The sequence below is a fragment of the Marinomonas sp. 63XJN7_7_ISO-PGPR-S23-202 genome, assembly GCF_056173505.1.
Genome location: NZ_CM149677.1, coordinates 922,745 through 1,038,087, shown reverse-complemented (window position 1 = coordinate 1,038,087; position 115,343 = coordinate 922,745). Strand labels below are relative to the sequence as shown.

The 115,343-nt window shown below is 44.6% G+C and carries 85 protein-coding genes, 4 tRNA genes and 3 rRNA genes (2 of these 92 running past the window's edge); 42 read left to right on the top strand and 50 right to left on the bottom strand.

From position 1 onward, the window contains the following. The 3 genes in view from AC0VYG_RS04675 to AC0VYG_RS04665 are tightly spaced (at most 3 nt apart) and all read left to right on the top strand, a layout consistent with a single transcriptional unit that may run on beyond the window. Positions 1-201, top strand: the 3' portion of a protein-coding gene (locus AC0VYG_RS04675; protein WP_475431181.1) for a TRAP transporter large permease. The gene continues 1,077 nt to the left of window position 1, outside the view; only the last 201 of its 1,278 coding nucleotides appear in the window; its start codon lies off the left edge, out of view; the stop codon is at positions 199-201. A gap of 3 nt (positions 202-204) precedes the next feature. After that, on the top strand, positions 205-1,209 hold the full coding sequence (locus AC0VYG_RS04670) for a phosphoglycerate dehydrogenase (protein ID WP_475431180.1): 1,005 nt from the start codon (positions 205-207) through the stop codon (positions 1,207-1,209). Further along, on the top strand, positions 1,206-2,141 hold the full coding sequence (locus AC0VYG_RS04665; RefSeq protein ID WP_475431179.1) for a dihydrodipicolinate synthase family protein: 936 nt from the start codon (positions 1,206-1,208) through the stop codon (positions 2,139-2,141). Before AC0VYG_RS04670 ends, AC0VYG_RS04665 begins: the two co-directional genes overlap by 4 nt. Positions 2,142-2,361: 220 nt before the next feature. Here AC0VYG_RS04665 and AC0VYG_RS04660 read toward each other — a convergent pair whose 3' ends face one another. Continuing rightward, the gene (locus AC0VYG_RS04660; protein ID WP_475431178.1) at positions 2,362-2,565 is read right to left on the bottom strand and encodes a hypothetical protein; all 204 of its coding nucleotides are present in this window, start codon (positions 2,563-2,565) and stop codon (positions 2,362-2,364) included. A gap of 247 nt (positions 2,566-2,812) precedes the next feature. Next, positions 2,813-3,832, bottom strand: a complete 1,020-nt coding sequence (locus tag AC0VYG_RS04655) for a GlxA family transcriptional regulator (protein ID WP_475432522.1) — start codon at positions 3,830-3,832, stop codon at positions 2,813-2,815. A gap of 294 nt (positions 3,833-4,126) precedes the next feature. Here AC0VYG_RS04655 and AC0VYG_RS04650 point away from each other — a divergent pair, with 294 nt between their 5' ends. After that, entirely contained in the window at positions 4,127-8,950 is a 4,824-nt protein-coding gene (locus tag AC0VYG_RS04650) for an NAD-glutamate dehydrogenase (RefSeq protein WP_475431177.1), read from the top strand. 51 nt (positions 8,951-9,001) lie between these two features. After that, entirely contained in the window at positions 9,002-10,219 is a 1,218-nt protein-coding gene (locus AC0VYG_RS04645; protein ID WP_475431176.1) for an aspartate aminotransferase family protein, read from the top strand. A 79-nt stretch (positions 10,220-10,298) separates the two neighbouring features. Here the strand turns inward: AC0VYG_RS04645 and AC0VYG_RS04640 are convergent, their stop codons facing one another. Both AC0VYG_RS04640 and AC0VYG_RS04635 read right to left on the bottom strand, forming a co-directional pair. Beyond that, positions 10,299-12,113, bottom strand: a complete 1,815-nt coding sequence (locus AC0VYG_RS04640; RefSeq protein WP_475431175.1) for an ABC transporter ATP-binding protein — start codon at positions 12,111-12,113, stop codon at positions 10,299-10,301. 415 nt (positions 12,114-12,528) lie between these two features. Then, positions 12,529-13,434: a PhzF family phenazine biosynthesis protein gene (locus AC0VYG_RS04635; RefSeq protein WP_475431174.1), complete on the bottom strand. Its 906-nt coding sequence runs from the start codon at positions 13,432-13,434 to the stop codon at positions 12,529-12,531. Positions 13,435-13,568: 134 nt separating this feature from the next. Here AC0VYG_RS04635 and sbmA point away from each other — a divergent pair, with 134 nt between their 5' ends. After that, positions 13,569-14,840: a peptide antibiotic transporter SbmA gene (gene sbmA, locus AC0VYG_RS04630; RefSeq protein ID WP_475431173.1), complete on the top strand. Its 1,272-nt coding sequence runs from the start codon at positions 13,569-13,571 to the stop codon at positions 14,838-14,840. Positions 14,841-14,977: 137 nt separating this feature from the next. Here the strand turns inward: sbmA and AC0VYG_RS04625 are convergent, their stop codons facing one another. The 3 genes from AC0VYG_RS04625 to AC0VYG_RS04615 all read right to left on the bottom strand — a co-directional run bounded on the left by AC0VYG_RS04625 (position 14,978) and on the right by AC0VYG_RS04615 (position 19,376). Then, a complete protein-coding gene (locus AC0VYG_RS04625) occupies positions 14,978-15,196 on the bottom strand; it encodes a hypothetical protein (RefSeq protein ID WP_475431172.1) in 219 nt (72 codons plus the stop codon). Between the two features lie 150 nt (positions 15,197-15,346). Beyond that, a complete protein-coding gene (gene glnE / locus AC0VYG_RS04620) occupies positions 15,347-18,292 on the bottom strand; it encodes a bifunctional [glutamate--ammonia ligase]-adenylyl-L-tyrosine phosphorylase/[glutamate--ammonia-ligase] adenylyltransferase (protein WP_475431171.1) in 2,946 nt (981 codons plus the stop codon). Between the two features lie 136 nt (positions 18,293-18,428). After that, complete coding sequence (locus AC0VYG_RS04615) at positions 18,429-19,376, bottom strand: CYTH domain-containing protein (protein ID WP_475431170.1); 948 nt, start codon at positions 19,374-19,376, stop codon at positions 18,429-18,431. Between the two features lie 127 nt (positions 19,377-19,503). On the opposite strand from AC0VYG_RS04615, the gene argE reads away from it, so the two are divergent. Both argE and argA read left to right on the top strand, forming a co-directional pair. Further along, on the top strand, positions 19,504-20,760 hold the full coding sequence (argE, locus tag AC0VYG_RS04610; RefSeq protein ID WP_475431169.1) for an acetylornithine deacetylase: 1,257 nt from the start codon (positions 19,504-19,506) through the stop codon (positions 20,758-20,760). After that, the gene (gene argA / locus AC0VYG_RS04605) at positions 20,753-22,066 is read left to right on the top strand and encodes an amino-acid N-acetyltransferase (protein WP_475431168.1); all 1,314 of its coding nucleotides are present in this window, start codon (positions 20,753-20,755) and stop codon (positions 22,064-22,066) included. Before argE ends, argA begins: the two co-directional genes overlap by 8 nt. Positions 22,067-22,185: 119 nt before the next feature. Here the strand turns inward: argA and AC0VYG_RS04600 are convergent, their stop codons facing one another. From AC0VYG_RS04600 to rpoE, 6 genes are all read right to left on the bottom strand, one after another. Further along, on the bottom strand, positions 22,186-23,616 hold the full coding sequence (locus tag AC0VYG_RS04600; protein WP_475431167.1) for an alanine/glycine:cation symporter family protein: 1,431 nt from the start codon (positions 23,614-23,616) through the stop codon (positions 22,186-22,188). A 359-nt stretch (positions 23,617-23,975) separates the two neighbouring features. Next, entirely contained in the window at positions 23,976-25,397 is a 1,422-nt protein-coding gene (locus tag AC0VYG_RS04595) for a DegQ family serine endoprotease (protein ID WP_475431166.1), read from the bottom strand. Positions 25,398-25,458: 61 nt separating this feature from the next. Beyond that, entirely contained in the window at positions 25,459-25,929 is a 471-nt protein-coding gene (locus AC0VYG_RS04590; protein WP_475431165.1) for a SoxR reducing system RseC family protein, read from the bottom strand. Further along, the gene (locus AC0VYG_RS04585) at positions 25,926-26,891 is read right to left on the bottom strand and encodes a MucB/RseB C-terminal domain-containing protein (protein WP_475431164.1); all 966 of its coding nucleotides are present in this window, start codon (positions 26,889-26,891) and stop codon (positions 25,926-25,928) included. Before AC0VYG_RS04585 ends, AC0VYG_RS04590 begins: the two co-directional genes overlap by 4 nt. Further along, the gene (locus tag AC0VYG_RS04580) at positions 26,888-27,568 is read right to left on the bottom strand and encodes a sigma-E factor negative regulatory protein (RefSeq protein WP_475431163.1); all 681 of its coding nucleotides are present in this window, start codon (positions 27,566-27,568) and stop codon (positions 26,888-26,890) included. Before AC0VYG_RS04580 ends, AC0VYG_RS04585 begins: the two co-directional genes overlap by 4 nt. Next, positions 27,565-28,155, bottom strand: coding sequence for an RNA polymerase sigma factor RpoE (rpoE, locus tag AC0VYG_RS04575; protein ID WP_475431162.1), 591 nt, complete (start codon positions 28,153-28,155; stop codon positions 27,565-27,567). Before rpoE ends, AC0VYG_RS04580 begins: the two co-directional genes overlap by 4 nt. Before the next feature lie 215 nt (positions 28,156-28,370). On the opposite strand from rpoE, the gene nadB reads away from it, so the two are divergent. Beyond that, positions 28,371-29,966, top strand: coding sequence for an L-aspartate oxidase (nadB, locus tag AC0VYG_RS04570; protein ID WP_475431161.1), 1,596 nt, complete (start codon positions 28,371-28,373; stop codon positions 29,964-29,966). A gap of 43 nt (positions 29,967-30,009) precedes the next feature. Here nadB and AC0VYG_RS04565 read toward each other — a convergent pair whose 3' ends face one another. Both AC0VYG_RS04565 and AC0VYG_RS04560 read right to left on the bottom strand, forming a co-directional pair. After that, a complete protein-coding gene (locus AC0VYG_RS04565; protein ID WP_475431160.1) occupies positions 30,010-30,480 on the bottom strand; it encodes a protein YgfX in 471 nt (156 codons plus the stop codon). Continuing rightward, a complete protein-coding gene (locus tag AC0VYG_RS04560) occupies positions 30,452-30,730 on the bottom strand; it encodes an FAD assembly factor SdhE (RefSeq protein WP_475431159.1) in 279 nt (92 codons plus the stop codon). The genes AC0VYG_RS04565 and AC0VYG_RS04560 overlap by 29 nt, the downstream gene beginning before the upstream one ends. 323 nt (positions 30,731-31,053) lie before the next feature. Here AC0VYG_RS04560 and AC0VYG_RS04555 point away from each other — a divergent pair, with 323 nt between their 5' ends. The 7 genes from AC0VYG_RS04555 to AC0VYG_RS04525 all read left to right on the top strand — a co-directional run bounded on the left by AC0VYG_RS04555 (position 31,054) and on the right by AC0VYG_RS04525 (position 38,524). Continuing rightward, positions 31,054-32,373 carry an ABC transporter substrate-binding protein gene (locus AC0VYG_RS04555; RefSeq protein ID WP_475431158.1) on the top strand — a complete coding sequence of 440 codons (1,320 nt, stop codon included), beginning with the start codon at positions 31,054-31,056 and terminating at the stop codon, positions 32,371-32,373. Between the two features lie 95 nt (positions 32,374-32,468). Next, on the top strand, positions 32,469-33,329 hold the full coding sequence (locus AC0VYG_RS04550; protein ID WP_199477772.1) for a carbohydrate ABC transporter permease: 861 nt from the start codon (positions 32,469-32,471) through the stop codon (positions 33,327-33,329). A 10-nt stretch (positions 33,330-33,339) separates the two neighbouring features. Further along, on the top strand, positions 33,340-34,170 hold the full coding sequence (locus tag AC0VYG_RS04545) for a carbohydrate ABC transporter permease (RefSeq protein WP_475431157.1): 831 nt from the start codon (positions 33,340-33,342) through the stop codon (positions 34,168-34,170). Between the two features lie 14 nt (positions 34,171-34,184). Beyond that, positions 34,185-35,288 (top strand): ABC transporter ATP-binding protein, encoded by a 1,104-nt coding sequence (locus tag AC0VYG_RS04540; protein WP_475431156.1) that lies wholly within the window; start codon positions 34,185-34,187, stop codon positions 35,286-35,288. Continuing rightward, a complete protein-coding gene (locus AC0VYG_RS04535) occupies positions 35,281-36,711 on the top strand; it encodes a mannitol dehydrogenase family protein (protein WP_475431155.1) in 1,431 nt (476 codons plus the stop codon). Before AC0VYG_RS04540 ends, AC0VYG_RS04535 begins: the two co-directional genes overlap by 8 nt. An 83-nt stretch (positions 36,712-36,794) precedes the next feature. Beyond that, complete coding sequence (locus AC0VYG_RS04530) at positions 36,795-37,589, top strand: L-iditol 2-dehydrogenase (protein WP_475431154.1); 795 nt, start codon at positions 36,795-36,797, stop codon at positions 37,587-37,589. A gap of 32 nt (positions 37,590-37,621) precedes the next feature. Then, entirely contained in the window at positions 37,622-38,524 is a 903-nt protein-coding gene (locus AC0VYG_RS04525; RefSeq protein WP_475431153.1) for a cupin domain-containing protein, read from the top strand. A gap of 33 nt (positions 38,525-38,557) precedes the next feature. Here AC0VYG_RS04525 and xylB read toward each other — a convergent pair whose 3' ends face one another. Next, positions 38,558-40,042 carry a xylulokinase gene (gene xylB / locus AC0VYG_RS04520; protein ID WP_475431152.1) on the bottom strand — a complete coding sequence of 495 codons (1,485 nt, stop codon included), beginning with the start codon at positions 40,040-40,042 and terminating at the stop codon, positions 38,558-38,560. 365 nt (positions 40,043-40,407) lie between these two features. Between xylB and ygfZ the strand changes: the two genes are divergently transcribed. Beyond that, a complete protein-coding gene (gene ygfZ / locus AC0VYG_RS04515; RefSeq protein WP_475431151.1) occupies positions 40,408-41,319 on the top strand; it encodes a CAF17-like 4Fe-4S cluster assembly/insertion protein YgfZ in 912 nt (303 codons plus the stop codon). A 38-nt stretch (positions 41,320-41,357) separates the two neighbouring features. Here the strand turns inward: ygfZ and ung are convergent, their stop codons facing one another. Beyond that, a complete protein-coding gene (gene ung, locus AC0VYG_RS04510; RefSeq protein WP_475431150.1) occupies positions 41,358-42,032 on the bottom strand; it encodes a uracil-DNA glycosylase in 675 nt (224 codons plus the stop codon). A gap of 5 nt (positions 42,033-42,037) precedes the next feature. Next, positions 42,038-42,949: a phosphotransferase gene (locus AC0VYG_RS04505; protein WP_475431149.1), complete on the bottom strand. Its 912-nt coding sequence runs from the start codon at positions 42,947-42,949 to the stop codon at positions 42,038-42,040. A 91-nt stretch (positions 42,950-43,040) separates the two neighbouring features. On the opposite strand from AC0VYG_RS04505, the gene hexR reads away from it, so the two are divergent. Both hexR and putP read left to right on the top strand, forming a co-directional pair. Continuing rightward, positions 43,041-43,910, top strand: a complete 870-nt coding sequence (gene hexR, locus AC0VYG_RS04500) for a transcriptional regulator HexR (RefSeq protein ID WP_475431148.1) — start codon at positions 43,041-43,043, stop codon at positions 43,908-43,910. A 475-nt stretch (positions 43,911-44,385) separates the two neighbouring features. Next, positions 44,386-45,885 carry a sodium/proline symporter PutP gene (putP, locus tag AC0VYG_RS04495; RefSeq protein WP_199477762.1) on the top strand — a complete coding sequence of 500 codons (1,500 nt, stop codon included), beginning with the start codon at positions 44,386-44,388 and terminating at the stop codon, positions 45,883-45,885. 351 nt (positions 45,886-46,236) lie between these two features. Here putP and edd read toward each other — a convergent pair whose 3' ends face one another. After that, the gene (gene edd, locus AC0VYG_RS04490; RefSeq protein WP_475431147.1) at positions 46,237-48,051 is read right to left on the bottom strand and encodes a phosphogluconate dehydratase; all 1,815 of its coding nucleotides are present in this window, start codon (positions 48,049-48,051) and stop codon (positions 46,237-46,239) included. A gap of 387 nt (positions 48,052-48,438) precedes the next feature. Between edd and gap the strand changes: the two genes are divergently transcribed. From gap to purK, 5 genes are all read left to right on the top strand, one after another. Continuing rightward, complete coding sequence (gene gap / locus AC0VYG_RS04485) at positions 48,439-49,452, top strand: type I glyceraldehyde-3-phosphate dehydrogenase (RefSeq protein ID WP_475431146.1); 1,014 nt, start codon at positions 48,439-48,441, stop codon at positions 49,450-49,452. A gap of 81 nt (positions 49,453-49,533) precedes the next feature. Then, a complete protein-coding gene (pyk, locus tag AC0VYG_RS04480; RefSeq protein ID WP_475431145.1) occupies positions 49,534-50,982 on the top strand; it encodes a pyruvate kinase in 1,449 nt (482 codons plus the stop codon). Between the two features lie 18 nt (positions 50,983-51,000). Beyond that, positions 51,001-51,456, top strand: coding sequence for a methylglyoxal synthase (locus AC0VYG_RS04475; RefSeq protein WP_475431144.1), 456 nt, complete (start codon positions 51,001-51,003; stop codon positions 51,454-51,456). Positions 51,457-51,695: 239 nt separating this feature from the next. Next, positions 51,696-52,187, top strand: coding sequence for a 5-(carboxyamino)imidazole ribonucleotide mutase (gene purE / locus AC0VYG_RS04470; protein WP_267905988.1), 492 nt, complete (start codon positions 51,696-51,698; stop codon positions 52,185-52,187). Continuing rightward, positions 52,187-53,251: a 5-(carboxyamino)imidazole ribonucleotide synthase gene (purK, locus tag AC0VYG_RS04465; protein ID WP_475431143.1), complete on the top strand. Its 1,065-nt coding sequence runs from the start codon at positions 52,187-52,189 to the stop codon at positions 53,249-53,251. The genes purE and purK overlap by 1 nt, the downstream gene beginning before the upstream one ends. Before the next feature lie 131 nt (positions 53,252-53,382). Here the strand turns inward: purK and AC0VYG_RS04460 are convergent, their stop codons facing one another. From AC0VYG_RS04460 to AC0VYG_RS04445, 4 genes are all read right to left on the bottom strand, one after another. After that, complete coding sequence (locus AC0VYG_RS04460) at positions 53,383-54,696, bottom strand: MFS transporter (protein ID WP_475431142.1); 1,314 nt, start codon at positions 54,694-54,696, stop codon at positions 53,383-53,385. Positions 54,697-54,877: 181 nt separating this feature from the next. After that, entirely contained in the window at positions 54,878-55,828 is a 951-nt protein-coding gene (gene pip, locus AC0VYG_RS04455; protein WP_475431141.1) for a prolyl aminopeptidase, read from the bottom strand. 293 nt (positions 55,829-56,121) lie between these two features. Next, positions 56,122-56,310 carry a hypothetical protein gene (locus AC0VYG_RS04450; protein WP_475431140.1) on the bottom strand — a complete coding sequence of 63 codons (189 nt, stop codon included), beginning with the start codon at positions 56,308-56,310 and terminating at the stop codon, positions 56,122-56,124. A gap of 227 nt (positions 56,311-56,537) precedes the next feature. Next, entirely contained in the window at positions 56,538-57,434 is an 897-nt protein-coding gene (locus AC0VYG_RS04445; RefSeq protein ID WP_475431139.1) for a DMT family transporter, read from the bottom strand. Between the two features lie 104 nt (positions 57,435-57,538). On the opposite strand from AC0VYG_RS04445, the gene AC0VYG_RS04440 reads away from it, so the two are divergent. Next, the gene (locus AC0VYG_RS04440) at positions 57,539-58,480 is read left to right on the top strand and encodes a LysR family transcriptional regulator (RefSeq protein ID WP_475431138.1); all 942 of its coding nucleotides are present in this window, start codon (positions 57,539-57,541) and stop codon (positions 58,478-58,480) included. A 149-nt stretch (positions 58,481-58,629) separates the two neighbouring features. Here AC0VYG_RS04440 and AC0VYG_RS04435 read toward each other — a convergent pair whose 3' ends face one another. Both AC0VYG_RS04435 and AC0VYG_RS04430 read right to left on the bottom strand, forming a co-directional pair. Continuing rightward, positions 58,630-59,391: a class I SAM-dependent methyltransferase gene (locus tag AC0VYG_RS04435; RefSeq protein ID WP_475431137.1), complete on the bottom strand. Its 762-nt coding sequence runs from the start codon at positions 59,389-59,391 to the stop codon at positions 58,630-58,632. 440 nt (positions 59,392-59,831) lie between these two features. Continuing rightward, positions 59,832-60,278: a hypothetical protein gene (locus AC0VYG_RS04430; protein ID WP_475431136.1), complete on the bottom strand. Its 447-nt coding sequence runs from the start codon at positions 60,276-60,278 to the stop codon at positions 59,832-59,834. A gap of 96 nt (positions 60,279-60,374) precedes the next feature. Between AC0VYG_RS04430 and AC0VYG_RS04425 the strand changes: the two genes are divergently transcribed. Together AC0VYG_RS04425 and AC0VYG_RS04420 are read left to right on the top strand one after the other, a co-directional pair. Further along, positions 60,375-60,818, top strand: a complete 444-nt coding sequence (locus tag AC0VYG_RS04425) for a MarR family winged helix-turn-helix transcriptional regulator (RefSeq protein WP_475431135.1) — start codon at positions 60,375-60,377, stop codon at positions 60,816-60,818. A gap of 636 nt (positions 60,819-61,454) precedes the next feature. Continuing rightward, positions 61,455-61,655 (top strand): hypothetical protein, encoded by a 201-nt coding sequence (locus AC0VYG_RS04420; protein WP_475431134.1) that lies wholly within the window; start codon positions 61,455-61,457, stop codon positions 61,653-61,655. A 288-nt stretch (positions 61,656-61,943) separates the two neighbouring features. Here the strand turns inward: AC0VYG_RS04420 and rrf are convergent. From rrf to AC0VYG_RS04390, 6 genes are all read right to left on the bottom strand, one after another. Then, a 5S ribosomal RNA gene (gene rrf / locus AC0VYG_RS04415) occupies positions 61,944-62,058 on the bottom strand. Between the two features lie 186 nt (positions 62,059-62,244). Next, positions 62,245-65,129 (bottom strand): 23S ribosomal RNA (locus tag AC0VYG_RS04410). 359 nt (positions 65,130-65,488) lie between these two features. Then, positions 65,489-67,025, bottom strand: a 16S ribosomal RNA gene (locus tag AC0VYG_RS04405). Together the 16S, 23S and 5S rRNA genes form the textbook arrangement of a ribosomal RNA operon. A 489-nt stretch (positions 67,026-67,514) precedes the next feature. Then, complete coding sequence (locus tag AC0VYG_RS04400) at positions 67,515-68,687, bottom strand: sodium ion-translocating decarboxylase subunit beta (RefSeq protein ID WP_475431133.1); 1,173 nt, start codon at positions 68,685-68,687, stop codon at positions 67,515-67,517. A gap of 32 nt (positions 68,688-68,719) precedes the next feature. After that, positions 68,720-70,525, bottom strand: a complete 1,806-nt coding sequence (gene oadA, locus AC0VYG_RS04395; protein WP_475431132.1) for a sodium-extruding oxaloacetate decarboxylase subunit alpha — start codon at positions 70,523-70,525, stop codon at positions 68,720-68,722. 50 nt (positions 70,526-70,575) lie between these two features. After that, entirely contained in the window at positions 70,576-70,890 is a 315-nt protein-coding gene (locus tag AC0VYG_RS04390; RefSeq protein WP_475431131.1) for an OadG family protein, read from the bottom strand. Positions 70,891-71,064: 174 nt separating this feature from the next. Between AC0VYG_RS04390 and AC0VYG_RS04385 the strand changes: the two genes are divergently transcribed. Further along, positions 71,065-72,012, top strand: coding sequence for a tRNA dihydrouridine synthase (locus AC0VYG_RS04385; protein WP_475432520.1), 948 nt, complete (start codon positions 71,065-71,067; stop codon positions 72,010-72,012). 141 nt (positions 72,013-72,153) lie between these two features. Here AC0VYG_RS04385 and AC0VYG_RS04380 read toward each other — a convergent pair. The 9 genes from AC0VYG_RS04380 to AC0VYG_RS04340 form a co-directional block, all read right to left on the bottom strand. Continuing rightward, positions 72,154-72,230: transfer RNA gene (locus AC0VYG_RS04380), tRNA-Arg, on the bottom strand. An 81-nt stretch (positions 72,231-72,311) separates the two neighbouring features. After that, positions 72,312-72,388, bottom strand: a tRNA-Arg gene (locus AC0VYG_RS04375). Between the two features lie 81 nt (positions 72,389-72,469). After that, a tRNA-Arg gene (locus AC0VYG_RS04370) sits at positions 72,470-72,546 on the bottom strand. 65 nt (positions 72,547-72,611) lie between these two features. Continuing rightward, a tRNA-Ser gene (locus tag AC0VYG_RS04365) sits at positions 72,612-72,701 on the bottom strand. A 63-nt stretch (positions 72,702-72,764) separates the two neighbouring features. Next, positions 72,765-72,953 carry a carbon storage regulator CsrA gene (csrA, locus tag AC0VYG_RS04360; RefSeq protein WP_199477905.1) on the bottom strand — a complete coding sequence of 63 codons (189 nt, stop codon included), beginning with the start codon at positions 72,951-72,953 and terminating at the stop codon, positions 72,765-72,767. A gap of 173 nt (positions 72,954-73,126) precedes the next feature. Continuing rightward, positions 73,127-74,368: an aspartate kinase gene (locus AC0VYG_RS04355; protein ID WP_475431130.1), complete on the bottom strand. Its 1,242-nt coding sequence runs from the start codon at positions 74,366-74,368 to the stop codon at positions 73,127-73,129. Between the two features lie 46 nt (positions 74,369-74,414). Beyond that, the gene (alaS, locus tag AC0VYG_RS04350) at positions 74,415-77,033 is read right to left on the bottom strand and encodes an alanine--tRNA ligase (RefSeq protein WP_475431129.1); all 2,619 of its coding nucleotides are present in this window, start codon (positions 77,031-77,033) and stop codon (positions 74,415-74,417) included. Between the two features lie 224 nt (positions 77,034-77,257). Beyond that, the gene (gene alr / locus AC0VYG_RS04345; RefSeq protein ID WP_475431128.1) at positions 77,258-78,355 is read right to left on the bottom strand and encodes an alanine racemase; all 1,098 of its coding nucleotides are present in this window, start codon (positions 78,353-78,355) and stop codon (positions 77,258-77,260) included. Positions 78,356-78,367: 12 nt separating this feature from the next. After that, the gene (locus tag AC0VYG_RS04340; protein WP_475431127.1) at positions 78,368-79,621 is read right to left on the bottom strand and encodes a D-amino acid dehydrogenase; all 1,254 of its coding nucleotides are present in this window, start codon (positions 79,619-79,621) and stop codon (positions 78,368-78,370) included. A 270-nt stretch (positions 79,622-79,891) separates the two neighbouring features. On the opposite strand from AC0VYG_RS04340, the gene recX reads away from it, so the two are divergent. Together recX and AC0VYG_RS04330 are read left to right on the top strand one after the other, a co-directional pair. After that, positions 79,892-80,335, top strand: coding sequence for a recombination regulator RecX (gene recX / locus AC0VYG_RS04335; RefSeq protein ID WP_475431126.1), 444 nt, complete (start codon positions 79,892-79,894; stop codon positions 80,333-80,335). A 134-nt stretch (positions 80,336-80,469) separates the two neighbouring features. Further along, entirely contained in the window at positions 80,470-81,213 is a 744-nt protein-coding gene (locus AC0VYG_RS04330; RefSeq protein ID WP_475431125.1) for an SDR family NAD(P)-dependent oxidoreductase, read from the top strand. Between the two features lie 136 nt (positions 81,214-81,349). Here AC0VYG_RS04330 and recA read toward each other — a convergent pair whose 3' ends face one another. Beyond that, positions 81,350-82,459, bottom strand: coding sequence for a recombinase RecA (recA, locus tag AC0VYG_RS04325; RefSeq protein ID WP_475431124.1), 1,110 nt, complete (start codon positions 82,457-82,459; stop codon positions 81,350-81,352). A gap of 87 nt (positions 82,460-82,546) precedes the next feature. Further along, on the bottom strand, positions 82,547-83,047 hold the full coding sequence (locus tag AC0VYG_RS04320) for a CinA family protein (RefSeq protein WP_475431123.1): 501 nt from the start codon (positions 83,045-83,047) through the stop codon (positions 82,547-82,549). A 78-nt stretch (positions 83,048-83,125) separates the two neighbouring features. On the opposite strand from AC0VYG_RS04320, the gene mutS reads away from it, so the two are divergent. The 3 genes from mutS (at position 83,126) to AC0VYG_RS04305 (ending at position 87,346) form a co-directional block, all read left to right on the top strand. Next, the gene (gene mutS / locus AC0VYG_RS04315; protein WP_475431122.1) at positions 83,126-85,774 is read left to right on the top strand and encodes a DNA mismatch repair protein MutS; all 2,649 of its coding nucleotides are present in this window, start codon (positions 83,126-83,128) and stop codon (positions 85,772-85,774) included. A gap of 160 nt (positions 85,775-85,934) precedes the next feature. Next, a complete protein-coding gene (gene fdxA / locus AC0VYG_RS04310; RefSeq protein ID WP_475431121.1) occupies positions 85,935-86,258 on the top strand; it encodes a ferredoxin FdxA in 324 nt (107 codons plus the stop codon). Between the two features lie 716 nt (positions 86,259-86,974). Then, entirely contained in the window at positions 86,975-87,346 is a 372-nt protein-coding gene (locus AC0VYG_RS04305; protein ID WP_475431120.1) for a hypothetical protein, read from the top strand. 100 nt (positions 87,347-87,446) lie between these two features. On the opposite strand, the gene AC0VYG_RS04300 is transcribed toward AC0VYG_RS04305, so the two are convergent. Beyond that, complete coding sequence (locus tag AC0VYG_RS04300; protein WP_475431119.1) at positions 87,447-88,667, bottom strand: EAL and HDOD domain-containing protein; 1,221 nt, start codon at positions 88,665-88,667, stop codon at positions 87,447-87,449. Between the two features lie 138 nt (positions 88,668-88,805). Here AC0VYG_RS04300 and ilvD point away from each other — a divergent pair, with 138 nt between their 5' ends. From ilvD to AC0VYG_RS04285, 3 genes are all read left to right on the top strand, one after another. Continuing rightward, positions 88,806-90,650 (top strand): dihydroxy-acid dehydratase, encoded by a 1,845-nt coding sequence (gene ilvD / locus AC0VYG_RS04295; protein WP_475431118.1) that lies wholly within the window; start codon positions 88,806-88,808, stop codon positions 90,648-90,650. 148 nt (positions 90,651-90,798) lie between these two features. Continuing rightward, a complete protein-coding gene (locus tag AC0VYG_RS04290) occupies positions 90,799-91,641 on the top strand; it encodes a 23S rRNA (adenine(2030)-N(6))-methyltransferase RlmJ (RefSeq protein WP_475431117.1) in 843 nt (280 codons plus the stop codon). A 24-nt stretch (positions 91,642-91,665) separates the two neighbouring features. Next, on the top strand, positions 91,666-92,904 hold the full coding sequence (locus AC0VYG_RS04285; RefSeq protein ID WP_475431116.1) for a sensor domain-containing diguanylate cyclase: 1,239 nt from the start codon (positions 91,666-91,668) through the stop codon (positions 92,902-92,904). A 94-nt stretch (positions 92,905-92,998) separates the two neighbouring features. Here AC0VYG_RS04285 and AC0VYG_RS04280 read toward each other — a convergent pair whose 3' ends face one another. After that, positions 92,999-94,270 carry a cation:proton antiporter gene (locus AC0VYG_RS04280; protein WP_475431115.1) on the bottom strand — a complete coding sequence of 424 codons (1,272 nt, stop codon included), beginning with the start codon at positions 94,268-94,270 and terminating at the stop codon, positions 92,999-93,001. Between the two features lie 798 nt (positions 94,271-95,068). Between AC0VYG_RS04280 and AC0VYG_RS04275 the strand changes: the two genes are divergently transcribed. Both AC0VYG_RS04275 and ltrA read left to right on the top strand, forming a co-directional pair. Then, complete coding sequence (locus tag AC0VYG_RS04275) at positions 95,069-95,299, top strand: hypothetical protein (protein WP_475431114.1); 231 nt, start codon at positions 95,069-95,071, stop codon at positions 95,297-95,299. A 609-nt stretch (positions 95,300-95,908) separates the two neighbouring features. Further along, a complete protein-coding gene (gene ltrA / locus AC0VYG_RS04270) occupies positions 95,909-97,570 on the top strand; it encodes a group II intron reverse transcriptase/maturase (RefSeq protein WP_475429061.1) in 1,662 nt (553 codons plus the stop codon). 139 nt (positions 97,571-97,709) lie between these two features. Here ltrA and AC0VYG_RS04265 read toward each other — a convergent pair whose 3' ends face one another. The 5 genes from AC0VYG_RS04265 to AC0VYG_RS04245 all read right to left on the bottom strand — a co-directional run bounded on the left by AC0VYG_RS04265 (position 97,710) and on the right by AC0VYG_RS04245 (position 106,861). Further along, positions 97,710-98,042 carry a GGDEF domain-containing protein gene (locus tag AC0VYG_RS04265; protein WP_475431113.1) on the bottom strand — a complete coding sequence of 111 codons (333 nt, stop codon included), beginning with the start codon at positions 98,040-98,042 and terminating at the stop codon, positions 97,710-97,712. Positions 98,043-98,073: 31 nt separating this feature from the next. After that, positions 98,074-99,285: an IS256 family transposase gene (locus tag AC0VYG_RS04260; protein WP_475432512.1), complete on the bottom strand. Its 1,212-nt coding sequence runs from the start codon at positions 99,283-99,285 to the stop codon at positions 98,074-98,076. Between the two features lie 63 nt (positions 99,286-99,348). Then, entirely contained in the window at positions 99,349-99,972 is a 624-nt protein-coding gene (locus AC0VYG_RS04255; protein WP_475431111.1) for a GGDEF domain-containing response regulator, read from the bottom strand. Positions 99,973-99,986: 14 nt separating this feature from the next. After that, positions 99,987-104,783, bottom strand: coding sequence for a CHASE domain-containing protein (locus AC0VYG_RS04250; protein ID WP_475431110.1), 4,797 nt, complete (start codon positions 104,781-104,783; stop codon positions 99,987-99,989). After that, positions 104,780-106,861 (bottom strand): two-component system response regulator, encoded by a 2,082-nt coding sequence (locus tag AC0VYG_RS04245; protein WP_475431109.1) that lies wholly within the window; start codon positions 106,859-106,861, stop codon positions 104,780-104,782. The genes AC0VYG_RS04250 and AC0VYG_RS04245 overlap by 4 nt, the downstream gene beginning before the upstream one ends. Before the next feature lie 1,165 nt (positions 106,862-108,026). On the opposite strand from AC0VYG_RS04245, the gene AC0VYG_RS04240 reads away from it, so the two are divergent. The 4 genes from AC0VYG_RS04240 (at position 108,027) to AC0VYG_RS04225 (ending at position 114,884) form a co-directional block, all read left to right on the top strand. Then, positions 108,027-109,177, top strand: a protein-coding gene (locus AC0VYG_RS04240; protein ID WP_475431108.1) for an IS3 family transposase whose coding sequence is annotated in 2 segments (ribosomal slippage) — positions 108,027-108,264 and positions 108,264-109,177 — 1,152 coding nt in all. Because the reading frame shifts where the segments join, the coding sequence is not laid out codon by codon here. Positions 109,178-109,381: 204 nt separating this feature from the next. Continuing rightward, positions 109,382-111,616 carry a YecA family protein gene (locus AC0VYG_RS04235; RefSeq protein ID WP_475431107.1) on the top strand — a complete coding sequence of 745 codons (2,235 nt, stop codon included), beginning with the start codon at positions 109,382-109,384 and terminating at the stop codon, positions 111,614-111,616. Between the two features lie 104 nt (positions 111,617-111,720). Then, positions 111,721-113,463, top strand: a complete 1,743-nt coding sequence (locus AC0VYG_RS04230) for an ATP-dependent nuclease (RefSeq protein WP_475431106.1) — start codon at positions 111,721-111,723, stop codon at positions 113,461-113,463. Next, on the top strand, positions 113,460-114,884 hold the full coding sequence (locus tag AC0VYG_RS04225) for a UvrD-helicase domain-containing protein (RefSeq protein WP_475431105.1): 1,425 nt from the start codon (positions 113,460-113,462) through the stop codon (positions 114,882-114,884). The genes AC0VYG_RS04230 and AC0VYG_RS04225 overlap by 4 nt, the downstream gene beginning before the upstream one ends. 65 nt (positions 114,885-114,949) lie before the next feature. Here the strand turns inward: AC0VYG_RS04225 and AC0VYG_RS04220 are convergent, their stop codons facing one another. Continuing rightward, on the bottom strand, positions 114,950-115,343 hold the end of the coding sequence (locus tag AC0VYG_RS04220; RefSeq protein WP_475431104.1) for a PDDEXK-like family protein. Its footprint extends 710 nt past the window's final position; the window shows 394 of its 1,104 coding nt (coding positions 711-1,104); its start codon lies beyond the right edge, outside the window; the stop codon is at positions 114,950-114,952.

Sequence of the window (115,343 nt, the reverse complement as noted above, 5' to 3'; positions counted from 1 at the left end):
GTCTTTCTTTTATCTGGAACCATCAGTTTAATAACACCACCCGTCGGAATTTGTTTGTTCGTAGCTGCACAAATAGGCGAAATTCCAATAGGCCGAATGTTTATTGCCGTCTTACCTTTTCTTGTCGCTCAGGTCATAGCAATAGCTCTATTAATCTTTTATCCAAGTCTATCAACTTTCCTACCAAATTTAGTGGAGTAAACAATGACAAATAAAAAAATACTCGTTTTAACGGAACAATTTACCAACCAATGCCCCTTGTTTGACCCTTTACGAGACGCGGGTTATGACGTCGTTATAAATGAAACAGGTCGGCTACCTTCTGCTGAGCAACTCAAAGGGATGTTGGCTGACAATGTAGTAGCAACCATAGCGGGAGGTGAACCTTATTCATCTGAAGTTATTGCATCGGCATCATCTTTGAAAATTATCGCTCGATGGGGCGTTGGTTATGATCAAGTTAATGTATCTGCAGCGACATCAGCAGGAATTCCTGTTGCCATGGCATTTGGTGAAAACCATGAGAGCGTCGCTGAATATGCACATGCCATGGCATTGGCATTGGCATGTGGCATTGGTCGTCGTGATGCCATGGTCAAAAATGGCGAATGGGGTTTTGATGGATTTCACCCCGGACTTTGGGGACGAACGGCCGGCTTGATCGGTCTGGGTCGTATTGGTAGGGCTATGGCCCGGCGCTTAATAGGTCAGGGGATGACTGTGCTGGTTGCGGATCCACAACTGAGTCAAGATGCAGCCACAGCAGCTGGGGTTAAAATTGTAGATTTAGACACACTATTAGCACAATCTGATTTAGTGTCTATTCATGCCCCTTCCATACCAAGCACACGCCATATGATGAATGATAAAACCTTTGCAAAAATGAAGAGGGGGGCAATTATTGTTAATACCTCTCGCGGACCACTAATAGATCAAGCCGCACTTTTACGTGCGTTAAAAAGTGGTCACATAGGAGGAGCTGGGCTTGATGTATTTGAAATAGAGCCACTCCCTGAAAATGATCAGTTACGTAAACAGAGCAATGTGATTCTAAGTCCACACGTATCAGGTATGGATCAAATGGCTGAAGAGCGAGTGACTAAACGTTGTGTCAATAATATTTTGACATGGTTACATGGTACTCCATCCGATTTAGTTCCTTATGTAATAAACCCAGAAACATTATCTTTGAAGGAAAACACCAAGTGACTATTACTGTAGACGGAATTATTCCGGTTATGCTGACCCCATTTACACAAAATAATAAAGTCGATTGGAATGGCTATTCTCGCCTGATTGATTGGTATCTTGAAAATGGGGCAACAGCCCTATTCGCTGTCTGCCAATCTTCCGAAATGCAATTTCTTAGCCTTGAAGAACGTATAGAATTAGCAAAATTTACCGTAAAACAAGTGTCTGGAAAAGTGCCTGTCGTGGTATCTGGTCATGTATCAGATCAATTTTCTGACCAGGTCCATGAGCTTAATGCAATGGTAGAAACTGGTGCTGATGGCGTGGTTTTGGTCACGAATCGTTTAGCAGCAGAAAACGATACATCAGATACACTTCGTCGCAATGTTGACACCTTAATTAACGCCCTTCCTGAAGATATCACTCTTGGTTTATACGAATGCCCCGCCCCTTATCGCCGTTTACTCAGTGATGATGAATTACTACATTGTGCTCAAACTGGTCGTTTCTCATTATTAAAAGACGTGTCTTGCGATTTAGATATTGTGAAACGTCGCATTGCCTTAGTGAAAGATACACCTTTAGGCATAGTGAATGCCAATGCTGCGATTGCGTGGCCAGCAATGCAAGCCGGATCAACAGGTTTTTGTGGTGTATTTAATAATATTCACCCAGACCTTTATGCATGGTTATACCATCAAGGTTCCACTTCCCCTGAATTGGCTGAAGAGCTAGCAACTTTTTTAGTTCTCGCTGCACAAGCTGAAATGATGGGATACCCTAAACTGGCTAAGCATTATCATCAAAGACTTGGGACTTTTTCTGAAGCTGTAAGCCGAGTCCAAGATTACGATATTTTTGAGCGCTTTTGGGGAGCTTCCCCCATTTTAGATCGTATTGCTCAAGGTAGCGATTTTTACAGGAGCAAAATTTCAGACTTAGTCAAATGAGTATTACAATTTTTGACTCAATTAATTTGGACATAAACAACCGATGCAAAAGAGCCTCCAATCCTTGACCAAAAAATCACGTAGGTATTTATTTCATTACACGAGGAGAAAAAGAAGCCAATCAAGCAGTTACATTGCATGAAAATACAACTTTAATGCTAGCTAGTTATCCTAGCTAGCATTAAGCCGAGCCTCTTATTTATTCACTACAACTTAATCATTACCCTATATCTGGCACATTAATTGACGCTGTTCCAAGGTAACGGATTTGACATGTTTCTACCTGACGGAATATGGCAATAATCACCATACCGATAACCAAATAAATCATCCCTGCTGCAAGGAATATTTCCATTGGCGCAATTAGGTACGAGCAATAGTAGTTCGTGCCATCCTCGTCAAATCCAGTATTGTAATGGTACACGCTACAGCAAGGCCCTTTAGCACCTCTACTACATCTGTAAATGTCTCATGTGTATCAATAAGTCTAGCGCAGGGGCTTTCAACATTGTTTATTACCTTTTTAAATTTCCGCTTAACTTTTATTTTGGGTGTTAAAACACACACAGCGTCAACATCCAATTTTTACGCTTTACGCCATAGAAGAGCCATATAGACAAGATCGAAGATCTCCAACATAACACCATGATGCAAAGGGGGCGTATTCTCAATTATTTTCGCCACAGTTGTCTTTTATTCCTGTCCGATTGAACAGGTGGATAAGCCTGAATCTGCAAGTTTTTACGCTCATCTCTTGGAGTGAGTCCAAAAAAGCCCTTATAAGTGGTACTAAAATGGGGTGCCGTAGTAAAACCACATTCGAACCCCACCTCCATAATCGACTTGTCTGTTTTCATTAAAAGCTGCTTAGCGTGCTTAAGGCGTAACTCGAGATAGTAACGGGATGGCACAACGTCCAGGTTTTGTTTAAAAAGCCGTTCTAAATGACGTCGCGATACACCAACATGGTAAGCAATGTCATCCGAAGAAAGAGGCTCACGAATATTCGCTTCCATCAACTGCACCGCTTCCACCAACTTAGGTTGTCCGGTTCCAATTCTCGCTTGCAATGGGATTCTCTGTGGGTCGTCATGCATACGAATGCGCTCACAAACAAACTGCTCTGAAATACTACTGGCCAATGTCATCCCATGTTGCTTACCAATCAAAAACAACATCATATCCATGGCAGCAGATCCCCCACTACAGGTAAAGCGATCTCGATCAACCTCAAACAGGTGATTCGACACAATGATGTTAGGAAACTCATCACGCAAATTCGCCATATCCCACCAATGAATGGTCGCACGATAATCACTTAACAGCCCGGATTTGGCTAATAAGTAACTTCCCGTACAAATCCCACCAAGACTAACACCTTGCTTCGCTTGTTTCTTCAGCCAAATTTCTAAACTTTTACTTTCGTTTTGTGTCACAGGGGAGGCTCCACACACAAAAATGGCATCTAGATCCTTTGGTGCGTCATTAGTTAAGTAGTCGGTAAGCGTGCTAATACCCGTGTTAGAAGGAATTGACTGTTTCTCATGACCAATCGTACAAAAGCCATAAAGCTCTTTTCCTGTCACCCAGTTCGCCATATGTAAGGTTTCAATGGCAGAAGAAAATCCCAACATAGAATAGTTCGGCAACAGCAAAAAACCGTACTTTTGTGGTTTTTTGCTCGCCTGCATGATTTCTCGTGATGCGAATTCGTTCTTGTACAATTTATTATCCTGCGATAAGTAGATAAATTAGAGCATTATTTCGTTTAAAATGGATGTCGACATGATGATTTGCTAAAAACACACATTTTCTAGTGAATGATACCAGACACAGCAAACAAATGTCGCAATCACGAAATTAATATAGTTTTAGTAGAGTATACTTTTATTAATAGACACTCGCATTAAAAACTAAAAGTTTCGTTATTCGCTAACTACAGCTAGCTTTATCAGAATCAGAACGCCAAATGAGGAAAAGTTCTAATGATCGACAACAAAAAAAGCGAAATAATAGATCGCATTGAAGCTGAAATCAGAGACAACTTTAGTGCGAGTGAAGCCCAATACATCAGCAATCTAACGCGCCTTTACTTTCGGGATGCTTTAGAAGAAGACATGATCAATGAGCCCATAGAGAATTTATACGGCACCATCATTTGCCTATGGGACTTTTTACAACTGCGAACGGGCAATCAACCTAAAGTTCGAGTATACAACCCTAACTTTGAAGAGCACAGCTGGCAATCCACTCATACTGTCATCGAGATCCTAACCGATGATATGCCTTTCTTAGTGTCTTCCTTTAACATGGCGTTAGTTCGCCTTGGACACACCATCCATTTAACGGCACACCCTGTCATCCAAGTTAAGCGCAATAAAAAAGGGGAATTGGAAGCCGTAGCCGAAAACACCCGAGGCTTCACCACAGAAGCCATGATGCGCTTTGAAATTGATCGTCTATCCGATACAAACTTACTTGATGACATTAAAGAAGAGCTGCTTAACAGTTTAGCCGACGTAAAAAAAACCGTCGCAGATTGGTCACTCATGCAAAAGAAACTCAACGAAGCCATCGCTGAGTCAGAAAAAATCTCACATTTAAAAGATAAAGATAGCCATCAAGAAAACTTAGATTTTCTACGTTGGGTTGGCAACAACCACTTCACTTTTATCGGCTTCCGAGCTTACGACCTCGTTAAAGAAAAAGAGGAAACACACCTTAAATTAGTCGATGGTTCTGGTCTTGGTACTTTCCGTGATACCAATGATAAGAAAGTGAAACGTGACATTGTCTTAAATGATGATCTCGCCGCTCTAGCGGTAGATCCGGATAATATTCTGATCTTAACCAAATCGACCGCCATCTCCACCGTTCACCGACCTGTTCACCTTGACTACCTTGGTATCAAACGTTTTGATAAAAAAGGGGAAGTCATTGGCGAGTGGCGTTTCTTTGGTCTGTACTCCTCCGCTGCTTATATCGCGCGCATGCAAGACGTTCCGCTGCTTCGTAAAAAGTTGGCGCATATTATTGAAAAAGCCAATGTGGATCCAAACAGCCACAAAGGCAAAAATTTAAAACACATTCTAAACAGCTACCCACGTGACGAAATGCTACACGCTCCCGTGGAAGAGCTTTACGGTACCATTGAAAGAATCCTTACGATCCAAGAGCGTCGTCAACTACGAGTGTTTATCCGTAAAGACATTTATGGTCGTTTCTTAAACGCTTTGGTATACGTACCGCGTGATCGTTACAACACTGAAATCCGCATCAAAATGCAAGACATCTTGATGAACGCTTGCAACGGCACCAGTGCTGAGTTCAATGTCCAATTCTCGCAAATGGTGTTGGCCCGCGTTAACTTCACCATCCAAATTGCCGACCCAAAAAACAGCCCAGATGTCGATGTAGACGACATTCAACGCAAAATGCAAGAAGCAATGAGTTCCTGGGATGATAAGTTACTCACCGCACTACAAACCAGCAATGGAGAAGAAGGCGGTAATAAACTGTACGCACAATACACACCTTACTTACCCGCCGCTTACCGCGAAGATTTCTCCCCCAATGCCGCTATATTAGACATTGAACGCTTAAATTCGTTAGCTGGCGAAGGCGATATCAGCACTCATCTGTACCGCCAAGTAGGGCAAAGCAAAAACCACTATTTCTTTAAAGTCTATGGCTCTGGCACCACGCTAGTATTATCAGACGTTCTCCCTATTTTAGAATGCATGGGACTACGCGTTTTAGAAGCACGCCCTTATGAGCTAGACAATCATGAAGAAAACATCAAAAACACATGGATCGTCGAATTCGCCATCAGCGTTGATGCGGATGTTAATCTTGAGAAAAAAACGCAACGCGAATCTTTCCAAGAAGCCTTTAGTCAAGTCTTCAGTCGCCGAGTTGAAAACGATCGCTTCAATGCCTTAGTGTTGGACGCTTCCCTCACATGGCGTCAAGTCACCATGTTGCGAGCCTTAACTAAGTATTTGATGCAGTTACAAGTCCCCTTCTCTGTGCAGTACATGCAGCAAACATTAGAGAAGAATGCCAACATAGCCCGCTTACTTGTGCAATTATTCGAGCAACGTTTTGACCCTAGCCAAACCGCTAAGCGCGAAGAAAAAGTTCAAAAACTGCTTGAGAAAATCGAAGCGGCCTTAGACCAAGTCGCCAACCTTGATGAAGACCGTATTTTGAAGCATTACCTGTCCGTTGTGCAGGCAATGATTCGTACTAACTTCTACCAACCCGATGAAAATGGCAACATTAAAGACTACGTGTCATTCAAGCTAGATCCATCCATGATTCCCGCCGTGCCACTACCGCGCCCGAAATTCGAAATTTTCGTGTATGCGCCATGGGTCGAAGGGGTTCATATGCGCGGCGGCAAAGTTGCTCGTGGTGGTTTACGCTGGTCTGACCGTATGGAAGACTTCCGCACCGAAGTGCTTGGCTTGGTCAAAGCACAGATGGTGAAAAACGCCGTGATCGTGCCCAGCGGTGCAAAAGGCGGCTTCGTTGCTAAAAGATTGAAGAAGAATGCCTCTCGTGAAGACATTCAGGCCGAAGTTGTGCACTGTTACACCACCTTTATCAGTGGTTTACTCGATATCACCGACAATCTGGTTCAAAACGAATTGGTCCCACCCGTCTGCGTTGAACGGTATGACGAAGACGATCCCTACTTGGTTGTTGCTGCCGATAAAGGCACCGCAACCTTCTCTGATTTGGCGAACAGCATTTCAGCAAAATACGGCTTCTGGCTAGGGGATGCTTTTGCTTCCGGTGGTTCTAACGGATACGACCATAAGAAAATGGGGATTACCGCTCGTGGTGCATGGGAATCCGTCAAACGTCAATTTAAAGAAATCGGCATCGATTGTCAGACCACCGACTTTACAGCTGTCGGCATTGGCGATATGGCAGGGGATGTATTTGGTAACGGTATGCTGCTGTCCAAACACACCAAGTTAATTGCTGCCTTCAACCACATGCATATTTTCATTGACCCAACGCCAGACCCAGAAACCTCATTCGCTGAGCGTGAGCGCATGTTCAAACTGCCACGGTCCTCTTGGGAAGATTACAATAAAGAGTTGATTTCTAAAGGCGGTGGTATTTTCAACCGTTCGGCAAAATCCATTCCGATCAATGCAGACATTCGTAAAGCCTTAGGTATTGAAGGCAACATGAAATCCATGGCCCCTACGGATCTGATCAACGCCATTCTCAAAGCCCCTGTCGACTTGTTGTGGAACGGCGGTATCGGGACTTATGTTAAAGCTGAGAGCGAAACGCACGCCGATGTAGGCGATAGCGGTAATAACTCGTTACGTGTTGATGGTAAAGAGCTTCGCTGTAAGATTGTTGGCGAAGGCGGTAACTTAGGACTCACACAGCGTGGTCGTATTGAGTTTGCTCAAAATGGTGGCTTAATCAGCACAGACGCCATTGACAACTCGGCGGGCGTGGATAGCTCTGACCATGAAGTGAACATTAAGATTCTGCTAAACCGTGTGGTTGAAAACGGCGACATGACAGAGAAACAACGCAATGCTTTATTGGCTGAAATGACCGACGAAGTAGGCAGCTTGGTATTGCGTCATAACTTGGGACAAAGCCACGTTTTATCGCTTGCGAACTCCCAAGCAACGGAACGTTTAGCTGACCATTGGCGTTTGATTCAATCCTTGGTTCGCGAAGGTCGCCTAAATCGTGAAATCGAATTTCTACCAAGCGATGGACAAATCAAGAAACGTATGAACAAAGGACAAGGCTTAACGCGTCCTGAAATTTCTGTGTTGCTGGCCTACTCTAAGATCAAGCTGTCTGAGCAATTAGTTGAAGACGGTATTGGTGAAGACCCAGACTTGCTGACACAAATACACCAATACTTCCCTCCTCAATTGGGCAAGCGCTTTGACAATCAAATGGCGTCTCACCCCTTGTTGCAAGAGATCATTGCCGGCCACGTTACTAATAATATTGGCAATCGCATGGGCCCCACTTTCAGTACTTACGTACAAGAAGAAACCAGTGCATCGGCCTTAAACCTAGTACGTGCCTACATGGCAGCAGAAGACATCTTTGGTATCCCTGGACTTTGGGATGCAATCAATGACCTGGATTTCAAAGTCGATAATGGTCTCTTAAATAGACTCCTGATTCGCATTCAAAACCTCCTTGAACACGCAACGCTATGGTTACTGCGCAATACTCGAGAAAGCTTGTCTATTCAAAAACTGAAAGACACGTATAAGCCGGGTGTGGAAATCATTCGTGCCAATATGCAAGCCATTTTGACCGAGCCCAGCCAACAACACCTAGCAGACATCACGATGGAACTGATTGAGCAAGGTATCCCTGAGGACATTGCCCATCAAATCTCTTCGTTGCACTACCTGTTCTATGGATTAGACATTATTCGGGTTGCCGCCAACACAGACAAAGAAGTATTGGATGTGGCACAAACCTACTTCGCTCTAGAAATGGATCTTGAGCTACATTGGTTACGTCATAGTGTTAGTGAATTGGTTGCTAGCGACATGTGGCAACGCCGTGCAAAAGCAGGCTTGGGAGATGAAGTTGATAACAGCTTAAGAACCCTCACTCAAGAAGTCATTCAATCCAGCCCTGATATCAAGGAACAGGAGGAAAGGTTGGCCCATTGGCGCGAACAGAACAGCGACAACATTCAGCATTACAGAACGACCTTCGGAGAAATCAAATCCGAGTCGGATTTAACGCTTGCAATGATCACTGTTGCTATTCGTGAGCTGAGAAATCTGATATAAACCAAAGGGCGACTGGTCTCACAGTCGCCCATTTTAACGAGGTATATAAAAGTGACAGAACAAGTAACGAGAGCAACATTTGACGAAGTAATGTTTCCTAACTACGCCCCCTCTGCGATTATTCCAGTGCGTGGCGAAGGCTCTCGCGTATGGGATCAAGAAGGCAAAGAATATATCGATTTTGCAGGCGGCATTGCTGTTACTGCATTGGGTCATTCTCACCCAACATTGGTCAACGTCATGCGCGAACAGGCAGGGAAACTGTGGCATTTAGCCAACGTAATGACCAATGAGCCAGCATTGCGATTAGCGAAAAAGCTAACCGAAAAAACCTTTGCTGATCGAGTCTTCTTCTGCAACTCAGGAGGAGAAGCCAACGAAGCCGCGTTTAAATTGGCTCGTCGTTACGCGTTTGATCATTTTGGTCCAGAAAAAAACGAAATTATCTCTTTCTATCAATCCTTCCATGGACGTACCTTGTTTACCGTCTCTGTGGGCGGTCAACCTAAGTACAAGGAAGGCTTTGAGCCAACACCAAAAGGCATCACTCATAGTCATTTCAACGATATTGAAGAACTCAAATCGTTGATTTCCGACAAGACCTGTGCCGTTGTTATGGAGCCTATTCAAGGGGAAGGTGGGATTATTCCTGCCGACAAAACCTTTGCCAAACAAGTACGCGAGTTATGTGATCAACACAACGCCTTACTGGTATACGATGAAGTACAATCTGGTGTGGGTCGTTCAGGCACTTTCTTCGCTTACGAGCAACTGGGTGTCACACCAGATATCCTAACCTCTGCAAAAGCGTTGGGTAACGGTTTCCCTGTTGCGGCCGTGATTGCAAAAGACCATGTTGCACAAAGCTTTTCCTTTGGCACCCACGGTAGTACCTATGGCGGTAACCCAATGGCCTGCGCCATTGCCGAAGCGGTCATTGATATTATCACCACACCAGAAGTGCTTGATGGTGTTAACAAGCGCCACGACTTATTTGTTGAAGGACTTAACGCCATCAATGAAAAGTACCATGTCTTTAAAGACATTCGTGGTATGGGCTTGTTAATGGGCGCGGAAGTTGTCGAGCAATTTGCGGGGAACGCCAAAGCCTTTTTAACCGCTGCAGCAGAAGAAGGTTTATTTGTACTGGTAGCTGGCCCTAACGTGATCCGTTTTGCCCCTTCTTTGATTATTCCCGAAGAAGACATCAAAGAAGGTCTGGCACGTCTTGAACGAGCAGTGGCGAAAGTACTCGAAGCCAATAAGTAAGCAGCTTGCTCTTATAGTTTTTACAAAAGCTAGCAATGTCTTTAACAGGCATTGCTAGCATATACAAATGTTATAAATATCATGTCGTTACAGTAGCCGGCAAGGTTTCAGCAAAGTTTTTCGCTTGCTGTTTAAAGGCATTGTAATATCGTCCCTGTTCAGACATCAGAGCATCATGGCTGCCTTGTTCTGCTATTTTTCCCTCATCAAGCAAGATAATAGTTTCTGCCGTCCGAGCTAGCGCATAACGGTGAGTAATAAAAACAACCGATTTGTTATGAGTATAACAAATCAGGCTGTTGTAAACCTCAGCTTCTGCAACCGGATCAATGGCAGAAGTCGGCTCATCAAAAATAAAAATATCAGCATCGACTTTCATGTAGGCCCTTGCCAAAGCAAGTCTTTGCCACTGTCCTCCAGAAAGCGATACCCCATCATCAAACCAGTAACCAAGTTGAGTATTTTCCTGAAACCTTAGCCTGCTAACAATATCAGAGGCATGAGCACGATCAATACAATCGGATACAGTCTCCTTTTCATGCATACGAGTAACATCACCAAAGGCTACATTATCGTAAACCGTCATTTGATAGCTTTGATAATCTTGAAAGATGGCTGAAAGTCTCCGGTTCAATGCCGACCTATCCCAGTCTTCAAGTGACGTTCCATCAAGGGTTATACGCCCATAAGAAGGCGTATAAAGCCCGATTATAAGCTTAACTAGGGTGCTTTTTCCTGAGCCATTCGCCCCAAGTATTGCCACACTCGCACCAGGCTTAATGTGCAAATTGATTCCACTTAAGGCAAAACGTGTCTCTTTAGGATACCTATAGCTAACATTTTCAAGCCGGATACCATCGCCAGGTAAACGCCCCTGTTGAACCCCGGATTTGGGCATCTCCTCTTTCATATGCATCAACTCCGCAAAATCACACATATATAGACAATCATCATAGAGAGAGGCAACAGCACTCATCAGTGAAACAATGGACGTCTGAGACTGACGTAGCAACAACATCAACATGGTCATTTCTCCTATGGTAATTTCACCATGAATGGCCCGATATATGCTCCAACCAAACGCCAAATACAAAACCAATTGCCCTATCGAAGAGAGAATAACATTCCAGATAGAACGCCTAAGCGTCAGCTTTTGTTCATGCTGGTATTGATCATAAAAAAGTGTACGAAATCGATTCATCAAGAGCGTAGCAAAACCAAGCACCTTTACTTCTTTAGCGCTGGCCTCGCTAGTTAAAATACTTTCAATATAAAGCTTCATACGGTTGGCTGGAGACTTCCAGAGTAATATGTCAAACAAATCACCATTAAATTTCATATCGGCGATAAGCACAGGTATTGATGCCAGTAATATGGCGACTAAAAGAACGGGCGCGTATTGAAAAAGTATGATTCCGGCAAAGAATGTCGCGATTAAGTAGTGCCCAATTTCAGATGACTTTTTTAGTATACTAAGTGGGCGAGTCTCACTATATTTACGTGTTCGAGTAATGAGATCACATATGGAAGGGTCTTCCATTTGATTGAGCGAGAAGCCCTGTACTTTGGCAATAATTTTTTCACGTACACAGTGCCCCAGTTTGGCTCTTAGCGCGATACTGATAATCGCATCAAACTTGTTAGAACCAAGAAATATAACCGCTAGTAGTGCTTCGGCCAGCAGGTACCACTCTGGATTCATCAACCTGTTCCCGCTGTGAGTGATACTGTCAATAATCTGTTTACTTGTCCAAGCCATCCCTACCGGAATAGCCCCCATCAATGCAGAGGTTACCACTAACCCTTTTAGCATAAGCGGGGATACTTGGTTCCCCAAAACCAGAGCATCTTTCATGCCCCTTAGCATAATAATACGATTTGAGGTTTGCACCATTTATAGACTCCTATCCGATTATTCAGATGACTCTACTGCCAAAAATACAGCCTCTTCGTTACAAACCATCGTCACGACTCTATTTATTAGATAAAATCAACGCAGATAAGAACCACTTCCTCTTGAGCTTTTTTTACAAAGGCGATTTTCTCAGAACCCATACTGATTTCCATGAGATATTCTTCATAAAATGTCCGCCGATCCCCCTATTCCGCTCAACGGAAATGTCAGCGTGTCATTATTTTTATCGATTTACGGCGAGGCTTCGGGCTAGGGTGAAATTGCAGATTTTAGTGAAGGTAAAACATATCTAGCCAATCTTCTAAGGGCGTATGGTTCTTTTACTTCAACATTAATAGCTTAAATTTGTGGGAATGCTTCAGACTGAGACTCGATTTTCTTACTTAAAAAACCTTTAGCCAATATTGACGGTATACTCGCCTTTCAGATAAGCCATACCAGACACATGTACTTGCGCGATGTCGCCTTCCCTAAGACTTAATTCAGCCCAGAGGCGCGACGTTTTCCCCATGGCTCGTCCTTGTTCAAAGCTCATACGTGTCCAACCTAACTGCTTATACAAATAGCAGGCTAACGCCCCCGTCGCACTGCCTGTAGCAGACTCTTCGGTTATCCCAACCGCAGGCGCAAAGTTACGGCAATAAGCCGTCATCCCCTCTTCTTCTGGATTTAATTCAAAAAGATGAAAGCCGATCACTTTCTCCTGTCGAGAAAAGTCCACTACCGCTTTTTCATCCATAACCACCTTGTCTAATTCACCTTTCGGTACGGGCACGATAATGTCCGGTAATCCAGTCGATAATGCTTGGATCGGTAAAGCTAGCTTAGAAAGCGCTCTCTCTGACAAACCAAATAGCGGTGCAATAACATCAGCAGAATAGACGTTCATCCAAGTTGGTCGAGTCTGCTCCATGGTAACCAACCCTGTAGTGTCCACGTCAACCGCTAACACACCCGCCTTTGTCTCTTGCATATAACGTCCCTCAGAGACAATACCTAGATGTTTTAACAGCCAAAAAGTCGCCACGGTAGCGTGCCCACAAAAATCCACTTCTTCCGTTGGCGTAAAAAACGCCACCGCAAAATCCGCTTTTTCACTTTGAGAAACAAACGCCGTTTCCGAGACGCCAACTTGTTTCGCTATGCTGAGACGATCCTCTCTAGACAAATTGTCTGCGTTCAACATCACCCCCGCCGTATTTCCACCCTTTTCAAGGTAGGAAAACGCCTCGACTAAATACACAGTGACAGGAGGCATTCTGTCTTCTACTTTTTCCATCACTACTGAACCGACTTTCATGTTTATTCCAACCTCTCTTCATGACGAAGATTGTTCTTACAGTGCGACTAGTTTACTCTCTTAGAAAGCGTCGTTGGGCTAGTTTAGTAGATCAACGACTTATCTGTAAGTGAACTTTATAGAGAAACCAAATAGTGTTTTTATCCTTCTTTCCCAAACCCAAATTATTTTTTCTAAGTTTCGTCCTATGGGCCCTTGTTTGTGTCATTAGCTGGTATGCAAAAATTCAAGACCTAGGTCACCTATTAAGCTTAGGCTCATTATTTGGCGTACATTTTCCTGATGCCTTAACCAAAGGAGCGAATGCTGCCGCACAAGCCGCTTTTGTCAGCCAACAAAAAACAGCTGTCGATGTATGGCTCTACCAATATATGGCCGTTTGCTACGCTATTTTTATTGGTGGATGGATGGCGTTCGGTGGACAAAAATGGGCTAAATGGTCAGTGATAGGCTCGGGGTTAATTGTCTTTATTACTTGGTTCCAAGTGCAGATCAGCGTGATGATAAACCAATGGTACGGAAGCTTTTATGATCTGATTCAAAAAGCCTTAAGTGCCCCAGACAACATCACTGCAACGCAGTTCTATTCTCAACTTTCAACCTTTATTACCATTGCCTTGGTTGGCATTACTGTCGCTGTACTCAATAATTTTTTTGTTAGTCACTATGTCTTTCGTTGGCGTACAGCCATGACACAATACTACACCTCTAAGTGGCAACAAGTTCGCCAGATAGAAGGGGCATCACAACGTATTCAAGAAGATACCATGCGTTTTGCCAGTATTATGGAGAGTCTAGGGGTGAGCTTTTTAAATTCTATTATGACGCTGTTAGCCTTCTTACCCGTGTTATGGATGTTATCTGCCCATGTTAAAGAGCTACCTCTTATTGGCGCTGTGCCACAATCCCTTATCTTTGTTGCGATATTATGGTCGATCATAGGAACCGCCTTATTAGCCATCGCAGGTATTCGTCTACCTGGCCTTGAGTTTAAAAATCAGCGAGTGGAGGCGGCTTATCGTAAGGAGCTGGTATATGGAGAAGACTATGAAGAAAGAGCTCAGCCTGTTACTTTGACAGAACTCTTCGCCAATGTGCGAAAAAACTATTTCCGCCTCTATGCAAACTATTTGTATTTCAACATCGTTCGATATGGTTATTTACAGGCAGGAGTCCTAGTGCCTCTTATTGCTTTAGGTCCTACCATTATTGCTGGCACAATTACTCTCGGTATCTTCCAGCGTATTAGCAATGCCTTTAACCAAGTAGAAAGTTCATTTCAGTTCTTAGTCGGCTCTTGGACAACGATTGTCGAATTGCTCTCTATTTACAAACGTCTAAAAGCCTTTGAGGCAGCCATAGATGATCAGCCTTTGCCCTCTATCGAAAAGACTCCAATCATTTAATCGTTACCCATGTGTCTCTATTGCTATAAAGCCATTTCAGGACGGTACAATACAAAAAGCCAGCTCGATGAGCTGGCTTTTTGTATTAAGCTATTGAGACTTCGAAGTTATTGAAACCTAGAGTCTCATTATTCTATTTAGACATTAATATTAATATTCTGCCCAAGATTATCCGTTGTCATATGATTACCATTGCTAGCAGCTGGCGTAGCATTGGCTTTTGGGTTGCTGTCCGTGCTTGCCAATAGGTCGAGCGCTCGCTGACCCTGTTGCACTTGAGCATCCTGAGACAGCTTCGCGGTGTAAACCTCTTTAGCATACGATGCCGCTGCATTTGCGCCACTGATACCATCCATAATAACCTCCCAAACGTCATTAAAAACACTTTCCGTTTACTATGTGACCATTATAGCTGAAAATTGTTCATTTTACGATCAGTTTATTTTCACTAAGTGTTTGCCTGTCTACTCGACTGATAATAAAAAGAAAGTTTTCAATCAGTCACACTATAAACTCGCCTTGTTCACGAATTCATCCCAATGGCGGCTCACTAACGCCTGATTGCTCTCCAACGTATCTCTTTGTACAACCCGACCTTGTTTTTGAAGATTCAAACGGTGGTTCAAAGCACGGTACAAAGTATACGTCTGCGTCATTTCTTGGGCCGTTTCATCGGCTATCAGACCGACACTGGCCGCGGCTTCTAGTTGACGTACATTATCCGAATAACGCATTAACTCTGGGTATTGATGGGACCAAGCCAGCACGAGATATTGCACCATAAACTCAATATCAATAATGCCACCAGCACCTTGTTTCAAATCAAAGCCCTTCTCTTTCCCGCCAGAGTCCAGATGGGCACGCATTTTTTCACGCATCTTGATGACTTCTTGCTTGAGTTCAACGCGATCCCGTTCACTACCAATAATCAGCTTACGACAGGCTTCGAATCTTGCCATCAAATCCTCATCCCCCGCTAATGCTCTGGCACGGGTTAATGCTTGATGCTCCCACACCCACGCTTCTTTTTGCTGATAGTCTTTAAAAGCTTCCAAGCTACTGACTAATAACCCAGAATTACCTGAGGGACGTAATCGCATGTCCACCTCATACAAGCGACCTGCCGCAGTAAAGCTGGTCAGCATATGGATGATGCGCTGACAGAGTCGTGTGTAAAAAGTTAAATGATCGACACTTCTGTCGCCACTGGTGTAGCCGTTGGCTTGGGCATCGTGAACAAACACCAAGTCTAAATCCGAATCATAACCTAGCTCCAAACCACCAGACTTGCCATAGCCAATAATCGCCAATTGTGGTGAACTGACCAACTCCCCATCCTGCACAGGAAAACCATGTTTGTGTGTCAAATGCCACCAGGATTGCTGTAAGACTTGCTCCAACAGGACTTCTGCTAACCAAGTTAAGTGATCACTCACTTTCATCACTGGCAGGATTTCTGTGATATCACAGGCCGCAATCCGTAAAGTAATGGATCGTTTGAAACGCCTTAAAGCGTCCATTTGTGCTTCTTCATCCTCTTCTGGCAGGCGCAGCAAAATTTGTTGCAACTCTTCTTTTAACATGGCTTTGCTAGGGGGGGAGAATAAAGTATTTGCGTCTAATAGTTCATCCAGCAACGCAGGGGAGCTGGAAATCACTTCGCTAAACCAAGCACTTTCACGACATAACCTCATTAAATGGGTAATGGCAGTGGGGTTTTCACACAACAAGGCCAAATAGGCAGTACGGCGCAATACCGCATCCAGAATGGGAATAATACGTTCTAAAATAATATCAGGGGCGCTTTCTTCTGCTAATGCCGATACAAAGGCCGCTAAAAAAACCGATAAGCGCTCCTGCCCAATGGGCTGCATAAAGACCACGCCTTTTGAGCTTAAAAACACACTTAACCGGTTCACGGCCGCTTCTCTATCCTGCCATTGGATATCGACAATGGCGTCCGCAATGGCTTCTTGATCCTTGGCATTTTTTAGCAACAAACGCCAACTTTCTTGCTGTTTCACCTCTTCACTGCTTTCTTCACCATCATCAATCAATTCAGAGAAAATTCCATGAACGAGATGACGTAAGCGCCACAGTTCGTCGTTTAATGCTTGCCAAGAATCAAACCCCACCATAATGGCTAGGCGAGTCCGTCCTATCTTATCCTCAGGTATAAGCTGTGTTTGTTCGTCCCGATACGCTTGCAGCGCATGTTCAGTGCGACGCAATAAAAGATAGGCTTGAGTGAGTGTGGCAACATCGGTTGAGGAAAGATAACGATGTTTTTCCAAATAAGGTAGAACGGACAGTAAGGCTGGCCTTTGCAAGCCTTGATCCCGTCCACCATGAAGAATTTGCAAGGCTTGAGCAATGAACTCAACTTCTCGAATACCACCTTCCCCAAGCTTAATATTATGCTCAATGCCTTTTCGGTGCACTTCTTTGGCAATCATTTGCTTTAAATCGCGCAAAGCGCCAATCGCTCCAAAATCCAAGTACTTTCGATACACGAACGGTTTGCGTAAAGCTTCAAACTCGGCAATGTCTTGCTGGTCACCCGCCATGACTCGCGCTTTGATCATGGCATAGCGTTCCCAATCACGCCCTTGATCTTGATAATATTGCTCCAAGGAGTCCATATTGAGCACCAACGCCCCCGACTGACCAAATGGTCTCAAGCGCATATCGACACGAAAAACAAAACCATCCGCCGTCACTTGATCTAAATGTTGGATTAACTTTTGCCCAAGTTTCGTGAAATACTCTTGATGGGAAAGGCTTTTTTTTCCTCCCTGAGTCTCACCATGCTCACGGAAAGCAAAGATCAAATCTATGTCCGACGATAAATTGAGTTCGTTGCCTCCTAATTTCCCCATGCCGATCACAATCATAGATTGCACCTTGCCTTGCTGATCCAAAGCATGGCCATAAAGCGCCTGGTAATGGCGCACACTCCATGCCAGACTGGCCTTAACCGAGGCATCAGCTAGAGCACTTAACTTGGTGGTTAACTCTTTTAGAGAAATCTGCTGCTGAAAATCCAACGCTATCAAACGTGTCATCCACCACTGTCGATAAAGACGCAAGCGCTTCATCAAACTAGGTTCATCCAGAACCGTTGACTCTTGATCTTGCTGTAACACCCCTCTGGCCACTTCCGCATCACTGGCAAAGTAGGCCTCACCTGCCATCATCGCTTCATAGGACGGTTGCGGTAGGTACATGGTCTCGCATAAGAGATCGTCTAACCAATGAGGAAAGCGCACCCATTGCTGATGCAAATAGTCGCTTAACAACCATAGCGGCTCTAAACGATCTATTTGCTCTTGATTGAGAAGAGTCAACCCACGACGCTCTCTCGCCTCTTGAATTGCCTCGTAAAGCGTCGATCGATTAGGATGTTGGTCACAATAAACAGGATAAGCAGTGTTCTTCACAAGCGGGGTCAAAGGAGATTCCTTCTTTATGGTTTAAGTCTTTGCACAACGTCTACGGAAGTCTCATCATGCAAAGGTAACTATTTTTTATTATCGATAAACAAATTAATGACAGGCAAACGCCCAGCGAAATCAACAGCACAATAATCTAACGGGCCGAAGCTTGATTGAGCCATTGACCTACTTTTAACATCACAATGCCAGTTTGCTTCAAACCTCCAAAGTGAGGGAGCAAGTCTTCTACAAACTCTGAAGACGCGGCTAATAATGCTTTCTCCAATAGCAGCACTTCTTGCTTCAGTTCCGACGACAAATAATAGGCTAATTGAACCAACGAATGGCGAATGGGTTGAATCAATATCTCATCTTCCATATAAAACATGGCTTCCCAGTAGACTAACCAAGATTCGTACCAATATACTGCGAAGTCAAATTCTGTCGCCGTATTGCCTGGCTTCTCTGGAAACTGAATCTGTCCATGCTTAAGACGAACCCCTTTTTGTGCTTTTGACACCGTACTCACTTGCACGGGAACCTGTTGGGCTAACTTGTGAGCGAATTCGTATAAGACATTATCATCACCCGATTTTAGCTCAATCTCCAACTCGCAGATGGGCTCTTGACCATAAGCAGAGGTCACGACTCCTTGGTCACACACCACTTCCATTTGCGTGCCCTGCTCTTCTATCAGCCAGACCTGGCGCTCAAAGTCCGTTCGATACACTTCGATCAGATCTTTCCCCCAAGATAAATCCCTTAACGACTCGGGTAAGGGTACGGCGTTTAGCAAGGACAAATCTAACTGTCCATTAGGCACTCGCCATTCCCATTCACCACGGGCGTGCATGCCAATTCGGCTACTGCCTCGGGTTTTCAATGTCTGAATGTATTCCTGATTCACTGCCCGAATACGCAGGGCCACCCCCGCGTCCATCAGCGTCGCATCGGCGGTATCAAAATAACCATTCATCAAAGAGAGGGTAGATTGACGGGAGCTTGTCTCATTAGCTTGTTTGCAAATTTCATCTAAAAACTCACTTGCAGGCTTGAGATACTCGGACTGAACCATTAGCTTTAGTTCTAGCTCGGTAGCCATATTTTCTTAACCTCATTCACTTCTGACGCATTATCACATCAGAGACTACTTAATTTTTGTTTAAGTGTATCAGATGCCCAGCCTACAGTAGTAATATTAGCGTTATCACTTTGATCGAGGATAGCTTGTGAACACTCCACCGCCGCTCATCACCATGATGTCTCAACTGATTGCATCGCCCTCTATCAGTTCTAGTCAAGCCAGCTGGGATCAGTCAAATAAAAAAGTCATTGAACTGTTAGAAAACTGGCTTTCCTCCTTGGGCTTTTCTTGTGAGGTCATGGCGATTCCCAACCGCCCCAACAATGTCAACTTGATTGCCACAATCGGTCAAGGCGAAGGTGGCTTAGTCCTATCCGGTCATACGGATACCGTACCTTATGACCAAGATCGCTGGCAATCGGATCCTTTTCGCCTAGAAGAAAAGGACAACAAACTGTATGGATTAGGCAGTTGTGATATGAAGGGCTTTTTTGCCGTGGTCATCGATACCCTGCGCGATATGGATTTGAGCCAATTAAAAGAGCCATTAATTATCCTCGCTACTGCGGATGAAGAATCCTCGATGTCGGGTGCCCGAGCATTAGTCAGCCAGCAGAAAATTAAAGCTCGTTATGCGGTAATCGGCGAACCCACTTTGCTGAAACCGATTTATGCCCACAAAGGCATTATGATGGAACGCATTCAAATTAAAGGACAGTCTGGCCATTCATCCAACCCTTCCCTTGGCAATAACGCCATGGATGCCATGCATATGGTCATGTCCGAGCTGATGACCTTTCGCCAGCAATTGAAGAAAAAATATCGCGACGCCAATTTTGTCATTGAGTACCCAACCATGAACTTTGGTTGCATACACGGCGGCGACAGCGCAAACCGTATCTGTGGAAAGTGTGAACTGGACTTTGACCTACGTGCTTTACCAGGAATGAGTAACCAATCCTTGATTGAAGAGATTCAAGCGATTTTACCCAAAATCGAAGAGACAACAGGCACCACAATAGAAATGCGCAGCTTGTTTGAAGACATTCCCTCTTTCCTAACGTCCACGGATTCTGATATTTTAAAAACCTGTGAAGCGCTGACCCAGCAAACAGGCGACAGTGTCGCTTTTTGTACCGAAGGCCCCTTTTTAAATAAACTTGGCATCGAAACCTTAATCTTGGGTCCAGGCTCCATTGATCAAGCCCACCAGCCAAACGAGTTTATGGCGCTAGACCAGATAAAACCCATGCAGCATATTCTGCGCGGCTTAGTGCATCGCTATTGCCTACAAACAGTCGAAAAAACACGAACTAACACAAACAGTCCATCTATCGACAAACATCATGAACAAACTAAGATCGACCCATTTAACAACATAGACGAGGAAGACCGTGTCTGAAGAACTCAATTACGTGGACTGGTTTCGCCATTCCTCTCCCTATATTAATGCTCATAGAGGAAAAACGTTCGTTATTTTAATCCCTGGAGAAGCACAGGAATGTGATCATTTTTCCAGCATCATTCATGACTTAGCCCTGTTAGATTCATTAGGCATTCGCCTTGTATTGGTTCAAGGTGCTCGTCCCCAAATTGATAGAGCTTTAGCGCAAAAACATTCTGTCAGTGTTTTCGAAAACGGCTACCGGATTACCCCACAAGAACAATTGTTAGACATAATCCAAGCCTCTGCCGCTGTTCGAGTACAGTTAGAAGCCCAACTATCCATGGGCTTATCCAATACGCCCATGGCGGGAGCTCGCTTGAAAGTGTGCAGTGGCAACTATGTCATCGCACGTCCATTAGGCGTGGTGAATGGCATTGACCATGGTCATTCTGGGGAAGTGCGTCGCATAGACTCCGACGCAATTTTTCGCCTGCTTGAAGACGATAATATGGTGTTATTACCTCATCTTGGTTTTTCACCAACAGGAGAAGTCTTTAATCTAAAAGCTGAAGACGTTGCCATACAAGCCGCCGTACAGCTAAAAGCGGATAAGCTAATCATCTACTCCGAAGAAGAAGGGGTTTTTGATCTTGAAGGAGAGCTCTACTCTGAACTGGTCGCCCATGATGCTGAAATCATTTTACAAAACAATAGCCTACCACACTTCACCCAAGTGGCCTTAGAAGCCTGTGTCGCCGCTGTTCGCCAACATGTTCCAAGGGCGCACATGATTTCCTATAACGAAAATGGTGCCTTACTCAGAGAGCTATTCACCCGTGAAGGCGCAGGCACCATGATAGACGAAGACAGTTACGAGCAACTTCGTCCCGCTCACATTGATGATGTGGGCGGCATGATGGCCCTGCTTGCCCCATTAGAAGAGAAAGGGGTGTTGGTTCGTCGTTCACGGGAATTACTGGAAAACGAAGTGGATCGTTTTATCGTCATTGAACGAGATGGTGCCATTGTGGCTTGCGCAGCCCTCTACCCATTTGAGCAAGAAAATGCGGGAGAGTTGGCCTGCCTAGCAGTATCACCGGATTACCGTGGCTTAAATCGCGGTGACCGTCTACTAAAAGGCATTGAACTGTCGGCAAAGCAGCAAAATTTGAGCACCTTGTTTCTATTAACGACACGAACCGCCCATTGGTTTATCGAGCGAGGCTTTAGCGAGACATCACTGACGACGCTGCCAGCCAAAAAACAAGCGTTATACAACTACCAACGAAACTCAAAAATATTTGTTAAAACGCTTCGTTAAGGAAAACACTTATAGTAAAAAGAAAAAGGCGCTCCGAATCATTATCAGAGCGCCTTTTTTCATTTTAGAGCGTGTTTTCGAGAGCTGGGCTATTTATCAGAAATCAGCCCAATGCTAGCCTACTTCTTTTCAACAGCCTGGGCTGGCCATGCCTTACCATCCAAATTCAATTCTGGAAGATCGACCGCAGAAAAAACAGGGCTCTCTATGCCTTTTTTCAACTGATCTTCATAGTGTTTAAGAATACGTAAGCCTTTCTTGAATAACATAATCAAGGCCGTCAAGTTGGCAACCGCAAGCAACCCCATGGTTAAATCAGAAAAAGCAAAGATAGAATTTAAGTTGGCAACCGCACCAAGACCACATAGTAAAATAACCGCTAAACGAAAGACCATCACAGCCAACGTCCCTTTTCCTTTACGAAATAAGAAAGCTAAGCTGTTTTCACCCAAATAGTAGTTATACAAAATCGTACTAAAGCCAAATAGCAAAAGTGCGATACTGACAAAGATACGTCCAGACTCGCCAAGATGGGTCGCTAAAGAGGCTTGAGTTAAGGCCACCCCACCAGCCGCAACATTGGTACTGGATGGGTCGTAATTGGTACCCAGTAAGATAATCAATGCCGTACAGGTACAAAGTAAAATGGTATCAATAAAAACAGAAAAGGACTGTACAATGCCTTGGTTAACAGGATGAGGGACAAAAGCCGTCGCCGCTACGTTTGGCGCACTGCCTAAACCGGCTTCATTAGAAAACAAGCCTCGTTTCATTCCCATCAGAATGGCAGCGCCCATACCTCCCCCCACAGCGGGGCCTAAACCAAATGCACTTTTCACAATGAGTTCTAGTGCATGAGGAATAGCCGTCACGTTCATCACCAAAACAATCAACGCCAACAATAGATAACCAATGGCCATCACTGGCACAAGGATTTCAGCAATACGTGCAATGCGCTTCACACCGCCGAAGATGATCAAAGCAATCACAACAGCTAAAGCCAATCCACTCACTTTTAACGGAATATGAAAGGCATCCTGTAACGAGGTGGCAACCGCATAGGACTGTACCCCAGTAAAGGCCACACCAAATGTAATCAATAATAAGATAGAGTACACAATGGACAATGGACGCCAGTTAGCCCCGATACCACGCGAAATATACTGTGCCGGACCACCACGGAAAGAACCATCAGGTTCTGCCGTTTTATACGCTTGTGCTAGGGTACATTCAAAAAAACTGGTGGCCATTCCCATTAGACCCACCAGCCACATCCAGAAAATCGCTCCTGGACCACCGACGGTAATAGCAACCGCCACACCAGCTATATTACCGCCGCCCACTCGCCCAGCAACAGATAACACAAGGGCTTGAAAAGACGTCAGTTGACCATTTTTAGCCGCTTCTTTTTTACTAAATAAGACAGAAAACATGCGCCCAAAAAAGCGGAATTGAACAAATCGGGACGACAAGGTGAAACCAAGGCCAACTGCAATGAGCAATGCAATCAGAACATAGCTCCACAATAAATCAGTTAGTTGTACAAGCAAAACAAAACTCCTAGAAATGGATAAAATTGCTGGCGAGGCGTTTATTGCCAGTTCAAGGGGCGGTATTGAACCAAATAGGAAAGGCAAGTAGCAAGAAAAATTGCACCTAAATAGACATTGAAATCACAAAAACGCACTATTTTAGTTCATTTTTTAAACAAAACAACGTAAAAACGCTTTATCACCTCCCTTTTACAAGGAGCAAATACTCTATATTGGAGTTGACCTCAACACTCCATATCACTGTATAACAAGCCATTTTTTAGCCTAAAAAAAGCCCCTCATATTGACTCAATATGAGGGGCTTTCTGTGAAAGGCATTCGCTTAAATACAAACTAATTAACGATTAGCCAATCCTTTATTTGCCAATTTTAAATGGAATAAACATTGGGTAACCTTGGCGAATCACACGCATTGGAACAGGGCGGTTATCCGGTATATTCTTCACAATGTTAGAGAAGCTTTGAGCATCTTTAACCTGCTTACCATCTAACGTAGTAATTACATCACCTTGCTCTAAGCCATTGCGTGAGGCAGCCCCACCAATCACTTGTTCGACCACCACACCGTGCTTAATATCAAGTTTTTTCTCTAAGTCCGCAGTAAGATTGCCAACGACCATGCCAAGACGATTTTGCTCTGCAACAGACTGTGCTGTTTTGTGCTTACTGGCAGGTCGAGTCTCAAGCGTCAAAGAGATCGTTTTATTTTTCCCATCACGGAAAATATCCATCGACACTTTTTCGCCCGCTTTCAACTCGCCAACCATGTAAGGCAATGCACTGGAGTGATTAATTTTTTTGCCGTTAAAAGAAAGAATAATATCGCCCGATTTCAACCCTGCTTTTGCAGCAGGCGATTTTGGCATAACACGACTGATCAGCGCACCATGGGGACGCTTTAAACCAAAGGATTGTGCTAAATCCGAATTCACATCTTGAATCAACACACCCAACCAAGCACGAGACACTTTACCATGCTCTTTGAGCTGTTTAACCACAGACATGGCCACATTAGTTGGAATGGCAAAGGACATGCCCATGAAGCCACCCGAACGGGTATAAATTTGTGAGTTAATCCCCACAACTTGTCCATCTAAATTAAACAATGGGCCACCTGAGTTACCTGGATTAATGGCCACATCGGTTTGAATAAAGGGGACATAGTTATCGTCGGGGAGATTACGTCCTGTGGCACTCACAATGCCCGCGGTGACAGTATGATCAAAGCCAAATGGTGAACCAATTGCTACGACCCATTGACCCGCTTTTAAGGTACTAGAATCACCCATTTTAACGGTGGGCAAATCTTTCGCATTAATTTTCAACAAGGCCAAATCAGTACGCGCATCCACACCAATCACTTTGGCTTTGTACTCACGACGATCACTCAAGGTCACATGAATCACATCCGCGCCTTTCACAACGTGATCGTTGGTTAGGATGTAGCCATCAGGGGAAATAATGAACCCTGACCCTAAAGAGCTACGTTCTTCCTTTCTAGGTGTCTGTGGACCACCAGGTTGACCTGGGAAAGGTTGCTGGCCAAAAAAGCGATGGAGAAACTCATTCAGAGCTTGATTGTTCGGATCCATCTGAGGCCCATCTTGCGACGCAACGTTTGTCGATATCGTCTGCTCAGTACTAATGTTAACGACAGCCGGAGCCACCTTTTCCACTAGTTTCGTAAAATTAGGCAGTTCAGCAGCTTTGGCGAGTACGGAAAACATCATCATAAACATGACGACACCGACGCTCGTTTGTTTAAGCAATCTGTTCATTGATTGGTCTCCTTAAGACATATCAAGTTGATTACAGTGCCAGGTGAAGAAGGTTCTACACTTAAGGCGTAAAAGTTAATGGAATATGTTCACCCTTTAAGGGCGTTTCTATCCGTAAAATGGTCGGGTAAAAATTAGGATTATTTATTTCAGATAGCGACTTTCTCTTTGCTAGCAATAACCCAAAAACAAACCCCATGATAGAACAAATAACCGATACATCATTACTTGCCTGCCATAAGGAAGGAATCATGGCACCACCCACTAATCCCAGCAAAGGCATCAAGTACATCCAAAAAGACGCTTGTAACAAGGTATCTTCAGGAATGCCAACCACAACGCGCTGACCCACCTCAACATCGAATGAGGCGGTTGCGCGCATACGCATGCGATTACTGGCAGACACCTGTGCAATCGCATGATGTCCACAAGCATGACGCGCTCGGCAAGAAGTACAACTGCTGGTACGAATGGTCTCTACCTCCGCATAGCCCTCTTCAACGGAGAGTATGGTTCCCGTTTCTTCTATCATTCTTTTGCCTTTGGTCGAAAGACGGACATAAGTTTCTCTATTGTTATGCTTGGCACTTCACCAACCATCGTCACCAAATAAAGCTTATTACCTACTTTAATCGTTTTTTCTCCAGCCATGGTCGCCCCCATACTCATCATCGTTGTCGCTTTGGGCTTGCTCACGGTGTCCACAAACACCGAAATGCTCGCCATTCCATCGGACAAGAGAAGCATAGTAGATCCCTGATGGATGGCCCTTGCATTGGGCCAAACCAAGGCAAAACCAGGAGGCAACCAATCAAACATCCATCGACTTTTTACAACGCGATACATGGGCTCTGTCATCTCTTCCGAGTATTCCCCTTTTTTAGGGATAAAATCAGACCGTTTCAAGTTTGGATGAAAGTTCACCGCCGTAAACTGTATCCTGTCTAATAATTTACCACTAGCATCCGTAATATCATGTTTCAGAAGAAAATGATTTTTAACATCCAGCCAAAGCTCATGACCATATCGATAGTCGTCTTTCGGTACCAACTTCAAGACACGCGCATCTCGACCAGCAATCCGTCCCATTTTATTACTCAGCTCTAACCGATACCCCTGTTTCAGCCGATCAATATCCAACTGCTTAAAACGATCGAACGGTACCTTCCCAGGAGTTAGCTTATTAGAGTACGACTCATTAGGATAAACACAAATTACTGTATCACCGATACGCAAAACTTTAATCTTCTGACCATCAAGATCGACAAGACTTTCGTATTCTTTACCATCTTTACGTTCATGTTTCACCCGCATACTGCGCATTTGATTCTCTTCAGAATGCACAAAAATGCCATCATAATCGAGATCTGAAAACGACTTAGACATGTCAATAAACAACTGGGCTGCATCAGGCTGATTTGCTTTTGCTTGAGCCAAAACCGGTAGCAAACATACCAACAGCAGATAAACGCGCCACATACGTAATAGCTTCATTTTTCCTCTTCCGTTGGATAGCTAACAAGACGTGCCATAGGAATGATACCTTGACCTGCATTGATAGTGGCTTGCTCTGCATGTTGCCGCAGATAAGATTGTAAGCGCTGATTATCCTCATTAAGTGGCTGCTTATTTAGCTCAGACAGAGTCGTCACAGGCAGCGCCATATTCGTTTGAGGCGCTTCCACAGTCGCTACCTGCTCTGGAATGCTGCCAGGTGCCATTAAGTAATTGCCAGTAAACACCACCACAACGGCCACACTGGCCGCTGTCACCAAAGAAGGCCATAAGGACCAAACACTTTTTAGCCTTGACGTTTCTTTATCCTCTGTTCGATCAAAAGGTGACACCTCAAAAGACGCTTGTTGCGATGCTAAATTACCCTGCTCAATCGGCGAGACGGTGGCAGTTTGATTATCATGATCCAGCACCGCTTGTTGATCTTCCTCGTCGATTTGCGCCCTTACTCGACTGACGAGATCCACACTGACATCCGCATTAATTGCCAACTCTTGATGTATAGACTGCTGAATTAAATGAAACGCTTGCATTTTCTCATCAAGGCTTTCATCCACCTCAAGAAGGCGCTGTAAATCTTGTTCACTGGCTTCATCATCAAACATGGCCGAAAGACTGTCTAACATCATAGAATCAATCTCTTTTGATGTCGTCATAAAGTGTCTCCTCCATTTAAAAATGGACGTATATGTTTTTCTAGCACCTCGCGAGCACGAAATATTCTGGATCGCACCGTTCCAACAGGACATTCCATAATGAGTGCTATGTCTTCGTAGCTCAGTCCATCAAACTCTCTGAGGGTTAATGCGCTTCTCAATTCTTCTGGCAAGGACTTTAATGTGTCTCTAATAACGCTTTCTAATCGGTCACGGTTGAGCAATGCCTCTGGCGTATCCGAATTCAATAACGCATCATGATGACTCTCTACATCATCATCGAGCTCCATATCGTAACTTGGTGGACGACGAGACCGATTGACTAAATAATTTTTCGACGTATTGACTGCGATCCGATAGAGCCAAGTATAAAACGCACTTTCACCACGAAACGAGTCAATTGCTCTATAAGCTTTAACAAAACTCTCTTGGGCAATATCTAATACTTCATTTTTATCTTGTACATAACGACCAATCAGCCCAATTACCTTATATTGATATTTAGCAACTAATAAATCGAAGGCGCGTTTATCACCTTGCTGCACTTTTTCCACCAACGCCTGATCAGAAGACGTTTCACTCAGCATAGGCACCCCTAATTAATACTTCACATCTGTGCCTGTACACACATAAGAGACAACGCAACATGTTATGAGTTCCCATAAAAAATAAGACTCGCCCCAAACATTTTTAAAACATGTATATTTTTGGAGAATAAAGCGCATTTTTAGAAAGTATTCACTATTTATGTTTAACAATAGTAACATTAAAACTTCAAACACTATTTTAGTAGAACCCAATAATGAGCCGACACTTTAAACACGATATCGTTATCGTCGGTGCAGGTGCTGCAGGATTAACCTTAGCACTTGAACTGGCTAACACTCACAAAGTCGCCATTTTGACCAAAGCCGATATTCGCGAAGGGTCAACACTTTACGCACAAGGTGGTGTGGCAGCAGTATTATCCGAAAAAGACACCATAGAGTCTCATATTGCCGACACCATTGACGCTGGTGCGGAATTGGGCGACTTGGACGCTATTCGCTTCACCGTTGAACACTCCAAAGAAAGCATCGCTTGGCTGATTGACCAAGGTGTTCCTTTCACACGCTATGGCAATAACGAAGAATACCACCTAACAAGAGAAGGTGGTCACAGCCATAGACGTATTATTCACAGTGCTGATGCAACAGGTTTAGCCATTTCGCAAACTCTGATAAAAAATGCGACAAACCATCCCAATATCGAATTTTTCCCTGACCGTGTCGCGATTGACGTCATTACCACCAAAAAACTGGGATTAGCAGGAGAAAGTCGTGCCATCGGCGTTTATGCACTCAATTTAGACGACGACGTCATCGAAGTATTCCATGGTAAGTACGTTTCTCTCGCCTGTGGTGGCAGTAGCAAAGTCTATCTTTATACCAGCAACCCAGATACCGCCTCAGGCGATGGTATCGCGATGGCGTGGCGGGCGGGTTGCCGTGTTGGCAACATGGAGTTCAATCAGTTTCACCCGACTTGTCTGTATGACGCCAAAGCCAAAACCTTTCTGATTTCTGAGGCCGTTCGTGGTGAAGGTGGCCGCTTATTGCTGCCAGACGGATCACGCTTTATGCCGTCATTTGATGAGCGTGCTGAGTTAGCTCCCAGAGACATCGTTGCCAGAGCAATCGATCATGAGATGAAACGTCTAGGGATTGATCATGTGTTATTAGATATCTCTCACAAAGACAAAAGCTTTATCAAAGAACACTTTCCCACCATCTATCAACGCTGCTTAGAATGTGGCCATGACATGACCAAGGCTCCGATTCCCGTCGTGCCAGCGGCACATTATACCTGTGGTGGCGTGGTCGTTGATCAAAATGGCGCAACCGATGTTAGTCATCTTTATGCTATTGGCGAAACCGCTTATACCGGCCTGCATGGAGCGAATCGCTTAGCAAGCAACTCGTTATTGGAATGTATTGTCTTTGCCCGATCAGCGGCTAAACACATTATTAGCCATCCCCTCGAAGACGAAGGCCTAGTCATTCCAGATTGGGACGAATCGAAGGTCACCAACTCAGACGAAGATGTCGTCATCACCCATAACTGGCAGGAATTGCGTCGTTTTATGTGGGATTATGTAGGCATAGTCAGAACCAATAAACGCTTACTACGCGCCAAACATCGTGTGGATTTGCTAAAGTCAGAGATCCAAGAGTTTTATAAAAACTACAAAGTCTCTAGCGGCTTATTAGAGTTACGTAATTTGGCTGTGGTGGCGGACCTGATCATTCAATCCGCCATGTCACGAAAAGAAAGCCGGGGATTGCACTTCACACTGGATTATCCAGACAAACTGGAAAACAGTGAACCGACCATTCTTTCTCCTCATAATAAGCCTTAAATAAAATCCCCTTCGCATCTAATAAGGTTCCACTGATAACGATCTAATCAATGGAACCTTGCTCAGACGATTTATCCCTTGTCGCCTCGGCACGCTGTCGTAACATCTGCTGTGCACCATAGGAGCGTAAAAAGCGATAGGCATCATAAGGCACACTGTCTCGATAAATCACCCGATAGCTTGGCCAAAAAAATCGAGTAACCTTCAACTCCTGGGACGCAAAGGTTGCGATCAGCTGAACCCCATTCACTCGCACAAAAGTTAAGCGTTCTATACGCTGCTGTTCCTGCCAGAAAGCACCAAACTCATCAATCCCAACGTAAATAGAACCGCGTGCTCGGCGGTAAACCACTAGACCTAAAAAGCCAAATACAAAGACAATCAAAAGCCCCCACCAAAACAACGGTGGAAACCAAAAGACACGTAGGAGAAGAGCACAACACCCAGCAAATAAAAGCCAAAGTGCTATGCCAATTTTAGAGGGATTAAGCCTTGTAGTTTTCAGGCTGAACACGAGTCAAAATGATATTAACAATACGGGCGTGATCCGGATCCGGTGCTTCCTCTCTTTGCATAAACCAGAGAAACAACTCCTGATCTTCACAGGCAAGTAGTTTAATAAAGCGCTGCTGATCTTCCTCGTCCAAGGTTAGATACACTTCCTCTAGAAAAGGCTCTAGAAGAACATCCAGTTCTAACATGCCTCGACGGCACTGCATTTTAAGACGTTTAAATTCAATGGAATCGGCGGTGATTTCAGACATTCAATGTTCCCCTAAATAGAATCGAGCCCATTATAGCCATTTGCCGCAAAACAGAAAATAGCTAACACGGATTCCCTGATGTAGATCTGAAAACCGCCTGTTTTTTCAAGAATGATACTCATCCCCTAAAAATAAAACGTACTTTTTTGACGTATTTTTACAGATGAAAGTAAAAACACAGCAAAATAGTACCAATATTGGATTTTTCTGTATTAGAGAGTCAATAGCACTAGGCATATATTTGAATGACTTGGTAGCCATAACTATCAGGCCTAGGTTAACGAGATAAAAATAATAACGACTCCAGAAGGGAGAGACCTACTATGAAATACTTCGCGAAAAGCGCGCTTGTCATAGCGACCTCTTGTGCAGCAACTATGCTGGCTACAGATGCCCTCGCCGACACTGTTCTAACCGTTGCGACGGTTAATAATGGTCAAATGATCCAAATGCAAAAACTCACCCCCGAGTTTGAAAAAGCCAATCCAGGCATCAAAATCAAATGGGTTACGCTTCCAGAAACCCAACTACGTCAAAACCTTACGCAAGACATTGCCAATAAAAGTGGCCTGTATGACATCATGACCATAGGCATGTATAACACGCCTATCTGGGCCAAACGCGGCTGGTTATCCCCCATCAATACCAGTGGCAAATATGATGTGAAAGACCTGATTCCTTCCATTCGCCAAGGTTTGTCTTATAAGGACAAACTCTACGGAGCGCCTTTCTACGGAGAAAGCTCCATGGTGATGTACCGTAAGGATCTGGTTAAAAAAGCGGGTATGAAAATCACTGACCGAGATAAATGGACGCATATCGAAAAAGTGGCCAAAGCCATAAACGACCCCAAAAAAGGCGTATACGGTATTTGTCTACGCGGCAAAGCTGGCTGGGGAGCCAATGTAGCCCTTGTGACCACCATTGTTAACTCTTTCGGTGGACGTTGGTTTGATATGAAGTGGCACCCACAAATTGATACGCCTGCGTGGAAAAAAGCCGTTACTTTCTACGTCAATATGCTGAGAAAATACGGACCACCAGGGGCTACTTCGGATAACTTCAACCAAGATCTTGCCTTATTTGAACAAGGCAAATGCGGTATCTGGGTGGACGCTACCATTGCAGCGTCTTTTGTCTCGAATCCAACAGAGAGTAAGGTTGCTGACAAAGTTGCTTTCGCTCAGGCGCCCTATGAAGTCACCAAAAAAGGCTCTAATTGGCTGTGGTCATGGGCACTCGCGATTCCTGTCACCAGTAAACATCAAGCCGACGCACAAAAATTTGTCCGTTGGGCAACCTCTAAAGGCTACATCAAATTGGTTGCGAAGCATTATGGTTGGGCGTCTGTTCCTACTGGTACAAGGGAAAGCACTTATGCTAATCCCAACTTCCAAAAAGCCGCAGTTTTTGCGAAAGCGGAGTTTACCGCCATCAAATCTGCCAACCCAGATGACAGTACTTTAAAACCCGTTCCATACAAGGGTGTACAGTTTGTTTCTATTCCTGAATTCCAGTCAATCGGAACCATTACAGGACAAATGATTTCCGCCGCTCTGGCCGGAAAAATGTCTGTGGATCAAGCGCTGGAAAATGCCCAGAAAATTGCAGAACGTCAAATGCGAGCGGCAGGTTACTACTAACTCTGCTGTTTAGGAACAAAGAAGCAAGACTTCTTTGTTCCTGATTTTCTGACCTTCCACTGGTCTTTATAAACAGAATAAGAGAGAGATTCCCCATGAAGCGTACTATCACTCGCTTGTTAATGGCTCCGTCTGTCATCGTGTTGCTTTTGTGGATGATCATACCTTTGTCCATGACCATCTACTTCTCAACCATTCATTACAACCTACTGTATCCGGGTCCTACTCGGTTCGTTGGTTGGTTGAACTACGATTTCTTCATAACGGACCCTGCCTTTCTTACCGCAATAGGCAATACCACTCTTCTGGTTGGGTCCGTATTGATCATCACCGTCGTACTTGGGGTCGCTCTGTCTGCCCTGATTGACAAACCCTTTTTTGGCCGTGGCATTGTGCGAGTACTGCTTATCTCGCCCTTCTTTGTTATGCCCACGGTAAATGCCTTGGTTTGGAAAAACATGATGATGAATCCAGTTTATGGCATTTTTGCTTGGATATGGCAAAGCCTCGGACTGACGCCCATTGACTGGCTTTCTACCTACCCGCTGTTTTCAATTATCGTCATGGTCAGTTGGCAATGGCTGCCTTTTGCCATTTTGGTCTTTGTTACCGCCTTACAGTCACAAGATCACGAACAAAAAGAAGCCGCACAAATGGATGGTGCCACTAGCTGGCATATTTTCCGCTATCTGACCATTCCGCACTTATCTCGACCCATTACCGTGGTCGTCATGATAGAGGCAATCTTTCTATTGTCGGTGTTCGCGCAGATTTATGTCTCCACCAATGGGGGCCCAGGCTACTCCAGCACCAACTTGGCTTACATGATTTACAACCAAGCACTGCTGCAATTTAACGTAGGCACAGCCTCCGCTGGCGGCTTAATCGCTGTAGTCTTGGCGAACATTGTGGCCTTCTTCTTAATCCGTGCCGTCGGCAAAAACTTAACGGTGTGAGGTGATTGTGATGACTCTTACTCAACAAAGAAAGCTCAAAACCGTCCTGATTGGCTCTTTGGCTTGGATAATCGCCTTAGTACTGTTTTTCCCAATCTTTTGGATGTTTCTTACCTCCTTTAAAACAGAAGCTCAGGCCATTGCCTTTCCTCCAGAGCTGTTTTTCAAACCCACCCTAGAGAATTTCGCTATTGTGCAGGAGCGTAGCGATTATCTGTACCATGCCATGAATTCGGTTGTGATTTCCTTTGGGGCCACCATCATCGCTCTGATCATTGCTATTCCAGCTGCTTACTCTATGGCATTTTTTCCAGGCAAGCGGACCAAAGATATCCTGTTATGGATGTTGTCCACCAAAATGCTGCCATCGGTTGGGGTATTGGTGCCGATTTATCTTTTAGGTCGCGATTATGGCCTGCTTGATACTCGAACTGGACTGATCATTATCTTTACTCTGATGAATCTACCCATCATCGTCTGGATGCTGTTTTCCTACTTCAAGGATTTGCCTAAAGAAATTCTCGAAGCCGCACGAATGGACGGGGCGACGCCCTGGACGGAAGTCACCAAAGTGGTGATGCCTTTGTCCGTTGGCGGCATCATCTCAACGGGGTTGCTATCCATCATTTTGTGTTGGAACGAAGCGTTTTGGTCCATCAACCTGACGGCCACCAATGCGGCACCACTAACCGCCATGATTGCCTCTTACTCAAGCCCTGAGGGCTTATTCTGGGCCAAGCTATCAGCCGCCTCCACCCTAGCCTGTGCCCCCATCATCATCTTCGGCTGGTTCTGTCAGAAACAGTTGGTCCAAGGCCTGACATTTGGTGCCGTCAAATAATAGGAATTTAAGCCATGAGTTATTTAACAATTAATCAATTACAAAAACATTATGATAACTACCATGCTCTGCGCGGCATCAACCTGTCCATTGAGGAAGGTGAGTTTATCGTCTTTGTTGGCCCATCTGGCTGTGGTAAATCCACCCTATTGCGCACCATCGCAGGTCTTGAAACCAGTAGCAGCGGGGAGATCAATCTTGATGGTCAGGAAATTAGCGAACTGGCACCTGCCAAACGGGATCTAGCCATGGTGTTCCAGTCCTATGCGCTTTATCCACATATGACAGTGAAAGAGAATTTGTCATTCGCTCTGCGACTAGCCAAAGCACCACAATCAGAAATAGATGAAAAAGTCCGCATTGCTTCCACCTCCCTGCAACTGGACACCCTGTTGGAACGAAAACCCAAAGAACTCTCCGGTGGTCAACGCCAGCGGGTAGCCATTGGTCGAGCCATCGTGCGCCAACCAAAAGTGTTTTTATTTGATGAGCCACTTTCTAACCTAGATGCCGCCCTTCGAGTACAGATGCGCCTAGAACTGGCTCGCCTGCACAAACAACTGGGCACCACCATGATTTACGTCACCCATGATCAGGTGGAAGCCATGACCTTGGCGGACCGTGTTGTCATTCTCAACGCGGGACAAATCGAGCAAGTCGGCACGCCACTAGAACTGTACCGTCAACCTAAAAGTCGTTTTGTGGCCGAATTCATCGGTACGCCAAAAATGAACCTAATACCTATCGATCAGATAGACAACCAAGGAGACCGTCTAGCACTGAGTGTCGGCGGTGGTAAAACCAGCTTCCCTGTCTCTCGCCTTCAAGAAGACATCAATACCAATAGCACATTAGGGATTCGCCCAGAACATCTCACCCTAGTAGACAGTGATGGGGATTTATCCGGCCATGTAGAACTGATCGAACACCTAGGCTCTGAAGCCTACGCCCACGTGCGCCTCAGCAATCAGCAGAGAATCATCGTTAAGGCCGCCGCACGTAGCAGAATCAAGGACGAACAACAGGTTCACATCAACATCGACACCGACGAAATTATTCTACTCAACGACAGTGATCGCGTTATTTCCATGATCGCTGAGGAGACAGTTTATGACTAATTACCTCAATCCCAGCAAACATCAGGCCCAATTGTCTAGCCAGCCTTATCAAAGGGATGAGATTCAACCAGGCATAGTACATGTTGGAGTGGGAGCATTTCACCGTGCTCACCAAGCCGTTTACCTTGACCGTTTACTGGCTGAGCCTGAAGGCAAACAATGGGGGCTTATTGGCGTCAATATTCGTCCTCAGGACAGTGCCAGTTTCGCCCGTTTTATGCAGCAAAAGGGCGAGTATGTTCTGAAGACGATGGATCCTAAAGGCGGCACCGAATACCGACATATCCGCTCCATCGTGCACCAGATTGACGGTGCGCAAGTACCACAGGAAGTCGACAAGGCTATTGCAGATGCCAGCATCCAAATTGTCAGCTCTACGGTGACGGAGGGCGGGTATTATCTGGATGAAAACCAAGTCCTGCTAAAAGATCATCCAGCCATCCAAGCAGACATCGAAGGGGGCAGAAATACTCTCTACGCCTTCTTGTATGCCGGGCTTAAAAAACGCAGCGAAACCTCAAAAGCCAAAATTACTCTCTTGTGCTGCGATAATTTGCGCCATAACGGTAAACATTTGCAGACAGGTTTGATGCAATTTTTAGCCGCTAAACAAGACCATGCTTTGATCCAATGGATCAAAGACAATGTGACCTTCCCTTGTGCTATGGTGGATCGCATCACCCCCAAGCCTAGTCAAATTCATGTGAAAGACGTACAAGAGCGCTTTGGCATGAACGATCAAATGACCGTAATGGGGGAAGATTTTATTCAATGGGTGATTGAAGACAATTTTGCCGGTGAACGTCCTCCTTTGGAAAAAGTTGGCGTACAAATGGTCGATAAAGTCGACCCCTATGAAGAAGCTAAGATTCGTATTCTCAATGCTGGCCACACCTGCGTCACCTATCAAGCGGCGCTGAAAGGGTTAACCTATTTTGATGAAGCCATGCGGGACGCCGAGTTAAAACAATATTTCACTGATTTTGCCAATCAGGATGCCATTCCAGCCATCGGTGACTCTATTGTCGATCTGCCCAACTACTTCAGCATCATTGCTGCCCGCTTCAGTAATGCCAATATCGGCGACACAGTGGAACGCATCTGTACCGATGGTTATGCCAAATACCCTATTTTTGTCTATCCGTCTTTGGCAGGTATCTACAAACTGAATCGTGTTCCTCATAAAACCCTACAGGGGATTGCAGGTTGGTTTGTGTTTTTCCAAAAAGCCGCCGCAGGCCAAATAGAGACGCCTTATCACGAGCCCAATCTCGATGCCATGAAAGCGTTCACCAATGACGAAGCCGGCATTAAAGCCTTCACCCATGATCGATTCCTATGGGGCAACCTCCCTGAGGACTACCCAGACTTTCCAGACCACTTGGCTCAGGCAATCCGAGAAATGCAAGTAAAATACGTTTGATTACCATCACTGATTAACAATTAGGTATACTGCCCTAACGCTGTATGCCTAATCTAACAATAACAATACAAGGAAATATCAACATGGCCACCAGCAACCATGACCTGACCAACAAAATAGCCCTCATAACCGGTGCCGCCGGAGGTATTGGTCTCGCTATTGCACAAACCTATCTTGAGAATGGCGCCAAAGTGATCCTCAGTGATTACCCTAAATCTGAACCAGAGCCCATTGCACAAGTTCTGACAAAATACCCAAACCAATCCCGCTATATTGGGGCAGATGTAAGCAACCTTGAAGCGATTGATCAACTCGTCGACAACTGTATCAGCACATTCGGACAAATCGATATCTTGGTCAATAATGCCGCCGTATTTGATTTAGCGCCGATTTTAGACGCTTCGGAAGAAAGCTTTGACCGTATTTTTGCGATTAACGTTAAAGGCATGTTTTTCACGATGCAAAAAATCGCCCAAACCATGGTAGAAAAACACATTCCAGGTAAGATTATTAATCTGGCCTCTCAGGCTGGACGCCGGGGCGAAGCGCTGGTCAGTCACTACTGCGCCAGTAAAGCCGCCGTGATCAGTTACACCCAGTCTGCCGCGTTGGCTTTGGCGCCCCATAAAATCAATGTTAACGCCATTTCCCCCGGCGTAATCGACACGCCCATGTGGAAAGAGGTCGACAAGCTGTTTGCAAAATACGAAGATCTAGAAATAGGTGAAAAGAAAATTGCTGTCGGTAAAGCTGTCCCCTTAGGTTACATGGGCAAACCCGAAGAAGTGGCATCTCTGGCTCTGTTTTTGGCCTCATCCGGAGCCGATTATATTACCGCACAAACCTATAATGTTGATGGTGGCAATGTCATGAGCTAATCGTTAAACATTAAGTTTGTTAGGAGTTTTTTATGTCTAAAACAGTAAAACGAAATACTCCCGAATACGAATTAGTGGAAGGTGAAGTCGAAACCATACGCTACTTAGAACACGGCTACCCCAGCGATTTAATTCGCTGGCACGCCCATGATGACTACGAGCTGCACTTTATTGTCGCCACGTCCGGCAAAGTCTTCGTCGGTGACTACATTGGCAACTACAAACCGGGTCAGTTAATTCTCACTGGACCCCGCTTGCCCCATAATTGGATCTGCCAGAGCAACGAACCACCGACCGATACGAGGGACATGGTGATACGCTTTGACCATGAATCCTTTGCTCAAGGCATGAAAATCATCCCAGAACTGTCTGAAGTACTTCCCATGCTGCTACGGGCCAAATCCGGCCTGGAGTTTAAGGGAGAGGATCCTGATTACTTGAAGACAACCTTTGCCGCCATCCGAGACGCCAGTGGTTTGGAACGCCTCATCCTCACACTCCCCCTATTGAAAAAACTGTCCCAGAGCCAGAACTATCGCCTGCTTTCTACGGTACAGATAGACTTAAAATCCAATGAAAATCTGCAACGAAAAATCAATACAGTAGTGGATTATGTCACTCAACATTACAATCAGGATATTTGTCTGTCAGACGCCTCTAACTTAGTCAGCATGTCTGACAGCCACTTTTCGCGTTTCTTTCGCAAAGCAACCGGAAACCGCTTTACGGAATTTTTAAACCGAGTACGCATCAGCCGAGCGTGCAATTTACTCACAGAAACCGATCAACAAATTGTCGACATTTGCTTTCAGGTGGGATTTAAGAACGTTGCCAATTTCAACCGTCGATTTCACGAGCTAAAAGGCGTCACCCCTAGGGACTTTCGCAGCCAAAGCAGTAACCGTTTGGGACAGTATAGCGAGACAGTATTTTAGTTCTGGCTATAAGCCCCAAACTCTCGTTATAAACTATAAAGCCGCCAGAGCATGATTTAGCTCTTTAGTTGCCGCGAAGAACGCCTGATACAAAGCGTATTTGTCCTGATAATAATCGGACAGTTGAGTATTTGGCTGATGGCTAGCCAGCACCTCGGGCAAAGCACAATATTGAGAGATAAGCGCCTCAATCTCCCCACCTGCCTGTCGTTTTTCCCCCAACAAAGCCAATCTTGCAGCGCCAAGCCCAGGCCCAACATCGCCACCATCTCGGTAAATCACCCGTTTATTCAATACATTTGCCAATATTTGTCGCCATAAAGAAGAACGAGCGCCGCCACCAATTAACGACAAATCGTTCACCTCACTCCCAGCGCGAGACAAAGCATTTTGACAATCCAATAGAGAAAAAGCGACGCCTTCGAGCACCGCTAGGGTCATATCCGGTAGATCAGTACTATTACGTAAACCAATAAATTGCCCCTGAGCATCCGGATCATTGTGGGGCGTGCGTTCGCCACTTAGATAAGGCAGGAAGATCACCGATGTTTGTTTCTTACCAGACCGTTCAAGCGCCTCAAGCAAAGAGGACACGGAATCATCTACCAACTTAGCCAACCAAGAGAGAGAATTAGCCGCACTCAAGGTAACCCCCATTTGGTGCCAACGATTTGGTAGAGCATGACAGAACGCATGCACCGTATTGTCAGGGTTGGCTTTATGGCTCTCGCTCACCACAAAATACACACCAGAAGTGCCCAAAGACAACAACCCTTGACCAGCATGGGTCACCCCCATGCCCACAGCTCCGGCGGCATTATCACCGCCACCCGCGACAACAGGAAGCTTTGGCAATCCTAATTGCTTACTCGCCTTATCGGACACATGACCAATCACATCGCATCCTTCAAAAACGGTAGGCATATTCGCTTGCGTTAAGCCCGTTGCCGCCAATAACTCATCATCCCATTGCCGTGTAGCAGGGTTCAACCAAAGGGTCCCCGCCGCATCAGAGCAATCCGTCGATAAGACTCCTGTAAGTCGATAAACGAGATAATCTTTCGGCAGTAAAACGTAGGCGATTTGGGCAAAAATCTCAGGTTCATGTTCTCTCACCCACTGCACTTTAGGGGCGGTAAAACCAGGCATTGCCAAATTACCTGAACGCTCAGTTAATGAGGGATAATTCGCCATCAGCGCGCTACATTGTGCCTGACTGCGGCCATCGTTCCACAATATACATGGACGCAAGACGTCACCCTGTTTATCCAACAAGGTCGCTCCGTGCATTTGTCCGGATATACCAATGGCTTTTAATTGCCCAAGATCGACCCGCTGCCCCAGCAGGCCTAACACATCAATACAGGCTTGCCACCAAGACAATGGATCTTGTTCTGACCATGTTGGGTGTGGGCTGTTGACCGATAAAGAGACGGATTCTTGTGCGACGACATCGCCCTTATCGTCAATCATCACGCCTTTTAAACCTGACGTACCAAGATCAAGACCTAAATACATAGTTTTCTTTCTCATTCATCGACGCGACTGGCGTCTTTATTTTTATTATTACGCTTGAGAGCCTTTCAAAAAATCACGTGGAAGACTAAGACAAGCAGCTTGCAATGATCTCATATTGAAAAGTCTACTCCCTAACGTCAATAGTATTTCGTTAACTTGCGGCTTTCGTACCAAAATTCAATAAAAATCATCAACTAATGGCGTATACCCTATACCTTCACTCGCCATTTACATGGTAATAAATCTTATTTATAACAGACTTCCCTATTGAAAAAAGCCTCCATTAGCGCCATGTTAGAGGCATCAAACTGTGGTGCTAGCCACCGTTGCCGATCGTCACCGCCAACTATCATGGAAAAACGTTTATGACTGCTTTATCCACCTTTGCCGACACCATGCTCTCTCAAGACGTCATTGCGCATCAGCAACAAATTGGTGTGCTTCAAGTCAGTGGGGGCGATGGCAAAAAATTTCTACAGGGGCAAATCACCTGTGATATGAACAAATTGACAACATCTCAGAGTCTCTATGGGGCGGTTTGCAGCATCAAAGGCCGCATCATTGCGAATTTTTTAGTGATTCAACAGGATGAACAAATTCTTTTATTAATGTCGAAGGATTTGCTAGAAAAGACACTCACGCACCTGAAAAAATACGCGGTTTTTTTTAAAGTAGAATTAGCGGATGCCTCTGACGCTTATCGCGTCACCAGCGTCCAAACTCATGCAACCAGCACGCAACCAGAACAATTAACCGAAATATTACCAACTCAAGCAGACCATAGCGCCATGCGTCTTACCTTGAGTGAGTACCCAGTTCGTACCGACTGGCTGGTTGAACCCGCACAAAATACTTCTCTAGAAGAGCAAAACCAGCAATATGCGGATGTCCTAAACCTCTTGATAGCGCGGCCATTGATTCGTGCCGAGCAAAGTGAAGACATACTTCCTCAATGGCTCAACATGCAACGCACTGGTGGCATTAGTTTTACCAAAGGCTGTTACACGGGACAAGAGATCGTCGCGCGCATGCAATACCGTGGGAAGTCCAAAAAGCAACTTGCCCTCTTTCGCTGGCAAGGGGGACCGACCGCTGAGTCAAACCTGACCGATCTGGGTGACAAAGTAGTGGGACAGCTTTTTGCCCAAGCAAGCAGTGACGATTGGTCTGTTGCTCAAGTCATTCTCAACATTGAGCCAGAAGAATTGTCCGCCCCAAAACTGGGAGACACGTCAGTAGAGCCGCTAGCGCTCCCTTATACATTAGATAAACGCTAGCCTACACGTTTCTTAGATAATCACACAGACAGCTCGTCTTACACCGGATCCAGTGCCCAGTTAATGGGCGCTTTTCCGGTCTGTGTTAAATAGTGATTGGCCTGTGAGAAATGGCGACAGCCTAAAAAGCCACGGTGGGCAGATAAAGGCGATGGGTGAACACTTTCCAGAACACAGTGTTTTTGCCTGTCTATATAGCGCCCTTTCTTTTGTGCATAGGCTCCCCATAGCAAAAACACGACCCCTTGATGTTCTTGATTGATCATTTCGATGATCTTATCGGTAAAACGCTCCCAGCCTTTATTTTGATGGGAACCGGCTTTACCCGCCTCAACCGTCAATACGCTATTAAGCAGTAAGACGCCTTGTTTCGCCCATTGACTTAAATAGCCATGCCCTGCTGGGGCAATCCCCAAATCTGCTTGCAGCTCTTTGTAGATATTCAGGAGGGAAGGTGGAATTCTCACGCCAGGTTTCACGGAGAAAGACAAGCCATGGGCTTGCCCCTCTCCGTGGTACGGGTCCTGTCCTAAAATCACCACTTTAATCTGTTCAAAGGGGGTTTCGTTGAGCGCATTAAAACAATCGTTCGAATGTGGGTAGATAACTTTTCTCTGCTGTTTTTCACTCTTTAGAAAATCACGCAAAGCCTGCATGTAATCCTGCTCGAATTCATTGGCTAATCGAGCCTGCCAGGCGGGGGTTAAATTCATATAAACTACTCTATGATTATCTTATTGACATCGCCATGTTGATCGATAAAAGGATTCAAAGATGGCATGGCTTTAAACTCGTAATAATACGCTAAAGATTGCACATCGTCCCGAGAGGAAACATGTTTTAATAACAGCCAAGCCATTTCTCGCAAAGAATACGCTTTACTGTAAAGAGCGAGTTTACCCAGCGTTTCTTCCTCGTCCAAATTATTATCATAGCTGCGAATAAGTAATCTTTGCTGTGCCTCATTGAGATTATGTGATTTTGCCACTACCGCCAAATCAAATAAAGGCTCCCCCATGCCCGTATATTCCCAATCAATCAGCCAAATTTTTTCATCATTTATTAATACATTTTTGGGATTCAAGTCATTATGGCACACCACAGGCTCACTACTTGAGGCAACACGGGGTAAACTGGAAAAGATCGTCTGCAAGTACGCCCACTCTGCCTTCAGTTCAGAGTCAGGTGATATAAAAGAATCGATGGATTGCAGGTATTGCTCAATCAAACGATAAATACAGAAAGCGTGGTCTACGCTAGGTAAACGATGAGCTTGGCTCAAAGCCTGGGCAATTCTCACTACATTACTTGAGGAATGCGCCACATCCCAGCTCAACGAAGGCTGCACAACAAACCGACAAGCAAAGGCGCCATCTGTATCATGCCACAACACGGGAGGCGATACGCCCGCCTGAGAAGCGGCAAGCAAAACGGCCATTTCACTTTGCCGATCAATACCAAAAACCGCTCCATCCAGTTCCGGCACCCGCAGCACAATACGAGGCGCCTTATTCCAATCTAAGCGATACACTTTATTAGAAAACCCCTCCTCAAACTCCACGACTTTAATTTTATTAAATTCGGGGAGAATATTAGCCATTTTATCGAAATAGGCTGTTAAATGGACCATTTTAAATCCTTTTTATTGCCAGAATTGGAAGTCGCTGTCAGAATGAGTTATTAAACTATCCGAGTCAATAGACAACTTTGAAGCAGAATTAATGAATAAACACGAAGACATTATTCGTAAGATCCAAGAACGACTAAGCACTTTGAGTAAATCCGAAAGAAAAGTTGCCGAGGCCATTCTTGCTGATCCGAAAACGACCATCCATTCGAGTATTGCAAAATTAGCCTCTAGAGCAGAAGTCAGTGAGCCAACGGTAAATCGATTCTGTCGCAGTTTAATCGGTAGCGGTTTCCCAGACTTTAAAGTCTCACTCGCTCAGAGTTTGGCGACCGGTACCCCTTATGTGAATCTGAACGTTGAGCCAGACGATGCACCAGGTGCGGTGACGACGAAAATTTTTGAAGCCGCTAAAAACAACCTGACGCGTGCTCAAGAGATTTTACCAGAGAGCTTAATCAGCCGAGCCGTCGATGTTCTTGCCCAAGCAAGACGCATTGAGTTTTATGGTTTAGGCGCATCCGGCCCTGTGGCCAAAGACGCTCACCATAAGTTCTTCCGTTTAAATATGCCCGTTGTCGCCTACACAGACATTCTCGTGCAACGTATGGCAGCGGCTGGAGCCCATTCTGGGGACGCTATTGTGGTGATCTCCTACACAGGACGGACGCTTCCTTTGATCGAAACCGCACGGGTGGCAAGAGCGACAGGGGCATCCGTTATCGGTATCACCAATCCAGGCTCACCGTTAACAGAACACTGTTCCATCGTTTTACCTATTGAAGAAACAGAAGATACGGACATTTATACTCCTATGAGTTCCCGTATTGTCTATCTCACCTTGATCGATGCCTTAGCGACAGGTGTGCTACTTAAACGTGGGCCTGAATTCAATGCTCACCTTAAAAAGCTCAAGCAGAGCGTGCAAGATACTCGTCTGCCAAAAACAGACAAAAATAAGTAACCTGTCACAGAGCGCGCCTCCCAGATAAAGCGTCATCAAGCGATGGCGCTTTATCCATTTCCTTAAACACAGCCCCTCCAATACAGGCAGACGCCCTTCACATACACAAAACAGACAGTGTGCTGACAAAATAAAGTTACCTTTCTCACCACAAAACGAGTTTGTTGCAATTTTGCCGGATTTTTTTGAAAGATTATCAAAGAACACCCACCTAGAATCTCCGGTCAACCTTTGAAACATGTTAGAAATCGTCATTAAAAGACATCTTTAAGTGGCTTTTTTTACATTACTCAAAGACGGTTCATTCTAATAAATACATAAACGATGATAACAAGGTGATGCTTTCGAATGAGTTTTCACTCATCAGAAACGGCTTTTTGCATAACAACCAACGCGAAGCGTTGTCGGGAACATCAGTGAAAACAGTACTGATTTAAAAGCACATCACAACGACTTATCAAAACTGGGGACAACAATGATTGAGAATAGTAGCTACGCGATAGGCTTTACCTTTTTAGCTTATCTTATCGTCATGCTAGCCATCGGGCTTTACGCTTACAAACTGACATCAAGTTCTGAAGATTACTTTCTAGGTGGTCGCTCGTTAGGCCCTTGGCCGACCGCTCTTTCCGCTGGCGCCTCCGACATGAGTGGTTGGTTGCTGCTAGGTTTGCCTGGCTATGCATTTGCATCCGGTATGGAATCCATTTGGCTTGCCGCTGGCTTATTTGTTGGTACATGGCTAAATTGGTTAATCTGTGCAAAACGTCTACGTACATACAGCATTCAAGCGGACAACGCCCTTACACTGCCGGATTTTCTTGCCAAACGCTTCCAAGATAAATCCAGATTGATCCAGTCTATCTCAGCGATCTTTATCTTACTCTTCTTCTTGTTCTATACCAGCTCTGGCTTAGTGGCTGGCGGTAAATTATTTGAAACCGTATTTGGTGTAGACTACCGCTATGCGGTCATCATTGGCACCATCTGTGTAGTATCTTACACACTGTTTGGTGGCTTCCTAGCCGTCGCTTGGACAGACTTAGTTCAAGGTCTGATGATGTCTGCTGCCTTGGTAATTGTTCCGATTGTCGCCATTCAGGGTGGTGTTTCTGAGCTAACATCAACACTTGAAGCCAAAAACCCAGAGCTTCTAACGATTTGGCATAATGTGAGTGGCGAACCCTTAACGGCCATCGGCATTATTTCACTACTGGCTTGGGGTCTTGGCTACTTTGGTCAGCCTCATATATTGGCACGTTTCAAAGCATCCCGTTCTAATAAAGACATCAAAACAGCACGCCGCATTGCTGTTACTTGGACGGCTCTATCAATGGCGGGCGCGTTAGCCATCGGCTTAACCGGCATCGTCTATGTGGATAACAACTTAGGTGGCCAGTTAGCCGATCCTGAGAAAATCTTCATGATTCTAGTTCACGCCGTGTTCCATCCTGTGGTAGCAGGTATTCTGTTGGCCGCCATCCTAGCTGCCATCATGAGTACAGCGGACTCCCAGCTCTTAGTGTCCTCTTCCGCTTTAGCAGAAGATTTCTACAAACAGCTGTTAAATAAAGACGCCACACAGAAACAAATTGTGAATGTAGGCCGTTTTGCTGTTCTGTTGATCTCTATTATCGCAATGGTGTTGGCATTAAATCCTAATAGCTCTGTACTCGGTCTAGTGTCTTATGCCTGGGCAGGCTTTGGTGCGGCATTCGGTCCAGCCATCCTATTGAGCCTATTCTGGCGTAACATGAACCGCAACGGCGCCTTGGCAGGCATCATTGTTGGGGGCCTGACCATCGTTGTTTGGAAACAGTTACACGGTGGCATTTTCGATCTTTACGAAATTGTACCTGGTTTCCTATTTTCAACCATCGCCATTGTTGTCTTTAGTTTAATAGGTGGTGCTCCAGAGAAGAAAGTGACCGACACCTTCGACGAGTACGAAAAATCTCTAGAAACCATGGCTTGATGATTAATCCAACCGCCATTACTAGGTTTAAAGCCAAAAAACCAGATCAACTTAGTTGATCTGGTTTTTTTTATGTGATGCTGCCACCACTTCCTCTAGTCTAAAAGCAAACAACACCACTCACCTCTAAAAGAGTAAGTTATACCATCTTACTGATAAGCAATGATGTCGTTAGGCGCCTATTATAGACACCCGATACAAATTACCCCCGTCCGCTATGACTCGTAGATTGGCTTTTTTAGCATAAAAAAAAGGCTTGCAAAGCAAGCCCTAAACACCATTACTAACAAACGTTAGTAGTCAGAGGAAACGCGAATGATCAACTCTCAGCTGATCATTTAAAATAAAGCATTATTCATTAAAAAGCGTACAAGCCCCTTGCTCTGCACCACTTACCAGTAGACGATGAGCACTGAACAATTCACGCCCCATGCCTTGATGAGAGTCAGACAAATCGAAGTCTTCAGGCTCTCGTGCATTCAGCTCTTCATCGCTAATCAAGACCGACAACGTGCCTTCTACCGCATCCAAGCGGATAAGATCGCCTTCTTTAATCTTCGCAATAAGCCCACCCGCTAACGCTTCAGGTGTCAGATGGATCGCCGCTGGCACCTTACCAGACGCCCCAGACATACGACCGTCTGTTACCAATGCCACTTTGTAGCCTTGATCCTGAAGATTACTTAAGAAAGGCGTTAATTTATGCAACTCAGGCATGCCGATGGCTTTTGGCCCTTGAAAACGCACCACGGCTACACAGTCACGTTTTAGCTTACCGCTGGAAATGGCATCGGCTAATTCATATTGACTGTGGAAAACCGCCGCTGGCGCTTCAATAATACGGTTCTCTTCTTTTACCGCAGACACCTTGATCACAGCACGACCCAGATTCCCTTTAAGCAGAGACAAACCACCTTCTTTGCTGAATGGGTCTTCAATAGGACGAATGACATTTAAATCCAAACTTGCTTCTGGGCCATCGCGCCATACCAATTGACCATTGTCGATAAATGGCTCTTTGGTGTAATGCTGCAAACCTTTCCCAACGATGGTATTCACCTCTTCATGCAGCAATCCACCTTTTAGCAATTGCTTAACCAAATACGCCATGCCACCAGCGGCGTGGAAATGGTTAATATCGGCTTGACCATTTGGGTAAATACGCGTCAATAATGGCACCACTTTAGACAGGGCTGAAAAATCATCCCAAGTGACAATAATGCCAGCAGCACGAGCGTAGGCAACGATGTGCATAGTGTGGTTAGTGGAACCACCTGTCGCTAATAGCCCCACAATGGCATTAACAATACTGCGCTCATCGATAATCTCGTAAAGAGGACGGTAGTCGCGTCCCAACGCCGTGGATTTTGTTGCCAACTGAGCAGTATATTTGGTTAATTCAGCACGTAGTGGCTCATCAGGATTCACAAAAGAGGAACCAGGCAGTTGCAGCCCCATCATTTCGACCAACAGTTGGTTAGAGTTGGCCGTACCATAAAAAGTACAAGTCCCGGCACTGTGATAAGAAGCGGATTCGGCTTCAAGCAACTCTTTACGAGTCGCCTCACCTTGAGCGTAGCGCTGACGTATCGCCGATTTTTCTGCATTGGTGATACCCGAACGCATTGGGCCCGCTGGTACAAACAAAGCAGGAAGATGACCGAAGCGCAGCGCGGCAATTAATAACCCTGGAACAATTTTGTCACAAATACCAAGGTACAAAGCCGCATCGAACATATTATGAGACAACGCAATTGCCGCCCCTTGTGCGATGTTATCTCGGCTGAAAAGACTCAGCTCCATGCCATCCTGCCCTTGTGTCACACCATCACACATGGCGGGAACACCACCAGCGACCTGGGCAACCGAGCCCATTTCTTGAACGGCTTTACGAATTTGATCTGGATAGCTTTCGTATGGCTGATGAGCAGACAACATGTCGTTATAAGAAGTTACGATGCCAATATTCGCTTCTTCCATTAACGTTAGCTTTTGCTTGTCAGTAGGCTGGCATGCGGCAAAACCATGAGCCAAGTTACCACAGGACAATTTACCTCGATGAGGTCCTTGTTCTTGGGCTTTTTTCATGTCGGATAAGTATTGTGAACGCAATGCTTTACTGCGCTCAATGATGGTCTCAGTTACTTTCGTAACGATAGAATTCATGCTTCTCTCCGGTTTTGCAACAGTCTTTATTCAACTGACGTGAAAATATTTTATGTAATATTACTACATTTTCCAAAGATTTCACCTTAAATTTACGGTTAAATCTTCAAAAATCAAGAATTATGTAATTTTTTTACCAAAAAGGCTCACGCAAAGCCAGATTTTGTTTTAAAATAGCCTTCCTTGGTAACATTTTTAATATACGCTTTGTGCTATAACATGACCAATGTTTATTTTTTGAGCAAAATATAGGACTAACGCAGCACTGTCCTTGCTTCAAAATCCTGTTGTGTAGTATTTTTACGTAAAACAACGCATTCCTCCATGTATTCTTAACTACAATCTAGTAAGGATACAAATGGACTTCCACTATATTTAGAGGTGAGTATGACAATTAAAGTAGCGATTAACGGATATGGACGTATTGGACGCAACACACTGCGAGCTTTATACGAATCAGGTAAGCGCGAGCACATTCAAGTCGTCGCGATTAATGACCTTGGCGACTCAAAAACCAACGCTCACCTAACTAAATATGACACAGTACACGGCCGTTTCGGCGAAGAAGTGACGTTTGATGAGGAAGCGCTCTACATCAATCAAGACAAAATCCGTACTTTTTCTGAGCGTAACCCAGCGGATCTTCCATGGGCAGAGCTCGAAGTAGACGTTGTCTTTGAATGTACAGGCTTCTTCACAACCAAAGAAAAAGCCAGCGCACACCTTAGTGCAGGTGCGAAAAAAGTCATCATTTCTGCGCCAGGCAAGGAAGTTGATGCAACCGTTGTCTACGGCGTCAACCAAGATGTTTTGACCAGCGACATGACCGTTATTTCAAACGCGTCTTGCACCACTAACTGCTTAGCTCCAGTTGCCAAACCACTGAGCGACAAATTAGGCATCGAAAGTGGTCTGATGACCACAATCCACTCTTATACAAACGATCAACGTTTATCTGATGTATACCACTCTGATCTGTATCGTGCTCGTGCTGCAGCAATGAACATGATCCCAAGTAAAACAGGGGCGGCCGCAGCCGTTGGTCTCGTTGTACCTGAACTGGCTGGCAAATTCGATGGCATGGCCGTTCGTGTACCCACCATTAACGTATCACTAGTCGACCTTTCTTTCTTAGCACCTCGTGAAACCAGCGTGGAAGAGGTCAACCAAATCATCGAAGATGCGGTGAAAGCCGACCCAATTCTTGCCCAGGTTCTGCATATTAACCACGATCCTCTGGTGTCCTCTGATTTCAACCACAGCGCCTTTACGTCTAACTTTGATGCGACACAGACTCGTGTTCAAGGCAAATTGGTCAAAGTGATGTCTTGGTATGATAACGAATGGGGCTTTTCTAACCGCATGTTAGACAATACCATTGCACTAATGAACGCAAAATAAGCAATATTAGCAAAGGCTGCTGACGCAGCCTTTGTCCTACCTTATACTCTCTATACGCTTTCAAATGTTTGGTAATCTATCATGACTCGTAGAACGAAAATTGTTGCAACACTTGGTCCGGCCTCTAGCTCCCCAGAGATGATCGAAAAATTGATCCTAGCTGGCGCAAATGTGTTTCGCCTTAACTTTTCCCATGGACAGCCAGAAGACCATATAAATCGTGCCAATGTGGTACGTGACATGGCAAAAAAAAATGGTCGTCATGTCGCTATTCTGGGCGATCTACAAGGACCTAAAATCCGTATTGCTCGCTTTAAAAATACCAAAGTTGAGCTAAAAGATGGGGCAACCTTCATTCTTGACGTCGGCTTCGACAAAAACAGCGGTGACGAAACCCGTGTAGGTATTGATTACCCTCAACTGGCTAAAGACTCTCAGCCAGGCAATATTTTGCTATTGGATGACGGCCGTGTGGTTCTAGAAGTGACCGAGGTAAAAGGCCAAGAAGTGATCACCAAGGTCATTGTCGGTGGTGATTTGTCTAATAACAAAGGCATCAACCGTCAAGGCGGTGGACTCTCTGCCGCCGCACTAACAGACAAAGACAAAGAAGACATCAAAACAGCAGCAGCTTTGCAAGCAGATTACCTAGCGGTTTCCTTCCCACGCAGTGCGGATGACCTAAACGAAGCTCGTGCTCTTGCTGAAGCGGCGGGCTTGAAAGCGGGCATCGTCTCGAAAGTAGAACGCGCTGAAGCCGTAGCGGACAACGAAACATTAGACGCCATTATTATGGCATCCGATGCCGTCATGGTAGCCCGTGGTGATTTAGGCGTAGAAATCGGTGATGCCGAATTGATCGGTGTACAAAAACACATGATCAAACGTTGCCGTCAATTAAACCGCCCTGTTATCACGGCAACGCAAATGATGGAAACCATGATCACCAGCGCCATGCCAACCCGTGCAGAAGTGTTCGACGTAGCCAACGCCGTGCTAGATGGTACCGATGCGGTTATGTTGTCAGCAGAAACCGCTGCCGGTGCTTACCCTGAAGAAGTCATCAAAACCATGAACCGGGTTTGCTTAGGTGCGGAAAAACAGCCAGCTATTAACCGCTCTAAACACCGTATTGACGTAACCTTCACAGGTATCGATGAAACCATCGCCATGTCGGCTATGTACGCGGCTAATCACCTACAAGGGGTGAAAGCCATCATCAGTTTAACGGAATCGGGTACGACACCGCTTCTGATGTCGCGCATCAGCTCAGGCTTACCAATTTATGCCTTGTCGCCTAACCAAGCTACATTAAACAAAGTCAACCTTTATCGTGGCGTAACCCCCGTGGCTTTCTCTTCGCAAGAGTTCAATGTGGATACGATTGTGTCTGGTCTTGTTGATCATGTTAAGTCCCTTGGTCTGATTAAAGATGGCGACCTAGTCATTGTGACAAAAGGCGATCATTTGGTAAGCTACGGCACAACCAACATGATGAAAATTGTCAAAGTCGGCAATACAGCGGAATAACCCAATATGGGGACTCTCTTGATAAAGAAAACCATCACCACACCAGAGCGTAAAAACGTCGCTCTGGTTGCCCATGACAATATGAAACCTGAGCTTATTGAGTGGGCAAAAAAACACAAAGAAAAGCTAATCAAACACAATTTGATGGCAACGGGGACGACGGGCAATTTAATGCAAAGGCATTTGGATGTGCCAGTCAAATCCCTTATCAGTGGCCCACTGGGTGGTGATCAACAACTTGGTGGCTTGATTGCGGAAGGCAAAATCGACGTTTTGATCTTTTTTTGGGATCCATTTGAGCCCATGCCCCATGATCCTGATATCAAGGCACTGCTTCGCGTTGCAGCAGTATGGAACATTCCCATAGCTTGTAGCGTGTCCTCGGCGAATTTCCTCGTCACTTCGCCACTATTTAATAGTGAATTCGAGCGAAAAATCCCTGATTACGAGCAATACCTAAAAGAGCGGCTTTAAGTCGCTCTTTGTTTATTCCAGCATAGCCCTTCTAGTAAAACGAATTCCCCCTTCAACCCTCGCGGTTTTTGGCAAAATCGGCTATATTAACGCGCAATTAAAACCACTCTTTTAAAACCTATTAGGCTGAAAACATCCACATGAGCGAGGGTGTTCTCAAGGTTTTGTCAGAGCCATTGTATGTCGTTCAACATATTCACCCCTGAACACCACGTTGAACCCTTATCAGGAGAAAGATCTTGCAAGCAAAAGTAGCCCTTATTATGGGATCAAAAAGTGACTGGGCCACCATGGAAGGTGCCGCTGAAATCATGGACACACTGGGCGTTAGCTACCATGTGGAAGTCGTTTCCGCTCACCGAACCCCAGTGAAACTTGCTGAGTTTGCAGAAAGCGCAGTTGAAAAGGGCTTCCAAGTCATCATTGGTGGTGCAGGCGGTGCAGCACATCTGCCTGGCATGGTTGCGGCCCATACTCGACTCCCCGTACTCGGTGTACCAGTACAAAGCAAAGCTCTAAACGGCATGGACAGCCTGCTTTCTATCGCTCAAATGCCAAAAGGTGTTGCGGTTGGCACATTAGCCATTGGTACCGCTGGGGCATTTAACGCAGGCCTATTAGCTTGCCAGATCCTAGCCAATAACGACCCTGAACTGGCGAAAAAAATTGACGCGTTTCGCGCCAAACAAACCGAAACAGTACTCGCTAACCCAGATCCTCGGGAGGCCTAATGTCAACATTATGGGTATTAGGCGCGGGTCAACTGGGCGCCATGTTAAAACAAGCCGGCACCCCATTGGGAATCGATGTGCGCCCTGTGGATATTGAGGCAACAGACGAATTGCCGCTGCAAGCAAACGACATCGTCACCGCCGAGCGAGAAGAATGGCCAGAAACCGTTGCCACCAAGCAGTTAGCCACACATAACAACTTTGTTAACCTTGCGACCTTCCCTCAACTGGCGGATCGTCTGACGCAAAAGCAATGGCTAGACCGCCTAGACCTTGCCACGGCGCCTTGGTTTCCTGTAGAAGCCGACTCTAGCGCACAACACGCTTACGACACTTTAGGCGAACGCGTCCTTATGAAACGTCGTCGTGGCGGTTATGATGGCAAAGGCCAATATTGGTTAAAACAAGCGGAAAACTCAGAAATCCCCGACGACTGGAAAGGTCAAGCCATTGCCGAACAAGCCATTAACTTCGACGAAGAAGTCTCCCTTGTTGGTGTACGTGGCAAAGATGGTGAAAAGTATTTTTACCCGCTCACCCTCAACCTACATATCAATGGTATTTTGTACGCATCAATATCGCCACTTAAACGCCTCGATCAATACCAAAGCAAAGCAGAGACGATGCTTGGTAAATTGATGGATGCATTAGACTACGTTGGTGTTATGGCTATGGAATGCTTCCGTGTGGGGGATGACTTACTGATTAACGAGCTCGCCCCTCGCGTGCACAACAGTGGCCATTGGACACAAGCAGGCAGCAACGTTTGCCAATTTGAAAATCACGTCCGTGCCGTTATGGGCTTACCACTAGTGAGCGCTGAGATCAAAAATCAAAGTATGATGGTGAACTTGATCGGCGTCGATCTGGATTACCAATGGCTCAGCATCCCAAGTTTAGAACTCTACTGGTATCAAAAAGACGTTAGACCTGGCCGCAAAGTGGGTCACCTGAACTTCTGCACAGGCAACCTAACGGTTCTGGAAACGGCGTTAGACAGGCTCAATATGCCAGCGCCTTATCCACAAGCCATTGAGTGGTTAAAAGCGAACCTACCCGCCTAATCCTCCATAGCGAACAAGCAGTAGAAAGGCCCATTGAGCACGGTACTAAATAGTACCGAATGCTAAATGGGCCTTCTTTTTCTTTAGTACCACCAAACGCTTAAATCAACAAAGTGCCAGACCGTTCTAACTTATACTTCGGGTAAGCGTAGCGCCATCAAAACACCCACAATCGCCATACCCGAAAAGACAAGAATTAACCCTTCTAACGAGATAAATTGCGTTAGCGCGCCAATAAAACTCATCAACAATAGGATAAAACCAATCATTGTATTACTAACGGCCACATAACTGGTTCGCTTATTGCCATCGGCTAAATTCACTAAATAGGTTTTCCGCCCTACCCGCACTCCTTGATGGGCAATCGTCAGCAAGAAATACAAAACCGGTAACAACAAGAAATTGTCTAACAGTGAAGGCGCCAACCAAGAGACCGCAAACAAGACCAAACCAATCAAAGAGCTAAACAAACAGGCCGCCATCATCACTTTTCGACTGGAACGATCGGAGAACTTTCCCCAAAAAGGCGCAGAAACAAGCGAGGCTAAACCACTGGCACCAATAAACATCGCCAACACCCACATGTTATTCCCTAGGGTATGCTGAGCCAGAACAACATAGAAAGGCGCACTCAGAGCGGTACATAAAAATAACGAACGAGTGATCACAAACTGGCGAAAGGCTTTATCCGTTTTTAGCAAACTCAGCTGCTTAAGCGCCTCTTTAAAGCCGTTCTTACCGCCATCTACTTCGCCAGAAAACTCCACAACGCGGGAGTAAACCAACGCCCCCAACAGCCAAAAAATAGCCGCTCCCATTAAGCAAACGCCATACACATAGGCATTACCTTCAAAGGACGTTAACGCACTCAATAACATGACGATGGCAATCCCGACGGTTACTAACCCAGCGACACTTGCCGACCAACCTGTCACTTGTCCGCGCTGCGTTTTCGGAACCGTCTTACCTAACACATCCTTCGACGCCACCGAGCTAAGCCCACGGGCAAGACTAAACACCACCAAACAAGCAATCACCAACCAACCCGCCACAGCCCCTTGCATTGTCATGGCTATCAACCCGATCAGCACAACACTGATCGACTGCAAAATACTCCCAACGATCCAAACCCATTTACGGAGCGGTAACTTACGTATAAAACTCGCAATGGCTAATTGCGGCAACAAAGACCCAGACTCACGAATCGGCACTAACCAACTCAGCAAATACACTGGCGCTCCAATGCTATTTAATATCCAAGGCAAGGTGATTTTTGGATTAATCATGGCATCGCCCAAATTGGTAAAAAACTGAGCGATAATCAGCTTGATAAAATTACCAGGCACCTCCTTACAAGCCGACTCATCAATGGCTTTACATGCTCTGGCATCTTCTTCATTGGTTATTTTTTCGTACACCGACTCCAACACATCTTTGCTGGCCATAAATTCCCATACTCCAAAAAAACAGTCTCAGCTTGTCTGAGATAATAGCGCAAAATTCTAGCACTTTAGATAATGAATTTCTGTGACGGGATGTGAACATTTGCAGAGTCTTTTGCAAAAATAGGGGGACGTTGCGGAGTCGATTGGATGGTTTTGTTACAGCATGGAATATGATAATAGCCTATCTACGGAACTTATCCAGCGCAGCCGTCATCGCTTCAGGAAAACCAATCCCACCATGACCAGCTTCCTCCAAGATACATAACTCACTCTTCGGCCACGCACGATGCAGCTCCAAAGCAATATCTAGCGGTCCAGAAATATCCCATCGACCATGGATTAGGACAGCCGGAATATTTGCAATACAATTCATCCCAGCCATCAACTCATTATCGGTTAAGAAGCAACTGTGGCTCCAATAGTGCGTTACGGCACGAGAAAAGATAAGGCTAAACTGTGGATCTCTGTAACGTGGGTTGGACTCCCAACCTGGCATAAGTGAAACATGGGTGTCCTCCCAACGACACCACTCGAGTGCAGCCTGCTCACGTGTTTCTGGATCAGGGTCGGCCAAGAGTCGTGCATAGGCAGCGGATAAGTCGCCACTTCGCTCGGTTTCAGGTATAAGCGCACAAAAACGCTCCCATTCACGAGGAAAGATCCTGCCCATATCCCGCGTGATCCAATCGATTTCACGTCGAGTTCCAGCCGTTACTGACCCAAGCACCATCGCTCTGACTCTCTCTGGATATCGCTGCGCGTATACGAGACCTAGTGTCACTCCCCAGGATCCACCCACAACAACCCAATTATCGATCTTAAAGTGCTCACGGAGGGCTTCAATATCAGCAATCAGGTGATCGGTGGTGTTTGTACTCAAGTCAGATTCAGGCTCAGATATGAGCGGAAGGCTACGGCCACAACCTCGCTGGTCAAATAAAACGGTACGATAGGCTTTGGGGTCAAAATTACGCCTTGAGCCAGGACCACAACCACTTCCGGGTCCACCATGAAGGTAAATAGCTGGAATTCCACCAGGATGACCGACCTCTTCCCAATAAATGCTGTGGCCGTCACTTACCTCTAACATCCCCGAATTAAACGGCTCAATCGGCGGATAACGTTTTGTCATTCTTGTTCTGACTCCAATCTATCAATATGGGACTACTAAGCAGTTATAAAGTGGCGAAGCCATGGCTATAACCGTCTGTTAAACGGCTGCATCGTTTAAAAGGGGGGGAGTTGCTTTTTCAAGATTGACGACGTCCCTGTTAATATCGCAGTGCTTTTTCTCCCTTGCCAAGGGAAATTCCAAAATTTTAGGCTGGATTTACGTCTATTTTTTTAAAACGGTATATCTCTTTTTACTCGGATCCTGAGCATTAGGCAATACTCGATCCTCAGGCTCCATGACCTAATCCGCTTTCAAGACAAGGTGATTTTTGGGTTAATCATGGCATCGCCCAAATTTGTAAAAAACTGAGCGATAATCAGCTTGATAAAATTACCAGGCACTTCCTTACAAGCCGACTCATCAATGGCTTTACAGGCTCTGGCATCTTCTTCATTGGTTATTTTTTCGTACACCGACTCCAACACATCTTTGCTGGCCATAAATTCCCATACTCCAAAAAAACAGTCTCAGCTTGTCTGAGATAATAGCGCAAAATTCTAGCACTTTAGATAATGAATTTCTGTGACGGGATGTGAACATCAAGGAAAAACAACCCAGAGATAGGCTACTTTGTTGAATCAACCAAGACATCAATATACGACGGAACGGCTATGCTACTTCTATAGACAGCAAAGACGCCCCATCAACTATTAATAGGCTGAGATAATTAACCTGCGTCTAATTGCGAGCGAACCACCGACATACGTTCTTCAGCTTTGCGCTTACGTCTATCTCGGTTACCCAAGTACGCCAAAGGCAAAATGATAAACAGAGCCCCAATCACAAAGAAGAAATCGATCGACTCGTTAAAAATAATCCAGCCCAATATCACAGCAAACAGCAAGCCGGAATATTCCGCACTGCTCACCTGGCTCGACGCCACATAGCGGTAACCTTGCAGGCACGCTAAGCTATAAACAATCGAACACATCGCCGATGCACCAGCGTATAACAAGCCATCCATATTCCAAGACGCCCCTTCCCAAATTGCCAAACAAGCCGTTAAAGGCAACGCCGATAGATGGGTTATCAAAAGCCCAAAGAACAAGTTTTGATTTTTTGGCAACTTGCGAATCAGCAAACTATTGGTCGCCAATACCACGGAAAACAACACCGCACTGATCATCCCCCAACTGACGTCAGAAGGTCGTAAAATGATCAATACCCCAACAAAGCCAGATACAGCCGCAATCACAATGCCCGTGGTAATTTTCTCTTTAAAGAAAATCCCCGCAAACAACACAATCAGAATCGGCGCGATATAAAACACCGCATTAGCCGTGGCAAGCGGCAGCGCCGTTAACGATATAATCAATAAAACACTCGCCAATACCCAAAGATTACCTCTTAGCAAATGCAGTTTAAGACCTATATCTCCTTTAAAATCAATGTGTTTATAAGCCAATGGCAATAACACAAGACAAATCATCACAAGACGCATAAAGGTAAACTGATAAACGGCCACACTGCTGCCCGCCATTTTGATAAACACATCGCAAAACGTCGCGAAGAAGTTACCTATCACTAGGATCAAAATAGCGCTACCGATGGTTTTTCCAGACATAGCCGCTCCTTGAGTACAATATATAAAGAACCGCATTCTAGCCTCGACTTCACCATCAATAAAATGATATATCCTCACTTAGTATTCGTTTTTTGGATAATAAAATGCTACCACCACTGAAAGCTCTACCTGTCTTTGAAGCCGTTGCCAGATTAAACAGCTTTTCCCTTGCCGCCCAGGAGCTCAACCTAAGCCAAAGCGCTGTCTCCCATCAGATTCGCGCCTTAGAAAATCACTTGGGTGAAAGCCTTTTCCAACGCCAAGGTCGCTATCTCAGCTTAACAACAGAGGGAAAACACTATTTAGACGCCATTAGCAGCTCCTTGTCGCAAATTGCCCGTGCTAGCAACCTGATACGAGGAGAAAGTGAAACCAAGGTGAGAATCGCTGTCTACAGCTCCTTTGCCGTGTGTTGGTTAATGCCACGCCTACCCGACCTGATGCGACGACACCCTAACCTAGATATCAGCATTACCATGACCCACAGCTCACCCGAGCTTTCTGATAAAACCGCCGATTGCTTTATTACCACAGACAAAGACAAACGCGGCTTCGCATTTACCCCCATCTACCGGGAAAGAATCTTCCCCGTTTGCAGTCCAGCGTTTTATGAAGCCATGAAAAACACTCTCGATATTCGTTCCGACACAGGCATGGCCAACTTACTTGAAAAACAGCCCGAGAGATTGGGCGACTTCCCCTTGGTCACTTCCTTTGGCATCTATAACGAATACACAGAAGACTGGCGCCGCTGGTTTTCGGAGAAAGGAAAAATCCTACCGGACGAACTACAACTGCATAAATTTAGCCATCTACTGCTCACCTACGAAGCCGCTAAATACTCCCTTGGCATCGCCCTGATCAACGACTATATGTTCAATGAAGACAAAACCAAAGACGACCTAATCCGCCTGCCCACCCACCATATCGAAACCGACGATGAATTCTACTTTGCTTACAAATATTCAAGACGCAACGAACCTGGAATTGCCGAAGTAAAACGATGGTTGATTAATGAATCTGCGGGGTTGGGATTGGGGGAATGATATATAGTGAGATGATTCGGGGGCGGGGATAACACCGCGTTAAAGGGCAGCAACGCACTGCCGCTAAACCTCAATTTACCACCGTAAACACAAATACCAAGATGTGAGCAAAATTCGCCACGCGTTGCCTGTTCCTCTTGAACGCTTTGTCAGCAACAAATTGGCCCAATAAATAGGCATGACTTGTACTTAAACTTGACTTGACCATGTAAAGAAAACTGGTTAAATACCACCTCTAACTCTTTCACAAGACGCGAGTATTCTGCTGTACCTGGCAGTGGACAGTATGACGATGACCTCATTCTGCCCAGTAACCCTTCATAGTCAAAAAGTTGTTCGTTATTGTATGTATATGTCTCCATTCGATTGGAATCGAAAAATTGAGGCACTTCATTGTCTTTAAGGTTCTTATGATTAATCGAATCGTAGTCTTTTGAATATGCGCCTAAAATTTCATCGTACGCAATCTGAAAATCTTGTTCGACGCACCTTTGGTTCCACACCAAAGCAAGGACACCGTTTGGCTTAAGTATGCGTTTAAATTCAGGAATTGTTTTGTCTTTATTAAACCAGTGAAAGGATTGCGCGGCTGTGATTACATCAACACTGCTCTCCTTCAAACAAGTCGATTCTGCTGTCGCATTTAAACTCGTAAAGTTTACTTTATGGCCAAGCTTGTTTTCTGCGGAATGTCTCATTGCATCATTGGGTTCTATCCCTATAACTTTTACGCCTTGATTAACAAGTAACTCACTGAATATCCCTGTTCCAGAGCCGATATCTGCAATAACCGAACACTGATTTAAGTTGGACAGCTCCAAGAGCTTATTAATCAAGTCTAATGGGTAACTAGGCCGGTATTTGTCGTAATCAGCAACACGACTAGAAAATCTATCTACTGGATTGGACATATATCCTCCTTTGTTACTAACACTTAATAGTGCTCATACCCGTTTGTACAGCTGCGTACCCCTAACTATCCTATCTGTCATAATTGAAATTTAACACCCTTTCTAAAACGACAAATCGAGTGTATTCGTTCTTCTATCTCTCTTTTAGGAAAGGTACAGCGTATTATTTATGTTATGAGTTTTTTAATCATTGATTTAACTGTAGTTTTTTCTCTTAGCACCAAAAGAAACGCATCGAAAAACGCACAAAAAAAGAGACAGAAGATTCTATTCACCTCGGTATTGAATTCACGCCGACGCGTTGAGCCTGAAAAACTGGCTCAAATGAATACAATGACAGGGTGGTCTACAAAAGCAATTGGAGTTATTTGACTGAGCATTAAGGACATGGCCTCCTGCCTTCGCAGAATGGCAAGAACGGAGGCCTTACTAGGGTACACTTAAGCAGGCCGTCTAAATCTACCACTCATTCTAAGACCGTCTCTCATATTCATTCCCATCAAGATGAGATTGGTTGCACCAGCAAGCAATTCGACGCCTTGAACCATGTAGAAATCAGTATCAAAAACACCTACGGATGCCCAATGATCAAGCAATACGGCGCATGGAATGAGCACTAATATCCCATTGATTGCGATAAAGGGCATTCTCTTTTTCTTTTGTTGTACGAGCTTTCCACTTCTAGATTTTGCTAAGGCGAAACCACTAGCACCCGTTAAGGCAATGGAAGGAACAAGAATAAATAAACCTGGCCATACAATAAGACTTTTCAGGATTGCTATGGATTCTGCTGTCCCAAAAAGCTCAACAAAAATGGTTGCCGAGAAAAATGTGGCAATGCACAAGATGGCTGCGGATGCAGCAATTCGATGGAGTATGGACAACATGATTCCCTCCTAGGGAAATAATTGGTAACATATTGTCATTATGAAAACATCAAACCATATTGTCAACATGTTGTCAAACTATCAAAAGGATTGCAGATGAACACTCCTCAAAAAGGTACGGTATTTACCGACATCGCTCTTGAAGTATTCAAACTCGGCGGGCTCCTGGTTAGTGAAGGTGACCATATGGGATCGGAATATGGCATTACGAGTGCTCGATGGAAAGTTTTAGGGGCTCTTTCTCTAGCTGGTGCTCCACAAACTGTACCGCAAATAGCCAGAAGCATGGGACTGACACGACAAGCAGTACAACGACTTGTTGATGCCATGAGTGAGGATGAACTTCTACTGTTCCAAGACAATCCCGACCATAAACGCGCAAAGCTGATAAGCCTCTCAGCGCTTGGAGAAACGGTATATTTGCAGCTGTATGAAAAGCAAGCGGAGTGGGCAATGAAGTGCTCCATAGGTATCACCAAGACAGAACTTGAGACAACCCTGTCTGTTCTTAAGCGAATCTCGGAGTCTATTGACCGCTAACCGTTAAAATAATATCGACGACTTGGCGCATTTCTTTGCGAAAAAGGAGCGGCAGAGTTAGGAGGAATCTTTCAGACAATATCGTTTGGCTAACATTAAGCTAACCCCCTCCTTGTTTCGTACTTCTCAACACGACATCAGCAATCACTTCAAAAAGATGATTAGAGCGCAATTGATGGGACGGCTGGTCACATAGCCAAGGTGAAGTATACGTATTTGCAGAGCGTGACCATAACAAGCTCTTTACCAAGATTGAAGAGACAACACTAAAACTTAGTACTTAATACTGAGGAACCATTGGGGCTGTCGCTAAAGGTAGCGAGCAAAGATAAGGCAAGGCAAAAATCACCGAAAAGCGGAATTTATACCTATAAACGAGCATTTTGAGGAGTTTTTTTAACGCAGAATTATCAAGCACATTAGTTTTGCGGCATCCCCCTTCGCAGAAATGAGGGTTTTGGAACCCTATTGCTTTAACCTCTTACTGTGGATAAGAAACAGTCAAATTTAGTAGATTTTCAGTCATGTTTGATGACTGATCTTTTTTTAACCAAATTCACTGTTGTAATTCACACTTACCACCCTCAAAATATACCTTCTTTTTTTAACTCAAAAGGATCATATAAGGATCAAAAAATGAAAGTTAAGCAGAAAAAACGCAATCCCTATGCGTTTGACCCAATCATGCGTAAAGGTGGGGTTCACGAAAAAACCAACAAAGCAAAACGCCGTAAAAACAAACTGCAAATGCAGAAGGAGGCTGCCAACTGGCAGCCTTATTTGTTTCTAACACTGCTAAAAAAGTGCTTCTCAACAAAAACGTTTCTTGAGATGTAAAAAAGCCCCGACCATTTATGATCAGGGCTTCCTATTTAAAATCTTGATAACGACCTCACGGATCTAACGCTCTATCTTTGAAAAGATTAACTCAGATCAATCGTCACCTTGCTATTGGATTTGCGCTGACGCGTTGAGCCTGCGAAACAGGCGCAAGCGAATACAATGGCAAGGTGGCATCTGCGTCTAATTTTTAGGGAGGTTAACTCCCCTTTTTACTTTTTTGGATTTTCTGCAGACGAAAAAAAGCCCTGACAGCATAAGCTATCAAGGCCTTCTATGATTAAAGCTTGACGACGACCTACTCTCACATGGGATCTCCCACACTACCATCGGCGATGGCGCTTTTCACTTCTGAGTTCGGGATGGGATCAGGTGGTTCAACGCCTCTGTGACCGTCAAGCAAACGGGTGTGCGCAATGCGCAAATTCGTTTACTTGTCTCTGTTAACAATTCATTTTGAAATAGCGACAATCAAGCGTTAAACCGGATCGTATTCTGTGTCTTTTGTGTGTCTTACGACCTCCATGGAAGGAGGAAGTGCTGGAATGGTCAGGAACCATCTCCAGTAAAACCACTTTGGTGTTATATGGTCAAGCCTCACGAGCAATTAGTATTGGTTAGCTCAATGCCTCACAGCACTTACACACCCAACCTATCAACGTCCTCGTCTCGAACGGCTCTTTAGGGAACTTATGTTCCAGTGAGATCTTATCTTAAGGGAGGCTTCCCGCTTAGATGCTTTCAGCGGTTATCCCGTCCGAACATAGCTACCCGGCAATGCCACTGGCGTGACAACCGGAACACCAGAGGTTCGTCCACTCCGGTCCTCTCGTACTAGGAGCAGCTCCTCTCAAATCTCAAACGTCCACGGCAGATAGGGACCGAACTGTCTCACGACGTTCTAAACCCAGCTCGCGTACCACTTTAAATGGCGAACAGCCATACCCTTGGGACCGGCTTCAGCCCCAGGATGTGATGAGCCGACATCGAGGTGCCAAACACCGCCGTCGATGTGAACTCTTGGGCGGTATCAGCCTGTTATCCCCGGAGTACCTTTTATCCGTTGAGCGATGGCCCTTCCATTCAGAACCACCGGATCACTAAGACCTACTTTCGTACCTGCTCGACGTGTCTGTCTCGCAGTTAAGCGTGCTTTTGCCTTTACACTCTATGCATGATTTCCGACCATGCTGAGCACACCTTCGTGCTCCTCCGTTACTCTTTGGGAGGAGACCGCCCCAGTCAAACTACCCACCACACAGTGTCCTCGATCCGGATTACGGACCTGAGTTAGAACCTCAAACATACCAGGGTGGTATTTCAAGATTGGCTCCAATAGAACTGGCGTCCTATCTTCAAAGCCTCCCACCTATCCTACACAAGTAGGTTCAAAGTTCACTGTGAAGCTATAGTAAAGGTTCACGGGGTCTTTCCGTCTAGCCGCGGATACACAGCATCTTCACTGCGATTTCAATTTCACTGAGTCTCGGGTGGAGACAGTGCCGCCATCATTACGCCATTCGTGCAGGTCGGAACTTACCCGACAAGGAATTTCGCTACCTTAGGACCGTTATAGTTACGGCCGCCGTTTACTTGGGCTTCGATCAAGAGCTTCGCTTACGCTAACCCCATCAATTAACCTTCAAGCACCGGGCAGGCGTCACACCCTATACGTCCACTTTCGTGTTTGCAGAGTGCTGTGTTTTTAATAAACAGTTGCAGCGGCCTGGTATCTTCGACCGACTAGTGCTTACGGAGCAAGTCCTTCACACCGGCCGGCGTACCTTCTCCCGAAGTTACGGTACCATTTTGCCTAGTTCCTTCACCCGAGTTCTCTCAAGCGCCTTGGTATTCTCTACCTGACCACCTGTGTCGGTTTGGGGTACGGTTCATGTATATCTGAAGCTTAGAAGTTTTTCCTGGAAGCATGGCATCAACCACTTCACCCAAAAGAGGGCTCGTCATCAATTCTCGGTCTTAAGAGGAACCGGATTTGCCTAATTCCTCAACCTACTACCTTAAACACGGACAACCATCGCCGTGCTGGCCTAGCCTTCTCCGTCTCTCCATCGCAATATACATAAGTACAGGAATATTAACCTGTTTCCCATCGACTACGCATTTCTGCCTCGCCTTAGGGGCCGACTCACCCTGCCCTGATTAACATGGGACAGGAAACCTTGGTCTTCCGGCGGGGAAGTTTTTCACTCCCCTTATCGTTACTCATGTCAACATTCGCACTTCTGATACCTCCAGCCTGCCTTACAGCTTGACCTTCAACGGCTTACAGAACGCTCCTCTACCGCTCATCCTAAGATGAACCCGTAGCTTCGGTGTACAGTTTGAGCCCCGTTATATCTTCCGCGCAGGCCGACTCGACTAGTGAGCTATTACGCTTTCTTTAAAGGATGGCTGCTTCTAAGCCAACCTCCTAGCTGTCTAAGCCTTCCCACATCGTTTCCCACTTAACTGTAACTTTGGGACCTTAGCTGACGGTCTGGGTTGTTTCCCTTTTCACGACGGACGTTAGCACCCGCCGTGTGTCTCCCGCGCTAACACTCACTGGTATTCGGAGTTTGCATGGGGTTGGTAAGTCGGGATGACCCCCTAGCCCAAACAGTGCTCTACCCCCAGTGGCAATACGCGAGGCGCTACCTAAATAGCTTTCGAGGAGAACCAGCTATCTCCGAGCTTGATTAGCCTTTCACTCCTATCCACAAGTCATCCCCGGACTTTTCAACGTACGTGGGTTCGGTCCTCCAGTTAGTGTTACCCAACCTTCAACCTGCTCATGGATAGATCGCCCGGTTTCGGGTCTATTCCCAGCAACTAAACGCCCTATTAAGACTCGGTTTCCCTACGCCTACCCTATGCGGTTAAGCTTGCTACTGAAAATAAGTCGTTGACCCATTATACAAAAGGTACGCAGTCACGGAACAAGTCCGCTCCCACTGCTTGTACGTACACGGTTTCAGGATCTATTTCACTCCCCTCACAGGGGTTCTTTTCGCCTTTCCCTCACGGTACTGGTTCACTATCGGTCAGTCAGGAGTATTTAGCCTTGGAGGATGGTCCCCCCATCTTCAGACAGAATAACACGTGTTCCGTCCTACTCGTTTTCATGCCTAAGGCGTTTTCGTATACGGGGCTATCACCCTTTACAGCGATCCTTTCCAGAATCTTCTACTAACACCAAAGCCACTTAAGGGCTAATCCCCTTTCGCTCGCCGCTACTCAGGGAATCTCAATTGATTTCTTTTCCTAAGGGTACTTAGATGTTTCAGTTCCCCTCGTTCGCCTCGTATGACTATGTATTCATCATACGATACCCGCAAGCGGGTGGGTTTCCCCATTCGGACATCTCGGGATCAAAGCTTGTTTATCAACTCCCCCGAGCTTTTCGCAGATTACCACGTCCTTCATCGCCTCTGACTGCCAAGGCATCCACCGTGCACGCTTGGTCACTTGACCATATAACCCAAAATAGTTTTTAGAGTGAAGTTACCTCCGCTCTCTACTTAAGTCACATACCAAAGAGCTTTTGTCCCTCTCTGGATTTACGATATTAGATCGTCACCCTCTCATCAGAAGGAAATAAGATGAGAAAAGTGCAATCCACCGGTTTGACGCTTGATTATCGTCTATTTCAAAATTCGAATTGTTAAAGAGCAAGTTTAGTGCAAAGCACTAAGTCAGAAACTAAAATGCATCTCATCATTCACCAAAAAAGTAAATGTGCTGCTTTAGCGTCTTGCTTAGGACTTTATCCTAATGCTTTTAAGATAGGGATCAGATAATTTGTGTGAACGCTCACCAAGCCTTCTATCGTTTAAGGAGGTGATCCAGCCCCAGGTTCCCCTAGGGCTACCTTGTTACGACTTCACCCCAGTCATTGACCACTCCGTGGTAAACGTCCCCCCTAAGGTTAGACTATCTACTTCTGGAGCAATCAACTCCCATGGTGTGACGGGCGGTGTGTACAAGGCCCGGGAACGTATTCACCGTGACATTCTGATTCACGATTACTAGCGATTCCGACTTCATGGAGTCGAGTTGCAGACTCCAATCCGGACTACGACGTACTTTTTGGGATTCGCTTACTCTCGCAAGTTCGCTGCCCTCTGTATACGCCATTGTAGCACGTGTGTAGCCCTACTCGTAAGGGCCATGATGACTTGACGTCGTCCCCACCTTCCTCCGGTTTGTCACCGGCAGTCTCCTTAAAGTTCTCGGCATTACCCGCTAGCAAGTAAGGATAAGGGTTGCGCTCGTTACGGGACTTAACCCAACATTTCACAACACGAGCTGACGACAGCCATGCAGCACCTGTCTCACAGTTCCCGAAGGCACAAACACATCTCTGCGTTCTTCTGTGGATGTCAAGAGTAGGTAAGGTTCTTCGCGTTGCTTCGAATTAAACCACATGCTCCACCGCTTGTGCGGGCCCCCGTCAATTCATTTGAGTTTTAACCTTGCGGCCGTACTCCCCAGGCGGTCTACTTATCGCGTTAACTGCGCCACTAAGTCATTACAACCCAACGGCTAGTAGACATCGTTTACGGCGTGGACTACCAGGGTATCTAATCCTGTTTGCTCCCCACGCTTTCGCACCTCAGTGTCAGTATCAGTCCAGGATGTCGCCTTCGCCACTGATGTTCCTTCCTATATCTACGCATTTCACCGCTACACAGGAAATTCCACATCCCTCTACCGTACTCTAGCCTGCCAGTATCCGGTGCCATTCCAAGGTTGAGCCCTGGGGTTTCACATCAGACTTAACAAACCACCTACGCGCGCTTTACGCCCAGTAATTCCGATTAACGCTCGCACCCTCTGTATTACCGCGGCTGCTGGCACAGAGTTAGCCGGTGCTTCTTCTGGAGCTAACGTCAAAATACTTGGCTATTAACCAAGCACCCTTCCTCACTCCTGAAAGTGCTTTACAACCCTAAGGCCTTCTTCACACACGCGGCATGGCTGGATCAGGGTTCCCCCCATTGTCCAATATTCCCCACTGCTGCCTCCCGTAGGAGTCTGGGCCGTGTCTCAGTCCCAGTGTGGCTGGTCATCCTCTCAGACCAGCTAGAGATCGTCGCCTTGGTAGGCCTTTACCCCACCAACTAGCTAATCTCACGCAGGCTCATCTAATAGCGGAAGGTCCGAAGATCCCCTCCTTTCCCCCTAAAGGATTATGCGGTATTAGCATGCGTTTCCACATGTTGTCCCCCTCTACTAGGCAGATTCCTACGCGTTACTCACCCGTCCGCCGCTCGTCAGCAGGAGCAAGCTCCCCTGTTACCGCTCGACTTGCATGTGTTAAGCCTGCCGCCAGCGTTCAATCTGAGCCATGATCAAACTCTTCAGTTTAAAAAGCTTGCTCACTCAAATTCTTACACTAACAATAACTTAATCGATTCATCATCAAAAATGACAAATCAACATAAAGCGAATTGACGTGTTTGACTCTCGTAAGACTTCATTTTTTTGATCGCTCAGTGCCCCACCTAGTAAACTAAGCAAAACCCTGTCGATCTTCTGAAGGTCTCAGCGAGCGCCCACACAAATTATCTGATTATCTATTTTAAAGAGCGTCTGACGTGTTATCGTTCGGCTTGCTTAGCCTGTTGTTTCAGCTAAGTGGCAAAGCGTTGTTTGCGTTGCCGTCCGTGTCAGTGGGTGCGTATAATACATCCTAGAATTTTGAGCGCAAGTACTTTTTGTATTTTCTAGCAATTAAATCCAACTCTATGTCTTTCCGTTTAAATAGTGTACAAAAAGCCTTTTTGGAGCCTCCCATTAAACACAAAGACGCCGAAGCGCCTTTGCATTTTCCCTTATATTCTTCCCTTCATACACCTAGCTGCCGACGTAGCTCAACATCACCCCTGCGGCAACAGCTGAGCCAATCACCCCTGCCACGTTTGGCCCCATGGCATGCATTAATAGAAAGTTCTGTTTGTTTGCTTCTAAGCCAACTTTATTGGCTACACGCGCCGCCATCGGTACGGCAGACACTCCCGCAGCACCAATTATTGGATTAATAGGATGAGAAGACATTTTATTCATTAACTTCGCCATCAATACACCCGACGCTGTCCCAATAGAAAAAGCAATTAGGCCCAAACTTAAGATCCCTAAGGTTTCGATATTCAAGAAGGCCTCTGAACTCAACTTTGAACCAACCCCTAACCCAAGGAAGATGGTAACAATGTTGATCAATGCATTTTGTGCGGTATCACTTAATCTTTCTACAACCCCACACTCTCGCATCAAGTTACCGAAGCAAAACATGCCCAACAAAGGAGCAGCCGAAGGCAAAAACATGGCCACCAGCAAAGTGACGACAATTGGAAAAATGATTTTTTCTTTTTTCGAAACAGGTCGCAGTTGCTCCATTTTAATAGAGCGTTCTTCTTTGCTGGTCAGCGCTCGCATAATAGGAGGCTGAATCAGTGGCACTAATGCCATATAAGAATAGGCTGCCACCGCGATAGCCCCAAGCAATTCTGGCGCCAAGCGGCTCGCCACAAATATCGCAGTCGGTCCATCCGCACCACCGATAATACCAATCGCAGCGGCATCGGCTAAAGCGAAGTCCATTAACCCAGACGTCCCCAATAGAACAGCCCCAATAACTGTTGCAAAAATCCCAAACTGGGCCGCCGCACCAAGCAATAAGGTTTTAGGGTTCGCAAGCATAGGACCAAAGTCTGTCATGGCCCCGACTCCCATAAAAATAATCAGAGGAAATAAACCTGTCTCGATTCCCCCGTGATAGATGTAGTATTGCAACCCACCCGGGGCTGTCATGTGGCCTTGAGCATCATAAACAGGCGCGGCCATAAACCCCGCTCCAGGAATATTGACTAATACCGCCCCAATGCCGATGGGTAACAGTAATAAAGGCTCAAAGCCTTTTTTTATTGCCAAGTATACAAGCAGCAATCCAATGCAGATCATGACAAATTGCCCAAATTCTAATTGGTAAATGCCAGTATCACGGTAAAGAGTCAGTAATTTATCTTCCATCGTTATTAATAACCTTCTGAATAAGGTGAATACTATAAGACTAAGAGCGCTTGACCCACTTGAACCGAGTCACCCTCTTTGACATGAATAGCCGCTACGACCCCCGATTGCGGAGCAGATATTTCCGTTTCCATTTTCATGGCTTCAAGAATCATAATGACGTCACCTTCTTCAACTTGTTGGCCTACCGACACTAAAATTTTAAAAATATTGCCCGATAAAGGAGAAGGAACAGGCTCACCTGAGGCTGTAGCAGACGCTTTTGCTGTCTCTACAGGTTGAGAGTGTGGTTTAGGTTGGATAGCGCCAATCTCTCCGCCTTCGGATACTTGAACAACAAATTGCTCACCTGATACCGTGACGGTATAGACACTTTCTCCCGATGGGGTGGCACTGGCTTGGACTTGAGTACTGACATTCGGTGTTTCTTCTCCTTTAGGAGCGGTAGGAGCGGGTTCAAAGGCACTTGGATTCAGACGGTTTTCCAGAAATTTCAAGCCCACCTGAGGAAACAAGGCATAAGTCAGCACATCATCAATTCGATCATCCGACAATTGAAAACCTTTCTCCGTTGACAAAGCCACTAATTCCTCTGTTAGCTTGTCTATTTCAGGAGAAAGCAGATCGGCAGGACGACAGGTAATCGACTCCGCACCATTTAGCACTTTTTCTTGCAAAGCTTTATTAAACGGCGCGGGAGCAGCGCCATACTCTCCCTTTAATACCCCTGCGGTTTCTTTAGAGATGGATTTATAACGCTCACCGGTTAGCACATTCAATACAGCCTGAGTGCCGACTATTTGTGATGTTGGCGTTACCAATGGAATAAAGCCTAAATCTTCACGCACTCTAGGAATTTCAGCCAATACATCGTCAAATTTATCGGATGCACCCTGCTCTTTGAGCTGACTCTCCATATTGGTGAGCATACCACCTGGTACTTGTGCTATCAGAATACGAGAATCAGTGCCTCGTAGTGACCCTTCAAACGCCGCATATTTTTTACGAACGCCTCTAAAATAGGTCGCGATTTCCTCTAAACGCGCCAGATCTAACCCTGTGTCACGCTCTGTTCCTTGCAGTGCGGCAACAACCGCTTCAGTTGAAGTGTGACCGTATGTCATTGACATGGACGAAATGGCCGTATCAACACGATCTATACCCGCCTCGATGGCCTTTAGAATGGTCATATCTGATAAGCCAGAGGTTGCATGGGCATGAAGCTGTACTTCTAAATCCGTTTGCTCTTTCAACAAACTCACTAATTCAAAAGCATCGTAGGGCGTCAAAATACCAGACATGTCTTTGATTGCGATGGAATCCGCTCCCATGTCTTCCAAGGCTTTCGCATAATCCACCCAATTTTGAGTGGAGTGCACTGGGCTTTTGGTGTATGAGATAGTACCTTGCGCGTGCTTGTTCTGCTGTTTAACCGCTTTAATGGTCGTTGCTAGATTACGAGGGTCATTCATCGCATCAAAAATACGAAAAACATCCACCCCATTGGTTGCAGCACGCTCAACAAACTTTGTAACCACATCATCAGCATAATGTCGATAACCTAATAGATTCTGCCCTCGTAGCAGCATTTGCTGTGGCGTTTTTGGCATGGCCTTTTTTAGCTCGCGGATTCGATCCCAAGGATCCTCACCAAGATAACGAATACAAGCATCAAATGTTGCCCCACCCCAGGATTCTAGAGACCAAAAACCAACTTGATCTAACGCCTCAGCAATAGGCAGCATATCGTCAATGCGCATACGAGTAGCAAATAAGGATTGATGGGCATCACGCAAAACGACATCGGTAATCCCAAGGGGTTGTTTCACTGCTGTCATATTTCAGCCTCTGACAAAAATTATTAATATTATTAGTAGTATAAGGTGGGTTATTTGTTTCTATGTTGATGAATGGCAGTCGTAATCGCCGCCACTACTTTTGAATCCATGGTCGAATGAGAACCCGTCACTTGCTTGGAGTCGGCTTGTTTAATAGCTGGCGACTCGATTTTGTCTGGTAAGTCGGGGAAAAAGCGATGAATAACCGTTGACATAAAGCCTGTTGCGTAAATCAATACAATTAAGAATAGGAAGACAAATCCCATTCCCAACACCATTAATCCCAAGCCATCCTCAAGTAATCCATTCATAGCATCAGCGCCCTTAGCATAAGTATCTTGTGTGTCTTCATTGATTATGATCATATGCACCCTTCTCGGGCTGTTTTGACCAAATTGATTGTTTTTAACACAATTTAGAACAGTTTTATATTTTTTAAACACAACAGTTTGACATATTTTGTGAACAATTCAAAAAATTCATCCTTATTTATTGAAAAAAGAAGACAAACTCAAGACATAATACTTGCCGTTGCTCCCATGGAAGGTGTCATGGATCATACAATGCGTCATTTATTGTCAAAAATAGGTGGTATGGATTACCTAGTGTCTGAGTTTGTACGTATCACTCAATACCCCATTCCTACTTCTTCATTTAAGCGGCTGATACCTGAAAACGCGAATAATTCGCAGACTTTTTTCCATCACCCTGTTCATACACAACTTTTAGGAAGCCATGCCGAATTAATGGCAGAAAGCGCCCTGAATGCAGTGAATGCCGGCGCATCGCATATTGATGTGAATTTTGGCTGCCCAGCAAAACGGGTCAATGGTCATGGTGGTGGATCCGTATTACTGCAAGATCCTTCTATACTTTATGACATCATGAATAGCATCCGCCTAGCCCTCCCTGAGCAGACGTCTTTATCTGCAAAAATTCGCCTAGGATTTAATGATGAGGCATTACTCTTCGAGAATGTTGCTGCCATTGAGGCTGCTGGAGTGGGAACCCTAACCATTCACGGGCGTACCAAAAAAGATGGCTATAAGCCTCCCGCGCGCTGGGAAAAAATTGGCAAGATACAAGATAAAACGAACATGGTTGTGGTTGCGAATGGCGACATTATTGACACAGAATCCCTACTGCGTTGCCAATCCATCACTGGCTGCCAGCACTTCATGATTGGTCGAGGAGCACTCAACAACCCTTTCACCTTTCAGACAATACGAGATCAACTTAATGGCAAAACGTCGCAGACCCATCTCAGTACTCTCGCCATCATATTTCGTGATTACGCCAAAGCACTACAACAACATTATGACAACGTGGCGACTTTAGGGCGATTAAAACAATGGTGTGGTCATCTCCGCTTTGGCTTTACTGATATAAAAGACAACTTGCAATCACTTCGACGCTGCCAAACGGTAGACGAACTGATACAGACCTTTAATAGCATCGCACTAGAGAAAACATCGCCTCTCGCTTAAGGCGAATACCATTCTTTAAATAAAGACGCGCAGCGCGACAATAAGCAACAAAGAAAACTCAATGACAAGGATGTCATAAGAACAAATAGGTTTGACTGAAAATAGGCAGGAAAGCCAGAAGGGAGATAAAATATTCAGTAATGGTGCATCCGAGAGGATTCGAACCTCTGACCGCTCGGTTCGTAGCCGAGTACTCTATCCAGCTGAGCTACGGATGCACAACAATAATCCAATGATCTTTCGATCACTTAATATCTTTTACAAAAAGAGAGGATAGTCTCTAAAAGATACATTTGAAATGGTGCATCCGAGAGGATTCGAACCTCTGACCGCTCGGTTCGTAGCCGAGTACTCTATCCAGCTGAGCTACGGATGCACAACAATAATCCAATGATCTTTCGATCACTTAATATCTTTTACAAAAAGAGAGGATAGTCTCTAAAAGAGACATTTGAAATGGTGCATCCGAGAGGATTCGAACCTCTGACCGCTCGGTTCGTAGCCGAGTACTCTATCCAGCTGAGCTACGGATGCAAAATTTTCAAACTTTTCAATCACACTTTAGATAACCAAGGATTAACCTAAACAGTGAACTTGAATGGCGGAGAGTGAGGGATTCGAACCCTCGATGAGTGTTAACCCATACACCCTTAGCAGGGGCGCGCCTTCAGCCACTCGGCCAACTCTCCGTAACAAGTGGTGCGCATTATATACGACACACCTGCCTTGTAAACCCCTTTTTTAAAAAAAAGTTATTCTTCAGTTTTTTCGTCATTCTGCTCTTTTTGAATGCGAAGATAAATCTCTTCACGGTGAACAGATACATCTTTTGGCGCATTAATGCCAATACGTACTTGGTTACCTTTAACCCCTAATACGGTTACAGATACTTCATCACCAACCATCAACGCTTCACCAACACGACGAGTAAGAATAAGCATAATATTTCTCCCTAGAATTCCTTTATTCAATAATCGCGAATCGCCCTACAGTTGTTGTAGGGCGATTCCTACAAAAGGAATTGTAACGCTAAGAGAAATAATTAGCCAACTCAATTTTGTGGTTATATTGTGACCAAGTTGTCACTTTTTTGTGTTCATTGTGTGAGAAGCTGTTACTCCTCACTCACACCAGCGGCACTGTCGCTCAATTTAAAGGCGGAGTGTAAAGCACGTACAGCCAGCTCTAGGTACTTCTCACCAATAATGACAGACACTTTGATTTCTGATGTCGAAATGAGTTGAATATTAATAGACTCTTTCGCTAGAGCTCTAAACATGCTACTGGCAACCCCAGCATGAGAACGCATACCGACCCCAACAATGGACACCTTGGCAATTTTCGCATCAGACATCACCGAGCGAGCCCCCAACTCATCCTCGATTCCCTTAAGAATAGACAAGGCTTTATCGTGATCATTACGATCCACTGTAAAGGTAAAATCCGTTGTGCCATCAGCAGAGACGTTCTGAACAATCATATCCACTTCAATGTTTGCATCACTGATAGGACCGAGAATGCGTGCCGCAATGCCTGGTGTGTCAGGCACTCCTTTTAGGGTTAGTTTGGCCTCATTACGGTTAAACGCGATGCCTGAAACCGCTGGTTGCTCCATGTTTTCATTCTCTTCTGTCGTAATCAAAGTGCCTTCACCTTCTACAAAACTTGATAGAACCCTTAACGGGACTTGGTATTTACCTGCGAACTCAACAGCGCGAATTTGCAACACTTTTGAGCCCAAGCTCGCCATTTCCAACATTTCTTCAAATGTGATTTTATCCATACGACGAGCACTATCTACAACACGAGGGTCCGTTGTATAAACCCCATCGACATCAGTATAAATTTGGCATTCATCGGCTTTTAGCGCTGCAGCCAAGGCCACGCCTGTAGTATCGGAACCGCCACGCCCAAGCGTTGTAATATTCCCCAGTTCATCAGCCCCTTGAAAACCGGCCACCACAATGACTTTTCCAGCGTCTAAATCCGCTCTTATTGCGTCGGTATCAATTTTTTGGATACGCGCTTTGCCATGGGCGCTGTCAGTCGTAATACGTACCTGAGACCCTGTGTACGAGCGAGTATCTAAACCACGCTTCAATAATGCCATCGATAACAAAGCAATAGTTACCTGCTCGCCAGTGGATAGCAAGACGTCCATTTCACGAGTATCGGGAGCTGATTGAATATTTTTCGCCAACTCAATCAATCGATTGGTTTCGCCACTCATGGCGGAAACCACTACCACAATATCATCACCCTGTCGCTTGTGCTTAAGCACTCGGTCTGCAACGGCTTCGATACGTTCAACCGTACCCACCGACGTACCGCCGTATTTTTGAACTAACAACGCCATAGCTTTCTTCTACTCACAAAAAATGCTCAAAAATGAGCGAATCGATTTAAACGCGCTCGGCAACCCAATCGGGTACCGCCGCTAATGCTTCTGCCAACCCTGCTGGATTGTTACCGCCAGCTTGTGCCATATCAGGACGACCACCCCCTTTACCATCCACAAAGGGTGCGACCATTTTTATCAAATCACCGGCTTTTATTTGTTTGGTTAGCTCTTTCGTTACACCAGCAATCAAACTGACTTTGCCATCGTTTACTGCGGCTAATAACACAACCGCTGATTCAAGCTTACTCTTTAGCTCATCCAGCAAATCACGTAACGCTTTAGGATCACTTACTTCCACTTGCGCCACCAGCAACTTACCACCATTAATATCAACAGCCTGAGAAGCCAAATCCGCTCCAGCCAGCGCCGCCATTTTCCCTTTCAGCACATCCAACTCTTTTTGTAAGGCGCGAGCGTGATCATTTAGTGCCACAACTTTATCCAGCGCAGAGTCTTTATTGCCTTTTACCAAGCTGGCAATGCTATTAAGGGCCGCCTCCGTTTGGCGTGTCGCATCAATCGCCGCTTTGCCTGTGACCGCTTCAATACGACGAACCCCAGCTGCAATACCGTTTTCAAAAAGAATTTTGAACAGACCAATATCACCCGTGCGTTTAACATGCGTACCACCACAAAGTTCAATGGAATAATCCGCTCCCATTGTCAGTACACGCACCTGGCTATCGTATTTTTCACCAAACAGCGCCATGGCACCTTTCGCCTTCGCCGCTTCAATATCCATGATCTCTGTCTCAACAGGACGGTTTAAACGAACTTGCTCATTCACCATGTCTTCAATTTGCTCGATCTCCGCTGCGGTTACCCCTTCAAAATGAGAAAAGTCGAAGCGCAAACGCTCAGAGTCAACCAAAGAGCCTTTTTGCATCACATGGTCGCCTAGCACACGTCGTAATGCTTCGTGCATTAAGTGCGTAGCTGAGTGATTCAATGTGGTTGCCATACGCAGAGAATGATCTACCTGGCCAGTAACCTCATCCCCTACGGCCAGACGACCTTCTTTTAGCTCGCCATGATGCAAATGGGCCTTACCTTGTTTTGTCGTGTTAGTGACTTTAAAGGCACCCGCACCACGCAACCAACCTTGATCGCCTACCTGACCGCCGGATTCACCATAGAAAGGTGTCGATTTCAATACCACTACGGCCGATTGACCCGCTTCGATTGCTTCGACAGCGTTACCATCGACAAGTATCATCTCAACTTCACACGCCCCCTCTAAGTGGTCATATCCAGTAAAGTTTGTAATTGACTCAATACGCACACCACCAGACATATCCATCGCAAAGTTGCTTGCTGATCGAGCACGATTACGCTGTGCTTCCATGGCTTCATCAAAACCCGCCACATCCATCTCAAGGCCACTCTCACGGGCAACATCCTGAGTTAAATCGTATGGAAAGCCAAAGGTGTCATAGAGTTTGAAAATGATGTCGCCAGGGATCACCGTTTTATCACCTAGGTTCGCAATCGCTTCTTCAAGAATTTTCATTCCTTGATCCAGGGTTTTTGCGAACTGCTCTTCTTCTTTCAATAAAATAGACGCGACACGGTCTTTCAGTTTGCGAAGCTCTGGGTAAGCCTCACCCATTTCAATATCTAATGCGTCGACCAGCGTATAGAAGAATGTGCCTTTTTGTCCCAGTTTATTACCATGGCGAACCGCGCGACGGATGATACGACGTAAGACATAGCCACGGCCTTCGTTAGAAGGCACCACACCATCAACGATCATAAATGAACAAGAGCGAATATGGTCTGCAATCACGCGCAGCGATTGAGAAGATAAATCACTTGTCCCTACTGCTTTAGCAGACGCGGCAATTAAGTTTTGGAATAAATCGATTTCGTAGTTACTGTGAACGCCTTGAAGAATCGCCGCGATGCGCTCTAATCCCATCCCGGTATCAACAGAAGGTTTTGGTAACGGTGCCATGGCCCCATCAGCCGAGCGATTAAACTGCATGAAAACCACGTTCCAGATTTCGATGAAACGGTCACCGTCTTCTTCTGGAGAGCCTGGAGGCCCACCCCAAATGTGTTCACCGTGGTCATAGAAAACTTCTGTACAAGGCCCACAAGGCCCAGTGTCGCCCATCGCCCAGAAATTATCAGACTGGTAACGGCCACCCTTATTATCGCCAATGCGAATAATTTTCTCGGCTGGTAAACCGATAGTTTTATGCCAAATATCGAAGGCGTCATCGTCTTCCGCGTAGACAGTGACGAGCAACTTGTCTTTTGGCAGTTTTAGTATTTCTGTTAGAAACTCCCATGCGTAAGCAATGGCTTCTTTTTTAAAGTAATCACCAAAACTAAAGTTACCAAGCATTTCAAAGAAAGTATGGTGACGAGCTGTGTAGCCCACGTTCTCCAAATCATTGTGCTTGCCACCCGCACGGACACAGCGTTGCGCGGTTGTCGCTCGCTTATAAGGACGGATGTCTTCCCCAAGAAAGACGTCTTTAAATTGAACCATACCGGCGTTAGTAAATAACAAAGTAGGATCGTTTCCAGGAATCAAAGAGCTGGATTCAACAATCTGATGCTGCTTACTTTCGAAGAAGGATAAAAATGACTGGCGTAACTCAGAACTCTTCATAATTGGATGAGTCTCTATCTCTTAATTAGTTTGGCGAATTGAACTGCGCGAATGGCCTATAAAGATGCCAACTCTGTGCAATGAAAAGCACAAAATAGTACACGCAAAGGATAGGTATTTTCAAAAGAAACCGAGGGGATTTTAAGCTTATTTTGCACAAAACTTAAGCAAAAGTACGATTTCTCTTAGGAAACCGACTTTTGCCTACTGTTTTTCGAAGAATACTAAGCGTTTTCCTCACCAAAGAGGTAACGATAATGTGGCCGTGCTGTCATACGAGTGACTAATTCATAACCTATGGTCCCCGCATAGCGGGCAACGTCCTCCACAGGAACCTCCCCGCCCCAGAGAACCACCTCATCACCCATTTGCGGCACATCCCCCTCCTCAGTCCGAACCGTAATCATGTCCATGGAGACCCGACCAGCCAAACTGGCTGATCGCCCTTTAATCTGTAAAGGCGTACCATTTTCAGCGTGACGCGGGTAGCCATCGCCATAGCCAACAGCCACCGTCGCCAAAACATGATCTTCCGGTGCAACATATCCTAGTCCATAGCCAACATGATCCCCTTTTAGTAAAGACCGTGTTGAAATCACTTTGGAAGATAAGGTCATGGCAGGACGCAGCCCAATAGAACGGCCACTAATTTCAGAAAACGGAGAAATACCGTACAACATGATGCCAGGGCGAATCCAGCCCCCTTCAGGCACTTGCCACTTCATAATGGCAGCCGAGTTAGCAACGCTGGCTTCAATCGGTTCTTCTAGACTCTGTCGAGTCCTTTCAAAGTAAGCGAGCTGGTCCAGCGTTGCGGAGTCTGACAAATCGTCGGCACAGGCAAAGTGTGTCATCAATACGACTTCACCCACTTGACCACTGTCTTTTAATGCCGCGACAAAAGATGGAGCCGTGTCTTTATCCACACCAAGGCGATGCATACCAGAATCTAGCTTCAAAAATACTTTTTCTATACTGGCTTTGCTATGAGTCAATGCTTCTAGTTGCTGAGCATTTTCTAGAGCAGACCAAAAACCATGCTTTTCACAGAGATGCCATTCATCCCCTTCAAATACCCCTTCTAACAACAATATGGGGGATGTCACCCCCGCCTCTCGCAGAGCCATCGCTTCTTCAATGGCTGCCACAGCAAAGGCATCTACCTCATCATCCAAATATCGTGATACTTCAATCGCACCATGCCCATAGGCATTGCTTTTTACCACAGCAAACGCCTTACAAGTCGGCTGTAATTTTTTCGCATAACGATAGTTATAGAGAATGGCCTCTAAATCGATCGTTGCGGTGAGTGGCCTTGCCATGTTTACCCCTTATTACTGATAACGTTGAACAGAAAGGTCTTGAGAGTCAATCTCAGTTCGGTCACCCGACATAATGTCAGCAATAACAGCCGCGGAACCACAACTCATCGTCCATCCCAGCGTACCGTGACCAGTATTCAAATACAGACCATCTACGCCACTACGCCCAACCACTGGCGTACCATCTGGTGTCATTGGACGAAGCCCTGTCCAGTAATCCGCTTGTGACAAGTCGCAACCTTGATTAAACAAGTCTTTTACGACGTGCGTAATGGTTTCGGTACGCACTTTTGGCAAATCTAAATTATATCCATTGAGCTCTGCGGTCCCAGCAGCACGAATACGTCCCCCTAAGCGCGTCACTGCCACTTTATAGGTTTCATCCATCACTGTTGATGTTGGTGCAAACTGAGCATCGGTAATAGGCACGGTTAAGGAATAGCCTTTTACGGGATAAACAGGAATGGAGATATCAATCGCTTGCAGCAACTCTTTAGAGAAACTGCCCATGCAAACCAAGACATTATCCACTTCAATATCACCTTGACTGGTTTTAATCGCGCGAATTTTACCACCTTCGACCACCAAGCGATCAATGCCCGTGTTAAATTTAAAGGTTACCCCCAATTCATCACAATGCTTCTTCAGTTCCTGACAGAAAATAAAGCAGTCACCGGTTTCATCACCAACCAAACGTAATCCACCTTTAAATTTATCAATGACTGGCGCCAATCCGGGCTCTACTTCTAAAATTTGTGTCGGTGTTAATACTTGATGCGCCACATTCAGTGCTTTAAGCACTTTGATGTCTTTTTCTGACGCCTCAACTTGCTCATCTTTACGGAATAGCTGAGTCAAACCACCTTGGCCATCATCGTACTGAATGCCAATCTCTTTACGCATGGCAATAAACTGGTCTCGGCTGTATTCCGCCAACGCCACCATACGGGATTTATTCACGTCGTAAGCTTTTTCAGTACAGTTGGCAAGCATCTTACCCATCCAGACCACTTTTTTGAGTTCTGGTTCGGCACTGACTTTTAATGGCGCATGTTTTTGCATCAACCATTTAATCGCTTTGAGCGGAATGCCTGGTGCAGCCCACGGCGCTGAGTAACCGGGCGAAATTTGCCCTGCATTGGCAAAGCTGGTTTCTAAGGCAACACCTTCTTGACGGTCAACCACCGTCACCTCAAAGCCTTTTTTCGCCAAATAATACGCCGACGTTAAACCAACAACACCCGCACCTAATACACAAACACGCATAGACACCACCCAGAAATATATAAAGTTATTTAAACCATTTTCACATAGTAAAAGCAGTTTTATCATCTTATTTTATTATAATATGTAGATATTTATCCTTAAAATATCAATTTTATCAGTTTATTAAGCAATATAATCATAAGTGTTATTTTGGGGTTTTATCCAATCCCGTTTTAAAATGACCCTTAAGCTGACTTCAACCAATGTTCCATATTTCTATCAAGCTAAAAATGCTATGATGAAGAAAGTCCGTAGTAGAGATGCCTTATAATGAAACCTAGCCTATCCACCATGGATCATGCCTTAACGATTTTGGCAAGTCGCGACCATTCCACCAAAGAAATGGCTCACAAACTGAAACTTAAGGGCCATGAAGATGAGCAAATCGCACAGACTATCGCCTCGCTTTTAGAGATGAATTATCTAAATGATCAGCGCTTTGCAGAATCCTATGTGAGAAGCCGAATCAATAAACCATTAGGGCCACAACGTATCAAACAAGAATTAAAGCAAAAAGGCATCACCGATGAGGTAATCGAACGAACCTTCGAAGAAAGTGATGCGGACTGGTTTACATTAGCCAAAGAACTTAAAGTTCGAAAGTTTGGCTCTGAAGGCACACGAGACTTTAAAGAGAAGGCCAAACAAACCCGTTATTTGCAGTATCGTGGGTTTGGATTTGACCAGATTAAGTATGCCTTAGAGACCGACTAACGCTGACAAAAGAGCAGTTCAGAAAACGCTATATCGGCTTCATAACCAGCCGCACAAAACACAATCAAAAGCATTGACTGAAAATATTTCGATCCCCTATGATGAGTTCCTATTAAGGTTCTAATGAGCATAAAATGAAAGAAGTCAAAACATTGTTGCTAACCGGAGCGAGTCGCGGCATAGGCCATGCGACAGTCAAACACTTTAATGCCGCAGGATGGCGTGTTATCACAGCCTCTCGCCAAGAATGGAGCAATGATGGAGAGTGCCCTTGGTCTGAAGGTGAAGACAACCATATCGATCTGGATTTATCGGATATAAACGGCATTGAACAGGCCATCACTGCTGTTAAAGCCAAATTACCGAATGGAAAACTTCATGCGTTAGTGAATAATGCGGCGATTTCACCAAAAGGACCAGATGGTAGCCGTATTGGTGTATTGGATACCGATTATGCCACTTGGCTCAATGTCTTTAATGTGAACCTTTTCTCCACCGCCTTACTCGCTAAAGGTTTATTTGACGAACTTCGCCAATCTCAGGGCTGTATTCTCAATGTGACGTCGATTGTTGGGACGCGCGTTCATCCGTTTGCTGGTGTCGCCTATGCCTGCTCAAAGGCTGCCCTGTCAGCTCTGACCAGAGAGCTTGCCGCAGAGTTTGGCCCCCACGGCATTCGAGTCAACTCTATTGCTCCTGGCGAGATCGCCACTTCGATACTGTCTCCGGGCACGGATGTATTAGTCGAGAACGAAGTCCCCATGAAACGCCTTGGTAAACCAGAAGAAGTTGCCTCTCTGATCTACTTCCTTTGTTCTAATGGTGCCTCTTACATTAACGGTACTGAGGTGCAGGTCAATGGTGGTCAACATGTTTAGCAAACACTGAACATTTTTTGTCTACGCACCGATTTTTATTAAAACAACAGGAAGCAAAACGAAAAAAGCAGACACAAGGTCTGCTTTTTCGAAAACATCTATTTGTCCGAAAGCATTCGGTCACTTCATACCTGAGTTAAAAAGCCAACTCGTCGGTTGCATCTTTACTTCCATCAGTCTTAGATGCTTTGCCTTCTTTTTCAGCCTTTTCAGCAGCCTTGGCCGCTTTCGCTGCTTCAATTTTTTCCTTACTTGGCAATAGATCTTCACGCACTTTCGCTTCGATCTCTTGGGCAATTTCAGGATTATCCGCTAAAAACTGCGCAGCATTGGCCTTACCTTGTCCAATTTTGTTGCCATTGTAGGCGTACCAAGCACCAGACTTATCAACAATGTTCTGTTTGACGCCTAGGTCAATAATCTCGCCCATACGGTAAATCCCTGCACCATAGTGAATTTGGAATTCCGCCTGTTTAAACGGAGGCGCTACTTTATTTTTCACGACTTTCACACGGGTTTCGTTACCAATGACTTCATCCCCCTGCTTAACCGAGCCAATGCGGCGAATATCCAAACGCACAGAAGAGTAGAATTTCAACGCGTTACCGCCGGTTGTGGTTTCGGGTGAACCAAACATTACGCCAATTTTCATACGAATCTGGTTAATAAAGACAACCAAGCAATTTGCATGCTTGATAGAACCGGTTAGTTTACGCATTGCTTGAGACAACAAACGCGCTTGCACACCAACAGAAGAGTCACCCATTTCCCCTTCGATTTCAGACTTAGGCACCAATGCAGCAACTGAGTCAACAATGATGACATCGACACTGTTCGAGCGGACTAGCATGTCGACAATTTCAAGGGCCTGTTCACCAGTATCTGGTTGCGACACCAACAACTCTGCAATATCGACACCCAATTTCTCAGCGTATTGTGGGTCAAGCGCATGCTCCGCATCAACGAAGGCACAAGTTTTACCTTGCTTTTGTGCTTCTGCGATGACACTCAAAGTCAGTGTTGTTTTACCGGAAGACTCAGGTCCATAGATTTCACAAATACGACCATACGGTAAACCACCCGCGCCTAACGCAATGTCTAAGCCCAAAGAACCCGTTGAAACCGTATCAATATCCAGTTTCGCACCTTCCCCCATTTTCATGATGGCGCCTTTACCAAACTGGCGTTCAATTTGCGACAGTGCTGCGTCGAGTGCTTTTTTCTTGTTGTCTACCGTAGATGACATAGTAAAACCCTTGTGAATGTTTTCGTTGGGAGTAACTTTATCGTGTTTTATCACCAATCTCAAGAAATACTGTATATAAAAACAGTATTATTTTTCATCTACAGTGAGCCGCTCAATGAGTCCATCCAAGGCGGCTAATACCGTGGCTTCACGAATGGCTTCTCGGTCACCAGCAAATTGAAAACGCTGCACTTGTGGCGATTTTCCTTTCATCTGCCACCCAATATAGACACAGCCAACAGGTTTGTCTTGGGTCCCTCCACTAGGACCTGCGACCCCACTAACAGCAATGGCGACATCCCCGCCCAGGCGTAATGCACCAGAGCACATTTGCTCAACGGTCTGCTCAGAAACTGCACCATAATTTTTAAGTGTATCGGATTTGACACCCAAACCTCGTTCTTTGGCTTCGTTTGCGTAGCTGATCACACCGCCAAAAAACCAAGCGGAACTACCTGCTAAGTCGGTACAGACCGCACCAATTAAGCCTCCCGTACACGATTCAGCTGTCACTAACTGCCAGTTTTTCTTCAGTAGCAACTGAGAAACACTCTCAGCGGTCAACATCATTTCCTGTTTAAAACTCATCGCCTTCTCACCTTAAATACTGCTGAAATTTCCCGTAGAATAGCGCTCTAATTTATGGATCACAATCGAGTCAGTCGCATGAGTAAAACGTCCACAGACAACCACACCCCCATGATGCGCCAATATTTTGGTTTAAAGTCCCAGCATCCGCAGCAATTACTGTTTTATCGCATGGGCGATTTTTATGAACTTTTTTACGACGATGCCAAACGCGCCGCTCAATTGCTCGATATTACTCTAACAGCGCGAGGACACTCCGGCGGTCAGCCTATTCCTATGGCTGGCATTCCATTCCATGCTGCTGAGAACTACATTGCACGCTTGGTCCGCATGGGAGAATCCGTCGTTGTCGCTGAGCAAGTCGGTGATCCAGCGACCAGCAAAGGCCCCGTTGAGCGTCAAATTGCCCGCATCGTGACTCCTGGAACCATTAGTGATGAAGCGTATCTAGAAGAAAAGCGCGAAAATTTGCTTTTATCTCTCGCGTATCAGTCTCGAAAAGGCTTGGATGTATTTGGCTTTTCCTACCTTGATATGGCCAGTGGCCGCTTTTGTGTGTTTGAAGTCGATGGAATGGACGCCCTTAGCAGCGAATTGCAACGTCTGACTCCCAGAGAAATTCTAATTTCTGAAGACTTCCCTGCGCGGGATCGAGTCACCTTAGAAAAAGGGGTATCTGAGTTAGGCCCTTGGCACTTTGATTATGAATCCAGCTACCGTCAATTAATCCAACAGTTTAATACCAAAGATCTCTCAGGATTTGGTTGTGAATCCCTCACCGCTGCCATCGCGTCAGCGGGGGCCTTACTGCAATACGCGAAGGACACACAACGCAGCGCCCTTCCTCACATTCAATCCATTACCGTTGAACATAAAGATGACTCGGTGTTAATTGATGGGGCGACACGACGCAACCTGGAAATTGATGTGAATTTATCCGGTAGCACCAGCAACACGCTCGTCAGTGTTTTGGATACTTGCGCCACACCAATGGGAAGCCGTCTGTTAAAACGTTGGTTACATACCCCCATTCGCGATATTAACGAAATCCAAGCCCGCCAAGATGTTGTTGCCGAGCTAAAAGACGAACGCCTCTACGATATGTTAGAACCCCCACTGAAAAAAGTGGGCGATTTAGAACGTATTTTGTCTCGCGTGGCGCTTCGTTCAGCCAGACCCCGCGATTTATTGCGCCTTCGTTTTGCGTTGGAAGCCATACCTGAGATCAATCAAATATTGGCCACTACGCAAACGTCTCGTCTACAAGATTTGAATGGGCGCATGATCGCTCAACCAGAGTTAACAGAAACATTAGCCACCGCCTTGGTGGAAAATCCGCCTTCAGTCGTTCGTGATGGTGGCATCTTTGCGAAAGGATATGATACTGAACTGGATGAGTTGCTGTCTCTCTCCACGAATGCCACCGATTATTTAGCGGAGATGGAACGCAGCGAGAAAGAGCGTACTGGGATTAGCTCACTTAAAGTCGGCTTTAATCGCGTTCATGGATATTATATCGAAATTAGCCGTTTGCATTCTGATCAAGCGCCCGCAGAATACATTCGCCGTCAAACCCTTAAAAATGCTGAGCGCTTTATTACGCCGGAACTCAAAGCATTTGAAGACAAAGCGTTAAGCGCTAAATCCAAAGCCCTTGCTCGAGAGAAAGAGCTGTATGAATTATTACTGGATCGACTAAACCAGCTTCTGAGAGAATTACAAACCACCAGCCAAGCGGTAGCACAACTCGACGTCCTTAATACTTTCGCAGAACGGGCCGATGCGCTGATGTTCGCGCGACCAGAACTACACAACCGTGGCGGCATTCAAATCCAAGGAGGACGTCACCCTGTGGTCGAGTCGGTGATTTCCGATCCCTTTATCCCGAACGATTTAGACATGCACGACAAGCGCTCTTTGTTGATGATCACCGGCCCTAACATGGGGGGTAAATCGACTTATATGCGACAAATCGCGCTCATCGCTCTGTTGGCTCACACGGGGTGTTTCGTCCCCGCTGAAGCCGCCTCTATTTCGGTGGTCGATCGTATCTTCACTCGCATGGGTTCCTCGGATGACCTAGCCGGTGGACGTTCTACCTTCATGGTGGAAATGACAGAAACGGCCAATATTTTGAACAACGCCACCCAGCAAAGTTTGGTATTGATGGACGAAGTCGGACGCGGAACGAGCACCTTTGATGGCTTATCTCTTGCGTGGGCCGCGGTGGATTATCTTGCCAATCATCTTAAGTGCTATGTTTTATTTGCCACCCATTATTTCGAACTCACCACGCTGGCGGATCAGTTAGATAATGCCGCCAATGTACATTTAACGGCCACCGAATACGATGACGAAATCGTCTTCTTGCATAAAGTCCATCCTGGGCCTGCCAGTCAATCCTATGGCTTACAAGTCGCACAGCTAGCGGGGGTCCCACGCAACGTTATTGGCCACGCTAAACATAAACTGGCGGAATTAGAAGTGGTAACAGGCATTGAGCTTGATGATCCAGACGCTTTACAACCCGTCAATAAGCCAACACCCGAACCAATAACAAACAAAAAGAAGCAGAACAACAATACCGCTTATGTGCCTCAACAACCGGACTTGTTCGAACTGGCGGATCACAATGCATTGAAAGAGGCTTTAGAAGCATTGGATCTAGACAATATGACGCCACTTCAGGCCATGAATGCATTACATGAATTAAAAAACAGTCTTTAACGCTAAAACAAAAAGACAGAAAATCAGCAACGTGCGCCGCAAGGCGCATAAGCTAATATCAGATAGGTTTATTACTAAGGCAATTGTTACTTGCCCGCTAGTGGTTTATACCTCTAAAATATGCGCAATTAAATTTTATAAGCTTGTAAGGAGAAGTCGAATGGCTTTCATCGTTACCGATAACTGCATTCGCTGCAAATATACAGACTGTGTAGAAGTTTGCCCTGTTGACTGCTTCTATGAAGGTCCTAACTTTTTGGTAATCAACCCAGACGAATGCATCGACTGTGCCCTATGTGAGCCAGAATGTCCTGCTAACGCCATTTTCTCTGAAGATGAATTGCCAGAAGACCAAGAAGTGTTTGTTGAACTAAACCAAGACTTGTCGCAAATCTGGCCTAACATCACAGAGAAAAAAGAAGCTTTACCCGATGCTGCAGAATGGGATGGTGTTGAAGACAAATTAGAGCATTTAGAGCGTTAACATCTCACGCGTTAAAATCCTCACTCTTACTCACCTGCACGAACAAGCAATGGCAACGCAAGAGAGTAACGAAGTAAGGTCGTGATAAAGTTCAGAAAGTAAAAGCGGCCTTGGTCGCTTTTTTTGTGAGATGTGCTCAGACTTACCAGACTCCATAGGCTTTAAATTAGTTTGACCGCTCGGAGTCGCAGTACCTTGGGGTCGAAGTACAAGGTGATGTAGATAAAAGAAAAAATAGACAAAAAAAAGGGTGGCTAAAGCCACCCTATTATCGCCAACATCCTATCAGCTTCTCATCCTTTGAGTTCGACATCCTGCCGTTTCAACCCTGAAATAAAGACATCCTAGTCTAATCCATTTAATCAACATAACATCCTGTTATGCGCCACATCCTTTGTGTTTCTCCACTCTCCCTGTGGATGAGTTAACTTTACCACTTCACAAAAAAGAAGCAAATTATATGAAAGACAAAAATTTTATAATAAAGCCTTATAAAACAGTAAACTAGATAAAATCCGAGAGTTATTATCCTTTCCTATGACGCTATTTATAGACACATCCTACAGGTATGTCAGAAACAGCCTACAAAACCCTTTTTCATACAATTCATACAAAAAAAATGACATCAACGGATACAAAATAAGAAGTATTCGATTATCAAAAAATAAGCTCAATCTGAACACATAAAAACGCTCATAATAAAACGCCGAAAAGTGATGATCTTATTTAGGGCAGAATCAACGGAAATAAAAAAAGGCAGCCTAAGCCGCCTTATTTTCACCGTCATCCTATCGGGTAACTCATCCATTGAGCACATCATCCAAATTGTTGTCTGCCTGACTTTTTACCATCCTAGTACTAGCACCATCCTAGTGTTCGTAATCGCTATCCGAGCGATCCATTCTCATCCATTGAGTGTCCTAAAAAGGAGCTACCCTGCCTATCCCTTGTCGCTACTGCTTCATGCAATTAAAGTCAGTCCTTTGCATACATCCATGTTGTTCCCGTCCGACAAGGTAAATTTAACAGAATTTGCTTTAGATACAAGTGAGGAGAAAACACCAGAAAAAAATAAAAACCTTATTTAAAACAATCAGATAAAAAGATTTTTTCATGAAAGGAAAAGTCGCTGACACAACAAAATGTATTGGCCTACAGGATTGTCAGAAATAACCTACAAAATAACCATTAAAACGTTGCAACAAATTGATCTGTCCACTGGATCGCTTCAAGATACGTGTCTCTAAGATCAGCAACATCACTCTCAAGTTTCACTTGGCGCCCATTGTCATAATGCTCAATTAAGTCTAACGTCTGACCGACACGACCCGCTCTGTTGATAATGGCATTAATAAATTCGTTAGGAAGGGGTAACTCTTTCAAAACATCACCAAGGCTCATGCCAGTACACACATCAATCATTGACAACATACCAGCCAGAAAGTATTTATCATGGTTCCCATAGCCGCGTTTCTTGGCAAACAGCTCTGCGTGTTTGGCGCGCACCATGATTTGTTCTAAAAGTACCGGACGATCGCCAGTCATCTCTGACATCAACAATAAGTTCGTTAACGATTTCAACTGATTGACACCAATCAACGAGATTGCCAAACGCACTGAATCCACAGAGGCAACCAAACCAGTATAAGGAGAGTTAAGATAACGCAATAACTTATGAACCAGCCCAACGTCCTGACTTACAATGCGCTCTAATTCATTCATACTTAAATCATCGCTTTTTAGCATTTCAGCCATCAATTGCAGTAACGTCATGCTATTGACTTTTGACCCTTTGCTAGAGATAGTCTCCGGCCTCTCAAAGAAATATCCCTGAAATAAATCCACGTCAAGTAAGCGACAAAAATGGTACTCATCCCAGGTTTCAATCTTTTCGGCAATGATCTTGACATCAAAGCCCCGTAGCGTTTCAACCTGTCGATGAAACTCATCCTGTCCCAGTGCCAAAATGTCCAGTTTAACGTAATCAGCAAGCTCGACAAAAGGCGTCAGTTTGGGCTCAAAAACAAAATCATCTAACGCAATCTTAAAGCCTTGTTTTACCCAGCGGCGTAATGAAGCTAAGAGAACAGCATCGAAACCAGACCCTTCTAAAACCTCCACCACCACTTTATTAGGATCAAGCGGTACACTGCTTGGACTCAACAAATAGCTACGGGGAAAGTTGACAAACGCCTTACTAGAGCCCACTAGATTATCCATGCCTATTTCCAGTAGGCTCGCAGTAATCACTTGTGCTGTTGCGCCTATATCATCGACTACCTCGGCAACGAGAGAATGAGCACTTTTACGATACAGCAATTCATAGCCCATAGTCGCAAGGTTATTATCAACAATTGGTTGACGTGCCAATGAGACCGGTGCGTAATTTAGGATAGAATTATTCGACATAGTTATTCGCTCTCGCCTTAATGTAAAAACCTAACTATTGCCAATGTCTTAATTTTGCCTAAAAAACATCATTGGGAATAGTTAATAAACTTGTTAACATGTGCGTCTATATAAAGCAAAAAAAACTGTGGGGAACCAATGCCAGCATATCGTTCTAAAACGACTACGTCCGGCCGTAATATGGCGGGCGCTCGCGCTCTATGGCGTGCAACAGGTATGAAAGATGATGACTTTCATAAACCCATTATAGCAGTAGCCAACTCGTTTACCCAATTTGTACCAGGCCATGTTCATTTAAAAGACCTAGGACAACTTGTGTGTCGTGAGATTGAAGCTGCCGGTGGTGTTGCCAAAGAATTTAATACCATTGCCGTCGATGACGGCATCGCAATGGGACACGATGGTATGCTTTACAGCCTACCGTCTCGAGACCTTATCGCGGACTCAGTCGAGTACATGGTCAATGCCCACTGCGCCGATGCGCTCGTGTGCATTTCTAACTGTGACAAAATCACTCCGGGCATGCTGATGGCAGCTATGCGCCTTAATATCCCCGTTATCTTTGTTTCCGGTGGTCCAATGGAAGCGGGGAAAACCAAACTGTCTGAGCACAATCTGGATCTAGTTGATGCTATGGTCATTGCGGCCGACCCAACGGCTTCTGATGAGAAAGTCGCTGAGTATGAACGCTCTGCTTGCCCAACGTGTGGCTCATGTTCCGGTATGTTTACCGCCAACTCAATGAACTGTTTGACCGAGGCCCTTGGTTTAAGTTTACCTGGCAATGGTACCGTCTTAGCCACTCACTCAGATCGTCATCGTTTATTCGTTGAAGCGGGTCGTCGCATTGTTGACATCACCAAACGTTTCTACGATAACGATGAACCTCAGTGGGCGCCAAGAGCCATCGCCACTCACGAAGCCTTCGAAAATGCCATGACTCTCGACATTGCCATGGGCGGGTCCACCAACACAATCTTGCACTTGCTCGCCATTGCTCGCGAAGCGGGTGTTGATTTCACCATGGAAAACATCGACCAATTATCTCGCCGTGTACCTCAACTGTGTAAGGTCGCACCAAACTCCCCTAAATACCACATTGAAGACGTTCACCGTGCAGGTGGTATTTTTGGCCTACTCGGCGAGCTGGATCGTGCCGGCATTTTGCATAACCAATGTCATACTGTTCACTCAAGTACCATGCTAGAAGCACTGGAAACATGGGATATTATGCGCGCTCCCACAGTAGAAGTAATGGAACTTTACAAAGCTGGTCCTGCTGGGATTCCAACACAAACCGCATTCAGCCAGTCTACTCGCTGGCCTTCTCTGGATGGGGACCGCGCTGAAGGCTGTATTCGTTCCATCGAAAACGCTTACTCAACGGAAGGCGGTTTGGCCGTTCTTTATGGCAACATCGCGTTAGATGGCTGCGTGGTAAAAAGTGCCGGTGTGGATGAGTCTTGTCTAGTGTTTGAAGGGCCTGCTCACATTACAGAGTCTCAGGATGAAGCCGTTAAAAATATCCTAGAGGACAAAGTAATAGCGGGTGAAGTCGTGATCGTACGTTACGAAGGACCAAAAGGCGGTCCAGGCATGCAGGAAATGCTCTACCCTACCTCTTACATCAAATCGAAAGGGTTAGGAAAAGCCTGTGCTTTGCTGACGGATGGACGCTTCTCTGGTGGGACATCAGGTTTATCAATTGGTCACGTATCGCCAGAAGCCGCTGCAGGTGGTGCCATTGGTTTGGTAGAAAGTGGGGATATCATCCGTATTGATATTCCAAACCGTAGCATCAATGTTCTGCTCACTGATGAGGAACTACAAGCACGCCGTGATGCAATGAATGCCAAGGGAGCTGACGCATGGAAGCCAGCCGAAGTGCGCCCTCGCAAAGTCTCACCAGCACTTAAGGTCTATGCGCATTTCGCAACCAGCGCAGACAAAGGCGCTGTTCGCGATTTGGATCAAATTCAATAAGATGATCTTTCAATAAAAACGCCTAAGACGCAAAGGCTGCCCTTGATCCTCGTGACAGGGCAGCCTTTTTCTTTATATTCCTATGTTGCCATATTATCATTGGGCATAGGGAAGCCTTTTCCACTCCTTCACTGATTACAGGAACACCATGCTCAGTTATCGCCACATTTATCATGCAGGCAATCACGCCGACATTTTAAAACACATTACGGTCAGTGAAATTTGCCGTCATCTGACAAAGAAAGACACGCCTTTCTTCTATCTCGATACTCATGCTGGCATTGGTCAGTATCTACTTGACTCTGAGCAAGCACAGAAGAACAAAGAATTCCAAACAGGCATTGCTCGCCTTCTTGGTGAAAACCACTTGCCAGACGCCGTCGAGCACTTTCTCGACATTGTTCGAGAAATGAATCCTAACGACACATTGACCATGTATCCCGGTAGCCCCAAAGTGGTTGATTACTACACTCGTCCAAAAGACAAGATGCATCTTTGTGAGCTACACCCGAATGACTACCCCATACTGGCCTCCCTTTTTCCTAACAAACGTCGCGCCAATGTGGTCAAGGATAATGGCTTTGATGCCGTTCGAGCCATGCTCCCACCGCCGCAAAAACGTGGTTTCGTGCTCATGGACCCCCCTTACGAAGTCAAAAAAGATTACCAATTTGTTGTCACGGCATTACAAGATGGCTACAAACGTTTTGCAACAGGCACTTTCGCTATTTGGTATCCTGTTCTTAGTCGAAAGCAAGCAAACAATTTGCTAAAAGACATCGAAAATACCAAGATACGCAATGTGTTACTGCTTGAAATGTGCATCCGTGATACAGAACTGGAACGCGGTATGGCCGGAAGTGGTATGATCATAGTCAATCCACCTTGGACATTGGAAAAAGAGGCGAAAGACTTCTTGCCCGTGCTAACAAAATTGTTGGCCGAAGATGACCAATCAAATTGTCAAGTTCGCTGGCTCACACCAGAGTAACTTGTTTTAAGAGGAGCAGAGCTAATGAACACCGTGAATAACCCTTTTGAGTTGGCTTTTATCAATATGCCAACCCCCGCTTTCATCATAGAAAGCAAAACGGGCAAGCTAAATGCTGTCAACCACAGCTTCGCGATGTTATTTGAAAATTTTAACGCGGCTCCAGGTGATTCTTGGGTAGAACTAAGTGAAGAAGCAAAATCTGTTGAGGACTGGCTCAATCTCTGCCTGCAAATTCAACAAGGTGACATTGATCGTTGCGAAAGCTTATTGAACATCGGCACCAAACAGATCAATACTCAACTCGAATTTCATTATATGGGCGAGTATGTCTTGGCGTGCGTCTATAATACGGATCACATGGATTTGGCCGATGCTGAAAACACCTTGCTAAAATTTGCGTTAACGGAATCCTCTGCAGGCTTATGGATTTGGGAAACCGATTCCGATCTTACTTCCTGTTCCGCATCCATCGCCCTGTTACTCGGCTGCTCACGAGAGCAAACCCCTAAATCAACTAGCGAATGGCACCAGATTGTTCACCCAGACGATGTAGAAAGACTGAATAATACGGTGACTGAACATGTTATCCATCATCAAAACTATTACGAATGCGAGTACCGCATCCGCAAAGCCAACGGCGAATACATTTGGGTAAAAGAAAGGGGACGCACTTACACGAAACGTCCTGATGGTAGTGTTAAGAAAATCATTGGCTTTGTGGAAGACATCAGCCCGCAAAAAGCGCTTGAAGCCCACTTACGCACTCAAGCCACCTTCGATGAGTTAACTGGGCTACTCAATCGAGGCGCAGCGAAAACCCACTTTAGAAAGCAACTTGGCCTTGCCAAACGTCAATACACCCCATTGACCATGGCAAAAATCCACCTGGATGCCCATAATCGTCTAGCCGATTTACCCATGGAAGTTCGCAACTTAAGAATTCAAACACTCGCCCGCCACATTTATAAAAAAATTCGTGAAGCCGATGTGCTAGCAAGGGTCGAACCCGATAAACTTTTACTGCTTTTGCCAAATACCAGTGTTAAGGATGCGATGCAGCTGCTGAACAACATCATCCACCCTACCGATACAGAAAAAGCGTTATTATTAGAAGGCAAAGCGGACCCTCTCGATTATTGTTTCGGTATTGCTGCTTTTCCAGAAGATGGTGAAGACATAGAAGAACTCGCACAAAGTGCTAACGATGCTTTAGAAACAAGCCGATTAGAACACATTAAGGCATCTAGCCAAGCGCAATAACCCACTCCTTGAAGAAGACAAAGTCCCCAAAACCGACAGGTCTTGGGGATTTATTACGCCATCCCTAACGGCCACCCTTAGCGAACAAGATCGCTTATTGGTTTTTCCCTTCCTCAATACTGCGTTTGATCATCGGTGATATGGTCGACCCTTGAACAATAATCGAAAAAATCACCACCACATAGGTAATCATAACCATCAAAGTATGATAGTCACAGCCATTAATGATGAGACTGTTACGTGGAATCGAAGCGGCCATTGCCAATGCCAACCCTCCACGCAGTCCACCCCATGTCAAAATCTTAATGGCGTGGGCATCATAAGTTCTATAACGGCGAAATACCTTATAGGGTATGGCCACACTAATAAAGCGAGACAATAGAACTAACGGAATCATTAAGACGCCGAGCCCAGCCTCGGTCCAAGTCACAGGTAACACCACTAACAACAAGCCAATTAGGATAAACAACAAGGCGTTTAAGAAGGCATCAACCGTATGCCAAAAGTGCGACAAGGTTTGTTTACTCTGCTCTGAGAAGCCCACCGTACGAGTGACATTACCAATGAAAATACCACTTACCACCATGGCTAACGGACCAGAAATATCCAACAGGTTTGCCAATGCATAGCCTGCCGTTGGAATGCACAAGGTAATCAACAATTCGATACTACTGTCATTACTGCGACAAATCAGCCAGTGAGACACTAAGGCAATGACCACACCAAATAAAATCCCACCAACGGCATCCACCAAAAACAACTGAGAGACCCCTAGAAATGTGGGTGACTCTCCAGAGAATGCTAGGGCAAAAATCGTCGTAAAAACCACCAATCCAACCCCATCGTTGAACAGTGATTCGCCTTCAACCTGTACTGAAATTTTGTCCGGTGCATGCATTTTCTTAATAATTGCTAAGACCGCAATGGGATCTGTCGGACTAATCAAGGCACCAAATAGCATGCAATAAATCAGTGGTACCGACCAGCCCACTACATGAAACAGCGCGTAACTTAAGAAACCAACGATAAAGGTTGAAGCTAATGTCGACCCTAACGCCATGATGGCAATCTCCCAGCGCTGATGCCTTAGCAAATGCAGATTGATCTCCAAGGCCCCCGCAAACAATAGAAATCCTAGCATTCCCTTTAACAGCAATAAATTAAAGTCGATGCCCTCCATTGCGGTTTGAATGGCATTCGTTAACTCATTACTGGAAAAATGTGCTAGCGTCATTAACAATAAAGAAATCACCACCGAGCCCGTTGTGATGGCTATTGTCGTTTGTAATTTGAGGACATATTGATTAGTGAAGGCGATAAAAATCGCCACGACGGATAAGAGACAAAGAAAGTACCACGCGTTCATTTGGGTTCCATATTGATAATTTAAATTTAAACTGGAAATCAGACTTATAACTAACTTATATAAGAGAAGCCTTTAAAACGAAAAAACAATGGCGAGTGTCAATCTGGAGAAGGCGTGCTCTTAGACTTACTGTTTGGTTAAAAAAAACAGTAAAGCAATCAGATAATGATAAAGCCTCATAATCCTCACAAATAAAAGACCCAAATTCTATTTAATTTTGTATTTTTCACGAATAGTGCTCATTAGGGTCGATAAAACAGATACCTCCCTTTATTAGCGCTTCCGAGAAGTGACTGTTCAGAGAAGGGTCTAAGACTCTCCATGTAAGGTCATCAGCAAGCGCCTTGCCCCAGCATGATCTCGATGCTCTCCTATACGTTAAATACGAGTGTATCAATCATGGACATCAGTTTCACATTGATATAACAGGCTTTACACGCTCTCGCTAATGTCCATGGAAGGTTCCTAAAAACACAAAAATAAATAATTATATGTCCATAGTTCTGAGCACGATCAACATTTCAGATCTTATTTGTACTAGCTCAGACCTGATCTGTAACTATATTGGTCACGTACACTGATTTACGTTTGATGATGAATCTAAGTCTTTAAACAGCCCGATCCTGTTATAAGGCCCCTAGAAGCCTTAACAAGCCACTTACCAACTGTGATCAAAGAAACTCTTTGATCACATCAGCCAAATCAATTTGGAACTCTTTTTTTTGTATGCTGTGCTTAATTTCGTTGTCTTTCAAAACACTCAGGATTATCCGATTTAAATTCTTAATAGGTAGTAGCATGCCGTGCTTAAAGGTCACTTTTGAATACTCTGCTTTATCCCAATCATTTGAACACCCTATTATATGTAAGTTGGCTTTTGCTCGAGTGACAGCAACATTTAGTAAGTTAGGCTTTTCGTTAACCCATGAAACACCACCTCGTTTGCCTGCTTTTTTTAGTTGCTCCCATGCAGACTATAACAGTAGTTGCTTCTTTACGGCGTTTTTCAAGGTAGTCGCCCCTGAATAATTATTTTAGGCGACAACTACCTTGAAGTGCGACACGAAGTCGCTTGTAGAAGTTGTTCCCGCTTCAACTGAGGGAACCACCAATGTCACTTGGTGAATCTAGGAGTCTGAATAAAGAGCGACTCTGACAATGCAACGAGGCACTGTAAGGTGCGGGGTACAAATCGCGAGAGGCGTACTCTTCTGGCAGCCATACGCCGGTGTAGTGCTAGATAGTTGGTATGGTGAACACATGTGAATCTGCGATAAAGGTCGTTAAGTTGAACAAGCGGAAATGGCTATTGCGCTTGAACCAAATGGTAACGGAGGTGGGAAGAGCGTTTTTCAAGTGCGCCTTCGTGACCCGCACGCCTCCCGGCTCATAGCAGGCACCTAACCCGACATACTTCTGCAAGTGGAACGTGGGAACCCCGTATCGCTCCTTTCGGGGACAGCGGGCCGCAAGGCTTGCCAATGGCGGTGCGGGAACAGGATCGAGGACAAAGCGAACGCCGCCCTGTAATGGGACGGATAGGGATTGCAACATCACTCCACGCGAAAGCGGGCAGACTTCCTCTTGGTCTCTCTTCACAAGAGAGTTTTTAGAACCATCTGAACGGGAGGAGAGCAAATGAATGCTGCAACACGGGCGTGTGCACCTTCCGGCGTGGCATGGGACGGCATTAATTGGGCCGATGTCCAGCGCCATGTAAGACAGCTGCAAACGCGTATTGTGAAGGCCACCCAGGCCGGCAGGCATAACAAGGCGAAAGCTTTGCAATGGCTGCTGACCCACTCGTTTTGCGGCAAGGCATTAGCCGTTAAGCGAGTGACTGAAAACAAAGGCAAGAATACCCCCGGCGTGGACAAGGTGACATGGAAAACGCCGAGGACAAAGACCAACGCGATTGCGTCGTTGAAGCGGCGAAATTACTCGCCTCTTCCGCTTCGGAGAGTGATGATTCCGAAGAAAAATGGCAAGACGAGGCCACTCGGCATCCCCGTGATGAAGTGCAGGGCTATGCAAGCGTTGCATCTGCTGGCCCTGGAACCGATTGCGGAAACCACCGCCGACCTGAACTCCTATGGGTTCAGGCCGGAACGCTCAACTGCCGATGCCGGTGAACAATGCTTCACTTGTTTGGCGCGAAAAGCGAGCGCGCAGTGGGTGCTGGAGGCTGACATTCAAGGCTGTTTCGACAGAATCAGTCACGACTGGATGATCGCCAATATCCCAACGGACAAGGTGGTTTTAAAGAAGTGGCTCAAGGCGGGATTCGTATATCAAAACAAACTCTTCCCCACCGACTCTGGCACCCCGCAAGGGGGCATAATATCGCCAGTGTTGGCAAACATGACGTTGGATGGCCTCGAATTGATGCTCCCGGAGAAGTTCCCGAAAGCGAAGAGAACGGGCCGTAAAATGAACATGGTGCGTTACGCGGACGACTTTATTATTACTGGTAATTCGAAGGAGTGGCTGGAACAAGAGGTCAAGCCCGCAGTGGTTGAATTTCTGGCGGAACGTGGACTAGTCCTGTCACCTGAAAAAACCAGAGTAACGCATATCAAGGATGGGTTTGACTTCCTCGGATGGAACATTCGCAAGTACAGCGGTAAGCTGTTGATGAAACCGTCGAAAGCGAACGCCAAAGCGCATATTAGCAAAATCCGCGAAGTCATAAAGGCCAACAGACCGGCTAAACAGACTGACCTGATAAAACAGCTCAATCCTGTTCTACGAGGATGGGCGAATTATCACAGCCATGTAGTCGCCAAGAAAACCTTTACTCGAATCGACTCCAACGTCTGGTCAATGCTATGGCGATGGGCGGTAAGAAGGCACCCGAACAAAGGAGCCCGCTGGGTCAAGGAGCGCTACTTCAAGACCAGAGGCACCCGAACTTGGGTATTTGCCGCAACAGAAGAAAAAGGAGATGGAGCAAAAAGGGAGCGTATCTTGCTTGCAGAATCGGATACTCCGATACAACGGCACATCAAGATCAAAGCCGACGCGAACCCACACGACCCACAATGGGAGCAGTATTTCGAGTCCCGATGGGGCAAGAAAATGCTGAACTCGTCGAAAGGTCGCGGGAAGCTTTACCGTGTCTGGCGGAGGCAAGATGGCATGTGCTCTACCTGTCAGAATCCAATCACAAAGAACACCCCTTGGGGTGTTCGCGGTATTGTAAAACGGACTGACGGTGGATCAGATGCAGCAAGCAATCTGCAAATGCACCATCTCAATTGCCGTAGAAGTCAGCAACACGCCAAAAATGAAGTTGGGTAACCGGGTGTCAAAAGATGCCTTAGTGGAGGCTTGAGCCGTGTGCGTTGAAAGGCGCATGCACGGTTCTTAGGGGGCTGGACGCGGGCAACCGCGTCCGGCTACCCGACAAACGCCGTTTGCGAGAATATATATGACTTACTCAAAGACTGACTAGTTGCTCATAGCTAATTTGATTCCGACCATTTTTCTTTGACTTATATAACGCGTGGTCTGCGGCTTTAACCACTACCCAGTCGTCGGAATCATTTGTGTACTGTTGTTCTGGTATCACTGTACTATATCCAATAGATATAGTAACGACATCGTGCGTAGCTTCTGGGGCGTGAGTAAGATTTAACTGCTCTATAGATTTAAGTAGGTTTAAAAGTAGTGTATTGGCACCTTCGCAATTGGTATTAGGTAAAATAAGAGCAAATTCTTCGCCACCATATCTTGCAGCAAAATCTGTTGAGCGTTTCAGGCTGCTTTCCAAGACCCTGTAACAGATTCTGTGTAACTGCCATTTAGTTAAGGTGCTTTTCGAGACGCTCCTCGAACTCAATAATAAATCGACTCATTGCTTGGCGCCAGTTCTGAATTGGCATCGTCCATTTCTTACTGGCTTCTTTAATGGCAAGGTATACCATTTTCCTCGCAGAATCATCGCTTGGGAAGACTTTACGTTTTTTAATGGCTCTACGGATAACACTGTTCAGGGACTCAATCGCATTCGTTGTGTAGATCGCTTTTCGGATATCGTCAGGGTAATTAAACAACGTATTGAGGTGATGCCAGTGATTGCGCCATGATTTGGTAATTTGCGGGTATTGATCGTCCCAGATGTCGCCGAAACGATCTAACTCTAGCAAGGCTTCTTCTTCCGTTGCGGAGCGGTAAACTTGCTTTAAATCCGCCGTCACTGCTTTATAGTCTTTCCATGATACATATTTCAATGAGTTGCGTACCATGTGTACGATGCACAGTTGGATGTTAGTTTGTGGGAAAACAGCATTGATGGCTTCTGGGAAGCCTTTTAGACCATCAACACAAGCGATGAGAATATCTTCTACGCCGCGCTGCTGAAGCTCAGTGAGGACGTTGAGCCAGAACTTCGCACCTTCGTTCTCCGCAATCCACATGCCCATGAGTTCTTTATGACCTTCAGTGTTGATACCGAGTGCCAAGAAGATCGATTTATTGATGACGCGTTTATCTTGGCGGATTTTCAACACAATACAATCAAGATACACAATGGGGTAGATGGCATCCAAAGGGCGTGCTTGCCATTCAGTCACTTGCTCAATGACCGCATTGGTAACGCGTGATACCAGTGTTGGAGATATCTCGGCACCATACCATTCATCGAAGGCATTGACGATGTCTCGGGTACTCATGCCTTGCGCATAGAGCCACAGGATTTTATCGTCCATAGAAGTGAATCGGGATTGGTGTTTTTTGACCAGCTTGGGTTCAAAAGAGCCTTCTCGGTCACGAGGCGTATCCAGTTCAAACTCACCATCTTCCGTCTTAATACGCTTGCTATTCTTGCCATTACGACTATTGGTTGAGGTGGACTTTTGATGTCTCTCGTAACCCAGATGGTCATCCATTTCTGCATTCAATGCCGCTTCAACGGTAATCTTCTTCAGCATTTGGCTAAATTCGTTGAGATCCTCAGGCGTTTTAATTCCCTTGGCGGCTTCTTTTGCGAACGCTTCAAGTTCTTTTTTGTTCATTTGCATCTACCTATCCTTAATTCTTAATAGAATATGTTGTGGTAGGCAGTTACACAAAATTAGTTACAGTCTCCTTTCCAATGCTAATGCGACATCTTTAATACAATCGTCACCTTCTATATGACCAAAATGATCATTAAATTTTTTGAACTCATCAATATCAATTATCGCCACAGTAAGCGGCTCTTGTTCACGACGAGCACGCTTCAACTCAACCATCAGTCGTTCATCAAAAGTACGTCTATTAGCCAGCCCAGTCATGCTGTCTGTGTGAGCTTGCTTTTCTAATAACTTAATAACTAAGTTGTAATCTAAATGCGTTTGAGCACGTGCTGCAACCACTCTCGGTTTGAGCGGCTTAACAATATAATCAGCAGCACCTACATCAAACACCTTTTCCTCAAACCCTACTTCTGTATTGCTAGTTATAAATAGTACTGGTATGTTTTCAGTACTGGGGTCGCCTTTTAAAAGCGAGCAAACGTCTAAACCTCGGATGTCAGGTAATTCCACATCAAGTAAAATTAAGTCAGGATGTCTTTCTTCTATCATCGCAAAGGCTTGCTTAGCGTCTAATGCAAAACGTACACGCCCGACTTTATTTAGTGCTTTGTTCAATGCCATGACAACAGCACTGTCGTCATCAATAATCAGAATATCAGCAGGAGTACGATTTACTTGTATCATCTAACATCTACTTCCTATGGTTTTTTAAGCGAGTTAAGAATATTAATGACTTCTTTATAATTGAGTTTCGCTAAGTTTTCCTGAAGCTTTCCAAAGAGGTCATTTCCCAAAGCATAGCGAAACGATTCACTATATCGATCAAATTCCTCTAAAGCATTCATATCTTGTTCTTCTAATAGAGTCGAGATATAAGTCACTGTCTCTGGTTGAAGCTCAGGGGCCTCTTCTTTAAAGGATAGCACATCGCCCTTTTCTTTTTTCCATATATCTAACACAGGCGAGCCAGCTTGCTGTAAATCCTGAAGTGCAAGCGAAAGTTCAACTAGTATTGGCTTCGCAAGACCGTGCTCAGAGCGCAAAACCTGTTCAGCTTGGGCAGCAAGTTGCTGTATTTTTTCTGCACCAACCATGCCTGATACACTTCTCAACTTGTGCACCTGAGACGCCAATTCGAACCGCAACGACCCAGAACCAGGTGCATCGATCTGGTCATCTGGTGCCAATAATAGATTGGAATAGTCAAACAGTAAACCGTCTAAAGTGTTGAAGAAAAGTACTTTATCTCCAAGTAATAAGTTCTTAGCTTTATCAAGGTTTAAGCCTGTAATGGCGGGCCATGTCTCTGCTTCAGTGGGGGGAGCAGACTCTAGTGAATGGTGGGACTCTATAGCGATCTCCTTGCCTCGATAAGCTTCTATCAATGTCCGCAATACATTAATGAGCTTTGAAGGGTCAATAGGTTTTGTGAGGAAGTCATTCATGCCGGCTTCCAATGCACGTTTTCTTTCTTCTACTAATGCTCCGGCCGTCAGTGCAATAATCGGTACCAAAGTCAGTCCTAGATCATTTCTAACTCTTACTGTTGTCTCAAAGCCATCAATACCGGGCATCTGAACATCCATTAATACAGCATCGTAGTCGTTAGATGAATCCTCTAATAACACTAATGCTTCCTCACCACTGTTCGCTGTCTGTACCAATGCACCATTGTGCTTCAATACATGGCTGACAACAATAAGATTCGTAGGACTGTCATCAACAACCAATAAACGAGTATTAGGTAACCACTTGGCTCCTACGGCTTCGGCATGAGTTGATTGCAGTACACGATTAGAATTACCAGTATTGAGTGTTACCGCGTCATTTACCGCATTAAACAACGATGATGGATCGACTGGTTTCAGTAAGAAGCCACTTGCATAATGCTCTGGATCATTGGCTGTAATTGCCTCTTTATCGTGTGCGGACACCATAAGTACAGCAGGAAGGTTTTCATGTCCAATTTTGCTCGCCAACAGATTTATAGCCTCTACACCATCCACTAAAGGCATCTGCCAATCCAAAATAATGACATCTGGTGCTCGAAGGTTATACTCCTTTCGTTTCATATATGTATCTACTAGTTCGGCCCCATTACTCACGACTTCTGATCGCCACCCAAGAGCCCGCGTCAATTTTCGTAATTGCTGAGCATCAGCAGGGTCATCTTCGGCAATCAATACAAATAGCGTTTGACTTTGATTTTCTTGTTCCGCAATTTCCTCGATTGTTTGAATTCTTAGCGGTAAATCCACCCAAAATTGACTACCTACTTTTTCGGTGCTTTCTATTCCAATTTCACCTCCCATCAAGTGAACTAACTGATGGACGATAGATAGGCCTAAACCAGTACCACCAAAACGACGAGTAGTACTCGAATCTGCTTGAGTAAATGGTTTAAATAAACGCGCTTGTGCCTCAGGTGATATACCGATTCCAGTATCTGTCACCGTCAGCCGTACATTAAGATGATTTTCAGGCAACTCTTGTTTAGTACCTTTGACCTTAGCACTGATGGAAACTTTACCAATTGTGGTAAATTTAAGAGCGTTGCTAAGTAAATTAACCAATATTTGACGCAACCTGGTGCTATCCGTAATCACCCAGGAAGGCAGCTCAGGATCTAGCTCGCAATGAAACTCTAGATTTTTTGCTTCTGCCTGGATGGCAAAGATACTAGATACCTCTTCGAATAACTCCCGTAACTCAACGGGCTGAGCTTCCAGAGTCATTTCGTTCGCTTCTATTTTTGATAGGTCCAATACATCATTAACAATACCTAATAGAGATTTGCCAGAAACCTGAATCTTCGATACCAATTGATGTTGGGCCTGCGTTAGCTTTTCTTCCGACAATAAATAACCCAGACCAATAATCGCATTCAGTGGGGTACGAATTTCATGGCTAGTATTCGCTAAAAATATACTTTTTGCCTGTGTGGCTAGCTCTGCATCATGTAACGCATGTTTAAGTTTCTCCTCCGCTTTAAGTCTTTCAGTTATATTACGAACTGAGGCAGACACCAAGATTTGCTCGTCTAGATTGACGGCACTTAAACTTATCTCAACGGGAAATAGCTCTCCATCGGCACCTAATCCAAAAAGTTCTCTTTTACCCCCCATGACCATGGCTTTTGGCGCTTGCATATATTTCATTATTTGCGTTTTATGTATTTCTCTTAGATGTTCTGGAAGTAATTTATGTATTGGTTCCCCTTCCAACTCCATGCGACTGTAACCAAACATATACTCTGCTTGGGCATTAACAATCTGAATAGTACCGGATTCATCAATAACAAAAGTCGCATCAGGTGCAGATTCTAGTAACCCCTTGAATCTTGTCATCTCTTTCTTTCGTTGAAGTTCTTTTTGTGTGTTAAAAATATCTCTTTGACGTATTTTTTCATTCAACCACACCCAGTATTGAATGATAAAACCAATTATACCGATCAAAAGGAGAACAGCGAACACTCCTCCAATTTCGAACGCTATATTTTTAAAAACTAAGAACTGGGAGACTGTTGCATAAATTTTTATTAACCGATTATTAGAATTTCTACTTAATGAAAAATTACTTTCGCTCGAAAATACATTGCCCTTATGGCTACTGAAAACAGTGAAATTAAAATTGCTAAAATTATAAAATTGATGGGTTGGATGAAATTCATCCTGCCACCGATTAGAAGAACCATACTCAAAAGCAAAACCTTTTGATGGGTTTGGGTGTAACAAAAAGCTCCCCTCGTTATTGGTAATATATAACTCTGTTTCAGGCGTAACACCATTTTCGACTCTTTTCAGCAAATCATTAGCATCCACATTGATAATGATGATACCAAGTGGTCGACCATCGGAATAAAATACTGGTGTAGAAAAGCGCCAGACAGGTTTTATCGGTTGTTCTATCTTGCCAAACTCACGATTTAAATTAATATTGGACTGAAAAACATTTCCCCGACCGACATCAAGTGTTTGAGCAATATAAGGTTCTTTTTCTTTAGACTGGAGTACAGTTTTGTCATATACTTCAAGCTCTCCGCCATTACGCTCCACCTTGACTCTTTCCTGCCAACCATTAGCGATTCCTATAAATCGTACTTGATACACACTAGTATTAGATAACATGTAGGCTTTAAAAATATCCTCTAATCTTTCATCTGTCTGTTTTGAAAGAGAGCGGTTCTCTTTTGACGAACCTACACCTCTATTAATAGATAATGTTTTTAACAGCTGTATTGGTGGTGTTTTTGCAAGGAAAAGGGTATCTCGACGATAGCGGATCGCTTCTTCATTGAGCGTTGAGATGACGGACTGTTTTGTTTTCGACAAATGGTCTGCTACTTCAGTAAAGTGGTTTTTAATAATTAGCCAAGCTGATACTAATAATATAAGACAAAATACCAAGAGACTAAATAGTAAATAGTTTTTGAATTGAGAGTTTTTGGAAAAAGCTAAAATACTTTTTAAACTCAGCTTATAGATCTCGTTACTTTGATCAATAGAGATTGAATTGGCCCTTAATAAATTAATAATGAATAGAGCGAACAAGGTTAACGCTAAACCCAAAATAATCACTAATCCAACACTCAACGACTTTACTTTATTTACTGCTTCTGATGATGGAGTGAGCTCCATTCTCCAATGTTGGCCCAAGATAAGAATATTACGGGCTGTTGTATATTCCATTGAGCTAGGTTCTTTCTTATCACCTGAGCGATAAAATGGTTCAACTTCTGTTAGGTTGGTTAAGGTTACTGATGCTTGATCCGTTAACGTCGCAAGATTAACAAGTACATCATCAATTACTAATGGTGCGTAAGACCAACCTACGACAGCCGACTCTCGCTCTTGTGGGGTATTTAGACTACCAGCGCCAGTGTAGATAGGTAAAAGTACCAGTGCACCTTTACGAGGCTTTTTATTTGCTTGTACAAGCGTAATCGGAGCGGTTAAATAAGGTTTATCATCTCTGGCTGCCGATAATGCGGCGGATCGTCTATTAGCTTCTGATCCAATATCAAGTCCAATTGCCTGTCTATTTTTTTCCTCAGGATAAATATACTGTATGACGAATCGATCACTATCGTGTGGAGTTAATGTTCGAATCGTGAAGTTAGGCGCACCATCGGCACGGGCACGAGAAAGGAAATCCTTTTCATGTTCAACGGATACGCGTCTAATAAAACCAAAACCAAGCGCTCCAGGAAACTCACTGTCTACATTACGACTATCACTATACTTTTCAAATTGTTTTCGAGTAATGTTGTCAGTCCCAACAGCAACTATCGCCCCTCTAGCACCACGCAGACCATATTGAAAATGCTGAAAACGTTGCTCTATAAGTTTTTCTGCTTTATTTGCTAGGTTGTTCGTGTATATATTAACCTCATAATTGTTCTTATAGTCGACAATCCACGAGACAGCTAAGGTGATGAAAATGCCACTCAACAATGGAAGCCAGAAAGTAAGAAAACCAATTTTTTTTATATTCATATCTCGTAGTAGCTCTTTATGTCGTTGGCTATAACTGGTTTTGAAAAGTAATAACCTTGAAGATAGGAAACACCTAACTCTTTGAGTTGTCGCACCTGATCTAACGACTCTACACCTTCAGCCACAGATTTTAGTTTCATGCTTTGCGCTAGAGTTGTGATTGTTTTAACAAGAATTGCATCCGGTTTGTCAATGCTAAGCTGCGCGACGAAAGATTTATCAATTTTCAAGACATCAACGGGCAACTCCTTAAGATAGCTAAGACAAGAAAAACCAGTACCAAAATCATCGAGTGAAATGGATATCCCCATTACTCTCAGTTGTTCCATATCTCGAATCACTTGCTGTAAATTATCGCGCATCAGATTTTCCGTTACTTCAAGTTCAATCATTTTTGGACTGATGTGATACCCATCAATCGCTTTTAGTAAGAAAGGAACAAAATGAGGATCAAGAAATTGTATTGGGGAGATATTTAGACACATTCGAATTTTTAACCCTTCTTCACACCACTTCTTCAACTGCTCAAAGGCAATTTGAATCATTTTCTCTCCTAACGGAATAATTAAACGTGTTTCCTCAGCAAGTGGAATAAACTCAACAGGTGGAATCAATGACCCATTTTGTTCTTTAATGCGCATAAGCGCTTCAACAGCCGTTAAAGAGCCAGTGTTTGCATCAACAATAGGCTGGTATAAAGCAATGACGTTATTATCAGCAATGGAGGATTTGAGCTGCATGTATCGTTGGCGCCTTGAGATAAATCGAGACTCCATTTCTTCAGAGTAAAAGCAAAAACCATCATGTATAGAATCCGTTTTCGCTCTATGCAAAGCGTCATCAGCATGCAGTAATAAAGATTGAGCATCTGCTGCATCATCAGGGTAAACACTGAGCCCCATGCTGATTGAGAAATTATGGATCTCAGGCTGTAGCACTGTTAGCTCCATCACGTGATCCCTAATCGTCACGGCTAAATTGGCTAAATCGCTTGGACGCTTCAATTCAGGAACCAATACCATAAACTCATCGGCATTATGCCGACTGAGTGTTTCATTATTCTGCAACTGAGATTTAATACGTTTCGCAATTTTTTTGAGCAATGCATCGCCAAACTCAAAGCCAAATTCTTCATTGATGAGTTTGAAGCGATTAATATCAAACATAATTAAGCCAATTTTAGCATTATTTTTTTGAGACCTTGCAATCTTAGTATTAAGGCGTTCCATCAGTAAAAAACGATTGGGGAGGTTGGTCAGTTGATCATATTGAAGGGTATGGGACATTTTTAGAGCCATTGCTCTGGACTCATTAATATCATCAAATACTATGACTGAGCCAGCGACATCGCCGTCTTGTGAAATAAGCGGAGCGGCACTGTCTTCGATTGAAATCCAATGGCCATTTTGTTTCATCATCTGGCAGTTGAGTGCTATGCCAACCACTCTATTTTCTTGGATACAAATACGCGCAGGGTTGATATGTGGAGGGCCATCATGACCTATTCTTAATGGCATTACTTTTTCAATAAAGCATCCCATTGCATCACTCAATGACATTCCAGTCATTAACTCTGCAGCTGAGTTCATGAAGGTGACTCTCGCATCCTTGTCAGTCGTAATAACCGCATTACCTATTGAATCTAACGTCACTTGAGCGCGCTGGTAAATTTCGACTAACTCACGTTCTCTATTGCGTAGCTTTAAGTGAGTTGTCACACGGGCAGCGACAACATCAGGCTGTAAGGGTTTCGCAATAAAATCGACCGCCCCTTCTCTTAAACATAGCAGCTGGTCTTCTACGGAGTCGTATGAAGTAATAAAAATGACGGGGGTGTTACAAGTCGACTCGTTGTCTTTTAACTGCGCCAATACCTGATGGCCATTCATACCAGGCATGTCTATATCTAACAAGATAACATCAGGGCGAATCTTAATCGCCTGCTTTAAAGCGTCTAATGCATTCTGCTCGAAAAAGACCTGCCCAGTAGCATTAAGGGCCTTGTTTAAGATCGTAATTTGACTAGCGTCGTCATCAACCAAAAGGATGCGTGGTGGTATGTTATTACGTGAAAACATTTACTCTCCGTGTCAGCTCATTATCACAACTGTTTCTTAACTAGAACCAAAATCCATTGCCATCCTTTGCTTCCTTCGGCCCTATATTAATCTAGTTTAAGAACTCCTTTTTCATCAAGGATTAACGCGCAATAATAGGTAAGGTTTTGTAATAAAAAGTGGCGATCAACCGTCCAAAAAACAATTTTCAGTAAATCTTAAAAAACGTCACTATAATTGCCATCACCTTAGAAAGACTGACAGAAGAAAGCATGTGAGACGCTGTAAAAATCAAACTAAACAACCTCAAAAACAATAAGATTTTCGAACTACTGGTTATTCCAGTCATCATTATTTCCGCCCTTGAAATTTGTGCAAAACCTTTGACTTACCATATCAGTCTTAGATACTTTCATAACTATCCAGAAGATTCTTTATTAGTCATTGGAAGCTCAATGAACAGTTAATCAAGGCATGACTATGTTCAAGGAAACTCACGAATTGAAGTCGTTGAGCCTATCCAACTTACAGACATAACTACAGCAGCTATCCAAATCGCTAACAAAATAGGGTTAGAACTTGCAGCTATTATTCTAAACGTTGTTAGCACAATGACGACAAATGTCGCAAAGACAGCTACATTGCAACGAGTAGCCAATATCAAAACACCCAGCAGCACATAGCTGACAGGCAACCTTCACTTAGTAAATTACAGCAGAAACTTAAGGATATCAAAGCAGTACGTTGTCAGAATTACAAAAGGAATTGGTTCTATCTGGGATAATTTTGTTTCACAAGCGAGTGGATGAATGAGGACCTCAGCATTCACGGTTTATATTCCTAAATTAAGAAGCTTGGAAGAGCTCAACACTTTGAAGGCCTTAACTTAGCCTCTACAAATTCAAGGCTTAAATATTAGCTGATGAGCGCAATATATCTAATCATAAATGAAATGTTAGCTATATGGCTAACTTTCTACTTTGTATGAGCAATGTTAGCTATATGGCTAACATTGTGAGAAACAGGTGCTCAATGAACAAGCCGAGATCAATAGCGTTTTTGGTATTCTCAGACAGAGTGAAGCACTTCAATTGTATTACCAAACAATGTTCTCATTCGACTGGTATGGACCCACTTTTGTAGACATCTCATAGCTATATAATAATAGGTAAAAATGAGGTGAATTATGAGTGGAAAACGTTATACCGATGAGTTCAAAATTGAAGCCGTTAAACAAGTCACTGAGCGCGGCTACAAGATTGCAGAAGTGGCTGAGCGACTTGGCGTTAGCTACAAAAGTATGCATGATTGGATTGTCCGATACAGCAAGCCTGAAGCGAGCAGAAAAATGGAAGATTCAGCTCAGTCAGAGATCCAACGGCTCAAAGCTGAACTTAAACGGGTGACCGAAGAGAGGGACATTCTAAAGGAGGCCGCCGTGTACTTTGCCGGGGAGTCAAAGAAAAGTACACGTTAATAAAATCACGGCTCCACGACTATTCTATTGCTGTCTTGTGTCGAACAATGCAAGTCCATAGGAGCGGTTTTTACGCTTGGCTGGACTGTCCAAAAAGTCGACGAGAGCAAGAAGATGATGAACTTGCTATCAACATTAAAATGCATTGGCTTGAGAGTGGTTGTGTTTACGGCTACCGCAATATCACCAAAGACCTAAAAGGAGAAGGTAAGTCTTGTGGGAAGAATCGTGTGCTAAGGGTGATGCGCCGCGAGGGTTTAAAAGCACTAATAGGCTACAAACGCCACCCTGTTTTTTATCGTGGGTCTGAACGTAATACAGCCCCGAATACGTTAAATAGAGAGTTTATTGTCCCAGAACCAGATCAAGTATGGGTAACCGATTTTACGTACATCCGGACAAAAGAAGGCTGGCTTTACGTGACCGTCGTTGTTGATCTATTTTCTAGATTGATCGTAGGATGGTCAATGAGATCAAGGGCAACAGCAGAGTCCGTTCTTGATGCTTTACTCATGGCTGTTTGGCGACGACGCCCCACACAAAGAGTACTGGTACACTCAGATCAAGGCACTCAATATACCTCGAAAGATTGGCAAACCTTCTTAAAAGATAATAATCTGGAAGCCAGTATGAGTCGTCGTGGTAACTGCCATGATAATGCCGTTGCGGAAAGCTTTTTTTCATTGTTAAAAAAAGAAAGAGTGCGCAATCGAACCTACAAAACAAGAAGTGATGCTCGTTCAGAGATTTTTGATTATATCGAATGCTTTTATAATCCAAAGCGACGCCATGGATCAAATAATGGATTATCGCCACTGCAATATGAGAAGCGATATTTTACGGAGCTAGAAACTGTCTAGGAAACTGGGTCCATACCAGACAATTGTAAAAACGAAACTACATAACCTCAAAAAATAAAACTTTCGAACTTCTGGCTATTGGAGCAAAAACTGCTAGTACGGATCAGACTGTTCATAAATGCTGTTGATTTAGCACAAAAGCTGTTATCAAGAATGGTTAAGGAATAGCTGAATGAATTAGCTATTCACCCTAAGGAGGTTGAAATGGAAGAGTATAATCTCAAAAAGGTAATCACAGACCTAAATAATAAAAAGCTGGCAGCAATACAAAGTATAGAGGCAACTCTAGATACAGTTTGTGCTGAAACAATGTTGAGCTTACAGATAGCTCAGCTATTAACCACAACCGAGAACGGTAACATTGGCGATACTTATGGCACACACCCTGCCATGATTGAACGCCTTGCTGAAATTGCTATTCCTAAGTTTGGTGTTAGCCCAAACAAACAAATCAGCATGTTCCAATCCAATCCCGTTTACTCATTACTTCAAGATATTTTACATGCTGACATGATTTCCACTCGGCAATCTGATGACTTACCAAGTATTTCGGAAGACCTAAAACACTCAAGCGAAGTAATAAGAGGCAATGCTTACCCAGAACAAACAGCTGCGAAGATTAGGCAAATCCAAGGTAAATTTGATTCATGGTTTGAAGCACGCGTTGGAATATCACCCAATCGTGTAGTGGACGTCACTTCTGCTCTGGTTCCTCGTATAGAAGAGTTATACAGCAATGAAATGGATCATATTCGTAAAAATGCAGAAAGTTACCAAAATCAGTTTATAGAATACAAAAATCAAGCTACTCGTGGTAAGGAAGAACAGGATTTTATAGATTCATTACAGAGTGAGGAAGCGGCCTATATTTATGGCTGCGTAGAATATATTAATCTTGAGATGTGCCATAAGTGGCCAGCAGAGTTGACAGAACTGGCACTTTTACCCGTGGTAACAATTAAAGAAGCTGATGCTTTTAAAGGTCTATTTGCTGTTGGAAAACATAACATTTCTCAAGTTGAACACATTCAACGTAAACCATTTTATCAATTACTTGATGGTCGCTTGCTATTTGGGGATATATCCAATGCTTATGATGTTATTTTCGATGAGCTTGAGGCAATAGCCAAAAAGGATAATAAGTTCTTTAGTAACCAATACCAGAAATACAAGTCTAAATGGTTAGAGCTGCGTGCTTATGAACACTTATGTCAAATATTCCCTAAGTCAGATGTATATCAAAGTTTATGTTACCCAGACCCTGACAAAATATATGCTGAAGCTGAAATGGACTTAGCTGTGAAATGGGGACCTTTTTTGTTGGTAGTTGAAGCCAAGTCAAAACAATTCAGGTTTGAAGGCCGAGTAGGTGATGTTGGCCGATTGCGAACGGATATTGTTAGAAACATTCAAGATGGATTTGAGCAATCACTTAGGGCAAAGCGATATATTGCTAGTTCGAACGAATGTCACTTTAAAGAAAAGAAAACAGGAAAGCTTCTGTCGTTTAAATCAGATGATGTTAAAAAGATATTTTCTATATCAATCACATTTAATCATTTAGCGAATGTTGCAACTCGTTTGCATCAGTTAGGGGATTTAAACTTGTTTACTGACAAGGACTATCCTTTCTCTATTTGTGAATCGGATTTTGAGCTATTAACAAAAGCAAAGCTAACTCCGGATGTGTTTTTATATTATATTCAAAGACGTATCGAATTGTTTAGTGATAAGCGCGAATGGGTGGGTGACGAACTAGATTTATTTTCTGCTTATTTGGATACACGGCTACTTTTTGACAATTTAGTATTTGGCGAAGAAAAATGTATTAACTCTATGTCTTTTAGTGGCTATTCAGATCAGTATGATGAATTGATGGCGTTCGAGCGAGGTGAATATCCGGATAAGCCCGATATCAAGTTAAATCTGCCGCCAGGTACTGAACAGTTATTTGAAACACTTAAAGATTATGATGATGACAGTGCTAGGTGGATAGCTTTTGCGCTGCTTGCCTTATCGGATAGCTTACTTCATAAGATTACCCAGTCTTTACTAAATATCGGATTAGATTCGCTAAATAACGGTTTCAGAACTATGACGTTTGTCGAAAACGACACAGTGGTTGTTTTAGTCGGCACAAAAATTCATAGCGTTGATGATCTGCGCTCTCATATGGCTAATAAAGCGCTATTGGAAAAATATCGTTATAAAGCAAACAAATGCATTGTAATAGGTGTAAAGTATTGTGCTGGCAACCCTATTAAACTTTTCAATACTGCCGATTACATAGAATTTAAATGGGTACATGATGAAAGCATTGAACAAGTCTTGGCTTCAATACCAAAAGCTAATATTACGAAAAAGATTGGCCGAAATGAGATATGCTTTTGTGGGAGCGGTAGAAAATTTAAGAAATGCTGTATAAACCGAATACGGTAATTGAGCGTATTTTCCATTTTCTCATACACCTTTCGGCTGAAAAATATAAAAACGAATAAAATAAACACCTTAAAAACCCCGCTAATTTTCAAAAAGGATTTGGTATGTCGGTAATTCGTCACATAGAAATACAAAACTTTAGAGCAATTAAACAGCTATCTTGGCATCCAAAACCAGGCCTTAACTGTCTAATAGGGCCAGGGGATTCAGGCAAATCTACAATTTTAGATGCTATAGATCTTGCCCTAGGAGCACGGCGTACATACTCTTTTAACGATGCAGACTTCTATCAACTAGATACATCATCGCCACTGGTTATTACAGTCACTATTGGTGAGCTTCATGAAGAATTAAAAAATATAGAACGTTATGGATTTTTTCTCAGAGGTTTCAATCCCGAAACTAAAGTTATAACAGATGAACCACAAGTCGGTTCAGAAATAGTTCTTACAATAAAATTGTATGTAGACGTGGATTTAGCCCCTGATTGGAGATTGTATTCGGACAGGGCAGAAGCAGATGGTTTAGAACGTCGGCTCCCTTGGAAGCACAGAGAGCTATTGTCGCCAGCTCGGCTTGGCACAACCTCCCATCAAAACCTTGCGTGGGGAAATCGATCAGTGCTTAATAAGCTTTCCGAAGATACACTAAACGTATCATCAATACTTCATCAACTAGGACGACAAACTCGTCAAGCCTTTGCAACACAACAAGTTCAAGGAGTCTCAGAAATTCTAACTCAAGTCCACATAATAGCTAATGGCCTTGGTGTACCAGTTGGACAACTTAGCGCTCTGCTTGATGTAAATGGAGTATCCATATCCAATGGTGCAATCAGCCTTCACAATTGTGATGGGACTCCCCTAAGACAACTAGGAACAGGTTCTTCACGCCTTCTAATCAGCGGCCTACAAAAAGCGGCTAGTTGTTCTAGTATTCTTATCGTAGATGAAGCTGAATATGGCCTCGAGCCATACCGTATTACAAGACTGCTTAATGAGTTAGGTTCAAAAGATACGGAACCAACCCAGCAAGTATTCATCACCACTCATTCACCTTACGTCTTACGTGAATTACAAGCTGAGCAATTGCATGTAATTCGTAAACTAGCTCCTCCTACGCCACAAACGCCCCCACTAGCCCCCCCAGCATATGTGCACGCCATATACTCTTTAAATGCCGGAGGAGACCAACAGGCAACATTAAGAGCCTGCGCTGAAGCTTTTTTTAGCAAAGCTGTAATCGTCTGTGAAGGTAAAACTGAAATAGGGCTAGTAAGAGGGATTGATCTATACAATCAAGATGCTAATCACCCGACAATTCTTGCACAAGGTGTCTATTGCGCAGATGGCGGCGGCGATAGCATGTTCACTCGGGCAGAGGTTTTCAGGTCTCTAGGCTACCCTACATCTATTTTCAAAGACTCAGATAAACCGCAAGAACACCTGAGTTTAACTACTAAGATGGCCGCCCAAGGAATATCTATCTTCGAATGGCTTAATGGTAATGCAACAGAGGACGCCTTGTTCCTTTCATGCCCAGAATTCTTAATTAATGACCTCTTAAATTTAGCAATAAACCGTAAGGGTGAAGATTCGATTAGAGATCACATAGCAAACTATTCAATAAAAAAATTCACCTTAGATGACTGTCGAGAGCACTTCTGTGATGCACATAGAACAGTATTGGCAAAAGCTGCAAATAAAAAAAGTTGGTTTAAAGACATTGAACCATCAGAGCATATAGCTCGAAATATGATAGGACCTAATTTTGGATCATTTAGCCCAATATTGTCTGTCGCTTTAATAAACCTCTTTACTTGGGCTCGTAGCCAAGGTGCAGCATGATAAATGCTGAAATAGTTCTTAATACTGAACGAGGAGCGATAGTCGCTCCAGCAGGTTGTGGCAAAACCCATTTGATAACGGAGACACTATTAATACAAAATTCTAAACCAATTTTAGTGCTTACACACACAACTGCTGGAGTTAGTGCATTAAAAAAAAGACTTCGGAAGTTGTCAGTACCTACAAAACACTACATTGTTACAACTATTGATGGATGGGCTCTTCGAATAGCAAATAGTTTCCCAAATAGCTGCCCTATTCATTCATCACCAGAAAAACCTAAGATGTTCTATCCTGAAGTTAGACAATCTGTTGTGACATTACTCAATTCTGGCGGCATTAGCGACATCATTCAGGCATCGTATTCAAGGCTGCTTGTCGACGAATACCAAGACTGCGATGTTAACCAACATAACCTCATCACCTCTCTTTCAGCAGTACTTCCAACTGTTATTTTTGGAGACCCAATGCAATGCATTTTTAACTTTGCGGGGTCCATACTACCTAACTGGAACAGTGAAGTTTTAAAGCACTTCCCACTTATAGGTGAATTAAATACCCCATGGCGCTGGATAAATGCTGGTGCACCCGCTCTTGGGGAGTGGGTACTTGCAGCAAGAGAAAGCCTCAAGCTAGGGGCTAGAGTTGACCTACAAACTTGTCCTGCCCACGTAATATGGCACCCACTGAAAAACATACACCAAACAGATAGACCTAATCAATATAACGTTCAGCACTCTATCTTAAATAACTATCCAGAAGATTCTTTATTAGTCATTGGAAGCTCAATGAACAATCAATCAAGGCATGACTATGCTCAAGGAAGCTCACGAATTGAAGTCGTTGAGCCTGTCCAACTCACAGACATAACTACAGCAGCTCTCCAACTCGATAACAAAATAGGATTAGAACTTACAGCCATTATTCTAAACGTCGTCAGCAAAATGATGACAAATGTCGCAAAGACAGCCACATTGCAACGAGTAGAAAGTATTCTCAACGGTCGAAATAGGACTCCAGCCACTAATATTGAGCAAGCACTTTGTGATGTAGCTACTAATAGCTCAAGGTCTAATATCTTAGAAGCTTTGCAAAAACTCGAATTAAAATCTGGTACTCGTGTTTATCGAAAAAGTGCATTCGATGCGCTTAAAGAGTCTGTGTCTATAGCCATAACTTCGCCAGCAATAAGTGTATTTGAAGCTGCATCCTCAGTAAGAGAACGCCTGCGCCATCAGGGAGATAAACGGATACCAAATAGAGCTATTGGATCAACTCTTTTACTCAAAGGTCTAGAAGCCGATCATTGTATGATTTTGGATGCTCAAGCTAATGGTATGAATGCAAACAATTTATATGTTGCACTCTCACGCGGAGCAAAAACAATTACGATCTTTTCTAGGAATGCTTATATCCCATAAGATGATATCCAAGGTTGACTAGCAGAGCCGATAGAGCCCCTCACTGAATTCTTCGCGAGTTACACTCATCTAGCATTACCTTGAAAGGCTTTTTCGAAATCATCTAATTCTAATATCCGATTCGCGATGTATTGAGCAATAGCGTCCTCATTCATCAAGCCTAACATGAAACGATAACCTCGATAGCGATAGTCACCTTTACCTTCTACCCATCGCTCCACTTGCTGTCCTTTCAATATGTAGCTGTCTGCCTTTTTCTCATCGAAACCACCACGTAAGTGGGCATAAGCGTTGACCGAGGAAACACCGTCCTCTCCGGAGAGATACAAAACTACGTCAGATTCAGTTTCGGTCCATTTTTGAAGAGCAAAACGCATGGCTGGATAACCACTCCAGTGGTGTAGACGAATGGCAATATCTTGAGTTAAGCGGTTTTGAATCACGATTTGTAAGCGATGA

Excerpts from the sequence above, each read along its gene's own strand:
- edd (WP_475431147.1), bottom strand. The coding sequence starts at position 48,051 with ATGAATTCTATCGTTACGAAAGTAACTGAGACCATCATTGAGCGCAGT.
- AC0VYG_RS04300 (WP_475431119.1), bottom strand. The coding sequence starts at position 88,667 with ATGTCGAATAATTCTATCCTAAATTACGCACCGGTCTCATTGGCACGT.
- AC0VYG_RS04435 (WP_475431137.1), bottom strand. The coding sequence starts at position 59,391 with ATGTCCAATCCAGTAGATAGATTTTCTAGTCGTGTTGCTGATTACGAC.
- putP (WP_199477762.1), top strand. The coding sequence starts at position 44,386 with ATGATTGAGAATAGTAGCTACGCGATAGGCTTTACCTTTTTAGCTTAT.
- AC0VYG_RS04595 (WP_475431166.1), bottom strand. The coding sequence starts at position 25,397 with ATGAACAGATTGCTTAAACAAACGAGCGTCGGTGTCGTCATGTTTATG.
- oadA (WP_475431132.1), bottom strand. The coding sequence starts at position 70,525 with ATGACAGCAGTGAAACAACCCCTTGGGATTACCGATGTCGTTTTGCGT.
- AC0VYG_RS04290 (WP_475431117.1), top strand. The coding sequence starts at position 90,799 with ATGCTCAGTTATCGCCACATTTATCATGCAGGCAATCACGCCGACATT.
- AC0VYG_RS04225 (WP_475431105.1), top strand. The coding sequence starts at position 113,460 with ATGATAAATGCTGAAATAGTTCTTAATACTGAACGAGGAGCGATAGTC.
- AC0VYG_RS04235 (WP_475431107.1), top strand. The coding sequence starts at position 109,382 with ATGGAAGAGTATAATCTCAAAAAGGTAATCACAGACCTAAATAATAAA.
- AC0VYG_RS04670 (WP_475431180.1), top strand. The coding sequence starts at position 205 with ATGACAAATAAAAAAATACTCGTTTTAACGGAACAATTTACCAACCAA.
- AC0VYG_RS04285 (WP_475431116.1), top strand. The coding sequence starts at position 91,666 with ATGAACACCGTGAATAACCCTTTTGAGTTGGCTTTTATCAATATGCCA.
- csrA (WP_199477905.1), bottom strand. The coding sequence starts at position 72,953 with ATGCTTATTCTTACTCGTCGTGTTGGTGAAGCGTTGATGGTTGGTGAT.
- AC0VYG_RS04460 (WP_475431142.1), bottom strand. The coding sequence starts at position 54,696 with ATGGCCAGCAAAGATGTGTTGGAGTCGGTGTACGAAAAAATAACCAAT.
- AC0VYG_RS04650 (WP_475431177.1), top strand. The coding sequence starts at position 4,127 with ATGATCGACAACAAAAAAAGCGAAATAATAGATCGCATTGAAGCTGAA.
- nadB (WP_475431161.1), top strand. The coding sequence starts at position 28,371 with ATGAGCCGACACTTTAAACACGATATCGTTATCGTCGGTGCAGGTGCT.
- AC0VYG_RS04590 (WP_475431165.1), bottom strand. The coding sequence starts at position 25,929 with ATGATAGAAGAAACGGGAACCATACTCTCCGTTGAAGAGGGCTATGCG.
- AC0VYG_RS04390 (WP_475431131.1), bottom strand. The coding sequence starts at position 70,890 with ATGATCATAATCAATGAAGACACACAAGATACTTATGCTAAGGGCGCT.
- pip (WP_475431141.1), bottom strand. The coding sequence starts at position 55,828 with ATGACAAAACGTTATCCGCCGATTGAGCCGTTTAATTCGGGGATGTTA.
- AC0VYG_RS04420 (WP_475431134.1), top strand. The coding sequence starts at position 61,455 with ATGAAAGTTAAGCAGAAAAAACGCAATCCCTATGCGTTTGACCCAATC.
- AC0VYG_RS04530 (WP_475431154.1), top strand. The coding sequence starts at position 36,795 with ATGGCCACCAGCAACCATGACCTGACCAACAAAATAGCCCTCATAACC.
- ung (WP_475431150.1), bottom strand. The coding sequence starts at position 42,032 with ATGAATTTAACCCCCGCCTGGCAGGCTCGATTAGCCAATGAATTCGAG.
- ltrA (WP_475429061.1), top strand. The coding sequence starts at position 95,909 with ATGAATGCTGCAACACGGGCGTGTGCACCTTCCGGCGTGGCATGGGAC.
- AC0VYG_RS04425 (WP_475431135.1), top strand. The coding sequence starts at position 60,375 with ATGAACACTCCTCAAAAAGGTACGGTATTTACCGACATCGCTCTTGAA.
- AC0VYG_RS04305 (WP_475431120.1), top strand. The coding sequence starts at position 86,975 with ATGATCTTATTTAGGGCAGAATCAACGGAAATAAAAAAAGGCAGCCTA.
- pyk (WP_475431145.1), top strand. The coding sequence starts at position 49,534 with ATGACTCGTAGAACGAAAATTGTTGCAACACTTGGTCCGGCCTCTAGC.
- recA (WP_475431124.1), bottom strand. The coding sequence starts at position 82,459 with ATGTCATCTACGGTAGACAACAAGAAAAAAGCACTCGACGCAGCACTG.
- alr (WP_475431128.1), bottom strand. The coding sequence starts at position 78,355 with ATGGCAAGGCCACTCACCGCAACGATCGATTTAGAGGCCATTCTCTAT.
- recX (WP_475431126.1), top strand. The coding sequence starts at position 79,892 with ATGAAACCTAGCCTATCCACCATGGATCATGCCTTAACGATTTTGGCA.
- AC0VYG_RS04555 (WP_475431158.1), top strand. The coding sequence starts at position 31,054 with ATGAAATACTTCGCGAAAAGCGCGCTTGTCATAGCGACCTCTTGTGCA.
- gap (WP_475431146.1), top strand. The coding sequence starts at position 48,439 with ATGACAATTAAAGTAGCGATTAACGGATATGGACGTATTGGACGCAAC.
- AC0VYG_RS04245 (WP_475431109.1), bottom strand. The coding sequence starts at position 106,861 with ATGTTTTCACGTAATAACATACCACCACGCATCCTTTTGGTTGATGAC.
- AC0VYG_RS04385 (WP_475432520.1), top strand. The coding sequence starts at position 71,065 with ATGGAAGGTGTCATGGATCATACAATGCGTCATTTATTGTCAAAAATA.
- AC0VYG_RS04525 (WP_475431153.1), top strand. The coding sequence starts at position 37,622 with ATGTCTAAAACAGTAAAACGAAATACTCCCGAATACGAATTAGTGGAA.
- AC0VYG_RS04355 (WP_475431130.1), bottom strand. The coding sequence starts at position 74,368 with ATGGCGTTGTTAGTTCAAAAATACGGCGGTACGTCGGTGGGTACGGTT.
- AC0VYG_RS04255 (WP_475431111.1), bottom strand. The coding sequence starts at position 99,972 with ATGATACAAGTAAATCGTACTCCTGCTGATATTCTGATTATTGATGAC.
- AC0VYG_RS04400 (WP_475431133.1), bottom strand. The coding sequence starts at position 68,687 with ATGGAAGATAAATTACTGACTCTTTACCGTGATACTGGCATTTACCAA.
- xylB (WP_475431152.1), bottom strand. The coding sequence starts at position 40,042 with ATGTATTTAGGTCTTGATCTTGGTACGTCAGGTTTAAAAGGCGTGATG.
- mutS (WP_475431122.1), top strand. The coding sequence starts at position 83,126 with ATGAGTAAAACGTCCACAGACAACCACACCCCCATGATGCGCCAATAT.
- rpoE (WP_475431162.1), bottom strand. The coding sequence starts at position 28,155 with ATGCTGAGTGAAACGTCTTCTGATCAGGCGTTGGTGGAAAAAGTGCAG.
- AC0VYG_RS04445 (WP_475431139.1), bottom strand. The coding sequence starts at position 57,434 with ATGTCTGGAAAAACCATCGGTAGCGCTATTTTGATCCTAGTGATAGGT.
- AC0VYG_RS04640 (WP_475431175.1), bottom strand. The coding sequence starts at position 12,113 with ATGGTGCAAACCTCAAATCGTATTATTATGCTAAGGGGCATGAAAGAT.
- AC0VYG_RS04585 (WP_475431164.1), bottom strand. The coding sequence starts at position 26,891 with ATGAAGCTATTACGTATGTGGCGCGTTTATCTGCTGTTGGTATGTTTG.
- AC0VYG_RS04655 (WP_475432522.1), bottom strand. The coding sequence starts at position 3,832 with ATGCAGGCGAGCAAAAAACCACAAAAGTACGGTTTTTTGCTGTTGCCG.
- ilvD (WP_475431118.1), top strand. The coding sequence starts at position 88,806 with ATGCCAGCATATCGTTCTAAAACGACTACGTCCGGCCGTAATATGGCG.
- ygfZ (WP_475431151.1), top strand. The coding sequence starts at position 40,408 with ATGACTGCTTTATCCACCTTTGCCGACACCATGCTCTCTCAAGACGTC.
- AC0VYG_RS04250 (WP_475431110.1), bottom strand. The coding sequence starts at position 104,783 with ATGAATATAAAAAAAATTGGTTTTCTTACTTTCTGGCTTCCATTGTTG.
- AC0VYG_RS04625 (WP_475431172.1), bottom strand. The coding sequence starts at position 15,196 with ATGGATGGTATCAGTGGCGCAAATGCAGCGGCATCGTATGCTAAAGAG.
- fdxA (WP_475431121.1), top strand. The coding sequence starts at position 85,935 with ATGGCTTTCATCGTTACCGATAACTGCATTCGCTGCAAATATACAGAC.
- hexR (WP_475431148.1), top strand. The coding sequence starts at position 43,041 with ATGAATAAACACGAAGACATTATTCGTAAGATCCAAGAACGACTAAGC.
- AC0VYG_RS04275 (WP_475431114.1), top strand. The coding sequence starts at position 95,069 with ATGCCGTGCTTAAAGGTCACTTTTGAATACTCTGCTTTATCCCAATCA.
- purK (WP_475431143.1), top strand. The coding sequence starts at position 52,187 with ATGTCAACATTATGGGTATTAGGCGCGGGTCAACTGGGCGCCATGTTA.
- AC0VYG_RS04260 (WP_475432512.1), bottom strand. The coding sequence starts at position 99,285 with ATGAACAAAAAAGAACTTGAAGCGTTCGCAAAAGAAGCCGCCAAGGGA.
- AC0VYG_RS04540 (WP_475431156.1), top strand. The coding sequence starts at position 34,185 with ATGAGTTATTTAACAATTAATCAATTACAAAAACATTATGATAACTAC.
- AC0VYG_RS04430 (WP_475431136.1), bottom strand. The coding sequence starts at position 60,278 with ATGTTGTCCATACTCCATCGAATTGCTGCATCCGCAGCCATCTTGTGC.
- AC0VYG_RS04560 (WP_475431159.1), bottom strand. The coding sequence starts at position 30,730 with ATGTCTGAAATCACCGCCGATTCCATTGAATTTAAACGTCTTAAAATG.
- AC0VYG_RS04440 (WP_475431138.1), top strand. The coding sequence starts at position 57,539 with ATGCTACCACCACTGAAAGCTCTACCTGTCTTTGAAGCCGTTGCCAGA.
- AC0VYG_RS04535 (WP_475431155.1), top strand. The coding sequence starts at position 35,281 with ATGACTAATTACCTCAATCCCAGCAAACATCAGGCCCAATTGTCTAGC.
- AC0VYG_RS04280 (WP_475431115.1), bottom strand. The coding sequence starts at position 94,270 with ATGAACGCGTGGTACTTTCTTTGTCTCTTATCCGTCGTGGCGATTTTT.
- AC0VYG_RS04320 (WP_475431123.1), bottom strand. The coding sequence starts at position 83,047 with ATGAGTTTTAAACAGGAAATGATGTTGACCGCTGAGAGTGTTTCTCAG.
- alaS (WP_475431129.1), bottom strand. The coding sequence starts at position 77,033 with ATGAAGAGTTCTGAGTTACGCCAGTCATTTTTATCCTTCTTCGAAAGT.
- AC0VYG_RS04505 (WP_475431149.1), bottom strand. The coding sequence starts at position 42,949 with ATGGTCCATTTAACAGCCTATTTCGATAAAATGGCTAATATTCTCCCC.
- AC0VYG_RS04615 (WP_475431170.1), bottom strand. The coding sequence starts at position 19,376 with ATGGCTACCGAGCTAGAACTAAAGCTAATGGTTCAGTCCGAGTATCTC.
- AC0VYG_RS04580 (WP_475431163.1), bottom strand. The coding sequence starts at position 27,568 with ATGACGACATCAAAAGAGATTGATTCTATGATGTTAGACAGTCTTTCG.
- AC0VYG_RS04635 (WP_475431174.1), bottom strand. The coding sequence starts at position 13,434 with ATGAAAGTCGGTTCAGTAGTGATGGAAAAAGTAGAAGACAGAATGCCT.
- AC0VYG_RS04545 (WP_475431157.1), top strand. The coding sequence starts at position 33,340 with ATGACTCTTACTCAACAAAGAAAGCTCAAAACCGTCCTGATTGGCTCT.
- AC0VYG_RS04330 (WP_475431125.1), top strand. The coding sequence starts at position 80,470 with ATGAAAGAAGTCAAAACATTGTTGCTAACCGGAGCGAGTCGCGGCATA.
- AC0VYG_RS04450 (WP_475431140.1), bottom strand. The coding sequence starts at position 56,310 with ATGGCCAGCAAAGATGTGTTGGAGTCGGTGTACGAAAAAATAACCAAT.
- AC0VYG_RS04550 (WP_199477772.1), top strand. The coding sequence starts at position 32,469 with ATGAAGCGTACTATCACTCGCTTGTTAATGGCTCCGTCTGTCATCGTG.
- AC0VYG_RS04230 (WP_475431106.1), top strand. The coding sequence starts at position 111,721 with ATGTCGGTAATTCGTCACATAGAAATACAAAACTTTAGAGCAATTAAA.
- AC0VYG_RS04340 (WP_475431127.1), bottom strand. The coding sequence starts at position 79,621 with ATGCGTGTTTGTGTATTAGGTGCGGGTGTTGTTGGTTTAACGTCGGCG.